The organism is Vibrio sp. Vb2960, assembly GCF_033337665.1.
GTDB classification, from domain to species: domain Bacteria; phylum Pseudomonadota; class Gammaproteobacteria; order Enterobacterales; family Vibrionaceae; genus Vibrio; species Vibrio alginolyticus.
Map to the genome: position 1 here is coordinate 57672 of NZ_JAWORD010000005.1, position 115343 is coordinate 173014.

Below are 115343 nucleotides of genomic sequence, written 5' to 3' on the forward strand. Positions count from 1 at the left end.
AGTAAAGTTAGCACAGAAAATACTTCTACATTAGAAACACGAAATACCGTAGTTGCACCAGTAGAGCCAAATATTCTTACTGGCGATGGTGACGCAAGTGTTGTGCAAAGCCATGCTTGGAGCACAGACGGCAATTTTACTGTTGGCAGTGTTTCTCGAACAGCAAGCAATACCAATGGATCTCACCACACATCAAAAGCAGCGATTTGGGATCAAAGCGGAACCGTCAGTGAATTGGCTTGGCCAAGTGGCACATCTAAAGATGGAGAAAGGTTAGCTCAAGGGAGCATGCGTGACCTTGTCACTGATGGAACTACGGTCTATGGCGTAGGTTACAACACTTACAGTGATGATAACTACCTGAATGCGACTGTTTTTGTCGGAACTCTAGAAGCCGAAGGTAGCGTTGAAAACGCAACTTGGAAAAATAAAGTTGTTGTAGGAGCTAGACAGCGCGAAGGTGATGATACGGTTCATACAAACTCACGATTAACCGACGTTAACTCTAATTTTGTTGCTATTGGTGAAGCGAAACGTTCGGGCGGATACTTAATGCCAACGGGCTCTGCTCCGAATCGTCTCTTTATCGTAGATGATGTTCGTAAGGATTCTATTAGCGCTTTTTACCCAACTACTGGCATTTTCTTTAGCGGTGCGGGCGGTAAGATGGGCGGTATCAACTCTTACAATGAAATCGTCGGGCAACTTGATGCGGAAACGACTCGTGAAGACGATGGCAAGCCACGTCGTAAGCGCGGTTTTATCTATCCATATAGCGTAGGTGGCGAGACTAGTGAACGTGCTACAACATTATTCAATGGAAAAGCTTGGTTCCTAGACAGTTTGACTAACGGCGGTGATTACTCTGAACAAAACAATCAGTTCCGTATTATCGACGCAACTGATATCAATGATGCAGGTGTGATCTCTGGTACTGCTATGAAATGTGCAGGTGGTTATAGCACAACAGCAAACAATGCGACATGTAGCTCTGAAGAGCAAATTGTAGCAGTAAAACTAGTACCCATTGCTGACGCAACTAAGGATGACATTGTATCTCGAAGCATTGACTCAACGACGACAGAGCGTCAAGGTGCAGGCCTTGGTTGGTTAGCTTTGACCATGCTTGGATTGTTTGGGTTCCGTAGAAAATAGTTAAAAATCGTCAGTAATTTTTAAATCAAGCAGAGGCTCACACATTTGAGTCTCTGCTTTTTTTATGCCTTGAGAAATTGCCTACTTTGATCGATTCTTATAAGTGGAGTCATAAAAACTCCATCAAAGTTTCACAATAACAGCTGTACGTTAGTAAATGGACCTGTATGAGGAATTAACTATGAAGAGACAAAAGCGTGATCGCCTAGAACGAGCTCAATCTCAAGGCTACAAAGCTGGGTTGAATGGAAGGTCTCAAGAGGCTTGCCCATATCAACAAGTTGATGCTCGGTCGTATTGGTTAGGTGGTTGGCGTGATGCCAGAGATGAAAGACAATCTGGTCTCTACAAATAAACTCTCCACATACAAAAAGAAGGATTCGAAAGGGCTCTACGGAGCCTTTTCTACATTATAGGTACACAGGGAAGTAGGTTAACACTCGATAACAAAAAGGCTCCTAAATAGGAGCCTTAATAAATCGATTAAAATCGTGATTAGAAGCTTGAAGTGTCTTGGAACAAGCCAACTTTCAAATCTTTTGCTACGTAGATTTCTTTGCCGTCCACACATACACGACCGTCAGCCAAACCCATCACAAGTTTACGGTTTACAACGCGTTTCATGTGGATTTCGTACGTCACTTTTTTCGCTGTTGGCAGGATCTGACCTGTAAACTTCACTTCGCCAACACCCAGAGCACGACCTTTTCCTTTGCCACCAACCCAGCCAAGGAAGAAACCAACAAGTTGCCACATCGCATCAAGGCCAAGACAACCCGGCATTACAGGGTCGCCAGGGAAGTGGCAGTCAAAGAACCACAAATCTGGAGTAATATCCAATTCCGCCAAGATCAAACCTTTACCAAAATCGCCTTCAGTCTCAGACATTTTAGTAACACGATCCATCATTAGCATGTTTGGCGCAGGAAGCTGAGGGTAACCAGGCCCAAACAGTTCGCCTTGGCTAGAAGCAAGTAGATCGTCACGGTTATAAGAATCACGTTTGTTTTGCATTATCAATTACTCCAATTTTTGATAGCTGCATCTTAGTGAACACGTGTACGCTAAACAACTCCGATCAGTACTAGACAAACCAGTTTTTGATGCGCTGCACAATTCCTTCTGGATGCTCATGTCTTTCAAAGTTTTCAATACGTTCCGCTATTTTGCCAATAATGCTATCGTCTTCACCTCTAAAAGGTTTATTCATTACAATCGGAATAGCTTCATCTACGGTAGAAACGGACCAAATATGGAACTCACCATTTTTAATGCTTTCTATTACATCTTTATGTAATGCAAGGTGTTTAAGGTTTGATTTTGGCATCACAACACCTTGATTTCCTGTAAAACCTTGATGTTTACAAACCTGATAAAAACCTTCAATTTTTTCGTTCAAGCCACCGACGGCTTGCACTCGACCAAACTGATCAACAGCTCCTGTAACCGCAACTTGTTGATTAATTGGAGATTCAGATAAAGCACTTACCAAGCAACAAAGTTCTGCAAGAGATGCGCTGTCACCATCAACTTCACTATAAGACTGTTCAAATACGATGGAGGCTGAGTAAGGCAGTGGTTCATCCAGTTTCAGAGCAGAGCTCAAGAAAGCTTGCATAATCATCATGCCTTTTGCATGTAGATTGCCTCCAAGTTCAGCTTTGCGCTCAACATCGGAAACATCGCCATCACCAAAATGAATTACACAAGATATTCGTGCAGGCTCACCATAGCTGACAGGGTGCCCAGCCATATCAATAACGGTTAGGCCATTGATTTGACCAACTTGTTCCCCAGTTGTCTCAATGATGACTTGGCCATCTAAAATATCGTACACGGCACGCTGAGGAAGGTAAGATTCTCGGTAATACTTGTCGTCAATCGCTTTATCTAACGACTTGTAATCTAATGCGTGACCATCACTGAACTGGCTGGCAAGCGTTAGAAGTTGAGAGTGCCACATTACTCCTAAAGGCAGATAATGTTGATCTTCAGTAAATCTCATACCGGCTAGCAACAATCTTCTAAAACCACATTCAGTTAAGTGAGGCAGCTGATATTGAGAACATATCCAGTTCACTAAACCAAAGTAATCTGTCAAATTCTGCTCTGACAGATGAATATCTTCTTCAACTTCCGTATACATGGCAAAGCCAGAACAGAAGTCTTCATCGATGTATTCTAGCTCTGCTAACTGACTTCTTTCTCCTGTTACAATCAGTTTTACATCATAAGCTTTAGCTTGCGGTACTGAAGTAGGTAAACGAGTAGGGCTTAGGTTCAGTGGCTCGATAAGGTTTTGTTGAATTGCAGACTTTATATTTGGCCAAAGCCCTGGGTTAGCCAAAATTAGATTAGCCGGTACAATTAAGTAACCGTTATCTGCCTGTGAAATTAAACCAGGTTGGAAGGCAATATCACCACTTACATCAACACTGTAACGGTCAAATAAACGTTTGGCATCAAGTGATTCCGAAAAAACTATCGCAGCGTTAGACTGGCTCTGAAGAGCTTTACTGATGAACTCTCTATATACAGAATTATCTACGCAGTTAATGAGTAGTACTCGCGTCAATCCGGAAATTTTTGAAAAACGAGATATCGTTGCCGACATTCTCGGTTGGAGATCAGTAAAAGACTTCTTTGGTAACGAAGGTGCAGACTTTAAAAGTGCTTCGTACTGCTCAAGTGAAGGTGTTACGTCTTGCCAATTAAGTTGGTTCATTAAAATTCATCGTAATTCAATCTTGCCGACATTATAACGAAACGGACTATAACACCCTAGCACCAATTTGGTTTGCTCTCGGCATTCATCTCTCAATGAACAATACTTAGACAAATGAGTGATCAACATCGATACTTCTAAGAGTTTTATTTGCCCAAGTAAACCATCTGGGTTACGCTGTCACTAGGTTATGTTTATGGGTCGGAACAAATGAAATATCAGCAGCTTGAGAATCTAGAATGTGGGTGGAAATGGAAGTATCTCATCAAAAAATGGAAAGATGGTGAAGCGATTACCCGACATATTGATACAAGCGAAGCAGATGCAGCGGTCGCAGAACTAAAACGCCTTGAACACGAGCCTACACTTGTCTTAGCTTGGATAGAAAACCACATGTCAGAAGAGTTAGATAATAAACTCAAGCAGGCTATCCGAGCGAAACGGAAACGTCACTTCAATGCAGAGCAAGTCCATACAAAGAAGAAATCCATTGATTTAGATTACCGAGTTTGGGAAAAGCTTTCTAGTAGAGCGAATGAACTTGGTTGTACGTTATCTGACGCAATTGAATATTTGCTTTCCGAAGCGTCGAGAAGTGAAAAAGCGAGTCAAAAAGTTACCTCAATTAAAGAGGATTTGAGTAAATTGCTATCTAGCTAGGATAGGGAGTGCCAAATGTTATATGTAATCTTAATTGCAGCCATCGTGATCTTTTGGTTGATCGCAGTCGATAGGCCGGTGTTAAAAGTAAAGTTCGATAATGGCCATATTAGTAACGTAAAAGGGCACCTACCTCCTTCTTTCAAACACAACTTACAGGATATTAGTGAGCATAACCCGTTTACTGGTGAAATGAAGGTGTATAGCCAACGAACAGGAATGCGCTTAAGCTTTTCCAAGGGCATTCCCAAAAAAGTTCAACAGAGGATTCGTAACGTTTTTCCGCACCAGGGCTTCAAAGCAAACAAAGGCAAGAAGCGCGCTTAATTACATATCAGTTACTTCATCATGTTAAATGGGACGCAATGTGGCGTCCCATTTTCGTATCTACAGAAAAATTACTTATCATCGAACAATCAACAACATAAACGGACCAAAACGATGAGATACGTTGTAACTTTAATGATATTGATCTTTGCAAGTAATTCAGTTTTTGCTGACGATTCAGAAACGAACCTGTTGGCTAAAAAGATTAAGACTAAGCTTCAAAAGAAAGTAGACAATAAGTTTGATAGCTATCAAGGTTATTGTGACGTCATGATAGAAATGGAGCACAAAAGTAAAAACGCAGTAATAAAAAGAGTAACCAGTAGTGGTGACCAAAAAGTGTGTAGGTACGTTAAGTCCAACTTGAAGAAAGGAAAACGCTATCGTTACAAATTCCCCGAAAAGTACATTCGCCTCCATATAACCACAGGCTTATAAATGTTTCAGAACGCCTTGATTAAGAGCGAGTGAACTGAGCTCGTGATTTTTGGCAGATTTCGTTGCGGAGCGATTAGAGCGTTTAGCTGATTTTTGCTGTTGTACGAGGCGAGTATGAAAGGCTTTTTTGTTTGGTAGCGCTTAAGTTAGTAATCGTGATGCCATTGAATGGCAAATTCAGTGAGTTGGCCATCATCACCATACATAGATTGATTCAGGTACTTACGGAAGAACACGCCAGTAAGTCGAGGACTACGCGCGCATCAATTTTCAATAAGAGATTTGATTTGCTTCGTAAGCATAACCACAAACCAAACTAGCGATTGCAAGTCCACAGGAACCTCGGTTAAAGCCTCAAAAGCCAACAATGTTGTTAATCTTAAGATGACATTTTAAAGTGTCTAAAACCGGACATTATTGCCTTGAGTTTACACTCTCCTCAGTGCGCATTATATCTGCTTATGTTGAATGCGATTGCATATGCCAGTCCTATAAAATGTCTCTCTTTTGAGGGACTATTCAATGAAGTATCACGAAATGACTAAAAACTATATTTTTCGTGAATTTGAATGTGGTTTATCCGTCGAACAAGCTGCTGAACTTTGTTTGAAAACTGTGAGAACGGTCAAAGAATGGGATAAGGGGAAAACCATTCCGCCTGAGTGTAAACGGCTCATGAGAATGACAAAGGGAAGGGAACTGAGCCCATCAGAGCAATGGGAGAACTTTAAAATGCATTACGATAGATTAGAACTTCCAACAGGTCAATTGGTGACAGCTCAACAAATTTTGACCGGAATCGCTTTGTTAGAGATTGGAGCATTGACGGATCTAGAAGCGGCTGGTCAAGTGCTGAAATATGCGAGGGCACTGAGAGATATGATGTAAAAAAGGCTCCTATCGGAGCCTTTTTTTAAATCGTTATAATGAAGAAGAATGCGACTGATTATGCAACTGATTTATCCTTCGCTTGTTCTATTGTTGAGTTTTGCGCTTCTGAAGCTGCAACTATCACTCTTCTATAAACTTTCTTCTTATCACCTGAAGAAGTTCGTTTAACAAAATGCGACAGCGGTGTAGAAGCTACCTTCTTATTACTGTTGAAGTTGAACATAAAGCCTCCTATCTACCTTAAATGCCTACAATGTTATTAACACTTTCTAAAGTATAATTCGGTTTCAGATACGGTTTCAAGCTATTAACATTATAATGATAAGCTCTAGTGCTACCGTCATTATCTTTCATTAACAAATCCACCTGTATTCTGTTACCAAATTTGAGTTTCAACGCTTCTATAACCTCTTGAGAGCCAAAGAATTGTTCTACAAAATGCTTAGGTAAAATTTTTCTACCTTCCATTTTTTCCCTCGCCTGAACAAACTCCCATGCAAGTTCGGGACGTTGATACACGAATATTATCAGTACATCTCTACGTTTGTCTAAGGATCTTAGTATATTTTTTTCTGCCACGTTGTAGCTAGCTAATGTGCCATCTAAGAGAAAGCTTTGACTATTATTAAAGATATAATCAATAGCGCGCTCTACTAGGATTACGACTGCTCGCTGAAATAAATAAGAATTCGAACCATCATACTCATCAAATTCGACTCGCAAATCGTCTGGATCTAAGCGAAGAACTTTTCCTTGCCCATCAGAGATAGAGGCGACAAGTTCCTTAGATGACTCAGTTTTGCCTGCACCAGGAGAGCCACTCATAAACACGGATACGGGATCTTTCTCGGGTAAGTAGATGGTTTTGTCAGTAATCCTTCTACATATTTTGGTTCTATTTCTCTTTGCAAAGCTAACAGCTCTTTTTATGACTTCAGTTTCGGCCTCATCAAAATTCAATTTTTAACTCTCAATTTTTAGTGTTTATATTACATGGCGACAAAATAACAAACCATTTATTCTCTATTAAATTAACAACTTATCTAAGTGTAATGGTTTTTACTCTGTGGTAAGTAACTGCATCAGTTGTAAAAGATTGCCTTCTTCCAGTTTAGAGCCAATTTTGCATAATAAAAACTTAAAGCCAACAGAAAGTTAAAAAATTAGATTTTGTATGTAGGCGGTAACACTTTGAGTTGTGGTGGAATTTACCCCCGTAATACAGATTCGGGGGTTTGCTCCGCTTTTAGGTCCCTCCCGCAAAGCGGGCCCCTCCCAAAATGCTCGCAATACCGCGCACGTAATAAAAAAGGGCTCGTACAGAGCCCCATGATTAAGTTCGGTGTGGAAGTGCCAAGGTTTGGTGTCCTACATGTTCCGCTTCCTCGGTCTACGCAGACTGCGCTAGCTTCGACGCTGTGGCGAGCGGTCTAGATATGGACAGGCATGTTTTGCTGCAATATGTCTGATGGCTTTTCTCTTTGGCCGCACGTGAAGATCCTCTCTGTTTCTTCCCAAGTCACTCGATATACGCAGTCGCTCAACACTTCGAACTGATACCCAATCTTTACCAAGTCCAGATGATCGAAACTGAATAGCTTGTCGCGGCCATCGTACACATCGATGTATATCTTGTAGAACGTCAGGTCACGGTCGAGTTCGGCAGCATACTTCAGCCGTTTGGCGTAGGCGATTTGCTTTGCGTATCCGGTGATGTAGAAGTCGTAATCTTCCAAAGGCCCGAATCCTGATGCTTTCTTTTTCTTCTTCGCTTTGGTTTCTGCCGTATCTACCGTTGGCGTTCCATCAGGCAGCTGCGTTTGTACTGGTTGCGGTGGTTTAACGGGGTCGGGCGGTTGCTCTGGCTCCGGCCACCAAGCCCAGATATTGAAAACCAATCCAAGCGATAGCAGCACCACCGTTCCGACGACAGGCCAACGCTTCCAGAACGGGCGAATGTCTTTTGCTTCGGCTTCCTGCACTTGCTTGTTGGATTGCGAATGACTCTTATAGAACGGGAAGTACTCTGACTTATAAAATCGGGTAGAGGTGTTCACCACTTCACCGGCACAACCATCTTGCACTTTCTTGGTGTAAGAACTGGTTGAACCCATGGCCGTGTTCTTTGTGCATCGGTAGGTCACTTCAATCATGTCCTTAATGTCTCGATGCACTTTGCGGATGTTCTGCGTGAGCAAGATGATATCGACACCGTAGTGACGGTGTATTGAGTACCATTCTAGAATGGGCGCGGCCAAGCCTCGACTTGGCAAGCTCATGTGCGCCTCATCGACCACATAAAGTGGTCCTTGTCCTTTTTCATTGCGCCATTCGTCCGAGTAGTCTTCAATCTGACTGAACGGGCGCGAGGTTGAACCAAAATCCGTTAAACGGCCATCGACGATTTTGATGAGTTCTCGAACGTCTTCACCAAATACCTTAACGAACCAATCAATGTTTAAGGTGATATTGGTAATGACTTTGCGGCCATCTTTAATGGCTGGAATGATGTGATAGGCAACCGCCTCATAGGTTTTACCGCCACCTGGTCTTCCTGCTATGGCGTATATCATGAGCCTAACCTCGTAAACGGAATCAATTGCAGCATCAAGCGCACCGTAATAGCGGCCAGAATGATAGACAGACATTGAGGCACACCGACCGCCGCCATGACCCAAGCCACCGTAGGTGGAATACTGGTCATGTACTCGCTCATATCGACCGGAGCGAATAGGGAGAACACACCAGAGAGCAACAGATTCACCATTGCCATGATTTGCTCAACCGCCCAAAAGAACAGGTCTTTGAGCATGTTGACCAGCGAGATTAAGAGCTGATAGAGGAACACCAACAACTTGTTAAATAAATCGACTAACCAATCCATATTAACCTCCAAAAATAATACGACGCGCCGCAAACACTGACGTCATGATGAGCACCGCGCGAATAAAACCGAACACCCAATCAAAGCTGATTTGTTCCTCAAAACTGAAATCACCGAAGAACGGCACAGGGAGCACGAAAGAAGGGCGCTTGGCACTGGATAAGTCGAGGTCACCAAACGAGTTCACAAAGTTGTCGATGGTGTTGTGTTTAAGATCATCTAACTGACCGGACACCAAACCACCTAAACCATCGGGATAGCCCGACTCATAAAAGCCAGTACAACTTTGGGACTCGATACACGTACCACCCGTACCTGCGCCAGACGTATCTGTGTTTGCGATACCGTCTAAGGTGTCAGAAATACCGGAAACTTCATCCGCGATACCATCCATTGCCCCTGCAATTTTCTCTACATCGTCACCCACACCATTAACGGCATTGGTGTTCTTGTTCATGGCCGTGGTGATGTCAGCGTTCGCTTGTTGGATAAGGGCCTTAGTGTTTTCGTAAATCTTGTTGTCGTTGATTTGCTGCTTTTGAATGGCTTGCGTGTTGGTGACCATCGACGCATTCAGCGCAATGATTTGGTTTTGAACGTCAGCACTGGCTTGATTGATGTCGATGTTCATGTCATTCAGGGCTTTGTTGACGTCCTTATTCATCCCAGTAATGGCTTTCAGAACTGCCGTGTCTGTCGATTCATCGGTGTCAGGCTCTTCCACGTCTGGCTCACTGTCGGTATCCGGTGGATTCACCGTATTGGTTGAGTCGTCAGGTAATACGCTAGGGTCTTCGATGTCACCTGTCGGGTCGTCAGGGTCATGAATGGGGTCATCAGGAATAATAGGGGTGTCAGGGCCATCTTTACCCCAGAAGAGTGTGCCGCCTTCACACTGATTGCCTTTGAACTGGAACGTTCCATAACAGATTGTGTTTTGTGTCCATTCGCCAGAATCAACGCCCGTACACAGCGTGGTATCACTAGGAATGCGTTCTAGTTCGCAACGGGTTGCGCCAAAATCGCCATAGCATGCCCCAGTAACTTGTTCACCGTAGACGTACGCCAGCCATTGAAGCAGCTTGGTTTCATCAATGGATTTTTTTAAACTGGCAAGCGTCCATACAGGTGCCGTCAGGGTTTTCACCATACTCACAGGCAGGAACGATAGGTTCGCAGGTGACACTGTCACCATCCTCTATCATTTCATAGTCAGCTGGACACTTAGCAGTATCATGACGGAACCATACAGTTTGAATTTTCGGGAAAGAAGAGCTGTCGGTATTACACATTATACGTAAGCCGAACTCATCGCTATCCATGTAACATGACTTAGTGGAGAAGTCTTTGTATCGAACAAACTTATTTTCATAACAAGAGACATAAGAATAAGGATTAACTCTCATCCCCCTAGACAGCTTACAGTCGGGATAAGCGATAACATCTCTCACAGCGTAAGTAGGTTGAGCTGCGCTTGCATGCCATGACAGGAACAAGCACGAAAACAGAAGCAAAAAGAGTGATTTATTCACGTTTTCACCATTAAAAAAGGGGACCGAAGCCCCCTTATCCTCTAAAGTTTTGGCTGGCCACGTATCCGGCAATGCCACCCAAAAGCACAAAGACGATGAGTTGGACATCGTGGAGAACGGCCAACATAAACTTAAGCCTTGTTCACAGCACGCTTAGCAAGAGTGATGGATTTGTAAGCCATAGTAATGCCGACAATCACCAGACCTGCCGCGCCGATTTTGGTTGCCACACCAGATAAGTCGATAGCGGAGAACGGGTCAGCAGCACCACCTTCCGCCGCCATAGCAGGGACAGAAAGCACCGCAACAGTGACGGTTGCCACCGCTTGTTTACCGAACTTTTTAAGCGCGTTTAGACGTTTCATAACAGATTCCTCAAAGTAGTTTTATTAAACGTATTGCCATTTTGATGGCGTAAGTTGAGAGATATCCGCCAACGAACACCAAGGTGAAACCCAAGCTGAACGCTTGAGATATCTCTCCTGGAGTCAGCTGTGTGTAGCTCATTAACGTGTCATATTCTTGAGCCGTGACCATGACATAACCGCTGCATGAAGCCGCTTCAATGTCAGGAACGACAGCGAGAAAACCGTCCGCGTTAGGTAAAGCACACACAGGCATAACGAAATTCCTTATTTAGCCTTTAACGAGGCTTCAAAATGTTTCTTGATGTCGTCATCCACAGGAATGAGTTCTGTCACAATGGCACCTGCCAATGGATCGTCTGGGTTAATCTCCAAACGCAATTGGTATTCACGGCGAGGAACGAGAGCACCTGTGCGCTCAAGTAATAGGGCGTATTGATGATCAATCATCAACGGTTGGTCCCACTGTGGATTCACATCACCGGATTCACCGATAGTGCGGCGTTTGAATTTCTCTGAGTTGATTTCACGTAGAGGACGCGACACGTTCAGTTGAGCACTGTCACCACGTGCTGAGTTCCAAGTGATATCCATGCCAAGTACAAAAACGGATTTAGCCATTTGTTAAGTCTCCAATATGTGAGTCACCAACTTGCCGTAGGTATCGGGGAAGGTGAATTTCGTTCCATCACGGACAAGGGAACCGACCACGGTTTCAATGTCGCCCTCATGGAACTCGATAAGTGCATTAAGGATTTTCCCGTACTGGCGACGCATCCAATGCGCAGAGGCCAACAGGTCTAACGCCGCGCGTTTCGTCGGGACAGGTTTGGTATTGAATTTCTTTGCAGTAGAAATCGAGGCTGCGAAATCATTGAGCGCGGCATACGCGCCAGCTGGATTCAGCAACACATCAACATTCCATTTTTTAAGCTCGACTTCGGAGCGATACCAGACAAGACCCGTGTTCGCGAGTTTCTGCTCAAGCGCCTTGTTGTAGATACGCCAGTAAATGCGCGAGGTACGCGAACCAATCGAGTATTGCTCTTTGGTGTAAATCGGTTTGCCATCTTTGCCGATACTGGCAATGGTCATATCTTCATGAAGCACCGGACCACGGCCACGTTCTGCGGTGCGGAAACAGTCGTCACGCCACGCCTTGTAAGCGTATTCGCAATCAAAAATCCCGTCGTAATCGTCATAGGCCAAGTCAACACGCGCCAGAGTTTGCACACCAAGGACATTAGTCAGCCAGTCATGCAGCGACCACGTAGGACGACGGGCAAATACATGCTTGCATCCCGTTCCGTTGATTTGGAAATGCACCGTGTCATTGTTACCGCCGATACCAACGAAGCCGCAGAAGTCTTCACCATCTGGCGAAGTCAGTTTCATGGATTCGGTGTAGAACTGGAAACCCAAACCGCGAGGCGCAGACAACGACAAACCAAGCACTTGATTGGTGAAGATGCGCAAGCAGTCTTCCAAATAGTTGCGATAGCAGATATCAAAGGCTTTGTTGTAGGCTTCAATTTCTTCTGACGTCTTAGCAACCGTCGGATTAAACACAGGTGGAGCAGGGAACTTAGGCGCACGACAGTGACGCTGTAACAGCCCTGATTTGGCAAAGCCTTTGTATTCTTCATGCTTGTGCAATCGACGAACCGCATCATGACAATGGCGTAAGTCTTTCACAGCAAACGTAAAACACAGGTAATCAATATGAACGCTTTGCTCATCGAACTTCTTGAGGATGTTAGTTGCGGTAGTCATCGAACACCCCCAAATTGATACGTTGTTCAACGGTCGTGTTGGTGATGGACACCAACTCATAAGAAGCGAACTGAGACGAAGCCCAAGACTCAAGATGAGACATGGATTTAAGCAAATCCCATTCGTCGCAACCTTTGACCAACACAGACACCGTGTAGTCAGGCAGCAAGTCGTACTAGATGATTTGAGCTTCGTTCATGAGTACTGAGCCTCCAATGTTGGAGTGCCAAGGCTGAGTGGCGAACGAAACCAAGTTAAAATCGGCAGGGCGCTGATATTCAGTTCAAACGGTATGGTGTCGTTCTTAACCTGTTTAGCTTGCAAACAAGTAAGGATTTCAGTGACAGCGTCACCAGTAAATAAAACACCGTTAGACAAAGACTTACCAACGCGACGTACGCCAAGTTTCTTGAGATAACGACGAATCCATTTGGTTGGAGTTGGCATTGAACGGGAAACTGAGCGAACCATCAGAACGCCTTGATTCAGTTCAAAGCGCAGAGAACCAATGAACTGAGCTCGTGATTGGTTAGCGGATTTCTTTACGGACTGATTAACGCGTTTAACGGATTCTTGCTGTTGTTCGTGTTGAAGACGACGCTGTTCAAGACGAGCATGAAAGGCTTTTTGCTCAGCAGCGCGTTTGAGTTCGTTAAAGTAGTGATGACATTGAATGGCGAACTCAGTGAGTTGGCCGTCATCATCATACATAGATTGATTCAGGTGCTTACGGAAGAACACGCCAGTAAGTCGAGGACTAAGCGCACATTCATTTTCGATAAGGGATTTGATTTGTTCCGTAAGCATAATGACACCTGACCAATTGCGATTTATGGCAATCGTAGTTGCGAAGAATGGCAACTGCAAGATGCGATTTATGGCAACTTTGTGGCTACAATGAGAAGAAATGGAGGTTCTTATGTACACAGCTGAACTAATTAACGCCTACAAAAAGGCGAAAAACTACGTACAAGATAAGCAGGTTGCGCACGATTTGAATCTAGACCCGCCGAAGATTAGTAAAATTCGCAAAGGTGTTAGACAACTTACTGATGAAGAAGCAGTTTTTCTAGCACACGGCGCAGGTATAGACCCGGAGATTGCGTTGCTAGGATGTCACGCTGATCGCAATGAAAACCCAGCTATAAAAAGCATGTGGGAAAGCATTGCAAAAAAGTATAACGGACTTGGATTATCAAGCATTTCAATGGTTTGTGCCGGGTTGGCTTTAGTGATTGCAAGTCCACAGGAATCACTATTACAGTGCGCATTATATGTGTTATGTTAAATTATGTATTGCTGTACGCTAAATGTTGTCTGAGTATGCTCCTATTCCCCTGCAGATTTTAAATTTAAGGGCCTTACAGTGAGCATTAAACATAATCGTTATTTACCATAAAATACTTAATATAGATCTTAATAATCTATCGATTGTTAAGATCTATATTAACGCCTTTTTACTTATTGAAATGACTGTATAGCTTCAAAGATATCTTGTCTTCTAACTGGCTTGGAAATGAATCCGTCCATCCCTGCATCCAGGCATTTATCTCTATCGCTTTCTAGCGCATGTGCAGTTAACGCTATAATTGGAGTCTTGAGGCCTTTATCTCGAATAAGCCTTGTTGCAGTAATTCCATCCATCACCGGCATCGAGACATCCATGAGAATCAAATCGATTAAATCCTCATGCTCCTCTAAAAATGTTAATGCCTCTGCTCCATGGCTTGCGATATGAACATTATGGCCAAGCTTATTTAAGATAAGCTTTATTACGAACTGATTCGACTCGGTATCTTCTACGACGAGAAGTTCCATTGCTTTTGTCGGTTGATTGGTTTCGATTCTAACTGGACGATTTTGATTACAACGAGTCAAAACTGGAATCGAAATCGTAAAGGTTGAACCAACATGCTCATCACTTTTAACGGCAATCTTTCCACGCATCATTTCAACTAAATGCTTGGTTATTGCGAGCCCCAGTCCTGTACCACCGAAGCGTCTCGTGATGGAACGGTCTCCTTGATGAAATGCCGTAAACAAGTGCTCTTGCTTTGCTTTAGATATACCAATTCCAGTGTCAGATATTGAGATCACAAGTTCAGCATCTTGCTCAGATACAGAAACTTTTACTTCACCTTCGTCTGTAAACTTTATTGCATTCCCTATTAGATTAAACAGGATTTGAGATAACCGCGTGGAGTCAATCCAAAATTGTTTGTCATTAGTGACAGTACAGTTGAGTTTAAATTGGAGATTTTTCTTCTTAGCTATTTGTTTTTGCTGAGAAATGACAAAAGTGACAGTGTCTCTTAAATTAATCCATTGTTCATTGAGCTGAAAGCGACCTGACTCGATTTTAGAGAGATCAAGAATGTCACTGATTATCGCGAGAAGTAACTCTGCAGAGCACTCCATTTGGCTCAAAGCATCAATTTGTTCTTCTGACAAGGTTGATTGCTTCAGTATATCTAGCATTCCAAGAACGGAATTTAAAGGGGTTCTTATTTCATGACTCATCATCGCTAAGAACTCCGACTTAGACCGGTTCGCAAGCTCTGCTTCTTCTCTTGCTTTAGCGAGCTGAGTTGTTCTTACTTCAACGATACGTTGTAACTTCTCTTTGGTCTCGATATCAATGACCGCCCTTTCAATTAAGGGACGAAACCGCCTCAAGGTTTCCTTATTCTCTATGCTAAAGTGCCCTTTCTGAGCTCCAATAAGTAGGATTACGGTTTGCGTTACTTCTGAACGTATACCAGTTAAAACGACCGAGTTTACATGGCTTTTTATAAAGCTGTTTAAGTTAACAAACTCAGCGAGTTTATCTGGCTCGAACAGTAGAATGCATTCACCATTGAGAGCTCTTTGATAGGTGTTACCGTGTAACCAGGATACATTATCAAATACGCTATTAGTTGATATCAATGTCTTGAAGGGATATCGTTCACCATCACGAGTCAGTACAATAAAATCATCGAAGTTGATGTACTTTTTGAGGACATTGTTTAATCCCGTAAATATCTCATGCCGATTCTTTGCCTCACTCATCGCAGATATCGCGGAAAGAATGGCCTTGTTTTCATCGGCGAGTAGTCGTTCTCTTTGTCTAGCCTGCTTTAGCTCAACTAACGCTTCTTGAAGCGCTTCCTGTTGATATATGTCTAAGTATTTATCTTTCATAAGGTTTATGGAATATAGCCGATGAAATCATCAGGTTTCCATGTCCATTCTCACCACCAATAAATCTACCTTGCTCGCCGAAAGTAAAAGGGCAAATAAAAGGCAAATGTTCTAGTTCTTGGTTAATTTGTTCACAAACGCTATTCATGTCTTGCATTAAGTGCAACATGGGACCTGCGCAAAAGATATTTATCACTCCAATTTTTCGAGACTCTTCTAATTTTTGGTTAAAAGCGGCATTGACGACTTTTGCAGCGCGCGCAACGAGATACTCACGACTTCCTTTCATTAATGTGAGCTCGTCACCCTCTTCTATTCGTGTAAACAACTCGATTCCACCATCTTGCGTCTCACGGATCGGATGGGATAACTTGTAATATGGGCGATCATAGAGATGACCTGCGATCCGCCCTAATGGATAAGCGCTCGAATTTGTAAACAGCATATTATCTTTACCTACTTGGTTATCCTGGTGATTTGTCCACCTTCTATAAACATTGAGCGCAGGTTCGTTATCAATTTCAAGTAAGCATCTATCGTTGGTCTTGGTTGCAACACCTTTGATATTAGTTGGTGTATGTCCAGCGCTAAAAGCGATATCAACAGGTTGAGAGGAGTAAAAGAGAGTTAAGCTTAAACCTGAAGTTTGAGAGCCTTGGGCGGTTATCACAGACCATTTCCCAGCGATGTTATTATCAGCGGCTGAACCACCAATAATTGGAATTAGAGTTCCAAATCTTTCATCTATAGACGCAATGATTGATTCCTCTTGCCCTGGTGTGGCATGAAGTAGAATTAAGTTTGGTACCTCTCCTACACGGTTAGCGCTCTCAAGGGCCATATCCAAAGCCTTAGTGACACTGTCACCTGAGTTATGATTAGAAATACCAGTACCATAAGCATGAGGGCCTGTATCATAAACAGCAAGTGCCGCAATTACTGGGCCTGTATGAAAGCCCTGATCTGTCATTACGGCTTGACATGAACTGGCGCCATGAAAAGGCACACAAGGAAAATGCGCAAGAAACGCTTCTCGAATCAACTCAAAATTGTATTCTTCCGTGTAGTAACACATCACGTAAGACAAGCTCTGTTGTGTCAATTCGGACCTGAGCGTTTTTATCGCTGAGTCTTCATCTTTAATATGAGTAAAAACTGATTGGCAATGCATACGATTTTATAATTGGATATCACTCTGCTGTTATACCATTCCAACCAATTTTCTCTAGGTAAGAAGGTGTTAATTTCATTAATAAGTTACGATTATCTCGTGATAGATCGTATTTATAATTGAACTACAACAATGTTTTCACCTTTTTTAAAGGTGATTTTTTTCGATTCAGGCATGATGTCCCATTCTACTGCCTTATGCTTCTCGTTGAGATTGATAAAATTACCAGATTGATTTAGATCAATTTTTAGAGTGCTACTTTCTGTCGTTTCGAGCGAAATTCCCATTGAGTCACGATTAATCGTGATTATTTCTCCTTCAATTGTTACATCGCATCGTTCTTTTTGTGAACAGTCAACGCTATTAACACTCTCGTGTGTAAAGGTACGCCAGAAAAATGCGCCTATTAAAACACTGAGCATGATTAAGATTTGTGCAAGTCGCGCCTTTGTTAACTTTTGTGCAGGCATAATTACTAATATCCTTGTTACAAACTTCAAACTTTTTAAATAAAAAATGATTTCCAGAGGTCCAGTAAGGTTACTACCCTGTCATTGAATTGTTAATTCAAGTATAGTGTCACGCTGAAAATGCCACTTTTTATTAAAGTCAGCAATGGAAATAAGGTGATGATAACACTTGAATTCTAGAGTTTACTTGGGTGGTGTTACGACGCAAGTCGTGTTGGAAGTAAAAGTGTAGTTAATTAGAAATTGGAAGCATGCAAATGAGCCAAGTAAAGCAGCTTGAACAAAACTACAACTATACAGTCGTTCGCCAATTTACCCTTGTGACCATTTTATGGGGCATAGTTGGTATGGCTGTTGGTGTTTTGATTGCCGCTCAATTAGTTTGGCCACAGCTAAACTTTGATACGCCGTGGTTGACGTACAGTCGCTTACGTCCACTGCATACTAATGCGGTAATTTTTGCGTTTGGTACCAGTGCTCTGTTCGCAACGTCTTATTATGTTGTACAGCGCACATGTCAAACACGTCTTTTTGGTGGCCCACTCGTTGCCTTCACCTTTTGGGGTTGGCAAGCAATCATCCTGGCAGCAGCCATTACTTTGCCTCTCGGTTTAACATCGGGTAAAGAGTATGCTGAGCTAGAATGGCCTATTGATATCGCAATTGCGCTAGTATGGGTATCATATGCGGTGGTGTTCTTCGGCACACTGGTGAAACGAAACACGTCACACATATATGTGGCAAACTGGTTCTTCGGTGCCTTTATTATCACAGTAGCAGTACTTCACATCGTGAACAGCATGGCTATTCCTGTGTCACTCGGTAAATCTTACTCGATTTACTCGGGCGCAGTGGATGCGATGGTTCAGTGGTGGTATGGACACAATGCGGTAGGTTTCCTACTGACCGCTGGTTTCCTAGGTATGATGTACTACTTCGTTCCTAAACAAGCTGAACGTCCTGTTTATTCTTACCGTCTATCTATCGTTCACTTCTGGGCACTTATTTCTCTATATATTTGGGCAGGCCCTCACCACCTTCATTATACAGCGCTACCAGACTGGACTCAGTCTCTAGGTATGGTTATGTCGCTGGTTCTATTTGCTCCTTCTTGGGGTGGTATGATCAACGGTATTATGACGTTATCTGGTGCATGGCATAAGCTTCGTTATGACCCTATCCTACGTTTCCTGATCGTTTCACTGTCGTTCTACGGTATGTCTACCTTTGAAGGCCCGATGATGTCGATTAAGACGGTTAACGCACTTTCTCACTACACAGACTGGACCATTGGTCACGTTCACTCTGGTGCGTTAGGTTGGGTTGCGATGGTTTCTATCGGCTCTGTATATCACTTGGTACCTCGCCTATTTGGCCAAGAGCGTATGTACTCTGTTGGTCTAGTTAATGTGCATTTCTGGCTAGCAACAATCGGTACCGTTCTTTACATCGTTGCGATGTGGATCTCTGGTGTAATGCAAGGTCTTATGTGGCGCGCGGTTAACTCTGACGGTACGCTAACTTACAGCTTTGTTGAGTCTGTAGAAGCGTCTTATCCGTTCTACTTTGTACGTTTCCTAGGCGGATTTATCTTCCTATCTGGTATGTTCCTAATGGCATATAACACGTACAAAACGGTAAGTGCACCAAAAGAAAGCCTAAAAGCTATCCCACATCCGGCATAAGGAGATTTAAGAATGAGTAATAATTCTAATAATCGCCATGAAATCTTAGAACGTAATGTCGGTTTGTTGGCTATTTTTATCGTGTTTGCTATCAGTTGGGGTGCTCTTGTAGAGATCACTCCTCTGATTTTCCAAAAGCAAACGACTGAACCTGTAGAAAATCTGCGTGCTTACACTCCTTTGGAGATGGAAGGCCGTGATATCTACATCCGTGAAGGTTGTAACGTTTGTCACAGCCAGATGGTTCGTCCTTTCCGCTCAGAGACTGAACGTTACGGTCACTACTCTGTTGCTGGTGAGAGTGTTTGGGAACACCCATTCCTTTGGGGCTCTAAGCGTACAGGCCCGGATTTAGCTCGTGTTGGTGGTCGTTATTCTGACGAATGGCACCGTGTTCACCTGTTAGATCCTCGTGAGCTTGTACCTGAGTCAAACATGCCAGGTTTCCCGTGGCTAGCTGAAAACGTTTTAGACGGTAAGCTAACTCAGAAGAAACTTGAGCTATTTCGTGATCAGTTCGGCGTTCCATACACTGATGAAGAGATCGCGAATTCGGCTAAAGAAGTAGAAGGTAAAACAGAGATGGATGCAATCATCGCTTACCTTCAGTCTCTTGGTCATGCAATGAAGTAAGGGGATCATATGGATTTCGGTACAATTCATAGTATTTATACCGTTGTACTCTTCGCTAGTTTTATTGGCATCGTATGGTGGGCATTTAGTAAAAAGCGTAAAGCACGCTTTGAAGAAGATGCCAACTTGGTGTTTGCTGACGAAGAACAAAAGACCCCTAATAACCAAGGAGTGAAGAAGTAATGACTACATTCTGGAGTCTCTGGATTATCGTGATTACTGTCGGTACGCTAGTAGGCTGTGCGATTCTCCTGACTTGGTGCGCTAAAGATAAAATGGGCGTCGAGGAAGGGGAAGACATGGGCCACGAGTACGATGGTATTCGCGAGCTAAACAACCCTCTACCAAAGTGGTGGACTTACCTGTTTGTAAGCACATTTGTGTTCGCAGCAGTTTACCTTGCCCTATTCCCAGGTCTAGGTAGCTTCAAGGGCTTTTTAAACTGGCAGAGTTCGGCTCAAACCGTTCGCTCACTAGAAGAGTCAAAAGAAGCCATCGCTGCAGCACAAGAGAACAAGCAACTAAACCAATATGCAAAAGAACTGGATGATGCCGACGCTTACTTCGGCGAAGCATTCCGTAAACTTGCGCACAATGGCAGTGGTCTACGCCCAATTCCTGAAATTGCGCAAGATCCTGAAGCATTAAAAGTTGGTCAGCGTTTGTTTTTGCAAAACTGTTCTCAATGCCATGGCTCTGATGCACGTGGTCAGAAAGGCTTCCCTAACCTGACTGATGATGCATGGCTATATGGTGGCGAGCCAGCAGCGATCGTTACAACCATCATGCACGGCCGTATTGGTCAAATGCCAGCATGGAAAGATGCCCTTGGTGAGCAAGGTGTTCAAGAAGTTGTAAGTTACACACTTAGTCTATCTGGTCGTAAAGTAAATGCTCGTGAAGCCGCGGCAGGTAAAGCACGCTTCGTAGTGTGTGCTGCTTGTCATGGTACCGATGGTAAGGGTAACCCTGCAGTCGGTGCGCCTGACCTTACAGACCAAGACTGGTTATTTGGTGACTCTCGTGCAGCTGTAACAGAAACCGTAATGAACGGACGCTCAGGCGTAATGCCTGCGTGGAAAGACATTTTGGGTGAAGATAAAGTTCAGCTCGTTGCCTCATATGTCTGGAGTTTAAGTAACTCAGAGAGTAAGTAACTGAGATATTACGTAACATAGCAATAACAGCCCCTTTCATAGGGGCTGTCTTTCCTTTAAATTTAACGCCTTACATTTTTTCATTTAGCTGTTGAGAACTTTTTTATGGTAAAGCCTTGGTATAAACAATTTTGGCCGTGGTTCCTAATCATCCTTCCTCTTACTGTCGTAGTTTGGACTGTGATTACTGTGGTCGTTTTCTCGAACAACTCTGTTTCTTTAGTCGCCGAGGATTACTATAAAAAAGGCAAAGGCATTAATATCGACATTAGTAAAATGAATGTCGCTCGTGACCTAGGTCTTAACGCTGAGATTTCCTCTGAAAATAACAATGTTGTGATTGTTTTCGCTAAAGGGAAGCTACCTCATTACCCTGCTCTAACGGCCACTTTCACTCATCGTACTCTTCCTGATCGTGACTTCACAAAGCTTGTAACAGCGGATGCATCTGGTAATTACCGACTAAAAGCTGAGGAATCTATTCAAGGACCATGGTTTGTTGAACTACAACCACACGACAAGCAATGGATGATCCAAGGTAAAGTTGAGTTTCCTGCCTCTTCAACACCGTTAATGAAGTAAGCATATGTGTAAATCCTGTTATCACTGCGGTGAAGATGTACCAGCCAACACGGATTTCAAAGTAGAAATATTGGGTGAAATTCGCGACATGTGTTGTCCGGGCTGCGAAACTGTGGCGCAGACTATTGTCGATAGTGGTCTTGTATCATATTACCAATACCGCACTGCGCCTGCAGAAAAGGCAGATCTAGTACCAGAGCAACTCCAAGCTTTAATTCATTATGACAATGCGGATGTACAATCTGAATTCGTACGAAATCGCGAAAATGTTTCTGAAGTAACCCTTTCTTTGGAAGGCGTTTCATGTGCCGCTTGTGCGTGGTTAATCGAAAAGCAAGTTTCTAATACGGCCGGGTTGGTATCTATCCGTGTTAATACAACCACCAATCGAGCGTTACTAGCCTGGGATAAAACTCAGGTACGGTTAAGCGAGCTCCTTTCCGTTATTCATAAACTTGGTTACAAAGCTGCACCTTTTGAAGCAGATAAGCAAGAAGCCTCTTACCATCGAATGATGAAGCAATATCTATATCGGCTAGGTATTGCAGGTTTAGCAACCATGCAGGTCATGATGCTCGCCGTTGCACTGTATCTCGAAGTCTTTGGTGATTTAGAGCCAGAGTTTAAAAGTTACTTTCGTTGGGTAAGTTTGATTTTTGCTACTCCTGTTTTGCTTTATTCCGCTCTTCCATTTTACTTAAACGCATGGCGCAGTATCAAAGGCCGAACCCTTGGTATGGATGTCCCGGTTTCTATCGCGTTGATCTTTGCCTATGTTGCAAGTTTAGTTGCAACAGTAACTGAACAAGGCGAAGTCTTCTTTGAATCTATCTCGATGTTTACCTTCTTTTTGTTAGTAGGTCGATTCTTAGAGATGCGCGCTCGTCGCAAAGCTGCTGCAGCGAGTGGTAACCTTCTTAAGTTGATTCCTGCAATTGCTACAACGCTGGACGGTGATCAGATACCCGTGAAGACGCTAAAAGTTGGCGATCGTATTCGCGTTCTACCTGGTGAACATATCCCCGCTGACGGTAAAGTTATTTCAGGCCGTATTCATATTGATGAATCCATGCTAACGGGCGAGTCAGTGCACGTTGTGAAACGAGAAGGCGATGTCGTTTATGCGGGAACGCTAAACGGAGATGAATCATTTGAACTCGAGGTAGTGAGCTCAAAGGCCGATTCAATGATTTCTAATATCGTGCGTTTACAAGATGAAGCTCAACACTCCAAACCTAAAATTGCGGAAATTGCCGACATTGTCGCCCGTTACTTTGTTGGTGTGATTCTTATTATCTCTGCTGGTACTTGGTTTTACTGGCATCAAACAAAACCAGATGATGCGTTTTGGATCATGCTGTCTGTGTTAGTTGCTACATGCCCATGTGCGCTATCTCTGGCCACTCCGACCGCTCTCACTTGTGCTACCTCTAGAATGGGTAATTTTGGCATTTTGCTTCGTAAAGGCCATGTGTTTGAGGCACTATGTAAGATCAACCACTTAGTTGTAGATAAAACAGGCACTCTAACGAAAGGTGATATTGAGATCTGTGAAACAAAGGTACTTAGTGATCTCCCACAGAAAGATTGTCTATCACTAGCTGCAGCTTTAGAGGCTCATGCAAACCACCCTATCGCTCGTTCTTTTGCAACTTTCACCAATGATGACTTTATCGTGTCTGATGTGCAAAACGTGATTGGGTCAGGGATTGAAGGGATATGGAATGGCAAAATCGTTAAGATAGGTAGTGCTGCTTTTGTTCAAGGCAAAGAAAGTGATGAAAGCCAGGCGGTCTATCTGTCGGTTGATGGCAAGCATGTCGCTAGCTTTTACTACCGCGACCCTATCCGAAAAGAAAGCAAAGCCTTTATTCAACGTTTTGCTGACGCTGGAATTAAGACAACCCTGCTAACTGGTGATTCTCTCTCAAACGCCCAACCAGTGGCGAATGAAATTGGTATCGATCACATCGTCGCGTCAGCAAAGCCAGAAGATAAGCTTGCATACCTTAAGAGCTTGGACGAAAACAGTATCACTATGATGGTTGGTGATGGAATCAATGACGCGCCGACTCTCGCCGGAGCTCACCTTTCTGTCGCAATGGGCGGTGGTACAGATGTCGCTAAAGCTTCTGCAGATATGACGTTACTTGGGGATAATCTCGAAAAGCTACTAGAAGCACGTTTGCTTGCACTGCGTACAAGAAAGATTATTCGAGAAAACTTGGCTTGGTCTTTGGGTTACAACCTGTTAATTTTGCCTTTGGCGGTCGCAGGTTTAGTGGCTCCCTACATTGCAGTAGTTGGCATGTCTGCAAGCTCAATTATCGTTGTATCTAACTCTTTGCGCCTGCTCAAAGAGAAATAAGTAGAGAAAGCAAACATGGAAAGTCTTTATATATTGATTCCCATCGCTATCGTTCTCGTTTGTGTTGCTGTCGCCGTTTTTCTTTGGGCAGTAAGAAGCGATCAGTTTGAAGATCTTGAACGGCAAGGGCACAACATTCTTCTCGACGAAGAAGACCAATCTAATAGTGATAAAAAGTAGCGACCTTTATGACTCCTGATTTTATCGGTGCGTTGATGATCGGCTTAGTAGGAGCCGGTCATTGTATGGGTATGTGTGGTGGTATCGCGTCTCTGCTTACCATGGGCTCTTCTGCTAAAAATAAAACCACCCCTCTTATCCCCCTCTTCTACAACCTCGGACGATTGATCAGTTATACCTTAATAGGAGCATTAGTGGGTGGTGCTATATCAGGTTTATCTGAGCTTAGTGGGTTAACGCATTCTCTTGCTTGGTTAAGGCTGATTGCTGCGTTATTCATGATTCTGGTCGCGCTGTATATTGCTAAATGGTGGCAAGGCTTGCTTTTAATAGAAAAGCTAGGGCAGTATCTCTGGCGCTTTATCTCGCCGGCAGGGAAGAGTTTGTTGCCATTAAAGCATCCTCTTTACGCGTTGCCATTTGGCTTTATTTGGGGTTGGTTACCATGTGGTTTAGTTTATTCAGCGCTTACTTGGTCGGCGGTTTCTGGTAGTGCGATGAACGGCGGCCTAATTATGCTTGCGTTTGGGCTTGGAACGCTACCTGCAATGCTTATTATTGGATATGGTGCCAATCATTTTCAGAAATTACAAAAATCATTAATATTTAGAAATATTTCAGCATTAATCCTTATTGGGTATGGTAAGTATACCGCTGTAGGAGCCTTAGCGTTACTCGGTTTCATATAACGTTAAACTCTATTGAGGTGACATTTTTGCTACCCTTTAGGATTAAGCGATGCTAAAATATTGATGTATATCAAATAGTGAAAGGTTGTTATGATTTCTGAAAAACCTGCAACAAAGCGTATCCAATCAGGCGGTTGCGCCATTCATTGCCAAGATTGTAGCATTAGTCAACTGTGTATCCCGTTCACTCTAAATGAGGCAGAACTTGACCAGCTTGACCAAATCATCGAACGTAAGAAGCCTATTCAAAAAGGACAAGAGCTTTTTAAGGCTGGTGATGAGCTAAAATCGCTATACGCTATCCGCTCTGGTACCATCAAGAGCTATACGATCACAGAGCAAGGTGATGAGCAAATCACAGCGTTTCACTTAGCTGGAGACTTAGTCGGTTTCGATGCTATTACTGGTGACTCCCACCCTAGCTTTGCTCAAGCACTCGAAACGTCGATGGTATGTGAAATCCCATACGAAATTTTAGACGATCTATCGGGTAAGATGCCTAAGCTTCGCCAGCAAATCATGCGTTTGATGAGTAACGAAATTAAAGGTGATCAGGAAATGATTTTGCTTCTTTCTAAAAAGAATGCAGAAGAGCGACTAGCTGCTTTCCTTTACAACCTATCAACGCGTTTTTCTCAGCGTGGCTTCAGCCCTAGAGAGTTTCGTTTAACTATGACTCGTGGTGATATTGGCAACTACCTTGGTCTTACAGTCGAAACGATCAGTCGTTTGTTAGGTCGTTTCCAGAAATCTGAGATCCTAAGCGTAAAAGGTAAATATATCACTATCTTAGACCACGATGCATTGATGGAACTTGCTGGTGTAACTAAAGAATAATACACGCTAATTATTGATGTAGCTCGAAAATGAGCTACATCATATTTCTCATAAATTCCTTTCGAAAGTCCTCAAAAAGTTCTCCAAACTAAGCTACAGTAAAAATGTACGGTGAGTACTCCAAAATACTGATTTAATTTACATTCAGTATCTGGTTTTGCAATAGAAGTGGGCTTAGTTATGAGTATATACAGTAAGATCCTTGTTGTAGCTGACATCAATAATGATGAGCAGCCCGCACTTGCAAGAGCTGTTCAATTAGCTCAGAAAAGTGTATCTAGAAGCCGAATCACTTTCTTTTTATCCATTTACGATTTCTCGTATGACATGACGTCAATGCTATCAGTGGATGAAAGAGATGCTATGCGTCGAGGTGTCATTCATCAGCGTGAGCAGTGGATGCGTAAAATTGCTCAACCATACCTAAACGATGGCTTCGACTTTGATGTTTGTGTTGTCTGGCACAACCGCCCTTATGAGGCGATTATTGCTGAAGTCTATGCAGGCGATCATGACCTAGTCATCAAAGGCACACGTAAGCATGATGTTTTAGAGTCTGTCATTTTCACACCGACAGATTGGCACTTGTTGCGAAAATGCCCTATTCCAGTGCTTCTTATCAAGAATGCTGCTTGGCCGGAACAAGCAAGTATCCTTGCCTCAGTACATGTGGGCTCAGAAAACCCGACTCATATTGATCTCAACGATACGATGGTCGAGCGATTAAAAGAAATCACCACTCGGCTTGAGGCCAAGCCATATCTTGTTAACGCCTACCCCGTTACACCGGCGAACATTACGATTGAACTTCCTGAATTTGACCCAACGACTTATACCGATGCAGTGCGAGGTCATCATTTAACGGCTATGAAAGCACTACGCCAAAAACATGGTCTTGATGAAGAACAAACGATAGTTGAGCAAGGTTTACCTGAAGATGTCATTCCGGCAGCTGCTGAGCGCTTGAATGCTGCAATGGTTATTTTAGGTACTACAGGGCGAACTGGGCTTTCTGCTGTCTTTATTGGTAATACAGCGGAGCACGTAATTGATAAAATAAATTGCGATGTGTTGGCTCTAAAACCAAAAGGCTACATTAGTCCTCTCGATCCAAATACAGCAACCTAATCTCTCCTTAGTATTGCTATGTATTGAGCGCTTTCAAATAAAGGCTAATAAATCCCCCGAATACAGGGGGATTTTGTTTGGGAACAGTTAAAGCGTTGGGTACAAAAAAGGAGGTCTAATTGACCTCCTTTTTTACGAGTTAGATGTTCGTAACATCGATGAACATTGATTCATCAATATTCGTCGAAGAAACGACAGCCTCATTAAATTCATACTCTTCGCGGTTACCTTCACGATCTAGCGGTAAGTTAACAAAGTCGAACAATTCGCGGTCTGCTAGTTGGCTTGGGCTTACGTTTTGAATTGATTTAAAAATTGCTTCCACACGCCCTGGCGTCTTCTTATCCCATTCAATCAACATTGCTTTTATAGATTGACGCTGAAGGTTCTCTTGAGAGCCACAAAGGTTACACGGAATTATTGGGAAATCCTTGTGCTCAGCGTATTTGATCAAATCTTTTTCACGACAGTAAGTCAATGGACGAATGACCACGTTACGACCATCATCAGAGCGTAGCTTTGGTGGCATCGCTTTAAGGCGAGAGCCGTGGAACATGTTCAAGAACATTGTTTCGACGATGTCATCCATGTGATGACCTAGCGCAAGCTTAGTTGCACCAATCTTCTCTGCAAATGAATACAGCGTACCACGTCGCAGGCGTGAACATAGACCACAAGTGGTTTTGCCTTCTGGTACCTTCTCTTTTACGACGGAATACGTGTCCTTATCGACAATATAGTAAGGGATATTCAGTGTTTCGAAATACTCTGGCAGAATGTGCTCAGGGAAGCCCGGTTGTTTTTGGTCTAGGTTTACTGCAACCACTTCAAATTTGATTGGCGCAGCTTTTTGAAGATTCAACAGGATATCAAGCATCGCGAATGAATCTTTACCACCGCTAATACATGCCATTACAACATCGCCTTCTTCGATCATGTTGTAATCAGTAATGGCATTTCCAACATGTCTTCTTAGGCGTTTCTGAAGCTTGTTGAATTCTAGGGTTTCTTTTCTTGTATCTATTTGGTTCATTGCGGGCTCTCACATCGCCGATAAATCGACTAGGACTTCCTAACATGGGTTTCTTTGGGGCGTGGATTATACGAGCTTTTTACGCAGGATTAAATGCTTGTCTTATTGAGTCTTTAAGAAAAGAGTGTGAAAGATACTTTAGTTACGGTCAAAATTAAAAAAGAGCTGCGATTGCAGCCCTTTCTAAACGTTCAGTGTTCATTTCTTTGCGTTAGGTAGATAAGGTAACACTCGCATCGTCGGTTCTGGTAGTGTCATTGTGCCACCTTGCCCTATTTCACTTAGTGCGACTTGTATCTTGCCATTGACAATTGGCTTTTCGGTTCCGTTTGAGAAAATCACTTTATCATTCAGTTGATTTGCAAACTCCATCGTCACACCTTGAACCTCCGGTGTAAACCAACCCGCAAACATACCGCCTAAATCTTCCAGCATCGTCTGCATTTGAGGTAGAAGAGGCTTAAGTTGGTCGTAAGAAACGTTACCCTGTAATGGTTCTTTGGTCATCACGACAAGTGAGTAATCGCAACGTGTATCTTTTGGGGTATCGACAAAAACCAACGGATTCGCTGACTTTAAGTTTTTATCAACAGGTAAAGGCAACTCTTGTGAAGCAGGGATAACAAACTCTTCATAGTGCTCTTCTTTTTCCATCCAAGATTTTTCTATCGTACAAATTTGTTTAGTTTTTGCGTCCACAAAAAAGACACCAACTTTCACATCGTCATGCCCTTCTTTATTGTTGTTTTTTAGTTGAGTGTATAACTTTGAGTACGTGAACATGTACTCTTGAGCTTGGGTTATCGGCGATGCAAGAATTAGCGCCGTACTTCCCAATAGACTTAGGCTTAACTTTTTCATTTTATCCGTTATTTTATTGCGTCCAGTAGGCGTTGTTATGACGAATCATAGCGCGAAGATCGTGTACATAGGCGATGCCACGTTCAGAATAGGCTAGTAACCCATGCGTTAACTCTGACGCGGTTGCGACCGTTAACAAGCCCTTGTTCTTTTCAGCCAGAGATGTTCTGATTTCACGCAGGTCTGCATACGCTGGGTTTCGATTAACATTCATAAAGTAGCCATGAACAGACTGTTGTACAGAATCGAATTTTTCAACTTCATGAACTTTGTCAGCGCCACGTTGCGCTGGAACAATTCCACAGCCCTTTTTATAACACCATTGGCCGAACAAGTTGTTTGCTTGAGTAGCAAAACGAGAAGTGCCCCACGCAGATTCATTTGCCGCTTGAGTTAGAACCAACGCTTCTGGTAAGACGTTCACTCGCACAAGCATCTGGTCTAGCCACGCTTGATCAACCTTATCGTTACTCAAGGGCAACGAATACAGAGATGATAACCGCTGAGCATACTCTTGTTGTTCTTGCGTCACTTGTCCCACCTTTAAAGAGGTAAGAAAGGCCCGCTCATGACGAATTCGTTGATTCTCAAGAGCAATTTTAGGCCTTAAAAAATCAAAAAAAGCAGCTTTTTTCTCTTTCGTATCTTTTATTGAATTGAAGTCTGGGATATCACCGATGTATGGCAAGTGTGATAAATCGACATGCTTAATCTTGCCAGAGAGTACGTCAGGATTTTCCACATATTTAAACTGTTTCTCGTAGTGTAAATATGGGCCTATAGAAATAAAAGTGGCGGCCATACAGGTTGCCGCCACTCGTAAACTTATTGATTTCAAAGAATTAGGCATCAAACACCTGTGAGTTACCATCGTGATCATTATCGTTTTTTTGTGTTGTAACGATCTTAAGCTTAATTCCAAACATTTCGCGGTAGAGTATGCCTTTCAAATGGAAGAAGAATGGCAGCACAAAAATCAAGCCAATACCGTAGAACATTGCTGCAATAATAAACATTAACATCACGCCTAAGTAAAGCCCCGCGACCACAAAAATCTTCTTGTTGATTGCGCGAAGTGATAACAGCAACGCTTGCATTGGTGGCACCCTTTTCTCACAAATCAACAAGATAGAGTGACTAAATGCCAAGGAAAGATACAGCGACAGTAAAGGAAAAATCATACCAACCACACCTTGTAGCATTAAGCTCATGAGCGTTGCTAGGATAACAGGAATGGTGAACTGCAACCCCTTTCCAACATGGCGCAACTTAGTCTTTAGGCCAGCGACATGACTCATAGCCATCAAACTTATCCCCGCATAAATTGGGGCGCTAATCACCTCATAACTGAAATTCGCGACATAAATAGAAGACACAATATCGTTTGTGAACGACTCTGGGTTCTCAAATGTATCAAGAATAACGCTCAAATCGCCCAACTGCAGTTTTAATGCAATATAGAAAATACCTAACTGGACAAAAAGCAATACAATAATGGCAGGAGAAAATGATAAAAAGTGCTGGATGGTTGCTCGCCAAGCTTCGTTAAAAACCGCGCCAGCTTTAAGCTCGTAGTTGCCGGACAAAGCTCGCTCTACACTCCCCCCAAGATTGAAATCTTTCTCAAAATCGTCGTTCATAGTTTATCCAAGACTAACTTGTAAAATTTTGACTGGAATTCCAGTCAATTAATGTAATCGTCATTATAAAGAAATCTTTCCACATCTAACATCACAACTCACCTACAATCCTTGCAATCTCAACTGTATGGTTGATAATTAACCACTTTCAAGGTCATGAAATTGAAACAATTGTTGAACAAAGTTTAGTGCTATCAAACTGTGTCTAGATGCCAATTAATCTCATAAAAACAGTATGGTAAGGAATGATGGCTTTTTCCTGCAAAATTATTTCTGTTTCAAGATAAGAAAATGCTTTAATTTCACACTTTTGGTGATTATGATGCGCGCCTCAAAAGTGAATGGTTAGTGTCACATCAGCTGGGATAATCCCGGCTTGAACGTGGGGGAAATACAGACGTTGAACGCAAAACCGCAAGCAGGAAAGCCAGTTATTCGTTTATCTGGTATTAGTAAAAGTTTCGATGGTAAGGAAATCATCGGTAATTTAAATCTGGATGTTAATCATGGTGAATTTCTGACGATTCTCGGGCCTTCTGGTTGTGGTAAGACAACAGTTTTACGCATGATTGCAGGTTTTGAAACGGCAGATAACGGTCAAATTATTTTGGATGACCAGGATGTAACACAGGTTCCTGCAGAGCAAAGGCACGTCAACACGGTATTTCAAAGTTACGCATTGTTTCCACACATGACCGTATATGAGAATGTCGCTTTTGGCCTTCGTATGCAGAAAACGCCTACTGCGGACATTGAACCACGAGTAATGGAAGCGCTACGCATGGTGCGCCTAGAAAAAATGGCACAGCGTAAGCCTCATCAGCTTTCTGGTGGTCAGCAACAACGTATCGCCATTGCGCGTGCGGTTGTTAACAAACCAAAAGTACTGCTGCTAGATGAATCTCTATCGGCACTTGATTACAAACTGCGTAAGCAAATGCAAATCGAGCTTAAACAGCTTCAGCGTCAACTTGGTATTACCTTTATCTTCGTTACGCACGATCAGGAAGAGGCCCTATCGATGTCTGACCGCATTATTGTTATGCGCGACGGTGTTATCGAGCAGGATGGTTCTCCACGTGAGATTTACGAAGAGCCGAAGAACCTATTTGTTGCTCGCTTTATCGGTGAGATCAACGTATTCAACGCAACCATGCTAGAGCGTATCGACGAGAAACGTATCCGTGCAGAAATCGAAGGTGTCGAGTCTGTTGTTTACTACGATCAGGAAGCGCAAGCAGGTGAAAAACTGCAAGTACTACTTCGCCCAGAAGACTTACGTATCGAAGAGATCAAAGAGTCTGAAGAAAAAGGCATCGTAGGTCACGTAACAGAGCGTACCTATAAAGGTATGACGCTTGATTCCGTTATCCAATTGGATTCAGGCATGCGTGTAATGGTTAGCGAATTCTTTAACGAAGATGATCCTGATGTGGACCACTCACTTGGCCAGAAAGTCGCTATCACTTGGGTTGAGAGTTGGGAGGTAGTCCTCAATGATAAGCAAGAAGATTAATCTTCAAAACGCGATCATTACCTTAATCGTCGGTTGGTTAACACTTTTCGTGTTGGTACCAAATGTGATGATTATCGGTACGAGTTTCTTAACGCGTGATGAAGCAAACTTAATCGAAATGACATTTACTTTCGACAACTACTTACGTCTACTCGACCCCTTGTATGCGAAAGTGCTGATGCACTCGTTCTACATGGCGATTGTGGCGACGTTGTTGTGTTTAGTAATTGGTTACCCATTTGCTTACATCATAGCGAAAATGCCAGAGAAATGGCGCCCATTCATGTTGTTCTTAGTTATCGTACCTTTTTGGACAAACTCTCTTATCCGTACTTACGGCCTGAAGATTGTTCTGGGTACACAAGGTATTTTGAACAAATCATTAATGGCGATGGAAATCATCGATAAGCCATTACGTATTATGTACACCGAAACAGCAGTAATGATTGGTCTTGTGTACATCCTGCTTCCATTTATGATTCTGCCGCTTTACTCGGCAATCGAGAAGTTGGACAACACTTATATCGAGGCGGCGAAAGATCTTGGTGCGAACAAGTTCCAAACCATTACGAAAGTGATTCTACCTCTTACAATGCCTGGCATTATCGGTGGTTGTTTGTTGGTTCTGCTACCAGCACTAGGTATGTTCTACATCTCTGACCTTCTTGGTGGTGCGAAGAACCTACTGATCGGTAACGTCATTAAGAGCCAAGTATTGAACGCTCGTGACTGGCCATTTGGTGCTGCGACCAGTATCGCCCTCACCTTCGCAATGGCTGTGATGCTTTACGCTTACTACAGAGCAGGCAAACTATTGAATAAGAAAGTGGAGCTAGACTAATGGGACGCACAGTTAGATTTAGCTTTATGGCGCTGGTATATGCATTTTTGTATCTGCCGATCATCGTCTTAATTGTTAACTCATTTAATGCCAACAAATTTGGTATGAAATGGGGTGGTTTCACCACGAAATGGTACGAAACCTTAGTAAACAACGATAGCCTAATGCAAGCTGCATGGCATTCATTGAACGTAGCGGTATTCTCAGCGACAGCAGCAACCATCATTGGTAGCTTAACGGCCGTTGCCCTATTCCGTTACTCGTTCAAAGGTAAGGGTGCGGTAAACGGCATGCTGTTTGTCGTGATGATGTCTCCAGATATTGTAATGGCGATTTCATTACTTGCTCTGTTCCTGGTATTGGGCGCACAGCTTGGCTTCTTTACACTATTGATTGCTCACATCACCTTTTGTCTACCATTCGTTGTGGTAACTGTATACAGCCGCTTAAATGGCTTTGATGTGAAAATGTTGGAAGCAGCAAAAGACCTTGGTGCAAGCGAGTGGGTTATCTTGAAACAGATCATCCTTCCTCTCGCTAAACCAGCGGTTGCCGCAGGTTGGTTATTGAGCTTTACCCTGTCTTTGGACGATGTGATCATCAGTTCGTTTGTAACGGGTCCAACATACGAAATCTTGCCATTGAAGATTTACTCCATGGTTAAGGTGGGCATTTCACCGGAAGTGAACGCCCTAGCAACGGTGATGTTGATTGTTTCTTTGGTCTTGGTAGTAATTTCTCAGTTGCTAGCAAGAGAAAAAGTGAAGTAGAATCCGCACCCGTTAACATCACGAAACAGAATGGTTACATGCCATTCTGTTTTTCTATCTATCGTCCAAAATTGGACAACGTTTGGTTTGGAGCTAACGTCAATGAAAAAATGGGCTACTCTATTAGCTGGTAGTGCATGTGCGCTTTCTCTGTTCTCTGGTACAGCGACAGCGGATGATAAAGAACTAGTATTTATGAACTGGGGTCCTTACATCAACAGTAATATCCTAGAGCAATTTACTAAAGAAACTGGCATCAAAGTGATCTACTCGACTTACGAGTCGAACGAAACTTTGTATGCAAAGCTAAAAACCCATAACCAAGGTTATGACCTAGTAGTACCTTCAACGTACTTCGTGGCGAAGATGCGTGACGAAGGCATGCTACAAAAGATCGATAAGACTAAGCTGAAAAACTTCGGCAACCTAGATAAAAACTACCTAGACAAGCCTTACGATCCAAGTAACGACTACTCTATCCCACACGTTGTTGCGATTACAGGCCTAGCGGTTAACGCAGACATGTACGATCCAAACGACTTCCAAAGCTGGGCTGACCTATGGAAGCCTGAGCTTGAAGGTCAAGTAATGTTGATGGACGACACTCGTGAAGTGTTCCATATCGCTCTGCGTAAACTTGGCTACTCAGGTAACTCAAAAGACCCTAAGCAAATCGATGAAGCGTACGCTGAGCTACAAAAGTTGATGCCAAACGTTTTAGTTTTCAACTCTGACAACCCTGGCGCACCTTACATGTCTGGTGAAGTGGGCGTTGGTATGCTTTGGAACGGTAGCGCCGCAGCGGCACAAAGTGAAGGCCTAAACCTTAAACTCGTTTTTCCTAAAGAAGGCGGTATCGGCTGGGTTGATAACTTCGCTATCTCTTCTGGTGCGAAGAACGTAGAAGCCGCTCACAAGATGATCGACTTCCTACTGCGCCCAGAAATCGCAGAGCAAATCTCTCGTGATACTGGCTACCTAACGGCGGTGGAAGAATCGAATGCTAAGTTTAAAGACGTTGCCCCACTGTTCCCTTCTCAAGAAGACCTTGACCGCGTTGAATGGCAAGATGCGGTTGGTGATCTAACCGTTAAATACGAAGATTACTTCCTAAAGCTGAAAGCGGGACAATAATCTAGCTTGTGTAACAAGTCATCAACCATAGGAAAATAGGCAGCAATACGCTGCCTATTTTTGTCTTAGGCTGATATAATCGCGCGTTGCTAGGTTTATTTGTCTTGGTATCATAGATTTATCGTCTCATAACAAGGAGACAACGATATTCAAGCTAAATGAACATATTTGTGCTTACTGCGATTTGGCTCAACTTGATAACTCCAGCTAGTATTGACTTGTCCAATCGCGAAACAAAACGGAAAACAAATGAAAAGTAAATTCTACGCAAGCGCTCTATGTGCAGCGACGCTCATCGCTACCCCTGCAATGGCTGCTGATCAAGAACTGTATTTCTACAACTGGTCGGAATACATTCCAAACGAAGTTCTTGAAGACTTTACAAAAGAAACTGGAATCAAAGTTATTTACTCTACATACGAATCTAACGAGAGTATGTACGCAAAACTAAAAACTCAAGGTTCTGGTTACGACTTGGTAGTACCGTCTACCTATTTCGTCTCTAAAATGCGTAAAGAAAGCATGCTGCAACAGATCGACAAAGAGAAATTGTCTCATTTTGCCGATCTTGATACTAACTTCCTTAACAAGCCGTTCGATCCGAACAACAACTACTCTATCCCTTACATTTGGGGTGCGACAGGTATTGGTATCAATGCTGACATGCTAGACAAATCATCTGTTACGAAGTGGGATGATTTTTGGGATAGCAAGTGGGAAGGTCAACTAATGTTGATGGATGATTCTCGCGAAGTATTCCACATTGCATTGACTAAGCTTGGTTACTCACCAAACACGACTAACCCAGAAGAAATCAAAGCCGCTTACGAAGAACTGAAAAAGCTAATGCCAAACGTATTAGTATTTAACTCAGACTTTCCTGCAAACCCTTACCTTGCGGGTGAAGTTTCACTAGGCATGCTTTGGAACGGTTCTGCATACATGGCTCGTCAAGAAGGCGCGAACATCGACATCATCTGGCCAGAAAAAGGCACTATCTTCTGGATGGACAGCCTAGCAATTCCAGCTGGTGCGAAGAACGTTGACGCAGCTCATAAGATGATCGATTTCCTACTACGTCCTGAGAACGCAGCTAAGATTGCACTAGAGATTGGTTATCCTACGCCAGTTAAAACGGCACACGATCTGCTACCGAAAGAATTTGCTAATGATCCAAGCATCTTCCCACCACAAGAAGTGATGGACAGCGGTACTTGGCAAGATGAGGTTGGCGAAGCGAGCGTAATGTACGATGAGTACTTCCAAAAGCTAAAAGTGAATAACTAATTCGTTAGTTTTAAAGATATGAAAAAGCGGCTCATGAGCCGCTTTTTTGTTCTTAATGACAAGACAAAAACTCTTCCTGTTGAAGTTATTACGCTCTTTCTTTTCCTCCTAGAGCCAGTATCTCGTCAACTAATTTTGGAACCTCAACGCTTGCTTTTCCGTAGCGTTTTTCCTCAAATTCACTTTCTACCGCACTAGGTTCTAGGTTAATTTCAATGGTATGTGCGCCGTGCATTTTTGCATCATGAACAAAACCTGCTGCGGGATACACAACGCCAGAAGTCCCAATAGAAATAAACAAATCTGCTTCTTCTAATGACGCGTAGATATCACCCATTCGCAGTGGCATTTCACCAAACCAAACAATATGTGGTCGCATTTGTGAAGGGATCTGACAACAGTGACAAAGCTCGCCGGTCTTAATGTCCTCATTGTGATCTACTACTTGGTTAGATTCACTGCAGCGGGCCTTGAGCAACTCACCATGCATGTGAATCACATTCTGACTGCCTCCTCTTTCGTGAAGGTTGTCTATATTTTGAGTGATGACCGTCACTTTACCTTCTAACTCAGCCTCTAAACGACCCAATGCTTCATGCGCTGCATTAGGCTTTATCGCATTATCTTGAAGTTTCTTGCGGCGTTGGTTGTAAAAATCTTGAACAAGGTTCGGATCGCGAGCAAACCCTTCAGGCGTTGCTACATCTTCGATACGGTGATTCTCCCATAGGCCATCTTGCGCACGAAATGTTTGAATACCAGATTCGGCCGAGATACCTGCACCAGTAAGTACTACAATATTTCTATAAGGGAAATTCATAACTCATCCTTGCTGTTTTTTCATTAGCTTAACACTGAAAGAATAGCAACAGTAGTAATATGGATTAGACCATAGTCGTAATGGTCACTATTAGAATTACAATTTAAGAGGAACAGCAATGAGACAAGTATCTCTAGCGTTTATATTGCTTATGACTTTGGCAGGCTGTCAACTTACCAATGTTGAAGGCGAAGTCGATGATGTAAAGGTAAGAGTCAGCACCAATGATGATGACCATCGAGGTAATGGTAATTTCTGTCCTCCTGGCCAAGCCAAGAAAGGCAATTGCTAAAAGAGCGGCTTTATGCCGCTCCCATATTGGTCTCAATCCTCGTTGGTCGAAGATATTTTATGAATGGCTAGGTCAGCGCCATTGAATTCGTCTTCTTCTGAAAGCCTTAGTCCCATACTGGTATTAATCGCGCCGTAGACTGCAAGTGCCCCAAGCACAGCGATGGAAATGCCCAAAAGCGTTCCTAGAAGCTGAACGATAATGCTCACGCCCCCTAGCCCACCCAACGAGATTTGGCCAAAGATCCCCGCAGCAATACCACCCCAAGCGCCACATACACCGTGTAAAGGCCAGACACCTAGCACATCATCAATCCTGGTTTTGTTTTGTAGGTGGGTAAAAAGATAAACAAATAGCACGCCAGCAATCGCACCTGTCACTAAAGCACCGATAGGATGCATTAAGTCTGAGCCCGCACATACAGCAACCAAGCCAGCTAGTGGCCCGTTATGAATAAAGCCAGGGTCATTTTTACCAGCCAACAGTGACGCGACAATGCCTCCGACCATTGCCATCAATGAGTTCATAGCCACCAAGCCACTTATGCCTGACACAGTTTGAGCTGACATGACGTTGAAGCCAAACCACCCCACACATAAGATCCAAGCTCCCAAAGCCAAAAACGGAATATTCGAAGGTGCAAAGTTGGTATGCTTTCCTGCTCGAACTCTGCCTTTTCTCATGCCCAAAAACACAACGGCAACCAGCGCTATCCAGCCGCCAACACCATGTACAACGACTGAACCTGCAAAATCGTGGAAGCCATAACCAAAGGTATTTTCAAACCAAGATTGAACGCCAAAGTTTCCGTTCCAGATCATTCCTTCAAATAGTGGGTATACAATACCGACAGTGAAAAATGTTGCGATTAGAATCGGATAAAAACGAGCTCGCTCTGCGATACCACCAGAAACAATAGCAGGAATCGCTGCAGCGAAGGTCAGCAAGAAAAAGAACTTCACCAACTCGTAACCATTGCCTTGAGATAATGTCTCTGCATCAGCAAAGAAGGTGCCGCCATAAGCGACCCAGTATCCAATGAAAAAATACGCAATGGCGGAAATACCGAAATCGGCCAAGATTTTAACTAAAGCATTAACTTGGTTCTTTTGGCGCACGGTTCCTACTTCAAGAAAAGCAAAACCAGCATGCATCAAAAAGACCATGATTGCGCCAAGTAGTAAGAAAAGTGTGTCGGAACTTTGCGTGAGAGTTTGTACAGCGCCGTGTACCTGATTGGCAGTTACACTCATTATGATTGTCTCCGTTGATCTGTAGCGCACTTATCCTGTGCATCAAAGTTAGGCTCATCACCAATTTGGTGAACTTAGTTTATAGAGCGTCTAACAGAGCAATTCTCATTCCATAATTTACATTTCTAACACTTACACTTTAATTTATTGTTTTGTATGAACTTTAATAAAATTATGCATTCTTGAATGGTGCTTAACACGCTAATAAATGCACCAATGTGGTTTTAGCGCACCAACATAATGCGCACCATATAGCTCAACAAGCAGCAAACTCCCCACCATAAACATAAAAGCCACCTCATGAGAGGTGGCTTTTATACTGAATGGCTAACTAAAGGAGTTTATCGAGTGATCTTCCCTGCTTTTACTTCTTCTAGCCAACGCCCCTCGACGAGATAAGGAGGAAGCCAACCAGTTTCAACTGATAAACGGTTACCTTTGTCGTACCACATACAGGCCATGCCAAGAAGAGGGAAAGATATGAAAGTTTCTATAGAAATCAAGTCCTCTGGCTTATCGAGCCTCATTTGGTATTGCTCTTGGAACTGTAGGTTCTTAACTAATACCTCTTCAAAATCATAACCGATGTCAGTGGTAAGTGCCGCGAAGGTTTCTAAGATCCCCATCGCAATTTCCAACGCCCAGTTATCACCTTGAGCTACCGCTGCGTCCATTGCTGCAACCAGCTTATCCGGATAATCTGATGTGCGATTGTGGAACGACTGAATGACGTCTACTAGCATATAAGACAGCTCACCCGCTTTGGTAGAGCTCTGTCTCATCAAAGAAATCGGAAAGTTCGCCAACACATCCATGCTAGCTTTGTCACGGACGATGACAGAGGTAAAATAGGCATCTAGCCACATTGAAGGACAAATGAAGCCTGTTTTTAAAATACCTTCGCCTTTCCAGGTCACTTCTGGGTATCTAGGTAATTGAATACTTTGAGGTTCGTCAGGCTTCATCGCTAACTGATGATAAAACGCGCGCATTAATGACGCTTCATACAGGCAAAGTGTTCCGATTTGTTCATTTTCTATGGAGTGTGGGAACCACGAGTACCATCTCACTAGATAAAACGATTCATCACTTAAAGCAACTAAGTTTTCTCTACGAATACTGATTACCTCTTTGCGCGTATCAAGGTCTTCATCAATATCAGAACTATAGCCTTTGATTAACTCCGAGGTCAGCTTTGGATCAGCATTTCTTTCTATTTTAATTTTGTCAGACATTTTAAAACTTCCCTAAATCTACATTAAATTCTTTTACTTTAACCTTTGAAACTTTCCCTGATTCAGAGATTGGGGTTTTAGTATGTATATATCTAATTGGGCGTCCACTCCTCGAAGCGTTTCTTATTGATTTAGCTGCTTCCCACTCTGTTGTATTTCGCCCATTCCTAGACATCTTACCAACTATTGCCGCTGCATATTTAGCCGTTCCTTGCTGACATGCTTCGTTTCCTATTTTTCTACTACCCAAAGGACTGCTCCCCCCTTTGGCCTCAACAATTATAATTTCACCTGGTGGTGGCTCTTCCACCTCATAAACCATATCAAAGTCGCCCGGCTTCGAAATTGAGGTTCCAATATCTTTGGGATGAAGCAGCTTAGCATTAGGACGTTTACTCCGGACAAAGTCATCCGCGGCCAACTCACCTATTTTTGCAGACTGTTGGTTAATATTACCAATTTGAGCGTTATATCCCTCTTCGCCAGATCGAGCGTCCATTGCCTCTTGACGCTCTTTCAAGCATTCATCAATTTTTGCTTTGTTTCTTTCTGTTAGCTCATAATCACTCGTATTGAGTTCAGAGTTTTCTTTATACTCTGCTTTATTTAGCACAAGATCTTCAGTAAAGATCGTGCAACCTTCTTCCCCGCCAACTTTCTCTGAGTCAAAAACATGCGCATTGACAAACTCCTCAATCCCAACAACATACTGCACTTCGTGTCGGCTGCCATCTGAATGATTGATATGACGATAAAAAGTAATCTCGTTTCTTTCGCAATCAATACGGTCTAAATCGTATTCATATCGAATATGATTTTTACCTTTGGGTTTTCGGATTTTGACTTGCGAGCGAACGCCATCTTCTCCGACGGATGATTCTTTTGCTGCCTCTAAAATCTGATCGCAAACCTCTTGGGGGACATCGCTTTGCGCCTGATACTCTGCCAACATTTGACCCAAGCGTTTTAGCCCTTCTTCACAAAGGAAACCTGTTGGATCAATCCACTGGATAGGGTTGACTGCATATTGGTAATGATTAATACCACCAGCAATAGATATCGGATCTTGTTGGATAAAACATCCTAGTTTAGGATCGTAATACCGAGCGAGGTTGTAATGTAAGTTGGTTTCTTGATCGAAGTACTGTCCTTGAAAACGCAGTGGATTTACTACTTTTTCAATATGTACATGAGCAAAGCCGTGAGCATCGTAGCTGGCACTCCATACAACATTCCCCTCGTAATCGATCAGTCGCTCTGGTTTACCAACTTGATCGCACTGGTACCAATAAATAACGTCATTTTCTAGCAGTGCCACTGGCGTGTAGGTTTCTGGTTGATATAGGTACCAACGGAAAGCACCTGAAGAGCGTTCACCAATTAAACGTTCACCTTCCCACAAGAACTCTGTAACGCCTTTTTGTGTAATTTTTTTCGTTCTGCGCCCTAATGCATCATATTCATATTGACTGATACCATCGTCGGTGTGAACTTCAATGAGCTGATTTAGCGCATCAAATACGCGAGTCTGAACGTGTCCTTGCCCCTCACGTTTTGTCTGGTTTCCTTGCGAGTCATATTTGAACCGTACATCATCGTGTACTTCAATACGATCAGCGAATACCTCTGAAGATGGCAAAGTAGGATTGCCAAAACTATCGTATTCAAACTTAGTCACTTCTCCGGAAGCATTGACTCGTTTAAGTTGCCCTAAGGCATCGTACTGATAGTGTGTTGCTCCTGCCGTATTATCAATGATTGATGAAATACGGTTTTGCGCATTGTAAACGTACTTTTTCTCTCTATCAGGCCAATGTTGTTCGACCAAACGACCAACACCATCATAAATGATGCGCTCATTAAAATGTGCCGTTTCAATTTGGGAAACTCGTCCCATTTCATCGTAATGAAATTTGATTTGAGGTAAATCTAGGTTTCCAAACCGAATCGCTGAAAAACGCCCATATCGATCGTAAGAGAAGTTCAGCTCCGTATTATCTGGCAGTACCTGAGATACGCGTTGGCCAACTCTGTTAAACTCCTGCGCTATCTCAAACTGACCTTGAATGCGCTTTGTTAAATGCCCGAATGAAGAGTATTGGTATTGCAATGTGTGATGGCGATTGGATGCGAAAGTAAGTCGACCACCAAGCGTATAATTGAAGTGGTTCTCTACAATACTGCTACCATTTCCTGCTTTGACGTGCTTGAGATAACCCGCAGCGTCATAGCGGTACAGCACGGTCCTATCGGCGACTTGCTTACGATGGATGCGCCCCATATCGTCATAATCAAATTGGCTGTGTAGATTATCAAACCCAACAGTTCCTGATAGCTGGCCTTCATCGTCATACAGGAATTCGAACTCTAAGCCGTCACTCCGAACTAATTTAGTCAGGTTACGTTGTTGATCGTATTCGTAAGAAATATGGCTGCCATCGGGAAAGATGACTGCTTCTTGTTGCGCGAGTGCTCCCCATTGATACGAGGTAATGCCTGCTGGCGTTCGAATCTGAGCAACACGACTGTGCTCATCGTAAGAATATTCTTCGCTATAACCGACTTTGTCTTCGTCGTTAAAATAACGAACTGATGTACGCCTGCCAAATTGATCATAAGCGAGTTGAGCAATACACCCATCGGGATAAGCAACGCCATTCACTAAATCTTCTTCATTGTAGCTATAACGAAGTAATGTACCGTCTATTTCATTCGCGATAAGTCTTTGTTGTTCATCCCACCACCACTGACTTTTCTTACCATCTTCAGACTCTTTTTTGACGACTTGACCGTGTTTATCGTAATCATATTCCGTGACACAGCCGAACTGATCGGTATCCCAAACTCTTTGACCGAGGCTATTGTAGTAAGCCTTCTCGATATCCCCGTCAGGTGAAACCGTTTTAACTAACTTACCTAAGCCGTCATAACCATATTGAATTTCTTTGCCAGAGGAATGAAACTTAGAAACTAATTGACCATGCTGATTATATTGATAATTGACCGTTGACTGATCAGGATAGATAGCTTGTGCTTTTCGTCCTAATTCATCATATTGCCATCGCCAAGTTCTACCTGTGGGGCTTATTTTCTCAAGTAGGTTACCCTGCTCGTCATGCAAGAAAGACCATTGATGATCTAACGAGTCAGAATAAGAAGAGTGATTTCCTTGATAATGGAAGCGATAGTCATAAATTCCTGCGTCCCCAACGTTCCTGATGCATTTCGCGTTAGCACCTTCGCCATCCCATTCAAAATAATGAGTAAAGCCAGTTGGTCGTACACGCTTAACAATTAAATGGCCGCGGTATTGATACTGTTCCTTCAAGCCCAAATGATTAGTTGCACTGACCAAATCATCGTGCTCATCATAGGTATAAGTTGTCAGAACTTTTTGGGACTTTGCATTAAGCAGTTCTACAAGGCGTCCTTGCTTATCATATTGACATTCAAGAACCGGACGCTTGTTATATGCGATCTCGATCAATCGATGGTTTCGAGAATACTGCAATTGAAACGTTGAAAACGTGCCATTTCTAACTTGTTTAACAAGCCAACGATCATCTTTTTGCTCAAACCTATATTGATGCCCACTAGCGAGCGTCACGATCCGAGTTGCTGAATTTAGGAAATAACAGCTCGCACCAGCGTATATCTGGTAACTTGTCGCTCCAATATCTACTGGCTCAAATTCTGTGATATCTGCCTTATCGTCAACAAACTCCCAAGCGATAACATTGTCTTTCTCGTTCGTCTTTTCGCGTAATTCAAACTGAAATGCATGTCGCCAACCAAAGCCCATTCCATGATTTACATCCGACTGCGAAGAGCGGTAAGTACGCTGCCAAGTAGTACCTTGTTGTAGCTCGATATCATAGAGTTCGAGAATTTCTTCACCCGTCACAAGTGATACAGGATCACCGGCTTTCTCATGTTTTTCGCTGCTTTGTTGCTGAGGCTTGGCGGATGCGGCACTTCTGCCACTCTTTTTATTCGACTTCCCCTTTCCCTTCGATGGTTTTGCATTGACGGTATTTTGAGTCGGTGGAGGCGTAACCGCCGACGAGAGTGCGTAGTTTTCGCCGGTAGGTACAATTCGAGCGACATGCAAGTCACCGTTCACCAAAGCATTGGCAAACGTTGAATTATAGTGTTGGGAAGTAAGCTCACCGTCAGGTATGTTTGGCTTGAATTGACCAATCGCATAGAACAAGTCCTCGACAGAGCGAAGGTCAAGCTCACCAAAGCTCTCAAGAAACTCTATTGCCTCTTGTTCGGTCACGAATGTTTTAGGTTCGCCGTTAGTAAGTAACTGACCAGAGAAGTGATAACTTTCACCAAAGCGATTCGTGATAGGAATGACGAATTGAGGGATCATAGCCGTAACGTGTTTGTCCTTTTCTTACCTTGCCGCATCATTTAATGCTCGTTTCGCTCTTTTTATTTGTGAGAGCAAGATGCCTTAATCAAACATCCTCCGATAGAGATTCCTCTGTATGCGTAGACTGAATGTATTGATGGCAATTTTCACGTATGCAACTCTTTGAATTTCTGAGCGCAGCGTACTTTAACGGGACGATGAATCCTGAGTAAATGAACAATAGCGTGAGTGAGACTAATGTCTCATCGTGACGCGATTTTTTTACATGTTTCTTACTTAACTATGATTTTCTGCCCAGTTACGTAAATTCACTCAATAAGTTGCATCAAGTATCACCACTGCGACTCAACGCTTCATATTTGAGACAAAACAGCAACAAAAAACCGCCTATTACGGCGGTTTTGCTTAAAGAATACTGATTAAAGGTTTGGACCTGTCGATGGTCTGTGTGGTTGGTTATTGAGTAGTTGCTGCATCCCTTGAAACATTCGCATAAACCACACCAAGATGGCTAATGCAGCAAACACCATCCCTACCCAAGGAATAAAGTAAGCGATGGTTTCAAGCAAAGTACTATGCAACCAATAATCACTCACGCCAACGAGTACACCATTAGAAGTCGCGACGGTGACGATCAACACAACAAAAAACGTCAGGTAGAGAAAGAAGGTGCGAATTAAACCGTAGTAATGAGAAATCACTACGTCGCTGTCTTCTCCCTTATCTAATCGGTAACCCGCATAGATAATTGCGATAACGCCTGAGATCAGAAACGTAAACGGGGTCAGACAGCTCAGGATGTACGCAACCCAAATCCCGTTATGAGGTTTGTTCATTCGCTTTCGCTCCTTTTACTTCCGTTTGTGCCGTATCTGTTTCGCCCATTGCTTCTTTGGATTTCACTTCTTCATACCAAAGATCGTGATGCTCTTTCGCCCATGTTTCATCAACTTCACCTGTCACCATGCCTTCTAGCGCACCTTCCATACCGAATAGACCAATATAGATGTGGAAGATAAAGCCACAGATTAGAATCAGCGCCGAAATCGCATGAACTAAGTTAGAAAGCTCCATGTCACGGCGAGTTTGGCCAAAGATAGGAAAGTCCAGAACTAAGCCACTCACTGCCGCGATAGCACCAAAGAAGATTAACAACCAATAGATTGCCTTCTCACCACCGTTTGAGAAACCAGCTGACGGATGTGTGCCTTTGTGTTTACCAACCATGCCGCCCATTTTCATAAACCAACGAACATCTGTCATGTTTGGAATCGACTTGCGCCACCATTTAAAGAGCACGAGCATCAGTAAAATGAAGAACAATGGTCCCATGTAATTGTGGTACTGCTTCGCCAACATGACGATAAAGCCCCAGAACTCAGTAGGAACGTACGGTTTTAAGAAGTGCTTACCGTAAACCAGCATCAAACCACTGAATGCCAACGTTAAGAATGTAAACGCCATACTCCAGTGAAGCGCGCGGTCTAAACGAGACCAACGCTTTATCTTTTTGCCTGTACGAGGCTTACTTAGCATCAAAGGGCCAACAAATACGTAAGCCATGATAACCATCGCTATACTGCCGAAAATCGCGACAGCACCAGCAGGAGACATCCATTTCTCTTTTAGAATGTACCAAGTCTCACCGGGTTTACTGATCAATACGCCATGTTCTGGCGATTGAGACGTGGTGTAGCCTTCTTGCCCCTCTCTGACTTCGCGCCAATAGTCTGCCCCGGCGAGTTGCGTGATCTCCTGTTGAATAACTTTAGAAGATTGTTCCTCTGCTGAAGCAGGCATTGCAAAAGTCAGCAGCAATGCCGTCATCATTGACAGCATTGCTAGAGATGCACGTTTAAGCGTGTTTAACATGTGCCTCTCCTTACTTAGCTTTTCGTCGCATCGTAAGAAAGATCGTTTCCGTCTGTCCAACCTGCGTTTTTCGCGCCGCGTTCTACCACACGTTGACGGAAAATGTCAGAGACTTTCTCTGCGTCACCCGCAAGCAGCGCTTTGGTTGAACAAAGCGATGCACACATCGGTAACTTGCCTTCTGCGATACGGTTCGCACCGTATTTTTGGCGCTCTTCCTCAGAGCCAGGCTCTGTTTCTGGGCCGCCTGCACAGAAAGTACATTTATCCATTTTGCCACGTTCGCCAAACGCTTCTTGTTTAGGGAACTGAGGTGCGCCAAACGGACAAGCAAACAAACAGTAACCACAACCGATACACAGATCTTTATTGTGAAGAACGATGCCGTCTTCGGTATGCTCGAAACAATCAGCTGGACAAACTGCCATACAAGGCGCATCGGTACAGTGCATACAAGCAACAGAGATAGAGTTTTCACCAGCTTCACCGTCGTTTAGTGTTACCACGCGGCGACGTTGAATGCCCCATTCAAGCGCATCGTCGTTTTCGTTCTTACATGCAGTAACACAGCCGTTACACTCGATACAGCGTTTGGTGTCACATAGAAATTTCATTCGTGCCATTGTCTGACTCCTTACGCTTTACGAATGTTACATAGGGTTACTTTGGTTTCCTGCATCAAGGTAACCGGGTCGTAACCGTAAGTGGTTGCCGTGTTAGCCGATTCGCCAACAACGTAAGGCTGTGTACCTTCTGGGTATTTAGGACGTAGGTCTTCACCTTCGAACTTACCGCCAAAGTGGAATGGAATGAACGCCAAGCCAGGTTTCACACGACGTGTAACCATCGCTTTCACCTTGATTCGTCCCTTCTCTGCACCTTCAACCCAAACATCATCACCATCTCTAAAGCCAAGATCGTTCGCGTCTTTCGGGTTTACTTCAACAAACATTTCTTGTTGAAGCTCGGCAAGCCAAGGGTTTGAACGCGTCTCTTCACCACCACCTTCGTATTCGACCAGACGGCCAGAAGTCAGAACGATTGGGTACTCGCCCGATTTGTCTTGCTCTTGAATTGATTTATACAACGTAGGAACACGGAAGATTGCATCTTTGTCATCCCAAGTTGGGTAATCCGTTACAAGGTCACGACGTGGTGTGTACAGTGGTTCACGATGCAGTGGTACGCGGTCTGGGAACGTCCAAACAATCGCACGCGCTTTCGCGTTACCAAATGGGATACAACCGTGCTTGATCGCGACACGCTGAATACCGCCAGAAAGGTCAGTCTTCCAGTTTTTACCCTCTGCTGCCACTTTCTCTTCAGCAGTTAGGTCGTCCCACCAACCAAGTTGTTTCAACAACTTGTCAGTGAACTCTGGGTAACCGTCTTTGATTTCACAGCCTTTCGAATAACTGTCTTCTGCAAGAAGGCTCTTGCCTTCGAATTCCACACCAAAGCGCGTACGGAAGTTACCGCCACCTTCTGCAACCGTCTTAGACGTATCGTACAGAATGTGTGTGCCTGGGTGTTTCATTTCCGGTGTACCCCAACATGGCCAAGGTAGACCGTAGGTTTCACCGTTGACAGGGCCACCTTCCGCTTCTAATGTGGTTTTGTGGAACGTATGCCAGTTTTGTTGGTGCGCTTTCAAACGCTCTGGGCTTTGGCCTGTGTAACCAATCGTCCACATGCCTTTGTTGAATTCACGCGTTAGGTCTTCAATCACCGGCTGGTTGTTTTCAACACGGATGTTTTTGAACAGAAGATCGGAATAGCCCAGTTTCTTCGAAAGCAGGTACATGATTTCATGGTCTGGTTTTGATTCGAACAAAGGTTCAATCACCTGATCACGCCATTGTAGAGAGCGGTTAGAAGCGGTAACACTGCCGTATGTTTCAAACTGCGTTGTTGCAGGAAGCAAGTAAACGCCGTCGGTACGGTCGTTCATTACCGCAGCAACAGTTGGGTATGGGTCCACAATCACCATCATGTCCAACTTCTGCATCGCTTTTTTCATCTCAACACCACGTGTTTGAGAGTTCACTGCATGACCCCAGTAGAACATTGCACGGATGTTTTCGCGTTGACGAATGTTGTCTTTGTTTTCCAGTACGCCATCCACCCAACGAGATACAGGAATACCTGCACTATTCATTGGTTTTTGACCACCGTAAGCGTTGTCATCGAAACGACCTTTAATCCATTCGTAATCGATTTCCCACACTTTTGACCAGTGACGCCAAGCACCTTCAGAAAGGCCGTAGTAACCCGGTAGCGTGTCAGAAAGTACGCCTAGGTCGGTCGCGCCTTGTACGTTATCGTGACCACGGAAGATGTTTGCGCCGCCGCCTGATTTACCAATGTTACCAAGCGCTAGCTCAAGCACACAGTAAGCACGTGTGTTGTTGTTACCAGTAGTATGCTGAGTACCACCCATACACCAAACAATACAGCCTGGGCGATTTTCAGAAAGCAGTTTTGCTGTTTGGTAAACGTCTTCTTCGCTTACGCCTGTTACACGCTCAACTTCTGCTGGCGTCCACTTCGCTACTTCAGCACGGATTTCATCCATACCGAATACACGTTGACGGATGAATTCTTTATCTTCCCATTGGTTTTCGAAGATGTGCCACAACACACCCCAAATGAATGCTACGTCAGAACCAGGACGAAGTGAGACATAGTGATCCGATTTTGCTGCCGTACGCGTACGACGAGGATCCGCTACGACGATCTTACAGTTGTTCTTCTCTTTCGCGATCAGAATGTGCTGCATCGCTACTGGGTGTGCTTCAGCTGGGTTTGAACCAATGAACAGCATCGACTTACAGTTGTGCATGTCATTGAAAGAGTTGGTCATCGCACCGTAACCCCAAGTGTTCGCTACACCCGCCACGGTTGTTGAGTGACAAATACGCGCTTGGTGGTCAACGTTGTTAGTGCCCCAAAGTGATGCCATTTTGCGGAACAAGTACGCTTGTTCGTTGCTGTGCTTTGCGCTTCCCAAGAAGTAAACCGAATCAGGGCCAGACTCTTTGCGGATGTCCATCACCTTGTTACCGATTTCTTCGATCGCTTGATCCCAAGAAAGCTTTTTCCACTTACCGTTTTCAAGCTTCATTGGGTATTTAAGACGGCGCTCACCGTGACCATGTTCACGCAATGCTGCGCCTTTTGCACAGTGACCACCGGCGTTAAATGGGTGGTCGAATGCAGGCTCTTGCCCCGTCCAAACACCATTTTGAACTTCTGCGTAAATACCACAACCCACTGAACAGTGAGAACAGATAGTACGTTTTACTTCTGTTTTCGCTTCTGGATCGACTGATTTTGCTTGCGCTTTTTTCATCATTCCCGGTGCGAATAGACTAGCACCAACCACTGCGCCACCAGCGGCAAGCGAAGTGTTTTTCATGAATGCACGACGAGATACGCCAAGCTGGTTCGTTTCTTTGCTCACACTGTCGGAGCGTTTGACAAGTTTCATCCGTTATCTCCTAAAGTGTGTCGTAGTAATCGCGAATGTGTTGAGTTTCACGATACCCTTTCTTCTTCACGTCTTTTTCAGAAGGCTCAACCGTTTCTGAAGCAACGGCCACTTTTGTGGTTCCCGCAACAACAGCACCAGCAACGGCAGCGGTTGTGAAGCCTTTTAGGAGATCCCTACGGCTTGTGTTTATTTCTTTATTATCTTTCATCATTGCTTCCTTACCTTACGGTAGATCTTTGGAGACTCATGCCCCTCTATCGATATGACCAAGTACTGCTCGATTACTCGTAATCAGTGACGTTTTTCACATCAATTTTTAATTTGCTCTTACTGCTTTTGGTGTTCACGCTAAAGCGCACTTGCTCTAACGTTAAAAACGCATCGCAAAGCTGCGCAGCTGGCTTGTAGAAGTTCACGCTTTCTGCATTCTCTAGTTGGCGCGTAAAAGATTGGAACCAAGGGGCGATGTGTTTGTTAAACACCGCTTGTTGAAGTTCTTCCTCTTCACCTGTCAGCATTGCCATCACTTCGCACAGTGCAGAAATATGGTCTTCAGGCTCTTTCACGTTCTCTTCTCGTTCGATGCCTAAAAGATCCAAATCGCGACGAATTTCCGCTAACGGTTTTTCCATCATCGAGCCAGTGCGATGCCAAGATCCGAATGGCACAACTTCACCACGTCCAATGCCAATAAACAGATCTTGATATTCTTCTTCTAACGCTTCTCGCTGCGCTTCGTTCGCGGCTTGTTGCAGTGCGAGCCAAGCTTTTTGCATCGCGCTCTCAGACGGTTCAATTTCTAGCGATTTCAGGAACGCCAGCATTTCATCACTAGGCGCACTACGAAAAAGTGCAGATAGAACGAGATAAATGTCTGTTCTCAGTGTTTGTTCTTGTTGTGTGTCCACTGCGAGCTCCTAGTATTTCAGTTGTTTCATTGGGTCTTCTGCCATCGACTCAAACATGTCGATCACACGGCAGTCTTCACACATCGCGATACGATTGATCGCCGCTTCATCAGAGAAATAAGAGTGACCGCGTAACTTGTTTTGTAGCATGTCTATCATCGATTGCGGAGCAAAAGGCTTGTGACAACGAATGCACTCGGCTGCCTTTTCTTCATGAATCACAACCGCTTTCTGGCGTTCTTCTTTCACCCAGTTCATACGAGGAGTAAGCGTCAGCACTTTCTCTGGACACGCTTTCTCGCACAGCCCACATTGAATGCAGTCTTGCTCGACGAATTTAAGCGACGGAGATCGACCGTCCGTATGCAATGCACGTGTTGGACACACCGCCACACAGCTCATACACAACGTACAACCTTTACTTTCACAAGAGACTGTGCCGTAAGGTGCGTTCGCTGGAAGTTCAACAATGTTCTCAACTGGAATACGTGATGCGGACAACGCATCCAACGCCGTAAATAGACGCTGACGTTTGTTACCTTGCAAATCACCTAATGCCAAATCAAAAGACTCAGTACAAAGTGTCGGAGCACCTTCACGTAGTGACTCTAGATACAGAATGTCGATGGTTTCTTTGGCGATACCAAGCTGACCGAGCAGCTCTTGAGCAATACCTACTTCGCTATTAAGCACACGAATAATGGTTTGAGGCATAAAACGTGAAGCCGCAAACAGCACCTGAGTAGCACCATTCACAAGCGCGGCGAACCAAGTATCAATACCAACCGAAGGCAGTTCTTCCACCACAATTGGAATCACATTATCTGGCAGTGCTTTTAGTGCCATCACGTTGTAGCTCTCGTGGCGAAAACTGCAAATCAATACGATAGGATCTAAACCACCCGCTTGCTCATAGTTGGCGAGCGTACGTTCAATAAACTTTTGCGTATCTTCAGGGTTTGGCAGTGCGTAATGAATCGCTTCTGTCGGACACGCTGTAGCACAAGTACCCACGCCTTGACATAGGTATGGGTTGATCTCGATGCGATGGCCCGTTTTGTCGCTGCCTTCACTCGATAGTGCCCCTGCCGGACAAGCATCCACACACCGTTCGCAACCTTTTACGCCACGAGAGCTGTGTGCACATAAATCGGTATCTAAACGGAAGAATTTCGGTTTATCGAACGTCCCCATTAAGGTTGGAATCTCTTCCAACGCTTCAGCCAGTTTCGGATAGCCACGACCTACTGGGTAGTAGCCCGGTACTGGGACTTCTTCCGACATGCAGCTGTTAAGGCAAAGATCGAGTACGATATCGAAACAATCGCTATTGATCGCGACCTTGGCAAGATTGTTGGTCGAACCATGATTTTCAATCAGAACTTCAAACGTACCTAAGAACCCTGAAACCTGAACCGAATTGGCGTAATAAAGCTCGGGATTTGTGCCCTTTTCGCCATCGGTAGAAAGCAGCGTTAGGCTGTTCATTTGCGACAATTGCGCTGCCGCACTTTCGATGATTGCTGTTGGGCCCACAATCAAAGTATTACCGCCGCTTTCATAGCTTACGGTTGGTGGAATAAGATTGGTCAACTCTACGGTATTTTCGAAAGCGTACAGCCTCGCTTTACCGTTATTGGAAGTTGCTTGTTCTAATAATTGTTTCAGCATTGCTCAATTCCATTTATGAACATGGATAGTCTTTTCCATCTCTTAGTGTAGTTAGCGCCGGAGATTCTGCTGATTAACTTATCAATGAGCATTCTTATTCCGCCATCTATAGGCGATGAATACTACGCAGTGCGTCCGTGCTAACTTCAACCAGATTGGTATTGAGCAACAAATAGCAAATGTCATGCCAATAAAATATCAATTAAAATTCAACCAGTTAGATATTTTACTGACAAATAGTAGGGATAAAAAAACCGGTTGAGACATTTTGTCCCAGCCGGTTCATTGAGTGTTTAGTCAAAATGTACCTATTCTTTGTGTGGTATATTTTGTCTCACCTCGTTAGGCGGTGATTCCTCAGCAAAAGTATCACTTTCACCAGATACTGTATTTATATACAGTTCATTTTCATCTTGGGTAATTCCGGCACTTTTTTCGGCATTTGGTTCTGCTTCTTCAACCACTTCAGATGCGATATCGTCAGCGTTAAGTTCAGATCCTTGCGTCGTTGCAGCGTCTGGTTCTTCTTCCACTTTTTCTTTAACCCAATCACGCAGCGTCTCTGCGACGTCTTTAGAAAGTGACTTTAAGTTACTGTAATCATCATCGTAATCGTCTAGGCCATCACGCACGTTAAATTCTTCGGACAAGAACATTTTGCGCAGCGCGGCTTTCTTAACGCTTTCTGAAGCTTCAGAAACCAGCAGTTGCGCCACAGACATGTCTTCGGGCTTTTCAGTCTCTACACTCGCGGTAATGTCTGGTGACTGACTAACCTCGTTGACGTTCAAAGCGCCTGAGCTTTCGTCAGCGTTTGAAAGCGCTGTGACACTATCTTCGGATTGCTCCGTCTCTGCTATCGGCGTGATCTCTTCATCATGTTGGGAAGATTCTTCTAATTTACGTTTCGACCAACGGCTTAAAAAACTAGTTGCCATTTGCTCTGCCCGCTCCTTTGCGTTTCTTACGTCTTACTTCTAACAACTCACCGTGGCGACCAATAAAGGCTTCCATCCAAGCCTGAACGGCTAACGGCATATCGTTGGATAGTACAAGGTTGTCGCCATCCATATATTGCGCCGCGACAGATTGTGAAGCCGTTAGTAGCTGTATCGCTGGTTTTTCACCAGACTCGACGTTATCCATCACTAAAAAAAGTTTAGGTTGCTGAGAGCTTAAGTTAAAGCGGTAGTCTGTACGCTCGTCTTTGTGCAATTGCAACAGACAAACATCTGGAGTCTCTTCCGTCGGATTTAGCGCAAATCCCGTCAACTGCCATTGGGTTGTCACCCAAATCCCTGTACTGATCTCATGCTCAACAAGCTCTACGCCAATTGGCCATGCGTCTTCAGTCTTCTCGTAATTGTTCTCGAAATCTTTCTTATCCGACATAACTCACCCAGTTTTTCTATTTTGGTCTGAAAACTCACAGGACATTTTGACCTTGGCTTTCAACCATTTCATCGCTACAAAGCAATAACCGCGCCAAATCAATCCTATACACAGCGCTATACTCAAGTACCAAAGTAGTTGAAACTCAAATTTATTGATGTGTCATTACTGCGATATCGCAGTTTTAATGCATTGTTGACATAAAACCTCGCAATTTTTATGGGAACCGCTATTTTGGAACGAGATTTGCTTTGCTAACCACTTAGCAAGCTAAATGCGTAGCAACCTAACGCTCTTAATCACTAGGACACGACTGTGCTGAAACCAAATATTATTAAAACCAGTGAAAATCCCCTGCAAACCATTGAAGTCGATGTGTACGACGAGTACGGCGAAAAGCTCACGAAGCAAATCGCTTGCGAGCGTCCTCTTACGGTCATGCTGAACTGGAAAGAAGTGGTCACGCTCATGACGCTAGGTTCGCGTCCAGAAGCGCTAGTACTCGGTTATTTAAAAAACCAAAGCTTCCTGTCCGATCCAGCCGCGATCGAATCCGTTATTATTGACTGGGAAACGCATTCCGCAGCGGTGATTACTAAAGAAAACACTGAACACTTAGAAGGCGCCCTGAAAAAGAAAACCGTCACCTCAGGTTGTGGCCAAGGCACTATGTATGGCAACGTGATGAAGCAGCTTGAAAATTATCAAGTGCCTCAAGTTTCTCTTAAGCAGTCAGAAATTTATTCTGCGCTGGAAGCGTTAACTCATTACAACGACACCTACAAAAAAGCGGGCGCAGTACACGGCTGTGCGGTTTGCAAAGGTAATGAAGTGTTGTCATTTGTGGAAGATGTCGGCCGTCACAACGCAGTGGATACACTTGCAGGTGAGATGTGGCTCAAAGAAGAAACAGGTGAAGATAAAATTTTCTACACAACTGGTCGCCTTACATCAGAGATGGTGATTAAAGTGGCTCAAATGGGCATTCCTGTTCTGCTTTCTCGCTCTGGCGTTACTCAAATGGGGTTAGATCTAGCGAAGCAATTTGGTATTACGACCATTGCGCGTGCGAAAGGTTTGCGCTTCCAAGTGTTTACAGGAGCCGACAAGGTTGAATTTGATGTAAAAGGCAACCAATAACACCTTTTCAGTGTAAACTAAAACCAATAATGCGGATTCACAGAGGATGTGGACTATGAATAATGACCAATTGTGGAATTTTCTGCTTACGCCCAGCGGTATCATGCTTTCTATGATTATTACCTTTGGCGTGGTCGGGCTCTATGCGTATATAACCGGTCAGTTTAAGGATTAAGGCCAAATATCAAAAAAGCCTCGCTAAATAGCGAGGCTTTTGCTTTTTAAACGCTTTGCGAGTAATTACGCGTCAACGCCGCGAGATTTTAGGAACTCAGAGTAAGTGCCTTTAAAGTCTGTGATTTTACCATCGCGGATTTCGATAATACGCGTTGCTAACGAGTCTACGAATACACGGTCGTGAGAGACGAAGAACAACGTGCCTTTGTATTGCTCAAGCGCCGTATTCAAAGATTCAATTGATTCCATGTCCATGTGGTTGGTTGGTTCGTCCATTAGCAGCATGTTTGGCTTGTGCATCATTAACTTACCAAGCAGCATACGACCTTGCTCACCACCAGACAGTACTTTTACTGACTTCTTAATGTCATCTTGACCAAATAGCATACGACCAAGGAAACCACGAACGACTTGCTCGTCATCACCTTCTTGACGCCATTGACCCATCCAATCCGTTAGATTCATGTCTTCTGCAAAGTCATGCGCGTGGTCTTGCGCGTAGTAACCGATGTTTGCATTTTCAGACCATTTGAACTCACCAGCACGCGGTTCAAGTACACCAGCAAGCGTGTTTAGAAGTGTTGTTTTACCCACACCATTTTCACCGATGATCGCAACGCGCTCTCCCACTTCAAAAATTGCATTGAAGTCTGAGAACAAGTCCTCTTCAAAACCTTGGCTCAGGTTTTCTACAATCAGAGCGTTACGGAACAACTCTTTAGACTGTTCAAAACGAATGAATGGGTTTTGACGGCTAGACGCTTTCACTTCGTCCAGTTTGATCTTGTCGATTTGCTTCGCACGAGATGTCGCTTGTTTTGCTTTCGATGCGTTTGCAGAGAAACGCGCAACGAAAGTTTGTAGCTCAGCGATTTGTGCTTTCTTCTTAGCGTTGTCGTTTAGTAGACGTTCGCGGGCTTGAGAAGCCGCCGTCATGTACTCGTCGTAGTTACCAGGGTAAACGCGTAGCTCACCGTAGTCCAAGTCAGCCATGTGTGTACATACTGAGTTTAGGAAGTGACGGTCGTGCGAAATGATGATCATTGTGCAGTTACGCGCGTTTAGCGTATCTTCCAACCAACGAATTGTGTCCATGTCCAAGTTGTTGGTTGGTTCGTCAAGAAGCATCACATCTGGGTCTGCGAATAGAACCTGCGCTAGAAGCACACGAAGTTTCCAGCCTGGTGCTACTTCACTCATTAGACCGAAGTGTTGCTCCATTGGGATACCTACAGCAAGAAGAAGCTCGCCCGCTTTGGCTTCTGCCATGTAGCCGTCCATTTCAGCAAACTGAACTTCTAAGTCAGCCACTTTCATGCCGTCTTCTTCGCTCATTTCAGCAAGTGAGTAGATGCGGTCACGCTCTTTCTTCACTTCCCATAGTTCTTTATGACCCATGATGACGGTATCGATTACCGTAAATTCTTCGTAAGCGAACTGATCCTGGTTCAGTTTTGCAACGCGCTCGTTTGGATCGTAGCTTACGTTACCGCTGGTTTGCTCAAGCTCGCCGCTGAGGATCTTCATAAAGGTTGATTTACCACAACCGTTAGCTCCAATTAAGCCATAGCGATTGCCTTCGCCGAACTTAACTGAAATGTTTTCGAATAGCGGCTTAGCGCCGAATTGTTGAGTAATATTCGCTGTGGAGATCAAAACCTTTACCTTAGCAATTGGGGTGTATTTAGAAAAACCGGGCAACGGTACTTGTTCATGCTACATACTGCAAGTGTTGTTTTTATTAATTCACTCCAAGTGAAATCATTGTAAGGTTTCTAAGAAGCAAAAGCGTAAACATAAATGCGTCATCAAATACAAAAAAGAGCCACTATCGTCAGTGGCTCTTTTTCCATTAATACTTCAAAAAAGTGACTAAGCGATGTTCGTCACCTCTAGGATCAGTTCGGCTTTTTTAGGTAAATAAATACTGAATTTACTGCCTTTTCCCCATTCAGACTCTGCTTTTAACTCACCACCCGTTTGGCTGAGAATACTTTGGGAGACCGATAGCCCTAACCCTGTGCCTTCTCGTTTCGTTGTGTAAAATGGCGAGAAGATTCGACTCAAGTTTTCTGGTTTAATACCGCAGCCCTCATCGATAACATGAATCGCGGCTCCTTTCACTTCGCCCTCTTCAATCCAGTCTTCACTGACTACTGTTAATGTTCCTTTACCGCTCATTGCGTGAATGGCGTTCATTTGCAGGTTAACTAAGATTTGTAGCAAATGATGGCGGTTTATCTCAACTGACGTATGTGCTTGTAGATCAGTCACAAACTCGACGTCGCGTTTCTTGGTGCCCGTTTTAACCAAGGTGATACTTTCATCAATGATAGGATTGACATGTTGCCAAGTGATTTCATCTTGAACACCACCTTGGCGACTGTATTGCAATAAACTGCGCGTGATATTGCGGATACGATCAATTTGCGCGTGAATCGCATCAATCTCCTCTTGTACTCGACTTGCATCGTCACCCAATTCAAAATGGATCAATTCTACGTTGCCAAGAATCACGGCGGTTGGGTTATTAATTTCGTGAGCAATCCCCGCGGTGAGTTCTCCCAATGCTGCCAGTTTTTCATGAACAACGAGTTTGTCGCGAGTTTGGTTAAGCAATTGAATATGCAGCTCAAGATCTTGGGTTTTTTCTCTCAGGCTTGCCGTACGCTCTTGAACTTTGCATTCAAGTTGAGCTGCGGAGTTTTTCAATTCAATTTTGCGCTCTTCTAGCGCGTCTAACATATCATCAAACTGTCTGGCTAACTGCGCAAGTTCATGATCGGCATCTAATCCTAACGGGCCAATCCGTTTTTCTTTACCTTGTTGGACCTGCTTCACCACTTTATGAATGCGTTCGATCGGTCGAAACAGATCATAAGAACCGCGATATACCATCACGCCGGAAACCAGCAATAACATAACCGTAATCAAGCTGATTTCGGCAATGTTCGTCATGTAGGCTTTTACGAATGGCCACATGAGGTAACCCGTATAAAGCATACCAATAACATTGTCGTATTGGTCTTTGATTGGTTGATACGCCGTAATATACCAAGCGTCATACACATAAGCGCGATCAACCCACTGTTCACCCTTCGAAAGTACTTGGTTATACACTTCTGCACTCACGCGAGTGCCTATGGCGCGCCCTAGCCTATGATCGCTGTCTAGAGGAACGTTGGTGCTCACACGCAAATCATCGAGAAATACCGTCAACGTACCCACAGGGCGAAGGCGGTCATTATCACTTAAGTATATGAGATCGCGGATTTGATCCACCAGCACTGTACTATTGTTAAGGAGCAAACCACCATCCAGAAAGCCGATCAAATCGTTCGCTTGGCTGTATACCGGAATCACGGTTCGACTGACTAACCCACGCGCCTCCCTGTCACCATCAGCAAGAATAGGCACTTCTGCTCGTTTGGCGAGTTCAGGATCGAGGCGTTCGAGTTCTTCTTTATTGAGTACATCAAAAAACGATTCGCGCTTGGTGAGATCCATAAAGCGGAATTTGTTTTCCATGGAATTAACGCGTTGGAAAGAGAGAAAATCTAAAGCATATCTTTTCTTCTGCTCTGTGACCCACTTTTGCAGGTCACCTTGTGGCGTTCCTTTATTAATGCGAATACGGAAATCGTACGAATCGGCAAACGCCCGCACGTAATTGGCTTGCTTTTGCTGTAACAACGTTACACTGTTATTTGCAACACCAAGACGTTCCGAGACATCAAGCAGCGCATTTTGCCACGTGTAATGAATAGACCAATAAATGGTAATGCCGATCAGAGCTAACAACGTGAGGAAAATCGGCGCAGAGGTTAAGAATAACAAACGATAACGCACCATGGTTTTAAAACGGTGCGTCCATTTTGACAATCCTTTGTGCTGTGGGCCGTTAGTCGGCATATTCCTCATCCTCAGAATCCCATTCTTTGTATTTACGTTCTAAGGTCTTGCGAGCTACGCCCAAGTCGCGAGCAGCGGCTGATTTGTTGCCTTCGTGCAAGTTAACGACTTGTTTAATATGTGCTTTCTCGACTTCTTTTAACGTCCAGCTGTTTGGATAGCCTTCGCCAGTAAATTCTTTGCCTTCTTTAAAGGTTGGTAACTCAGCTGAGTGAGAAATAGTAATCGATACATTAGGCAGTGAATGCCCGCCATTCAGCTCTCGCCAATAGTGTGCAGGTGGTTTGCCAAGCAAGATACAACGCTCAATCAAGTTTTTCAGCTCACGAATGTTTCCCGGCCAATCGTACTCACTCATGGCTTCCATGTCCTCGTGCGCCCATTTGGGCGCGGGCATACCTAGCTCGCGCGTCAGCATGTTGCTGAAAAATGGCACCAACTCAAATAAGTCGGTTTTGCGCTCTCGCAGCGGACACACTTCAATTTTCAGAACGTTTAAACGGTAATAGAGGTCACTGCGGAAATTACCTTGATTGACCTCTTCTTGCAGGTTTCGGTTGGTTGCCGCTACGATACGGACATCAATACTGATCTCTCTTTCTGAACCGACAGGGCGAATCGTACGCTGCTCTAACACACGTAATAATGATGCCTGCATTGCAAGTGGCATCTCCCCGATTTCGTCAAGAAATAAGGTGCCACCGTTCGCAACACGGAACAAACCTTCACGCGATTTTTTTGCACCGGTAAACGCGCCCGATGTATGACCAAACAACTCACTTTCTAAAAGCTCTGGTGCAATCGCGCCGCAGTTGATTGGCACAAACGGGCCCGTTCGCCCACTCGCCTGGTGGATACCTCGTGCAACTAGTTCTTTACCCGTACCCGACTCACCTTCCACCAAAACAGAAGCGCGTGATGGTGCAAATTGGTTAATAAGTTGCTTAAGCAGACGCGTTTTTTCTGAGCCGCCGATGATCTCTGAGGTATTGTGACGTTGGTAATCGCGTGTCATGGCGTACTGCATGCGTTCGTTCAAACGGCGATCCATACAGCGACTGACCGCTTTTAACATCTGCTCAAGGTTGAATGGTTTGAGGATAAAGTCGGAAGCACCGAGCTGTAGCGCTCGAATGGCAATTTCTAAATCCGCATAACCCGTCATAAAAATCACATCGGCACGTTTGTCATCATCTTCAAACGCTTCTTCCCACTCAATTCCAGAACGCCCTGGCAGATTAATATCCAGTAAGATCAGATCATAATGTCGAGAATTACGCAGTTGTTCTGCTTCTTCGATGCTACCAGCTGTATCGACATGTGAAAAAAGCTTACCCAATGCCTTTTTCAAGATGGCTTGCATGCCTAATTCATCATCGACGACCAGTACGGAAAAGGCGCTATATTGTTGGTTTGTACTAAGATGGGATTGAGTAGACATATTTACCCCAGATGGATTTCGATGGGACAGAGTGTACCAAGTTTAAACAGAGATACCCTACAAAAAGTGCGACATTTTGTACCAACGCAAACTTTTATGCAAATAACCCCATGATTTAGTGCATAAACCAAGCACTTTAAGCTTGTAAAAGGTTGGCATCTTGTTTGCTATAAGGTGGATACGGAGCGCATTTAAGTGATCTCAGGATGTTGATGTTTGCTTATTCCAACACCCTAAGACAACTTGCGTATTACGCTAATCGCTCTCGTCCAAAAAGGCTTCTCCCTAAAACCTGGAGAGATTCCAAAGAATCATTGGAAAGGAACACATAAAAATGAAAAAAATTGCGCTAACTCTGGCTGCAACGTCTATCACGCTTGTAAGTTACTCTGCGTTTTCTGCTCAAGACGGAGAACATGTTCGCCTTGCAACCACAACCAGTACTTACCATTCAGGTTTACTTGATTACCTGCTTCCACAATTTGAAAAAGACACGGGCTACAAAGTCGATGTTATTGCTGCAGGTACGGGTAAAGCCTTAAAAATGGGCGAAAACGGTGACGTAGATTTGGTGATGACACATGCACCAAAAGCTGAAGGCGCATTTGTTGAGAAAGGCTACGGCGTTTTACCTCGCAAGCTAATGTACAACGACTTTGTGATTGTAGGCCCGAAAGCTGACCCAGCAACAATCAAAAATGACGAAGGCGTGTTAGATGTATTCAAAGAGATCGCAAACAAAAACGCAACGTTCATCTCTCGCGGCGATGATTCTGGTACGCACAAAAAAGAAATGGGCTTCTGGGCTCAAACTAAAATCGAACCGAACTTTGGTGGCTACCGTAGCGTAGGTCAAGGTATGGGCCCAACTCTAAACATGGCGTCTGAAATGCAAGGCTACACCATGACGGACCGCGGCACATGGCTGGCTTACCAAAACAAATTGGATCTAGAAATTCTGTTCCAAGGCGATGAAAAACTGTTTAACCCGTACCAAGTTATTCTTGTTAACCCTGAGCGTTACCCAACGATCAACTATCAAGGTGCGAAGGCATTCAGTGATTGGTTGGTAAACCCTCGCGGACAGGAACTTATCAATGGTTTCCGCCTAAACGGTAAACAACTGTTTGTTGCGAATGCTGAGAGCAAATAACGCAATATGAATCTTGCTGATACAACACTGGAAGCGCTTCGCTTACTGGTGAACTTTGATGCAGACCTATGGGAGATCGTTGCGGTCTCCTTTAGTGTTTCTATCACGGCAATATCCCTAGTGGTATTGCCGGCTATTTTGATGTCCTTTGTACTGGCGTATACCGACTTTCGCGGTAAATGGTTTTTGTTGTCGATCGTAAATACGCTGCAAGCGGTCCCTACTGTGGTGATTGGCCTGTTGCTGTACATGTTGCTGTCGCGTGCTGGCCCTTGGGGAGACTGGCAAATGCTGTTCACTCAGAAGGCAATGATCTTCGGCCAAATGGTGATCTGTTTCCCTGTTTTGGTATCGATGATGCATGGTGCATTGCAATCTAGCGACCGTCGTGCAGTGGAAACTGCCATCACGCTGGGCGTCTCCATTCCGCGCTTGGCAGCTACGATGATTTGGGAAACCCGCTTTCCTCTACTTGCGGCTATCATTGCAGGGTTTTCACGTATCGTGACCGAGGTGGGCTGCTCAATGATGGTTGGTGGGAACATTATGGGCGTGACGCGAAATATTCCCACGGCTATCGCAATGGAAAGCAGTAAAGGTGCTTTTGCGCAAGGAGTTGCATTAGGAATTGTATTACTATCTTTAGCGTTGGCTCTAAACTTCTTCTTATCAAGCATGAGAGGCAAAGGCTACCTCAGAACATAGAACATGAAGCAAACAAACGACTCACCATTAACCCCATGTCGAGGCGAATTATGACTATAAAAATCACCGCCGAACAGTTATCCATGCGCTTTAAAGAGCGTGTGCTTTTCCACATCCCTGAGTTAGCCATCGGCCCAAATGATGCCATTTATCTCAAGGGTGACAATGGTGTGGGCAAAACTACCCTACTCAAAATCCTTGCTGGCTTGCTCAAACCCTCTACTGGCGATGTTGTTGCGCCAAAAGATACGTGGCTGAAAAGACTGACGCGTCGCAATGGTCGTGTCGATGTGATTTATCTCCATCAATCCCCTTACCTTTTTGACGGCACTGTATATGAAAACGTAGTCTATGGAGTGAAATATCAACAAGACACGCAAAAAGATAAGCGAGCTCAAGTTATTCACGCGCTGCGCATGGTAGGTTTAGAAACCTTAGCGGACGAACATATTTCCGTGTTGTCCGGCGGTGAAAAACAGCGCGTTGCCATGGCAAGGGCTTGGATTTTAAAACCGTCGATTTTATTGATGGATGAGCCAAGTGCGTCTTTAGACCAAGAATCCATTGAACGATTGGTGGTGATGGCGAAAGATCTTTTGGATCGTGGTTCCAGTATCGTGGTGACAAGCCATCAGGCCAACGCACTGACCGACTTATGTAAAAAACAGTGGTGGATTAAAGACAAGACTTTGATAGAGTCTCCTCTGTTGTATGTCATACCAAAAGAAACATCCCAAGAGAATGCATATGCTTCAACCAACACAAACTAGTTGGGTCATTTTGGCTGGTGGCCAAGCCAGCCGTATGGGTGGAAAAGATAAAGGTCTGATTGAGTTAAATCAGAAGCCACTCATCGAACACGTTATTGAACGTTTATCTCCACAAACTCCACGCATTTTAATTAATGCCAACCGAAACCAAGATGCGTACAGCAAATTTGGTTTCGTATTTAGTGATCAATTCAAAGGTTTCCCTGGGCCTATGGGCGGTATTCACGCGGGTTTGATGCATGCTGAAACTGACTGGGTCGGATTTGTACCTTGCGATAGTCCACAAATTAACACCGACCTTGTCGAGCGTTTCTGCCAGTTCGTCAAAGAAGACAGCGATATTTTGGTCGCGCATGATGGTGACCATCAGCAACCTGTTTTTACGCTCTACCACAAGCGCGTACTGCCAAAACTCACCGCGTTTTTAGAACGTGGCGACCGCAAAATCATTCTGCTCTACAAAGAGTGCAACACCAGTTACGTTGACTTTAGCGACTCACCAAACTGTTTCGTCAACTTGAACACTCCGGAAGAACTGGCGCAATTTGGACAATTAGAATCATGAAACACACGCTAAACATTCCTATTCTTGGTTTTGCAGCTTATTCAGGCACAGGCAAAACCACGCTACTTGAAGCCCTATTGCCAAAGCTGACCGAAGCAGGTTTACGCATTGGCATGCTAAAACATGCGCACCACAACTTCGATGTCGATAAGCCGGGTAAAGACAGCTACCGTTTACGCAAAGCTGGCGCATCTCAAATGCTGATTGCTTCTCGCAACCGTTTTGCGTTAATGACAGAAACGCCAGAAGCCGAAGCGGAGTTTGAATACCTATTAACACGTTTTGATGAAGACATGCTTGATGTGGTTTTGGTCGAAGGCTGCAAAAACATCGCGTTTCCTAAAATCGAATTGCACCGTGAAGAAGTCGGCAAGCCTTGGCTTTATCCAAACGATGAAAACATCATCGCTATCGCTTCAGACGGCGGCGAGTTGGACTCTGAACTGCCACAAATGAACATCAATGATCTTGAAGCGATTGCTCAGTTCGTTATTCAGTATGTTCAAGAAGCGAAAGCACCAAAAAATAAAGAGAAAGAAGCCGCATGTTGCGATACCCTTTCTCCTGCTTTCCTTTCTGTGGTTCAAGGCCAAGAGAAAATCCTTTCTTTGGTGAACACGGTTTCGGAAATAGAAGCATGCAAGATTGAAAACGCCTATGGCCGCGTTCTTGCGGAACATATCGTTTCACTAGTAAATGTGCCGCAATACACCAACTCCGCGATGGACGGTTATGCCATCCGCAGTGATGATGTTGACCGTGATAGCTACCAAGTGGTTGCTGAAGTGATGGCGGGCCATGCTTACGATCAGCCTCTGGAAGTTGGTCAAGCAGTTAAGGTCATGACTGGCGCACCAACACCACGTAACGGCGATACAGTGGTCATGCGTGAGCAAGCCATTCAAGAAGGTGACAAGGTCACTTTTAACGGTGCGAATATCAAAGCAGGCCAAAACGTTCGTCAAGCAGGTGAAGATCTCGCTATCGGCAGTGACGTCTTTACCGCAGGCACTCGCCTCGCCTCTCCAGAAATGGGCATGATCGCTTCGCTTGGCTTTGGTGAAGCGAATGTATTCCGAAAATTGAAAGTTGCCGTGTTCTCCACCGGTGACGAAGTACAAGCGCCGGGAACAGAGCAAAAAGCGAATTCTATCTACGATTCCAACCGCTTTACCATCATGGGCATGCTTAAAAAACTCGACTGCGAGATCTTGGACTTCGGTATTCTGGAAGACAACGAACAGTTAATGATTGAAGCGTTGGAAAACGCATCGGTGCAAGCAGACGTGGTTATGACTTCTGGTGGCGTATCCGTTGGAGATGCGGATTACATCAAACTTGCCTTGGATAAACTTGGTCAAATCGATTTTTGGCGAATCAACATGCGTCCGGGACGTCCATTAGCGTTTGGTCAAATCAACAACAAGCCGTTCTTTGGTCTGCCGGGCAACCCTGTGGCAGTGATGGTTTCATTCATCAACTTTGTTGAGCCTGCACTGCGTAAGATGCAAGGCGAACAAGGCTGGAAGCCTCTGAAAGTGAATGCCATCGCGACTGAAAACCTTCGCTCTCGACAAGGTCGTACCGAGTTTAGCCGTGGCGTCTATGAACTGGATGCAACTGGCCGTTTAACCGTTCGTACAACAGGCAAGCAAGGCTCTGGTATTTTGCGCTCAATGAGTGAGGCAAACTGTTTGATCGAAATCTCCCCAGCTATTGATACAGTAAAAGCGGGAGAAAGCGTGACAATTATCCCACTTCAAGGCAGAATCTAGCTCAAACTAGAAATTTAAAGGTCAGCGAGTCTGGCCTTTTTGTTTAATACAGAAACCTTTTCAGAGAGACAGCTATGGCTCGCACCATTCTTTACACTTACAAAGACCAAGACAAAGAACTGACGTTCTCATACCAGCAGCACCGCAACATTCAAGAAGCAGTTGCAGAAGCCGAAGGTATCGATATCACTGAGTTCCTAAAGATGGAGCAACAAATCGAAGCAGTGTCTGACACTAAAGCGGTGCGAAACTACCGCGACAACTACTTCAGAAAATTAGGCTTTAGCAAAATCACCCTAGCTCAAAAAGAAAACCTGGGCGTAGGCAAAAAGAACAAATAAGCTTAGCTGCAAACAGAAAACTCACGATTCGTCGTGAGTTTTTTATGCATGCTACTTTTGTTCATGATCTATACCCGAGCATACCGAAATTACTTAGGTATATAAGTAAAAGCCCCGTTTAACCTTGAAAGTCTAAACGGGGCTTTAAATTTCTTCTTACTTTATATCGAGTAAGGTTTAAGTCATTACTTGATGTTTAAGAACGCAGCGCCGCGTACACCACCTGAATCACCGTGTTTTGCTTTGATGATCTTAGGACACTTAGCCACAGACAATAAGTGTTTAGGGATGCGTTTTGGCATCTCTTCGTAAATCAATTCGAAGTTAGATAAGCCGCCACCAAGTACAACGGTGTGTGGGTCTGTTGCAGTAAACAGGTTTGCAAAGCAGATCGCTAGCAGCTCCATAAAGCGCTCGACGTGCTCTACTGCTTTCTCCTCACCCTCTGCGTGCGCTTTAATAATGTCGATCGCTTTCTTCTCTTCGCCGTAGTAATGCGCGTAAAGAAGCTCGAAACCACGACCAGATAGGTAACTATCTAAACAGCCTTTGTTGCCACAGCCACAACCCAGTAATGGCGCGTTTTCGCCTAGGTGGAACCATGCGTCGATAGGAAGACGTGTGTGACCCACCTCACCCGCTACGTGGTTGCGGCCAGAGAATACTTTGCCTTCGTAGATAAAGCCGCCACCAAAACCAGTACCAAGGATCAAACCTAGTACAGATGGTTCATCTTGAAGATCTTCGTCCCAGGCTTCAGAAAGCGCGAAACAGTTTGCATCGTTTTCAATTTTTACGCTGCGACCGATTTTAGCTTCTAGATCAGCACGAAGTGGTTTGCCTTTTGCCGCAGGAACGTTAACTGTTAGTACCGTTGCATCATCGGCGTCTTCCATACCTGGTAGGCCAAGACCAATCGTACCTTCGCAGCCAAACTCTGTATCGTATTTATTCACCAATTCCGCAATGGTATCAACCAGCAGCTCGTAGTTGTCTGTTGGTGTAGGTACACGTTCCGTCGCTACACGCTCAAGCTTCTCGTTAAATGCACCAAATTCAATTTTAGTGCCACCGACATCAAAGCCGTAATACATGTATTTCTCTCCTAAAAAATGCTTCAAACGACTCTCAAAAATGGCTAGAGTCAAAAGTATAAACTGATGGCATTATCCATATCTGTACGCCTGCAAACCGTGACCGAATGCAGATTTATCCCCTCACCGAAGCCAGTTGAACAACATAACATCAACAAAAGCTCATTCCTTAGAGTCAGCTCTCGGTTTTCATCCACTCTTTGAAACGTTTCAAGTGTGGCTGGTTAGGGTCGCTTTTGACTCGAGTCTTGCTCAGCATGTAAGTTTCTCTGAAGGCTTCAAACCACAATTGAAGGCATTCCGCAGCTTTAGGCTCACCAGCTTGTTTTAAAACTAATGTCGCGACTTCGGCGGTTGAAAGATGCTGATCATTCTCGGAGCGGCGCATGATGTATTCAGACAGAGATTCCGGCTCAATGGAAAGCACAGGCAAAGATTTAAGAAAATCAGAACGACGGAATATCTTTCGTGCCTCACGCCAGCTACCATCAATAAAGATCAGCAACCATTTTTTGTTCTCGACATCTTCTTTTACCAATCGCGCTGGCTCTAGATCTTCAATTAAACGAGAGGGATCATCCACATAGTCTGCAGGAAATACAATCACCGGTTGGTAGCTGTCATCCTGTAGTAGCGCGAGCATCTCTTCAGACGGTTCTGTTCGGTTCCATTGATACACGTAAGTCTCTTGAATCGTATCAGCGATTAGACGACCGGTATTACTTGGCTTAAACACTTCGTTTTCAGAAACAATCAACATACATGCAATATTGGCCTTGATGTTTGGCTGAAGGTCGCACAAACAGTGTTGCTCAGAAACCTGGCAATATTGGCAACGAACCACTTTACATCCACGCGCGTTGAAAGGCTTGGTTGAGATAGATTGTCGGTACTGATATAAACGGTGGAAAGCGTGAATTCTCATGGTAAGTAATGCCAAGTAAAAAGTAGAGCGCGATTCTACTGATATTATGGTTTCGCCTCAAGATAAGCCCATCAGCAGTGTGTTGAAATAATTTCACTCTTATCTCGGTCATAGATAAAGAAATAAATAAGGGAATGACAGTGACAGAAACGACATTTCAAGAACCCTCATGGCTCAGATTAGGCTTTTTCCTTGGCGTATTATTGCTTTGTGCCATTTGGGAAAACAAATTTCCTAGAAAAACACTGACCGCTTCGCGCAGGTTTCGCTGGGTCAATAACTTGTCATTGGTCGCTTTTAACAGCCTAGTTATTGCTTTAATCATGCCTATCGCTGCCTTTCAAGCTGCGGTCATAGCTCAGGAACAACAATGGGGGCTGCTCAATATTCTGTCCCTCCCCGCTTGGTTAAATATTTTTCTAACCGTCATTTTGCTTGATTTCGTCATTTACGCTCAGCATGTTGTCTTTCATCATGTAAAGCCGCTGTGGAAGATTCACCGAATGCATCACGCCGATCTCGACATAGACGTCACTACAGGCGCACGCTTTCATCCCTTCGAAATAATCATTTCAATGGGAGTAAAAATTGCAGCCGTGTTTATCTTAGGTGTTTCACCTATCGGAATTGTGGTATTTGAAATTGTGCTTAATGCGAGCGCGATGTTTAATCACAGTAATGCAAAACTGGCTTTATCCATAGACCAAAAACTGCGAAACGTCATCGTTACACCAGACATGCATCGCGTGCACCATTCAGTGATAGTAAAAGAGACCCACTCAAACTTTGGTTTTTTCCTTTCAGTTTGGGACCGCTTTTTTGGGACATACCGAGCTCAGCCTAAGTTGGGTCATGATGATGTTGTTATTGGTGTGCCGGAAATTAGAGACGAAGAAGAGCAAAGATTAGATAAGCTTTTAACGCAGCCCTTTCGCTACAATAAAGAGAAGAAGTAATGGTTGAAAAAATATTGTTGGATGAAGTATGTCAACAAAACGAATAGACCAAGCCTAAACCCCTGTTAAACACTACTTCATCCTCATGATGTGTAAGAACAGATTAGTTTTCTGCTAGCTGACGCTTTTTGTTTAACTGAGTAATACCAACAAATAAACCAACAACACCAAGCACTGCACATGCCAAAGCATTGGTGTTCATTACTTGCTGTGCCTCTATTGAGCTATATAGAAAAGCAAGGCTGAAGAAAGTGGTGGCAAAGCTCAAACCTGTCAGTACGCTGAAACCAGCAAAACTGGCCAAGTCTTTAAAATCATTCATAACGAGTCCCTGTTTACAATCCTTAATCGAGTGTTGTGAAAATAATAATTAACGAAATATTTGGCGCGATTGACTATGTTTTCGCGCATTCCATAACCAGATAGATACCCCAAATGAGAACCCTAAAAACAGTGTCTTCATTTGTAGGGCGACGTTGTTATCTAATATTTCTAATGTATAGTGAGCGTGGGAACTAAAGATAACATTGGTTATAAGAATCAATAACATAACGACTAGGCCAGAGCGGCGATGCTTGACCAATAGATACGCTGCTAATAAGTCCAATAGTCCCAAAGCGCTCCAATACATATTCAACCAGCGTGGCGCAAAATCGTAAGGTAAAAAGCCACCAACAATGTTGTCATAAAGATGAACCACTCCGCCAACTGTCATAAAAAGGCATAAGAGAAACACGACGAATTTATCCATTACCGTTTCCTTATCTGAATGAATGAGCAAAGCATATAGAAGTCACTTAAACATTTGTAATCTCATCGCCATTTTTGAGATCGACAGTGCCATTATCAACACGATGAGAACAGTAACGGCTGCTCTACCTTCTTTATTTGCTTCTAGTAGAAGCATAGTGTTTGCTGTGGCGTTTCGCCCAAATCCGCCAATGCAATGACAGAATCCTCCTTTAAATCACGCCTTGGTTTATCAACTCTCGTACCTTTTCCAGCCCGCGCTGAAACACAGTATGTGCATTCGCGGGAAGGCCGCTCTCGACATCGTGCAAGAAGAACGCAAAATCATGTCCGCCATCGTCTTGCGTATGAAACAGCCATGAATTAGCGAGGCCAGCACACTCACACAAAACAAAATGCCATACTTGATTTTGAAAGCCACTGTCCCATGAGCATAAATATCGTGCGGAACGAACATGTGTGATACCAGACTCCTCAGCGAGCTCCCGCTTGGCTGCTATGATGTAACTTTCATCAAACACTTCAACAGTGCCCTTGACGAGCTGAACACCCGCCAACGGATGTTTAAAAAGTAGGATCTCTTGATTTTGATTACGTAGAACAACGGGGCAAACTTTATCGATCACAAAACCACTCCTTATGCTTCAAGTAAAAGGCTTTAGCTTTCTCTGGATATAAAGAAATCGAGTGAAGTTGCTCTACACGCACCCACTTCAAATGGTACTGATTAACATCTGATTTTCTGATTTGCTCTGGCCCACTCCCTAGTTTCACTTTTAAGTTCCCTACATAAGAAAGAAAATAGGTTTCTAAGCGACCTTGATTTTCGAGTTCCAAAACTTTCTTAACCGAGCCAAGTTCTATTGAGGTTTCTTCCAGCGCTTCTCTTTTAGCAGCTTCAACAGGTTTCTCACCTGCTTCAACACTGTCGCCAGGGAAAACCCAATACTGTCTGTCGTTTCGAACGCGGTGGATAAGCAAAAGCTCTTGGTGATGATTAACTAGTATGAGGCTGGCTCTTTGTGATAACTGCATGATTCGTTCCTTTGAATTCTGGCGACATTCTAGTCAACGAGTCCCTCGAACAAAGCATTAACATCACGTTGTGATAACTAAACCCTTTAGAAATGAACGAGATGAGATGTAACTCACTCTTGCAATGCAAATTGGAGCCATTGAATGGGTAGCCGTAACAAAAAAGCAGAACCGAGGTTCTGCTTTTAGTCGGTGGAAACATCTCATTTACTTGGTCTGATGAAGCTCATACTTGTGCAGCATTGCTTGCTGGTGCCCGGCAATTTCCGCCACTTGCTCAGAACTCTCAACCATAGACTCAAGCTGCAGCTTTGTGCGTTCGCCAAGATCAGAAATATGCGTGATGGATTGAGATACATCTGCCGTCGCTCGTTCTTGTTCTTCTGTAGCAACTGAGATTTGTTCAACACGTTCTTGAATGTGCTTAACCGCGAGGTTGATATCAGAGAATGTCGATTTCACTTCATTGCTGGACTGTAGCGCGTGGGTCATTTCTTCTCTTGAATCATTAACTGCTTGGCGCGAACGCTCTGCGGCAGTAATAAGCTCGCTCATCATTTCTCGGATGTTCGTAGTTTGTTGAGAGGTATCACTTGCAAGTTTGCGAACTTCATCAGCGACAACCGCAAATCCACGCCCTTGCTCACCAGCACGGGCAGCCTCTATTGCCGCGTTGAGAGCAAGTAAGTTGGTGTTGTCCGCGATCCCACTGATCATATCCACCATTTCACGAATCTGTTTAACACGCTGGTCTAGCTCTAACATTGACTGTTCATTTACATCCAAAGAGCTTTCTAATGACTCCAAACGTTCGCGGTTTTTTTCCACGACTTGAACCCCTTTTTCAGTGTGTTGGGTTGCAAGGAGCGAGTCCTGTGAAGATGCATTTGTCACCATTGCTATTTCACGAATAGAGGCTTCAAGTTGCGTTATGGTCGTGATCATACTCGACAACGCTTCATTTTGTGTTGCCAACCCATCACTTGTTTGTTCGGCTGCACTGTGACTTACTTCTGCCGTCTGATAAAGCGTTTCACAATTGCGCGTCACCGTTTGAATGGAGTCATGTGTGGAATCGATTACTTGATTCAACTTTCGTGCTACTTCTTTCAGCTCATAGGGGCCGACTTCTTCTGCCTTGTCACGAAAATCATGTTCGGTAAGTGCTGAAAGACGCGTTAGTACATTCCTTAACCCTCGGTTTGTCCATGACTTGAGACTAAACCAAGTAACTAGAATAATAAAAGAAATCACACACGCCGCAAACACGAGCACAACGCTCACCGATTCAATGGTCTCGTTGACCACCCGCTCTTTTTCATCGATCAACTGACCAGCGGTTTGGGAGATTTGATCAAGTAACCGCATGGTTTCATCCGCAAGCATCGAAGCCTGTTTAAACTCTGAACGTTGCAATTCCCCTTGTTCTAGTTTGGCGAGGATCAAACGCAGCACGCCCTTTTCACTAAAGCCTTGTTTCACCATCTCATATGGTGCGGTTAAGCTTGCATATTCACTTACTTCAGGATGGAAAGATTGGAAGTCTTCATAGGCGAGTTTAATACCTGCTATGCGATTTCGCATTTCTCGGTATTCTTTTTCGGCTTTGTTTAATTCTGAGTGCATCATCATGACTAAGAACGTACTTTCCATTGAGCTTGCAGAAGCAATGAAACGGTTAGCGGCATCGCTCGACTCAGGATTATCAGCACTAAGAAACGAACTGATTCGATTCATTTCCGGACCGATAGAGCTAAGCCCATAGCGAAACCCACCAACAGCGGCATCAATATCCATTTGAATTTGTATCACCGAAGATTGCTTCAACAAAATGGACTGCGTGATGTTATGTAAACGCGCTAGTTTGGTGTCTAACTCCTCCGAGAGTTGCTGAGCTACACCAGACGCTTCCACAACCAAAGTTGTGCTTTGAGTTGCAAGAGAGTCGATTTGCTCTTTTATGAGAGGCAACTCTTTCGGCTCAGTAATCTGCATACCATGGTTGAGTAGCTTAACCATCTCCAATACATTCCTGGTTAACTTTGCGTTTGCCATCGCGATTGGTAATGCTTTTTGCGACAAGTCTTCAAATTGTTCCCCTACCTGTTCCATTCCTTTGAAACTTGAGACAGAAAGGGCTATAACAAGAACAATGATAGTTAAAAATGTTGCACTGACAGCCTGAATCAGTGAAAGTGATGTGCGTGAGCGTTTTCGCTTTGCCATAATCAATTTTTATTCTTTCTTAAGGTTGAATCGGTTCTGCAGTGATTCCGTCACATTTGTGAGACAAAACCGTGATTTGCAGCCCATACTATGGATTGGTTATGACACTAATATTTCAGTTGTGAGTCATAGAGATGACAGGTGGTGATTTGCGTCGAGTATATTTTCCTTTGATAATCAGTGTGCTACTAAGCGCCTGCTCTTCTGGGCCTGAGCCTAGTGAGCAAGCACAGGTGACAACACCTACAAATCAGCTATTGTCGGACAACCCTGACTTGTTCGACTTTTACTCAGAGTGGCACGGCACGCCTTATCGCTTAGGCGGGACACAGAAATCTGGAATTGATTGCTCAGCATTTGTACAAAAAGCGTTTGTTGAGGCTTATCAGCTCTCGTTACCAAGGACAACGAAGCAGCAATCAAAGCAAGGTGTGGAGTTAAGTTGGACGGATGCCAAGCAAGGGGATCTAGTGTTTTTTAAAACAAGACGTACAACCTATCATGTCGGAATTTACTTGGGTAACAAGCAGTTCATGCATGCATCGACGTCTAGAGGTGTGATTATTTCAAGAATCGACAACCCATACTGGGCATCTAAGTTTTGGCAAATAAGAAGAGTTACAATGTAACTCCTCTCACTCTTTAACCGGACATTGCTGTAAGTTAAAACAATATCAGTCGTAAGTCGCAACAGCATTATCGAACAGATTTTTGACCAGAGCGATGTATTCATCAAGGAACGTGATCTGTTCATTGGTCGCTTTTTTATGCCATACCCCAGCCAATATCTCACCAAGATCTTCAACAACTGCATCAGCCTCTTTCAACAATTTGAAGCGTACGCTCGAGTGAAGTTCTGGATTTTGCTCAAAAATCGCCATGATGTTTGAAGCCACCATATCGGTGACAACATCTTCGATGCTTTCGGATCCAGTGTCGCCAATTTCGGTCGTAAAAATATCTAGATTTAGAGACAAGTGCTCGATAAGAGCGAGATATCCATCGGTTTCTAAAACCACTGTTTTTCTCCGTTTATTGCAAGCCTTCGAAGCTGAAAGCAGAATAGTTTCAATAGTAAGACATGCCGAGAAAATTTCATTAACTTATTTCATATTAACAAACATTCACGAACCAACTGGATGATTTTCAAACAATTGAGCTTTGCTTCACTGAATTCGGATACAGGGTTTCTTCAAACCTTTTTATATTTCAGTCATTTTCATGCAAACAGGTTTGGTTACGACCATTTTCTTTTGCACGATACAGCGCAGCATCGGCACTCTTTAACCATTGAGTGTGAGTTTCAAAATAAGGCTTATACTCGCAAACACCAATACTTATCGTGTAATTAATCAAAAAATCTTCCACTTTCACGATCTCTTGCTCAATTCTTTTGCGCAAACGCTCTGCGAAATAGCAAGCTTGCTCCTGGTTTGTGTGAGGAAGTAGTACGGTAAACTCTTCACCACCAAAACGACCGCAGATGTCACTGCTTCTTGCTGTTTTTCTCAACAAGGCAGAGGTTCGACGAATGACTTCGTCCCCTGTCGGGTGACCATAAGTATCATTCACCTTCTTAAAGTGGTCGATATCGAATATTACTAATGAGCATGGTCCGTCGATAACTTTTAAGTGAGCAAACTCATCTTTCAATGATTGCTCCCAATAAGCGCGATTAAATAAACCTGTTAAACCATCTTTGCGACTGATTTCCGACAAATGTTGATTTGTTTCTTTCAAATGAATGCGATTTCTCGCAGTTTCAGAAACATCATTGACTTGAATCGCTATGTGGCTGACCTCTCCTGAAAGCCCAATTAACGGCGTGATCACGATATCTTGATACATAAAATCACTGCTGTTTGAAACCGGAGAAAAATTGTTGAACTTAAAAAGGTACGGTCGGTTTTCCCAGCTAGAAAAAGAACGAGTTTCCAGATCGGCGGCAGCTTTTATCTTGGTTTCTAGCCAAGTTCTTGGCAGCTCTTCAAAATGCTCAAATAAACATTCACCAAGAATTTCTTGTGATAGAACGCCACTGTATGACTGCATAAAACTGTTCCACACACACACTTTATACTCTTGATTCAAAACAATAAGCCCTGAATCCATCGTATCGAGAATTTGTGTGACCCAATGAAAGTCTGCTATGTCCAGCGTGATATCGGACATTAGATTAGCTCCATGATTTCATAGATTATTTCTACGGATGGCTTATCAATTAAAAACAGTACCTCGCACTCGAAATCGAGCGCTTCTGCCATGTAGGTGTATTCGATAGTAAAGAGCTCACCCAACTCGCCTTGCTCTTCACAATAAGGTGTTAAGGTATCCACAATGCCTGGCTGACGAAGTGAGAACTGCTTGTCGAGTTGATCGCCCAATGATGTGAGAAATGACGAGACCAGTAGGTTAGAGATATTCAAGATGATTTCATTATGAGGCGTAAACTCAAGGAGGTAACCTAATTTTTCCCCAATCTGATTGATATCCCTACCACGTAAGCACACCAGTGCCTCCCCGTGAATACCGCCACCGACAAACCTCTGCGCTACCGCAACGGAACTGTCACGCCCAACCACATCAACCAGTGTCATATGAAGCTCGCCGTAGGACAAAGGTCCAACATGAGGAACAGGAAGTTGTATGAACTCATGTAAATGGTCGGCCATAATCGCAGCCCCTTTACCAAGGGCAATGTTCGCAATTTCACGGAATTTGGCTAGTAAGGAAAGCTCTTCGCAACCCTGGTTTTTAGAATCAACCGAATGACTAGGTTTGAACGCATAATGCAGCCCTAATTGTTCGTATAGTGGGAGCACCTGCTCTTCTGTCAGAGGCTTAGCGATAAAAGCTTGAGCACCAAGATCGAGACAGCGCTGTTTTGCCTCTTGTTGAACATCTCCAGAAATAATGACGATTTTGGTCGCGTACTGACTAACAGGTAATGATTCGAGGACCTCAAAACCATCCATTATGGGCATCGTTAAATCGAGAAACAAAATATCGATATTTTGCTCAGCAAGAATATTAAGCGCCTCATAACCATCTTGCGCTTCAATAAGATGCAATGATGTATCTTGTACGATAGAACGCGCAATAAGCTTTCTTGCAACAGCTGAGTCATCACATATCAGTATTTTCATGCCACCAATGGAACTAACGTCAAAAAAATCATAATACCTGTTGTAAACGTTCATCTCCATATGCTAAGCCAACAAATCAGAGGCTTATAAGCGATTTGATTCACATTTATACAAATTGACTACACTAAGAGGAAGGTTTCTTTACTAAGTATGCTCAACATAACGCCAACTCCCTGCTATTTATCCTAAACTATTGGTGGTCAAATAGATTCGCGAGGTTTTGTATGTGGCAAGCAATATCGCAACAGCTTTCTGATACTTTATTGTTCGATTACCAGATCACGGAAAAAGTAAGGCTGTCTGGTGGGGATATCAGTGAAAGCTACATGATCAATGATGGTGAGCAACGTTATTTTGTGAAAATTAACGATCGCGAGTTTTTGTCTAAGTTTGAGGTAGAAGCTGAAAGCCTGCATCTTTTGCGTGAAACATCCACCCTATTTGTACCTGAGGTGGTATTGGTTGGTAAAACCAAAAATGCCTCATTCCTAATTCTTAACTACCTTCCAACGAAACCATTAGAAGATGGTCCCAACAGCTTTAAATTTGGGCAACAATTAGCTCACCTACACCAGTGGGGCGAGCAAAAAGAGTTTGGTTTTGATACCGACAACTATCTCGGTTCGACTCTACAGCCCAACAAATGGCACAAGAAATGGTGTGTATTCTTTGCTGAGCAACGCATAGGTTGGCAATTACAGCTCCTTAAAGAAAAAGGCGTCACCTTGGTTGATATCGATGACTTTATCGATGTCGTAAAACAGCGGCTAGCAAACCATGCTCCGGAACCTTCTTTGTTGCATGGCGATTTATGGAATGGAAATGCGGCACTCACTGCATTCGGTCCTATCTGTTACGATCCTGCGTGCTATTGGGGGGACAGGGAGTGTGATATTGCGATGACAGAGCTTTTTGGTGGATTTCAACCAGAATTTTATCAAGGCTACGAATCGGTTATGCCACTTTCTTCAAGCTATGAGGAACGTAAAGATATCTATAACCTTTACCATGTTCTCAACCATTGTAATTTGTTTGGCGGCCATTACTTGGAACAGGCTCAACTGGTTATTAATAAAATCATTTCTTATTAATTTGGAAGCCACTGCATATTTCAAGATGTAAAATCTCGAGGCACATCACTACAGAAAATCACCCTAAGCTCAAGGTTGAGTTTGGGGTCAAGTTTTGTACTTATTTCGACTCAATTAGCAACAACTCGACCTAATATCAAAGGAGACTTAACTTTGGATTGTGCCTATTTTCCTTGTAGGCAAAGTAAGTAAAGGGCTGTGCTTCCTTGATGAATAGTGTGTTTAAAAGCCCTGCGAGATTAGGAGTTGTTGTATGAAAAATTATACCGAAAGGTATGTAAAGTGCCCGCATTGCGGACACTCTATCGGCATTACATTGGATGCAAGTAATGGTGACCAAGAGTTTTATGATGATTGCCCAGCTTGTTGCCACGCTATCCACCTAAATATGCGAGTGGATGAGTTACAAGATAAGGTCGAACTATTTATCGATGACAATTACGAATAGCAGCTCGAGCATGTGAACATCAGAAATATAAAAACGCTTAAATGAAAAAGGAGCACTAGGCTCCTTTTTCTCATTCTAAAGCTGTTTTGCTGCAAGAACGCGCTCAACAGTATCAACAATTGCTTGAGTCTGAGGATCAAACTCAATATTAACGCGCTCCCCTACTTGTCTCACTCCGAAAAGCGTTCGCTGCAAGGTTTCTGGAATTAGATGTACTGAAAAACGACACGTTTCAACTTCACCAATAGTTAGCGAGCAACCATCTAAACCGATGTAACCTTTCGCTAATACATATTTCATTGATTCTTGCGGCAGTTGGAACCAAATCGTGCGGTTATTGGGCGTATCGATGATATCGACAATATCTGCCGTTAAACTAATATGACCAGACATGCTATGCCCGCCTATTTCGTCACCAAACTTAGCCGCGCGCTCAATGTTTACGCTATCCCCTTCCACCAGCCGACCTAAATTAGTAAGAGCCAATGTCGCTTGCATTAAATCAAAACTGATAAGGTTGCCTTCGATCTTAGTCACAGTTAGACAACATCCGTTGTGTGCAACGGATGCACCAATTTCTAACCCTTTACAAAGTTCATCGCTTAACTCGACAACGTGCGTTTGAAAGCGTTCTTTTTTATCAATTTTAACGACCTTCGCCGTACCCTGAACTATTCCTGTAAACATTTCTTTTTACCTATTGATTTAATACCAACTGTAGTCGAAGACTAAGCCCTAAACACTGCGCTACGGGCCGGAAATAAAGACCGCAGACGATAAAGCCATGGCTCAATGAACACTGGTTTGTTCTCATGCATGTTTCAACATTACCATGATTCGCTGCTGTTCTCAGTAAAAGCGTATCCTTAGCGTAGAGAGCGTCCAGTCAGTGTTATCGACTATTAGCTACCTAGCTATGGAATATAAACATACAATTGTTTATCATTTGCGCGGAGTTTCTCCGAGGCATTTTTTCACCTTATCGTGACTAAAATCAACCATCAGATCCGTTCACCACATCTTTTGCCCTCGAGTACTCTCATTCTTTCAACTTATTGTTCCGCTCTGGAGTATTTTTCGTGCATCGCTATAAAGAAGAAGCATCAAGTCTTATCAAATTGGCGACCCCGGTATTGATCGCATCTGTCGCTCAAACTGGTATGGGGTTTGTTGATACCGTAATGGCTGGCGGCGTTAGCGCCACCGACATGGCTGCGGTTTCTGTCGCTTCAAGTATTTGGCTACCATCCATTTTGTTTGGGGTGGGTTTATTAATGGCATTGGTCCCTGTTGTCGCACAGTTAAATGGCTCTGGTCGTCGAGTCAAAATCCCGTTTGAAATTCAGCAAGGCGTCGTTTTGGCATTGCTGATCAGTGTGCCGATAATTGCAGTCCTGCTTCAAACCCAGTTTATTCTCGGGCTGATGGATGTTGAAGCACTGATGGCTGAAAAAACGGTGGGATACATTCATGCCGTTATATTAGCAGTACCCGCTTTTTTACTTTTCCAAACGCTTAGAAGCTTTACGGATGGTATGTCATTGACGAAACCGGCAATGGTTATTGGCTTTATCGGTTTGCTGCTCAACATTCCTCTAAACTGGATTTTCGTGTACGGCAAGTTTGGTGCACCTGAATTAGGCGGTGTTGGCTGTGGTGTAGCAACCACGATTGTTTACTGGGTCATGTTTGCCATGCTATTGCTGTATGTGATGACATCAGAGCGATTGAAAAGCATCAACCTATTTGGAGAATGGCATCGCCCACAATGGAAAGCGCAAGTTCGTCTATTCAAGCTCGGCTTTCCTGTTGCAGCAGCGCTGTTTTTTGAAGTGACACTGTTTGCTGTTGTTGCACTGCTCGTTTCACCACTGGGTCCTATCATTGTGGCAGCGCATCAAGTCGCGATTAACTTCTCCTCGTTGGTATTTATGCTACCAATGAGTATTGGTGCAGCAGTAAGCATTCGTGTCGGCCATCGACTTGGTGAAGAAAACGTAGATGGCGCGCGCGTAGCGTCACGAGTCGGCATTATGGTTGGTCTAGCATTGTCCGTTCTCACAGCGATTTTAACCGTCTTGTCTCGTGAGTGGATCGCCGAGCTTTATACTAGCAACCCAGAGGTAATCACTCTAGCGATGCACCTGCTCGTGTTTGCCGCTGTTTATCAATGTACGGATGCGGTTCAAGTGATCGCAGCTGGTGCATTACGCGGCTATAAAGACATGCGAGCCATCTTCAACCGTACTTTTATTGCTTATTGGATTCTTGGGCTGCCAATTGGTTACGTCCTTGGCCGTACAGACTGGATTGTCGAGCCAATGGGAGCACAAGGCTTCTGGCTTGGTTTTATCATCGGCCTATCTTCTGCGGCCTTTATGTTAGGCGTCAGAATGCGTTGGATGCATCGCCAAGAGCCAGAAGTGCAATTGAACTTTTCAGTTCAATAAAAAGTAAAAAAAGCCAGCATCCGCTGGCTTTTTTGATCGAATAATCACACGGTTGAGTATACTTATAACAAGATTACGAAGCGGTTGATTTTGCTCTCTAAACAACGGATACGAAGTTATAAAAAAGGATATTTGTGCGGTCTATTTTATTGTTCTTAATCTTGATTCTTAATGGTTGTGATAACTGGTTCAACCCAGAGAACGCCATGTTTGATAAGTATCATCAACGTGTAGCCAATGTATTGGACGTTCCTGCTATTCCAATAGAATTACAGTCTACGGTAACGATTCCTGCGAAACGCGTTTTGTTCGAGCCATTGCCAAGGCTATCTATTGGCCTGCTAGAGAGCTATCAATTACGACAGTGCGGACTCTTTAATTTACTTGCTGAGAAAAACTCACAACTAGGAAAGGTGCAGGATGCCTTTCATGATTTTGATTATCAAACTGCCCTTTTAAGAGTCATGAATCGATGTTTATCCGAATTTCCACTTAGCGATGAAGAACGTGCTACATTGACAGAGCTTTACTCAACCAAGTGGCAACATCTAGACATTCATCTCGACAACTTACTACTCGTAAGTGATGCCATGCAAAAGCAACTAACTGCCTCTGATTGGCTATCTCAAGACACGACGAATGATATTGCACGCATTAACGATGTCTATCGTATTTTCAGCGAAATGTATGATTTACCCCACCGCGCGGTCTCACGTCTACCCGATGTGGAAGTTACGCAATATCAAGAAGAGTTAGAGAAATCTCGTTTACTCGGACGACTTTACTATTCAATGGTAAATACATCCCTTTGGTTAAAAGCGACAACTCAGCTACTTGAGCAGAACCAGAGCAATGTATTGTGCGGGCCGAACAGAGACACCACTCAGTTCCGCTACTTAAGAAATGTCTTTCAATCCATTTACGTTGAAGAAGTGCAACCTTATTTGGCTTATTTAGACAGTACCTATCAACAACTTAATGATGGTGCCACTTTGGTGGAGAACCGTATGCAACTCCATGGTCACCAGTATGGCATCATTGAGGCACATAGGACATTTAGGCAAGAAACCCTAAACCACGTTCAGTTTTGGCAGGGTCTCTTCAAACGATGTGGCGTAACCGTTGGCAACTAGTAAGTGCAGAGCGTTCTATTCCTTCAACCTTTCACGCAAGAATCGAGCAAAACGTGGTTTACCAGTATGTGTAAAACCGTTATATCTAAATGTAATGGTTGAACCAATTTTCGGAGGCTGGCGACGCACTTCATCGGTAAATCCGCTACCGATGTAAAACTCAATGCCATTTGGTAAGCGAACTAACATTGCTCCCATCATACCTAATAAGCGCCCTGTTCCTGGCTTATAACCCACAACTAACGCTTCATCATCTGCGTATCGTTTTAGTTTAAGCAAATCACTACCGCGTCCAGCCTGATAGCGGCTTGATACCTTCCGCAACATCACCCCTTCACCGTCGGATATTGAAATTTTATCCAACTGTGTAAACAGATGAGCTTCATTTTGAATCGCTCGGTGCTCGACATATTTGATATGAGGCTGGTCGACTTCAAGCACTAAATCTTTGATGTTGTAATAACGCTTCCGATAATCACCAGCGGAATATGGCATATCAAAGATCATAAAGTCGATGTGTCGCCAAGCAGACTCTACAGGAGTTTTATCTAATACCGTTTGCTGAACAAGATGGAAGTTACCTCTCCCAGCCCAAAGTTCACCGTCCAACGGATAATCAGGCAAAGGTCCTGTAAACCAATCTGGGGCGTAGATTCGATTACCATTTCTCGTCACGAGATGTTGCCCAGTCCAATAAGCGCGAACACCATCAAGTTTTTCGCTATACCAATATTCAGACACATCAATGCCATCCTGATAGCTTTGTGCAAGAGAAACTGGTGGTGCGAAAGACGTATCCGCTTGAGGCTGTGAAGACGCTGCCATAACAGCCAGCGCAATTAATGTCATTTTTAATGGCATAAGAAGACCTTGTACAAAAAATCGCCTTTATTGAAACGTAAGTCCTCTCGATGACCTATTTATTACTAGTCATTCTTCGACTCATAACAATCAACATTAGTAATAATTTGCAAAGATAATCATAAACTTTAGACAGGTTTTGCATTTAGTCGTTACACGTTATTCACGTAAGGCGGATGGTTCGTCAATCGAGTTGGAATCTAATCATGACGAGCCCCCAGCTCTAACGACTTCTTTCGGCTCAAAACCTCTTATAAGCAAACCATTTCTCTGTGCGTTTTTGATTCTCAATTTGAGAATCAGTCCTTTCTCAAATTGAACAATATCATTAACAATATTTAACTATTTGATTTTTAATTAATTTCAAATTGGCACGTTACCTGCTCTATATCCAATTAGAAAAACAAACGGAGACAGAGTCATGGAACTACGCAAACTAGAAATCAATCAAGACAAGTTAGCCATTGAGTTTTTTGGTGACTTAGATGCAAGCGGCTGTCGACAAGCACAACATCACATTGATGAGGTAATTCACAACAATCATCACAAAGAAGTCGAAATTAACTTACAGCACGTCCAATTTCTTGATTCTTCAGGGATTGGTGCCATTGTTTACTTATATAAGCGTCTAGTTGAACGTGAAAGAAGCATGAGTATTGAAAACGTATCAGGCCAACCTTTAGAAATCATGAGCTTGCTTCGTATCAACCATGCCATTCCCGTTAACTCAAAAGGACACTAAAAATACCGGTTTAAACGGAGGTTGGCATGGTAAATCTTATACGACGATATGCATTAAGCGGTCTTGTTGTCGGCATGTTTGGTTGTTCGTCGTTTGACTACCCAGAACACGGAAAAGGTGGCTTGGCGGAAAGCTATCAAGATATCTCGATCGAGAATTATCAGTTTTCCCCTGTGATGCCTGACGAGCCTTTAGGTCCAGAACATGGGTTAAGGTTTGATTGGCAACTGACCAAGTTACATCTAGACGCACTAATCCAAGAGGGCGCGCGCTGGTGTTTTCCTGCGGCAGTTGTTCAGGCCCTTGAAAAACAAAATAGAATTGCGCGCGAGTTAGAAGGTGGGCTTTTACTCGACGCTGCCAACGACCTTGTGATTCAGCGTCGACGCTTAAACCAGCTCGAACAACAACTCGACTACGTACTGAGCCAAACCACTTGCACACCGCCCGATGATATTGAAGCACTACGTAGCGACCTAAACATAGTCTCGGATATCTATGCACTACTTAATATCGACAACCAGTTTGCTGTCGATTCAGCAGAAATCAACCCGAAGTACATGGGACATTTGGCAGAAGCAGCCTACATTTTACGTGACCACCCTAACCTATCTCTTGTAGTAACGGGGCATGCGGATGCAACTGGAACACCCGATTACAACCAGAAACTTGCTCAAGCGCGTGCAGAACAAGTAAAGCGTTACCTAACCGTATTTGGTATCACTTCAGAGAGAGTCACTACCAAATCTGTCGGAGATAACCTGCCACTCTATGAAGGTGAAACATCCGCCGTGCGTTTAACTAATCGTCGAGTAAGCATCGAGGTTATTAGCCCTAATTCAGATAGCGATACCTCAATAAACCGAAACCCAACGGCAGGAGGCGCGCTATGAACACGATGAAACCATTTATCCTCTTAATGTTGTTGTGTCTGGTCGCGTGGGTACCTTCTTCCATAGCGGATGAAAGCAATACTGTTAAGGTCGGTGATTTAATACAGATTAACTTACCCGGAGAGGCGTCGTTAAACCAAGGGTTTCAGGTTGATCGTCGTGGACGAATTAATTTACCAGAAGTCGGCCCTGTATTAGTGGCCGGCTACAATGAACAACAACTCCAAGACGTGATTATCGACAGGCTAAAGACCGTGTATCGTGACGTTAACAACGCTCGAGTTTTTATTAAACAGCAACAGTTGTTAGTGTCCGTTCAAGGCTACGTGGTCAAACCCGGTGAGTATACCTTACCTTCTGGGTCCAACATTCAAATGTTTGTTTACGAAGCTGGCGGCCTGCGCGCAGGGGCTCAGCTTGATAAAATGATCGTGAAACGTGGAAATAGAAGCATTGAATTTGACTACAAACGCTTCCTTGATACGGGTGACAATAGCCAGCTGCCAAAACTAGAATCACTGGATGTCTTATTTGTTCCCGCTTCCCCACTCGTAGGGAATATTGAGCAAGAGTTTGATGCAGCAAAACTCGCGAATTCAGGTGACAGCGCAGATTCCGCTCGTGCAATCAAAGTCTTTGGTGAAGTCAACGCACCTGGCTCGTTCTCACACAAGCCAAACACCACGCTAGTTGATGTCGTAATGCGAGCTGGCGGCGTGACACGATATGCCAGTGTCGAGCAAATTCGCGTGATAACAAACAATAACCCAACCATGTTTAACCTGAAAAAGTACCTTGATACTGGAGACCAAAGCCTACTGCCGGAGATCCTGCCAGGTGCCACCATCTTTGTCCCAAAACAGGAAGAAGAAATCAAAACAGGTGCAAATGTGGTTTACGTGATGGGTGAAGTCGCCCATCCTGGGGCATACGAAGGCAAGCAAGGCGCTAGCTTCATGGATATCCTCGCCAACGCTGGCGGGCCCACTCGCTACGCAGAATCTCGCCAAATTCGCGTTATAAAAGCCGATGGCAAAGTCATCAAATTCGATCTTACCGCGCATACAGAAGGACTATCTTCAGCCAGACCACCAAATGTTGGACCAGGAGACGCGATTTTCGTACCGGAGAAAACCGATTTCAATGAGAAGTCTTGGTTAAAAGTAGCACCTAGTCGAGCGGTCGCAGTGATGGGAGAAGTTGTTCGCCCTGGACGCATCGAGTGGTCAGACGAAATGGATTTGATTGATCTGCTTGCACACGTTGGTGGCCCAACTCGACGAGCTGATACCACCAAAATTGAAGTCGCCAATAACGGTCAAATGACACAATTTGACTTAGACCAATACATTCTGGATGGCTCACCAACATCAAGCCTACCTCGAGTTTCCGCTGGTACAGTCGTAAGGGTACATGCATTGCCTGACGACCCATCCGATAATAAGTCGCAATGGGTAAGCCAAAGCTCTGACGCATCGATATACGTTTTCGGGCAAATCAATGCACCTGGGCGCTATCGTTTCACCGAAGATATGCATTTTCTGGATATTTTATCTGCCGCCGATGGACCGACAATGGATGCAGATATTCACAACATCCGTGTCACACACCGAGGCCTAGGTTATGCCAAAGTGAGTAAATTGAATTTATCGATGTACTTTGAAACAGGCGATGAGTCAATTCTGCCCCACGTTCGTCCTGGTGATACCATTTACATTCCAGAAAAAAACAAAAACTGGTTAGATCGTTCAAAAGAGTCCACGGTACGCGTATTAGGTGAAGTAAGAGACCCAGGGCGATACGTATTTAATGACAACATGACTGTGCTTGATCTGTTAGCGGAAGCAGGAGGACCAACTGACAATGCCTACCTTGAAAAGATCAGTGTGGTCAATATGTCTTGCTGCCAGGGCCAAGCCCGAACATTTGATTTGGTGAACTTTAGTAAAACAGCCAACATTTATGAGCTGCCAGTCATTCGCGCAGGCGACACGATTTACATTCCCCATAAAGACGAAAGCTTTGTTGAAAAAGCGAGGGCCGGATTAAGAGATATTTTACAAATAACCACAACCATCGTGTTAATAGGAGCGTTGTAATGACTATTCCTGCAACTCACGCTGAGATTGAGCAAATTTATCTTCAGAGTGAACAGAAAGGCCACAAAACGATTTGTGTTGTGGGTTGTAAATCTGAAGATGGTGTCACTTCCGTGGCTTCATCTCTTGCAGAGCGCTTGGTTTTAGCAGGCCACAATACTTTGTATGTAGACCTTAACTTATTCAAACCCGCTTATCACACTGTTCACGAATTTGATGATGACGAGAAGGTTGGCCATTTGATCACACGAGAGAATACACATCAAACTTTAGTCGGCCTCCCTGCTCCGTCTCTCGCCAGCACTCAGTTAGCGTACCGAGACCCAACAACGCTGAAACAAAACATTGCACAATGGTTAACGCAGTACGAGCGCGTCGTGATAGATACATCACCACTTCTTAGTGTCAACCGAAGCAATATTGCGCCTCAAGTGATTGCTGGCGTATGTGATGCTACTTTGTTAGTAGCGCATTATGGCTCTACGACTGCAACCCAGCTCGAGCAAGCCAAAAAGCTACTCGATGCTAGCGATGCGAACTTGATTGGTTCTGTACTGAACATGAAGCACACTCCAAGCCTGAAAGATGAGTTAATCCGCCAAGTTTCCAAGCTGCGTTTCTTACCAAAAAAGTGGAAAGAAAAACTGTCTCAGCAAATTAAAAAAAGCGAACTGTTTATGTTATAGGGAGCGCTATTATGACGATAAATAATACATTGACTATCGAGCAAGAATTAGTGGATGAGCATATTCTTCAGCAAATGATCAAAGATACGTGCGCCGAAATCATCCCTACCTTGATTGAGCACTATGTCGAAGAGTCACGCGATCGCATGGAGAAAATAGAGCAAGCATTAAGCACAAAAGACCTTCAAACATTAGAGTTCGAGGTTCACACACTGGGCAGTTCTGCTCTCGCTCTAGGCAATCGAACGCTTTCAAGACAAGCAAGAATGATTGAGAAGTACTGTGTCGAAGGAAAAATACCAAAAGCATTGGAGCTTTGTGAAACACTTCCTCAACTCGCCAATGAATCGTTTGATGCGTTAGAAAAGCGAAAAGCTCAAGGGTTTGAGTAGTATCAGTGTCTTACTCCCTAGCGAAGCATCGCGTTTGATAAAGCGCGATGCCGACATCATCTCAGAAATTTAGGCTCCAAATTCAGTCACCCTCGCCAAGCCACACACCTTGAAATTATTTGGGTATAACTTAATCAATTAAAAAGTATGGATTTTTCGCAAATTTCCTACCTTGTGCTAATACTTAAATAACGCTTTTCTCAAATTGAGAATTTTCAGCACTAGAGAGCTATAAACCACTCATAATGCCAAATAGTAGTGCTGACAAAAATCATAAAAAATGAAACAAACTACGTTGGGATGGGACTATGAGACCAAGGGTGTTACTGGTAGAGGACTCTACTTCACTAGCCATACTTTATAAGCAGTATGTGAAAGACGAACCTTATGACATTTTTCATGTCGAGACAGGTCGCGAAGCGATTCAATTTATTGAAAGAAGCAAACCTCAGCTCATCATTCTCGATTTGAAACTGCCCGACATGTCTGGCGAAGACGTGTTGGATTGGATCAACCAGAATGACATTCCTACGTCCGTTATTATTGCTACGGCACACGGCAGCGTCGACTTAGCCGTTAATCTAATTCAAAAAGGTGCGGAAGATTTCTTAGAAAAGCCCATAAACGCTGATCGCCTAAAAACGTCAGTTGCATTGCACCTTAAACGCGCCAAATTGGAAGATTTGGTGGAAAATATTCAGTCCAAGTTTGATCGCCACAACTATCACGGATTCATCGGTTCAAGTCTCCCGATGCAGGCGGTATACAAGACCATTGATGCTGTTGCGCCAACTTCTGCCAGTGTGTTTATTGTGGGAGAAAGTGGCACAGGTAAAGAAGTTTGTGCTGAAGCCGTCCACCGCCAGAGCGACCGTAAAGACAAGCCTTTTATTGCAATTAACTGTGGGGCTATTCCACGAGATTTGATGGAAAGTGAGATTTTTGGTCACGTTAAAGGGGCCTTTACTGGAGCAACAACAGATCGAAAAGGTGCGGCGACGCTGGCACATGGTGGCACGCTTTTTCTTGATGAGCTGTGTGAAATGGAACTTGAGATGCAAAAGAAGTTGCTCCGCTTTCTACAAACGGGCACTTACACCCCTCTTGGTGGCATTCGAGAAATGAAAGTGGATGTGAGAATCATTTGTGCCACTAACCGAGATCCATTAACAGAGGTAGAAGAAGGTCGTTTTCGTGAAGACTTATACTACCGTGTGCACGTTATACCTATCGATATGCCCCCATTACGTGAACGAGGAAGTGACATTGTCACGCTTGCCAAGCACTTCTTGACCACTTACGCCAAACAAGACAAAAAGAAATTCTCAACAATCGACAGCGAAGCTCAACATATCATCAAGCATTACGAATGGCCGGGTAATGTAAGGCAACTACAAAACATCATACGTAACATTGTGGTGCTTAATAACGACGAAAAAGTCACGGTGAGCCACCTACCCGCTCAACTTACTAAAAAGTCTAAAGTGACGAAAACAACGACGCCTGCGCATGTTGCTCAAGAGTCAGCAAACATTGCACCAATCACACCACCACCTGGTTATACTGAGGAACCTTCACCTTCTGCGGTCGAACCGTCGATTACCGCAGCGGAGCAGCCTGGTACACCGTCCTCTGCTGCTACCTCACCGTACTTTAACTCTGATGGAACCATTCGTCCTATGTGGCAAGTAGAGCGTGAAGCAATTCAAAACGCAATCGCGTACTGTGATGGCAACGTCCTCAACGCCGCTGTCATGCTGGAGTTAAGCCCATCTACGGTTTACCGAAAAAAACAAGCGTGGGAAGCGGATGAAATTAATCTCGAACAATCTTGATAAACCTGCCATTGGTGAAATTTGGATCTTGCTTGATAGCCGTCTATTCGGCGGCATTGAAAGTCACGTTATCGAGCTAGCTCGGGGATTAATCGCCTTTGGAAACAAAGCTCGAGTTGTGCTAACCACTGAGTATTCGCCAGCCGCTCAGATTGTACAGAAGGCAAAAGAAGCCGCGATCCCTGTGAGTTACTTAAACTATTTGTCTGGCGAGCCCAATAAAGCTTTAAAAATTAAACACCTAACAAGCGCCGTCGCCAATCACCAACCCTCAGTGGTTCACTCCCATGGTTATAAAGCGTCGATTTTGTCGCGCTGCGCCAAACTGCTCACCCGTACGTTTCCTCGTTTGATTTCAACTTATCATGCTGGTGAATCTTCCTCAGGAAAGCTATGGCTATACGATTGGCTTGATAGAGGCTCAGGCAGCCTATCTGACCATTGCTTTGCTGTCAGTCCAAGTATTCAGCGCAAAGTTTTTTGTTCTTCAGAACTGCTGAATAACTTTGTTTCGATTCCCAAAAGTCAACTCAACTATCAGGAGATCGCTTTTGTCGGCCGATTGAGTCAGGAAAAAGGCGCCGATCAATTTATTGAGGTAGCGAGGCTCTGTCCAACATTACAGTTTAGTGTGTACGGTGATGGCCCGGAAAAAGAGTCGCTTAATCAAACTGCCCCTTCAAATGTGACTTTCTTCGGCCATCAAACCGATATGGAAGGTGTTTGGGAAAATATCAGCGTACTTATCATCTCTTCTCGTTATGAGGGTCTTCCAATGGCGGCGCTTGAAGCCATGTCGAGAGGCATTGCCGTGATGAGCTTACGTGTAGGTCGTCTTCCAGATATTATCCAAACGGGTAAAAATGGTTTTATCGTCGAAGACATTCCCTCTCTTGCTAAATGTCTTCATGACTGGATGTCGATTGGTGAAGCGCAACAATCACTCATTCGCCAGAATGCTCGACAAACCATCATTGATGATTTCTCAGCGCAAAGTGTGATTCCCGTATTGCTACAAAAATATCAAATTGAAACGGATCACTAATCCATATTGGTTCTCAATATGAGAATGATGAGTTCCAAACATAAATATCATAGAAGATTCAATCACATAAACTAATGGCATATTTTGGCATCTCTATTGCAGCTCAGCAGTTAACGCAGATTAATGATGAGACAGAGGTGACTTATGACTACGCCAAAACGCATTCTATATGTTCATTATGGTGATAATTGGATTCGCGGCAGTGAAGTGGTGCTTCTGGATCTCATTTCAGGAATCGACCGCGATAAGTTTGAGCCATTCGTATGGTCCAACTGCCAACCATTAATCGATAAGTGCCAATCGCTCGGAATTGAAGCGGAACATTCAACCTTCAATTTGGTGGGTGGTTGGAGCGCTCCGCGCTGGGATATTAGCGGGTGGAATAGCCTTATCAAACAAGGCTCAGCATTGATCGAAAAGCACAACATCGACTTGGTACACGTCAATAGCGGCGGCCCTTGTCAATGGATGTGTTTGGCTGCTCGCATGAATCATATACCACTTGTCACGCAACTTCATTGCCATTATACATTGCGCGATCGCTTCTCTCTCGGACTTCACCTCTCTCCAAAATTGATTTGCGTTAGCAAAGATGTTGGACGCGAAATTCTTCAGGACGGCTACCCACATAACCAACTTCATGTCGTACACAACGGCGTGTCACTTCAAGGCGTGGATACACCCATCGACATTAAAGATCGCCTCGGAATCCCATCACAGGCCTTTACCTTTCTGTCGGTGGGTTCGCTGATTAAGCGCAAAGGGTTCGACCGCCTTATTCGCGCAATGCGCATGCACAACTACCACCACCACAACCCTCACCTTGTTATTGTTGGTGACGGCGAAGAAAGAGAAGCATTGCAACAGCTTGCCGCGGATCTTGGTATCCAAGAGCGAGTGCACTTTGTCGGGGAGCAACACAATGCCGGAGAGTGGATGTGTGGTAATGCAGACGCTTTTATTAGCGGCGCCTATGAAGAGGCCTTTGGTCTCGTGCTCGGGGAAGCGGCTTTAGCTCAACTGCCTATCGTGGCTCCTAAAACGGGAGGCATTCCTGAGTTGTTCGAGCATAATCACTCTGCATTGCTGTACCAGAACAGTGGAATGGCGAGCCTGTTAAACGCGATTCAACAAGTCATGCAAGACGCGGCATTAAGAAACAAGCTGGCGGAAAACGCTTACCTACATGCTAGCCAGCACTTAACGACGACTGCATCTATCAACGCTATTGAACGTATTTACGAAGGTGAACTTAATAATAACGCCATTACACCAATGCCAATGACTCACTGCATGAAGCCTCTTTCACGCTGGTTGAGCATCAATTGAGGAGCCCGGTCATGAAACGTGTATTGATGTTCGACGCCATCCCAATGCAAGGTGGATCCAAAATCGCGAATGCAGAGCTCCTTAAGCAGTGCGATAAGCTGAACGTGATTGGTTATCTACTCACTACAAATCCAGAGCATTGGGCGTCACTGCTTAGTGATACACCGCGTGTGCAAGTTATAAAAATAAAACCATCACCATTTAACTCGACTCATGGCCTGACCTACTGGTTGATGAACGCTTACTACTTTCTCCAACTTCTCTACGCGTGCATGAAGCTGCCAAAAATAGATAGCTTTTTGGGCCTATCTTGCCCAAGTAATGATATGCCTTTGTACTTACTACGATTAATTAGCAAAAAGCCTGTGGTACAGATGGTTCATGGTCCTATTGGACGATCGAGATCTGCTGGCTACTGCTTAGTAAAAGCATCGGCAATTTACTACTTGGCAAACACCCGCGAATCAATGGTAGAAGCATTACAGGCCTACCTCAAAACAGAGAAGCCAGCCACCGAACGCTATTGGTGTGGTTTGAATACATCTACGTTTGTTAATGGATTATCGAAAGATCGCTGGCCAAAACAAGCGAATCCGATTTCAAGCCGCGTTTTCTGGGCAGCTAGCTTACTAAAATGGAAGAACATCGATCTTTTGCTTGATGCTTTAACACTTGATGAGTCGAAAAAGATCAAATCCACCGTGTGTTACATCAAACCTAATGTGGCAGGTGTGGAATATTCAACACCGGACTTCAACACACAAGGTGTTGAATGGCATGAGTGCCCAAACAACTTAGATGAATTGCGTTCACAGTGTGGTGTGTTTGTTTCCACCAGTCTCAACGAACCTTTTGGGTTATCTATTTTGGAAGCTCTCGCTGCAGGTATGTGTGTCGTCATTCCACATGATGATAGTTATTGGGACCGCGTGTTAACTCACGGCCGAAATTGTATTAAATACACGCCTAACAATGTGGCTTCGTTGCACAACGCAATTCGCCTTTTGAATGAATCGCCGTGGATGAAAGTAACGATGGGTATCGAAGCACTCAATGTTTCTCAACTATACACAGCCGAACGTTGTTATTTACCAATCGCCCAGCACCTCGCTAGCGAAATTGCTACCAACAATGATTGCACACTCAAGACACCGCAAGACATCAAAGGATATGATCATGTCTAAAGCAATGACCAACATGACGCTATTTGCTATCGCCTTAGTGATCAATAAAAGCATCAGCCTAATCATGCTGCCTGTATTGCCCCACTTTCTCTCACCAGAACAAATGGGCAAGCTTGAGCTTCTAACAACCTTTGGTGTTGTTACGACCTTGTTTGTCAGTTTCGCTTTGCATGAAGCGCTTTATCGATTCGTCGGCGTTGAAAAGGATCAAAATACGCGCACAAGCCTACTAAACCAGCTGTACTCACTTGCTTTACTCATCGCTGGCGTCGTCGCTCTTAGCTTGCTCACTATCATTTTAATCGCCCCCATTCCCGCGCCTTTTACGCGAGTCGAATTTGCTATTGTTATGTTTGCCATCGTTCTAGAAGGCAGTATTGCAATCGGTACTGCCTGGTTAAGAACACAAGACGACAAAGCAAGAACTCTGCTTAACGTCATGGTCACTACCACCATTTTTCAGGTCATTTTTATCGTCGCGGCGCTGTCTGTTCATCCCCATGTTATTTCTGTTTTGTGGGGTGGCTTGTTGGCTGCTATTACTCAATTTGTTTGGCTGCACATCGTTAACAGTTACAATGTCACCCTTCCTAAACTGACATTGGCAAAACAATACCTAAACTACTGCCTACCAATGATGATGGCCGGTTTAGTAGCATTTTGTCTCAATGGCGCTGAGCGCTGGTTCATTGGTGCCAACACTTCTCTTGCGACGTTAGGGATTTACGCGATAGCGGTAAAATTTGCAGTGGGCATGTGTATTTTAGTGCAGCCGTTTGGCATGTGGTGGATGCCACGTCGATTTAACTACTTAGAAGGGCGCAAGAACACTGAAGCAGTACGCATCACACACTTAGGTATGATTTACATTACAGGTTTGAGTGTAGTGGTCGGCACATTAGCAATGGTGATGATCACCCACTTACTGCCAGAAACCTATCATGAGGCGGTACTATTCAGCTTATTCTTGCTACCTATCGCCATGTTAAAAGAATGGAGCGAGCTGATTAACATCTCCATTTTGTACAAGCGTCGTACTCGCTGGCTACTGGGTATAAATGTCGTCTCTGCGTGCGTTGCGATTGCTTTGCTGTTTGGCTTATCTTCTCTGGGTATTTATGGTGTGTTCATTGCGCTTTATTACGCACAACTGTGTAAGCTGGGCCTGACTTATGTAGTAGGCCAACAATGTATGACGTTGCCTTTTCACCTAAGTCTGATGGTTTTATTACAGATTATATCCGGTGTGGCACTGTTCCTGCTTCACTCTTCACAATCAATAGGAATCGCCATCGCAATTTGCATTTTGACATGCAGTTTGCTGGCAGGGATAGCCACTCGCTACATGAGTAAAGAGACGCTCAATGCTCTCACTCGATACATAGTGAAACGGCGTGGACAGGTGAAGAGATACTCGTTATGAATGAAACCAAGGTGAGAACAAAACAGTCCATCGCAGCACTGACGATCACTGTCGGTATCGGCCTGCTTTGGGTTGTTATGCCTCATCCCATTTTGATTGTTGCGTTGTGTTTCGCACCACTCGCGTTACTGTTTGTTCTCAATCAAACGTTTTGGCTTGTCACACTGTTCGTTATTTTTTCATTCTTTCGTATTCACGAAGCCTTTCCTGTTATCTATAACTTCAAGATCCCATTACTGTTATCATTGGGGGCACTCGCCGCACTCGCTTTTCACCTTCTTATAAGCCGCCAGATTACAGCTTTTTGGCACCCTTCATTAAAGTGGCTGTGTATATTTTGGGGTCTGGTGATCATCGGAATCATATTCGCTTCCAGTCGTGATATCGCAATAACGGTGTTCAAAAACACCTATTGGAAAATCATCATTATGACGTTGGCCATCACCTGGCTTATTACTAAACCTTCGCAGCTCGCACAGATGTCAAAAGCAATTATTTTCGCCGGATTATTGATTGGCTTAGTGGCATTACAAAACGCTGCGAATGGCATTGATTTGGTTGAAGGGACGCGCGTGTCGATAGGACGATCCATAGGTTCAGTACTTGGCGATCCTAACGATTTGGCACTAGTGCTGATGTTTCCCCTTGCCTTTACCGTTAGTCAATTGATGGAGAAGCATTCCCCCAAGCATCTCAGGCTCTTTGCCCTTATCACCTGTTTGGTTTTGTTCTTTGCGATCATTGAGACGCAGAGCCGCGGGGGGTTACTAGGTTCACTGTCTGTATTTGCCTACTTTGCTTTTAAACACATCAAAAGCAAAACATTAGTCTTGGTATTAGGCGCTATCGCAGCGATCGTACTCTACGCATTCGCTGGTATTTCAGGACGAGAATCGGGGGGAGCAGCTGAGGATGGTATAGATGCCTCTGCGATGGGGCGACTTTATGCGTGGGAAGCGGCATTTAAAATGGCGCTGCATCACCCGTTGACTGGCGTAGGTCTAGATAACTTCTATTTTAATTACTATTTCTACAGCCCACACTGGGATGGTATCAACCACGCCGTCCATAGTACTTGGTTTGGCGTGTTAGCAGAAACGGGTTTTGTCGGGCTCGCGGTGTTCATTACTTTAATTGTGTCATTGATCCGCACCTCTTTGCATTCCATCTCATTGCTGACACCAAAATCAGATTACACCCTCTCTGTAGGAGCAAACGCCGTGTTAAGTGGGCTTATCGGTACCATCGTATCAGGCACGTTTCTGACTCAAGGTTTCACTTGGCCAATTTACATTCTAGCGGCGTTAACAGTTGTCGTTAGCCGAATTGTTCAAAGTGACTGTCAAAATGAGAAATCCTAGTTTCAAATATAAACAAAACCCATAACTCACTGTTTTAAAATGGCTAATTCCTTGGCACGCATTGTGATTACTCACTTAATTAGTAATCAAATAACCAAGACTCAAGGAGAGCCACATGACAGACATCGTAGTATTTGGAGAAGATTTTGGTGGGTTACCCTCTTCCACTCAGCATATTGTCAAGCGACTAGCAGCGAACCATCGCATCCTTTGGGTTAACTCCATTGGCCTTCGTCAACCTAAGCTGGATTCTAAAGACATACAGCGTGCGTTAAACAAACTCACTCGTGTATTTCATAACGTAGGCTCACACAAGCCAACATTGGACTCTGAAACAAGCCCAAACATTCACATCATCAACTTGCTCACCATTCCTGCCCCTAGCTCTGCATTAGCAAGAAAAGTGGCCGCTAAGATGATGAAACACCAACTCAATAAACAATTACAAGCTCTTGGTTTTGATAAGCCTGTATTTTGGACGTCGCTCCCGACTGCTGCCGATCTTTGTGCAGAAATGAACCCACGTGGACTGATTTACTATTGTGGCGATGACTTTAGCGCTTTAGCTGGTGTTGACCACGACACGGTGGCCAAGCACGAACGTACTCTTGTTAATGCGGCCAGCGTTATCTTTACGGCAAGCGAAACACTCTCCACCAAATTTCCATCTGGTAAAACCGTCACTTTGCCTCACGGTGTCGACGTTAGTCTGTTTTCTGAGCCAGCACCTAAGGCTGAAGATTTTCCTAATAATGGTCGCAAAGTGCTGGGCTTTTATGGCAGTTTGTCTGAATGGTTAGACTACGACTTAATTGCCCAAGTCGCAGACCAAGCGCCTGACTGGGATCTCGTGTTCATCGGCCCTAACGAGTTCAGTGATAATCCACTTCCACAAAGATGCAACGTATACTACCTGGGCCCGAGAGCGCATCACACTCTGCCACGTTACTCCCAACACTGGGATGCCAGTTGGTTGCCCTTTGTTGATAACGCTCAAATCAAGGCATGTAATCCGCTCAAACTTCTTGAGTACTTGGCAACAGGAACCCCTGTTATCAGCACACCGTTTCCTGCATTAATGCCCTACAAACATATGCTTCATGTGGTTCAAGATGTCGAAGACGTGCGTGCCAGTCTCGATCACCTCCTACCGCCACCGACAGATTCAAAGTCATTTGTTCAACAGCAAAGCTGGGAAGCAAGAGCCAACCAAGTTGATAAATTAGTGAGGGCGCTATGAACGATTTAAGAGAAAACCTCAGCGTACTGTTACATGGAGCTTGGAGACGTCGCTACATGATCGTTATTCCTATGCTTGTATTGCCTGTGCTGGGTTTCATCGTAAGTAAACTGGTTCCGACGACTTATGTTGCTCATACCAGCATGCTTATTCAAGAGACAGCGAAAATGAACCCGTTCCTTCAAGACCTTGCCGTCTCAACAATGCTTAAAGACCGATTGAGCGCACTCAGTACTCTGCTAAAAAGCCGACACGTTTTGTATTCTGTCGCAAAAGAACAATCGCTGATCAATGACGAGATGAGTGCAAAAGAGCAAGAGTTCATCATAAAAGATCTTGCGTCGCGCCTGTCTGTTCAGCCACTCGGTAAAGACTTCATTCAAATTCAATTGCAAAGTGGTAAATCAGAAGGAATGGAGTCGATGCTCCTCTCTGTCAGAGAGCATTTCGTCGAACAGCTTTTGGCTCCTGAGCGTTCTTCGATTAAAGATTCGAGTCATTTTTTGACTATCCATATCAACAAACGCAGGGAAGAACTAGACAAGGCTGAACAAGCTTTTGCAGAGTATAAAAATACTTACTCAGACGCGACACCCGAAATGCAAGCTCAAAGCCTTACTCGCCTTGCTAGCCTCAAACAAACGCTAGCCGAAAAGGAGGCGGAGCTTGCTGGTGTTTCACGAAGTCTAGGCAGTTTGGATCAACAACTATCCAAAACGAACCCGGTTATCGGTAAACTGGAAGAGCAAATCATCGACATTCGTAGTGAACTTACCCTGCTTCGCGCTAAATACACAGAGGCGCATAGTTTAGTGCAAGGTAAGTTGCGAGAATTAAACCGGTTGGAGCAGGAACGCTCGGTACTCTTGAACTCTAAACAACCAGAACTAAACAGTGCTCAACTATGGGATATCGCGAGCAATACCACAGTAAACAGTCTTGGCGAAGCACAGCCTCTACTTGTCTCCCAACTACATCAATTACAAATGATGCGCGGACGTTTTGAAGCACTTACGGAAGAAACCAACAGCTTGCGAGACATGATCCAAGAATTAGAGCGAAATGCGCACCAATTTGGGAGCACAGCGACAGAAATCAACCGCTTAGCTCGTGACGTCGCAGTGAAGAGAGAAATGTATGATGAACTCGTCGAACGCTATGAGATGGCCCAACTAACGGGTTCTTTGGGAGAGTTTGAAGAGAATAAGCGCGTAAAAATCATTGATGAACCGTTCACGCCAACGATTCCAACTAACTTACCTAGTTTTGTATTTGTCATTTTAGGATTTATTGGTGGCGCTGGTTTAGGCATTGGATTAGCGACGATACTAGAGTTAGCCGATAACTCTATCCGCTCTAAAAGAGCATTAGAAAAACACCTTGGTGTTCCTGTCATCACCACTTTACCTAACGTAGTGTACGGAAACTAACCGCCATAAGAACTCATTTACAAGCACTCGGTCGGCGAGTGCTTTTCTTTTACTACTGCCTTATACAGCCTCATAGCATGTCCACTAATATGAATCTCAAATTGAGAATAAACATAAAGTCTCACAAACATCAATATTAACCCATTGTTTTTAAATGATTAATTTTTTGGCACGCAGTCTGCAATTCCTAAATAAACAACGAACTCAACGAGGGTTTGAAAATGGAATTCAGACAAAAACACAATAACACTAAGCACAGCAAAAAAGTGATATTACACGTCGTGCAACACTTAGCTCCTGGTGGTTTAGAAACGCTCGTACTAGAAATGCTTCGTTTTGCGCAGCCAAACCATTCCGTTTTTGTCGTGAGCTTAGAAGGAAGCAAAGAACATGCACTACAAGGCTGGCAAAAACTATTGCCCTACCAAGGCCAACTGCACTTTCTTAATAAGAAACCTAGATTCAGCGGAAAAACCATCAGTACGCTGACTTCCATGCTCAAAGGACTTAAGCCTGACGTGGTCCACACCCATCATATCGGCCCACTTCTGTATGGTGGTATTGCTGCACGTTTAGCGCACGTACCTGTAGTGATTCATACCGAGCACGACGCATGGCACCTTAATAACAAAAAATCAGCTCGACTACAGTCCCTTTTGCTAACGATGATTCGCCCGCAAGTAGTTGCCGATGCTAACTTTGTCGCCCATCAAATACAGACTAAGTTAAAGTATCGCAAAGTTTGTACTATCCATAACGGGATTGACTGTCAGAAGTTTAAAAGCGGTGACCAAACGGCAACAAGACACTTGTTTGAACTTCCAACCGACAAAATCGTGATTGGCGTTGCCGGGCGTCTAGAAGCAGTTAAAGGCCATAAAGTGCTTATCGAAGCATTCTCTCATCTTACGCCAAACACACACCTAGCCATTGCTGGAGATGGTTCTCAGCGAGCTCAATTGGAAGCACAAGTTAGAACGTTAAAACTTGAAGATCGAGTAACCTTTTTAGGCTTGGTCGACGATATGCCCAGCTTTTACCAAAGCCTAGACTTGTTTTGCTTACCATCACTTCAGGAGGGCTTTCCTCTCTCAACCCTCGAGGCTCAAGCATGTGACATTCCTTGCGTCGCAACGGATGTTGGCGGCGTGAAAGAGACGCTCTGTCCGAACAACAGCACACTGGTTGAAGCAAATCGCGTGTTTTCGTTGGCAGAAGCGTTATCACAACAACTGGAATCATCACACCGTTCTCCTCGAACTTTTATTCTCAAACACTTTGATATCAGAGACATGGTGAGTCGCTACTCACGTTTGGCCAAGGAGGCTAGCTATGAATGATTTACTTTGGATTATAGGGTTTGGTTTATCCGCATTTTTGATTGTCTATCATCACGTTGGGTACCCACTGCTCCTTAAATGGCTTCCTTTAAAACGGCAAGCCGAAACCAAAGCACCATTTGTAGAGCGAGCTTACAAAGCCTCCAAAACAGATAACCAGCTACCCTCTATTACTGTCATCGTGCCCGCCTACAATGAAGAACAATGGATAGCAGAGAAGATCCGTAACCTTGCGAGCCTAGATTACCCGAGGGATAAATTAAGGGTAGTGATCGCATGTGATGGCTGCACAGATAACACAGCCGAGATTGCTCAAGCGACAATTCAAGAAGCAATCTGCTCTGATACTCTGTTCATTATTAATGATCACCAAGTCAATCGCGGTAAAGTTGCCCTACTCAACGAAGAAATGCGTCATGTTAGCTCGGACATTACCGCACTGAGTGACACGTCGGCATTGATTTCTTGCGATTCTCTGTTGCTAGCTAGTCAGCATTATCAAAATGAGAACGTTGGAGTGGTTAACGCAACATATCAAATAATGAGTACTGATAACCAAGGTGAAGCGGCGTATTGGCGATACCAGTCTCGAGTAAAGCATCAAGAATCCTTGTTAGGTTCAACGATTGGTTCCCACGGTGCATTTTACACTTTCAGAACTCACTTATTTGAACCACTGGAAGTCAGCACCATTAATGACGACTTTATTCTCCCTATGAGAATCGTTTTGCGAGGCTATAGCGCTATTTACGAGCCAAACATGCTGGCTCTTGAACTAGAACAGAGCTCAGACAACGCAGATTTCAAGCGGCGCCTAAGAATTTCAGCGGGTAACATGCAGCAGCTCATGCAATTAAAGCAATTACTGCTACCTCGTTATCGTGGCACTGCCTTTGCATTTCTATCGGGAAAGGTTCTGCGCTTAGCAACACCCTATTTGATGATTGTTTGCTTTATTTGCTCACTACTACTGGCACACAATCCGCTGTTTCAAGTAATGCTGTTCGCTCAAGTTGGCATTTATAGCATCGCGCTTATCACTTACTTGATGCCAGCACTTAACACAATTAAACCTTTTAAGCTGATTAGCTACATCGTCATTGGTCATCTCGCCAACTTTATCGGCGGTATGAAGTATTTACTCGGAATGGAAAATGGACGTTGGAAACGCGTCAACCAATAAGGAAAGCATCATGAAAAACTCACGCTACGATTCAAATGTATGCCACGCGAAAAGAACGTTTGATGTACTGGTTGCAATGCTTATTTTGGTCGTCACTGCACCGCTATTCCCATTTATCGCGCTAGCTATAAAAATCACATCGAAAGGCCCAGTGATCTATCGTCAACTGCGTGTTGGGCGCTGTACACCAGAAAAAATGGATCTTTTTCAAATCATGAAGTTTCGCACCATGTATATTGATGCAGAGCAACGCTCTGGCGCAGTATGGGCAACTGAAAATGATCCCCGCATCACGCCAGTAGGACGCTTTTTACGCAAAACGCGTTTAGATGAACTACCTCAACTGTTTAATGTGTTGAGAGGTGAAATGTCGATGATTGGGCCGCGCCCAGAACGCCCAGCTTTCTACCAGAAATTGGAAGATGAAATCCCCTATTTTGTAGAGCGCACATATGGCGTGTTACCAGGTATCACAGGCTTAGCTCAGGTTAACCAAGGCTATGATGCATGCATTGAAGATGTAAGACGCAAAGTTGGGTTTGACCACAGTTACGCACTAAGCTTAGGTTCGTTTTACTCTTGGATTTCAATGGACCTTTCAATCATGAGCAAAACATTCGTTGTGATGATTGACGGACGAGGTCAATAACTTCCGGTTCTGGTAACGGTCACTCTTGCCACTGGCGGCGCATCTTTTCTATCGTCGCTGGTGGCACGTCATGAATGCTTTGATACGCTCCGTGACACACTTTAATTTCCACCTCGATGCGCTTCTTCATGCAGTAGTCCATGTAACGCTTCATCTCCCAATGTCGAACAAACGTATTGCTCACAATCACGACTCTCCCTTTGTTCAACCACTTTCTAGTTTGCTGAAAACACCACTCATGCGCTTGAGGTAATTGAACCGGTTCAAAGTGATAATCACCTTCATCATTTTCAAAATACATGTCAGCTTCAAAATGCTTAGCACCAAGCTCTATTGCCAGTTGTTTTGCTAAGGTTGTTTTACCTGAACCCGGAAGTCCACGAATAAGAATGAGTTTAGCCAGTGACATAATGCAGTTTAATGAGGTGGAAATAAGCCTAAACTGTAACGAAATTATTGGAAAAGAAAAGTAGAAATAAAAAATGCCGAGCACATTAGGCTCGGCATTTAAACTCAATCATGGATCGTGTTGTATTTATTTGTAAGCTGGCAGTTCTGTTCTTAACCCTTTCACCAAACTTACGCACATCAACAGCAGAACAAAAGTAAACGGTAATCCTGTTGCAACAACACCCGATTGCAATGCTTGCAGGGCTTCTTTACCACCAACCCAAAGCATTACGGCTGCAATTGCGCCTTCAATACACGCCCAGAAAATGCGTTGCGGTACTGGTGCATCAATCTTACCACCGGCGGTAATACTATCGATAACCAGCGAGCCAGAGTCTGACGATGTAATAAAGAATACCAGAATCAGCACGATAGAAAGCATTGAAATCACTGAGCTATACGGAAGCGCATCGTAAACATGGAACAGAGTCAATGAAATATCAGTTAGGCCATTTGCACCTAGCTCACCAACTTTATTCACCACTTGGTCAAGCGCGATACCACCAAACACAGACATCCAAATCAAAGTAACAACTGTAGGAATAACGATGACTGCGAATAAGAATTCTCGAACCGTACGACCTTTAGACACACGCGCGATAAACATACCAACAAACGGTGACCAAGATACCCACCAAGCCCAGTAGAATACCGTCCAGCCGTGCATCCAAGTTTCATCTTCACGACCGTGAGGGTTACTCAATGGAATAATATTTTCAATGTAAGCCATTGTTGTGTCGCGTAGCGAGCTCCACGCCGTATCAAACGTGATGAAGGTAATGAAAATAAGCAGCGCAAACGCAACCACCATATTGACGTTACTCAGTAGCTTAACACCACCATCAATACCACGAATCACTGATAGCACCGCGATAAAGGTAACGAAGGTGATCACAATCATTTGTGTACCAATGCCGCCTTCTAGACCAAAGACATGGTTAATACCACTGGTCGCCTGCTGAGCACCTAGACCTAGCGACGTTGCAAGACCAAATAGCGTCGACAAAACGGCAAGGATATCAATAACGTGACCTAACCAACCCCATGCACGGTCACCAAAAATTGGATAGAACGCCGCGCGCAATGAAAGTGGTAAACCTTTGTTAAAGGCAAAAAACGCTAATGCTAGTGCAACGAGTGCGTAAATACTCCAACCATGCACACCCCAGTGGAACATAGTGGCACCCATCGCGAGGGATTTTGCTTCTTCGGTGTATGGTACTGCGTTAAGTGGCATTCCCCACCAATCAGTGAAATACGCGGTCGGCTCAGCCACACTCCAGAACAGAAGACCAATACCCATACCCGCGGCGAAAAGCATCGACAACCAAGAAACGGTTGAGTGATCCGGCGTTGCTTCTTTGCCTCCTAAGCGGATTTTACCTAGCGGAGAAAAAAGAAGAGCAACGGCGAACAATAAGAAGAAGTTTGTCGACCACATAAAGAACGCATCAAACTGTTCGATAATTCCGTTTTTTAGACCGTTTAATACGTCTCGAGCAGTGGTTGGCTCAACAAGAAGAAGTGAAATCAGACAGAAAACAACGAGCCCCGCACTAATGCCAAAAACCGGGTTATGTATATCGAATCCCCACTTTTGAACGTTATCCTGTCCAACCTGATAATCGGTTGTATCAATACTATATTTTTTAAATGCATTATCCATAAATACAAATTTAACGTGAATTTGAAACGCCCCTCAGGTGAGAAGAACTCCAATACCGCCCTCCATTAATTTGAACTCTAAAGTTTTAAAGCGGGACGAATTTTAGCAGCAATCACATATTTTTGCAAAAAGTCGTGATTTATTGCATTTTAAGCTCAATTCGAGACAGATGAAGGGGAAATAATATCAACACAAAAATTATGAGGTCTAACGATTGATTTTGTCGTAGGTTGTAGACTAGAAAAGACACAAGAAAGACTTAAGTTCATAGCCAGTCACTGCGCAAATAGAGAAGACCTCCGCTGATTTGGTTTCACAATTAACGACGAAACCAAATCAGCAAACCTTTCATCCAGCGAGCGTTATAAGAAATGGAAGGTGATGTTCCCTGTTACGCTGCTAACGGTATCGCTATCGCCTTCAATATCCACGCCAAACGCTTGATAACTCGCGCCCACAGACACATTGTCAAGCAAGAAGTATTCGGCACCAACACCATACATGTAAGAGACGCCATCATCTTTGTCTAAGTTTCTAAGTCCACCGTCATAATCAACGTTGAATGCATTGATGCCGCCTTTTGCGTAAACGTGTAACGGGCCGAAGTCGATACTAGGTTTCGCCGCTAAATAGAATGAATCAAAATCAGCACTACCCCTGCTGCCACTCAAAGATAAATCCACTTTGCCGTGATTAAAGTAGCCTGCTTCAATGCCAATGAACGGCAAAATACCAGTACCGACATGAATACCGTAGGTTGTATCATTTTCGCTGTCGATATCGGACTGACCAATTTGGCCACCAGCGTAAATCCAAGAGTCAGCCATTGCTGACGTTGAGCACAACGTTAGAGCGAATAACGAGAGTGTTTTTTTCATACTATCCCTTCCTGATCGATTCCTAAGCGAAACATTACGCAAACATGCGCATTTAATCGCCACTATATATTGGAAAGCATAGGCATTTTAAGACTCTAAAAGTGAATAATTTATGTTCAACTTTTGTTTTGTGACTTCCAGACAAAAAAACACCGACATAAAGCCGGTGTGTTTCATATGGTGTTAGAAAGCTTGACGCTTATAGGAAATGTAGTGTTGCGTTAACAGAGAACGTGCTGATATCGTCTTTACCAGCAGTGTAGTTCATGTAGCTAGCACCAACAGACATCGGGCCAAAAATGAAGTACTCAGCACCCACACCGTACATTAGGTCCAAATCGTCATCGTCTTTGCCGCCTTTCACTTTTTTGTCCCACTGATGGAAACCACCTTTTGCGTACACGTGTAGCGGACCGAAATCGATGCTTGGCTTAAGTGCCGCGTAGTAAGAAGTTAGCTTAGTGTCTTGACCATTTACGTTGAACTCACCGTGTTGTGTTACACCAGCTTCAACACCAATGATAGGTAGAATGCCTGTACCAACGTGAACAGAGTATGATGTGTCCGTCTCACCTTTGTAGTCAGACTGACCTACTGTTGCACCACCGTAAATCCAAGAATCCGCCATTGCCGCAGAAGATGCGCCAAGTAGCGCCACTGCTAATAGAGTTTTTTTCATCATCTACCTTTACTCTTTATTATTCCCACGTCTGCATAACTCAGTCGTTGGTACTACAAATAAAGGGAGGCGAACTATTGCCTCCCAGAACTAAAAAATAATGCTTATTGAGTTACTAGCAATTAGTGTACCAGCAACTTCTTAAGCGATAATTACAAATCTGACACTATTTTACTGGTTGATTAGCAAGCATCAATCGCGTTTTTGACTCGTTTATCAGAAACAGGATAAGGAGTGCCTAATTGTTGAGCAAAGTAACTCACGCGAAGTTCTTCAATCATCCAACGCACTTCTTTTACATTTTCAGGAATAGCCACACCTTTCGGGATCTTGTTCAGCAACTCTTTATAGTCTTGAGTCACAGATTCAATCTTCAGCATATGTAAACGATCTTTGTTTGGATCGATAGGCAACTTCTCCATACGGCGCTCTATCGCGCGCATGTAGCGAAGAATATCCGGCAAGCGCTTCCAGCCACATTCCGTTGCAAAGCCTTTGAAGATCAAGCCTTCAATTTGTGCTTTGATATCGGACAGAGCAAACGCCATTGTGAAGTCGATCTTGCCTTTTAGCTTCTTATTGATGCTAAACGCCGTGGTCAGAATAGTCTCAACCTGTTGAGCGATCTCTACAACGGTGTCACCCAATTCAGCACGAACGTGTTCTTTCAACGCTTCGAACTTCTCTGGCTCCCAAACTAAACCACCCTGCTCTTCAATAAGCTTATCGACACCGCAGGCAATGCAGTCATCTATCAGATCAAGCACTTTGCCGTAAGGGTTAAAATACAACCCCAACTTCGATTTGTTCGGTAAGTTAGCGTGCAAATATTTAATTGGAGACGGCACATTCAACAAAATCAAACGACGCTGACCAGCACGCATTGCCGTTATCTGCTCGTACTCCGTTTCGTAGAGTTTGATTTCAACGCTGTCTTTGGTATCAACAAGCGCCGGATACGCTTTTACATCGTAGCCGCCACGTTTTTGTTGATACACTTTCGGCAATTCGCCAAAACTCCACGTATGCAGACCTTGCTGTTCGATATCGTCATCCGCAACTTTGGAAAGCGTTTCTTGAACTTTGTCTTTCAAACTTTCTTTCAGTTCATGAAGGTCTTTATGTTCCTTCAGTTTACGATTTCGATGATCAACCGCACGGAACGTGACTTTCAAGTGCTCAGGTACTTGTTCCAAGTTCCAGTCTTCACGCAGTACCTCTACGCCCGTCATGCGTCGCAACTCTTTCTCTAATGAATCTAGCAGCGGCGCTTCCATTGGCGTGACGCGTGCTAAGAATGCATCGGCATAGTTCGGCGCAGGTACAAAGTTCTTACGAATTGTCTTTGGCAACGATTTAATCAAGCTAACCACAAGCTCATGGCGCAAACCAGGGATTTGCCAATCAAAGCCCGCTGGTTCAACTTGGTTTAAAATCGGCAACGGCAAATGCACTGTGACACCGTCACTATCATCGCCTGGTTCAAATTGGTAACTCAATTTGAGCTTCAAACCATTTTGATGCCAGAAGTTCGGGTAATCCAAATCGGTCACATGGCTAGCATCACCCTTGAACAGCATCTCTTTTTCAAAGTTCAGCAGTTCCGGATTTTCTTTAGATGCCTTTTTCCACCACGTATCGAAATGCTTACCAGACACCACTTCGGTGCCAACGCGTTGGTCATAGAAATCAAACAGCTCATCATCATCCACTAAGATGTCTCGACGACGAGATTTATGCTCAAGCTCTTCCACTTCTTGCAGAAGCTTACGGTTTTGCTTAAAGAACGCGTGTTTGGTTTCCCATTCACCCTCAACCAATGCACTACGAATGAAGATTTCGCGACTTACGGTCGAATCGATACTGCCGTAGTTGACCAAGCGTTTCGGTACGATTGGTACGCCGTAAAGCATCACTTTTTCGTGCGCCATCACCGCAGCGCGTTTCTTCGACCAATGTGGTTCGCTGTAACTGCGTTTAATAAGGTGTTTAGCTAACGGCTCAATCCATTCTGGCTGAATCTTGGCGATGATGCGACCCCAAAGTTTTGAGGTTTCCACCAGCTCAGCCGACATGATCCACTTAGGTTGCTTCTTGAACAGCCCTGATGCCGGGAAGATATGAAAGCGAGCATTACGAGCGCCTTGATATTCATTCTTTTCTTGGTCTTTCATGCCGATGTGCGACAGCAAACCAACCAAAATGGCACTGTGTACGCCATGGTAAGAAGCGGGCTCATCGTTAAGCTTGAATTCCATCTCACGCATCGACTGATGAATTTGGAAGTACACATCTTGCCACTCGCGAACGCGCAAGTAGTTCAAATAGTCTTGCTTACACTGTTTGCGGAACTGATTGCTAGACAAGGCTTTTTGCTGCTTTTGGATGTATTCCCACAAATTCACAAATGTCAGGAAGTCCGACTCTTCATGGAAGAAGCGACGATGTTTATCGTCTGAAGATTGTTGTTTGTCGGAAGGACGCTCGCGTGGATCTTGAATCGACAAGGCAGCTGCGATGATCATCACTTCTTTAAGCGCACCATATTTTGGCGCTTCCAATACCATACGCGCCAAGCGCGGATCGATTGGCAAACGCGCTAATTGGCGACCAATGGAAGTCAGGCGTTTTTTCGGATCTTTTACCTCAGAGTTAATCGCACCAAGCTCTTCCAGCAAACGCACGCCGTCTTGGATGTTACGTTTATCCGGTGCTTCCACAAACGGAAACGCTTGAATATCACCCAAACCAAGTGCCGTCATTTGCAAGATAACCGACGCTAGATTGGTACGTAGGATTTCAGGATCAGTAAACTCTGGGCGTGACTCAAAATCTTCCTCTGAGTACAGACGAATACAAATACCCTCTTCCACACGACCACAACGACCTTTTCGCTGGTTCGCACTCGCCTGAGAAACTGGCTCAATTGGAAGACGCTGAACCTTAGTACGGTAACTGTATCGACTGATACGCGCCGTACCCGGGTCGATAACGTACTTAATACCCGGAACAGTTAGCGAGGTTTCTGCCACGTTGGTTGCCAGTACAATTCGGCGACCAGTATGAGGTTGGAAAATCTTATTCTGCTCACCTGCCGACAAACGCGCGTAAAGCGGCACAATTTCCGTGCTCTTCAGATTACGTTTGGACAATGCATCTGCGGTATCACGGATTTCACGTTCACCATTCATGAAAATCAGGATGTCACCTAAACCTTCATCGCACAGTTCATCTACCGCTTCGAAGATGCCTTCAAGCTGGTCACGATCATTGTCGTCATCACCGCTTAGTGGGCGGTAACGTGTTTCTACTGGGTAAGTACGACCCGATACTTCTATGATTGGTGCATTGTTGAAGTGTTTTGAGAAGCGTTCTGGGTCGATGGTTGCCGACGTGATGATCACTTTCAAATCAGGACGACGTGGCAGCAACTCTTTCAAGTAACCCAAGATGAAATCGATGTTGAGGCTGCGCTCGTGCGCTTCATCGATAATGATGGTGTCGTATTGATTCAAGAAACGGTCGTGCTGAATTTCAGCCAACAAGATACCGTCCGTCATCAATTTGATTTGGGTATTTTCAGAGATCTGATCGTTGAATCGAACCTTGTAACCAACAAACTCACCAAGCTTGGTTTCCATCTCTTCGGCAATACGGTTAGCAACCGAACGCGCAGCAAGACGACGAGGCTGAGTATGACCAATCAGGCCAAATTTACCGCGACCAAGCTCAGCACAGATTTTTGGTAGCTGAGTGGTTTTACCAGAACCGGTTTCACCCGCGACGATAACCACTTGGTTTTCTTCGATCGCTTTCGCAATATCGTCGCGTTTTTGGCTTACAGGCAGGATTTCTGGGTATTCAATCGTTGGTTTGTAGTTGCTGCGCTGCTCTGCAACCATCATGGATTTTGCGATGTCTAATGCGATTTCGTCGAACACAGCATTACGCGCTGCGTCCTTCTTAATTTTGCTTGCACCAGAAATACGTTTACTCAAGCGGAAACGGTCGCGCATCATGCACTGATTCAGCGCTTTACGCAGAGATGCCGCGCTATTCACTTGAGCCTGAGGTGTTTGAGCTTGTTTCGCTGTCGCTTTTTGCGCACCATTTGACGGTGTCGCTTGCTCTTCAGCTAGATTCTTTTTTGGGGGCTGTGACGAAGTCAAAGCGTTTCCTATTCTTTTCATTACAAAAACTGCGCGGATTGTATCACACAAGATCTGTAACAAGATAACCGAAAGCTCATTCAATTTTTTCGAACATGTTCAGCGAATCGCTAGGCTTTTGAACTCACTTACGTTGCTTATAATGGCTCCCATAGTCGAAAGCACTTATTTAAGGAATAACCATTATGTCTCGTGTACTAGCTCTAAAATCAAGCATCCTTGGCGATTACTCTCAATCAAACAAATTGGTTGAAGACTTCATCAAAAATGTAGACCAAGACAAGCTTACTGTTCGTGATTTGGCTGCAAACCCGCTACCTGTTTTGGACTTCGCCGTTGCGACTGCACTGCGCGCTACAGAAGATCTTTCACAAGAACAGCAAGCGGTGGTCGACTTGTCTGACACCCTTATTGAAGAAGTAAAGGCCGCAGACACTTTGGTTATTGCCGCTCCAATGTACAACTTTACCATCCCGACTCAGCTTAAAAACTGGATTGATTTGATTGCTCGTGCAGGCGTGACATTCAAATACACAGAAAACGGCGTTCAAGGTTTGATTGAAGGTAAAAAGGCGATTGTAATAACGACTCGTGGTGGTATTCATAAAGATTCACCAACTGACAACGTTACGCCATACCTACGCACTGTGCTGGGTTTTGTAGGAATCACTGATGTGGAATTTGTTTACGCAGAAGCGCTAAACATGGGTGAAGATGCGGCTGCAAAAGGCATTTCAGAAGCGCAAAGCCAACTTGCAACAATGGCGTAAGTTAGAAGAAACCAGAATACAAAAGGGATTGGTTCGCGCCAATCCCTTTTTGGATCCTTATGCCTTGATCGTATTTATAGGGTCTCTTACATCGTCAAAAACGATTCACTTTCTCCAAGTTGCGTATTGCATCGAGGTAGACTTTTTCTAAAGACCGCTCAGCTTCGCTTATCATATTCTCGATCATCGCATTAAACGCGACATCGCTACGGATTTCTATATTGTCTCCCGCCTTAACGTCAAGAGAGTTGACGTACAGCACCAACCATTCATCGCCCTCCAAGTGCCCTTCTCCGTGAATGGCAAAAAAGCGTTTGGCAAATTCAGCGTTGGTACAATTTATCGCTTCAATTTGAAGATTGAATGAGGAGTCGATACTCATGGTGCTTATGCCATCCGATTCATCAGATGCATCACAAACAGCCTTAACTCTGGCACGATATACGAAATTTCTCGTTGAAAGCAGCATAGTATTATTCATCATTACTCATAATGGGCGATAAATAAGTCAGTTGCAAATCCGACCTATATGCATCTCGTGATGCGCTAAAACTCGAACTGGAAATAAATAGTATTGTAGTTGCTCCCACCTTTAATTCGCCCAAACTGCGAAGCGCTTTCAAAAATCGCCGAGCGGTGATGCAATGAATAGCCCACCCACATATTGTTCCAGCTCTTTTGGTTGAAGAGATCGCCTACATTGACATCAAACGAGAAATCTAGGTAGTTGAGCAACTTGCTTGGTGTATAACCCTTGTCTTCCATTTCTGTGCCTTCAATATAGGTAATGCTATCAATGTATGACACACCTTCCGCTACACCAAATCGCCAAGTCGTAGGCCAATTAACCGTATAATAAGCCTTAATCGCCATGACGTATTCTGTGCTCGCAGACTGAACACTGGACGACCAGTGATGAACCAACCCTGGCGTTAAATAAATATCAAGAGGAAAACCAAACAGCTCATCCGTTAATGGATGCCCATAAAACAATGAAGTAAGTTGATTGTCGTATGGGTCTTTTTCTCTCTCAAAGCTAAATATTTCACCGATGTTCGAAGGCGTCGCCCAACCATGCGCAATACGTAGATATGCTTTATTGCTCAGTGTCGGTTTCGGAACTTTGCTTTTATCGTTGAAAAAGCCAAAACCGACAAACACTTCTCCCTGATATCGATCTTCTACAAGCTGACTGTTGTAGGCGTTATCATCTAAGCGAGTAACACTCGTCTCACCCAATAAATACAAATTTGAAGTTACATGGTAACGCGCTTTAATACCAAGATTGGTGTCAAGCCCAGCTCCAATTCTCTCGCCAGTACTATCCTTAAAGGAATAATATTCACTATTGAAATCAGCGTCTTTGTATCGAATCGTAATCGATGGCTCTAATTCCCAATCACCAAATACATAATTGGCAGCAAGGCGGTAATTAGAGTGAAACTGGAGTTCGTCGTCCGTCATCAACTCTACTTCTGCGCGCCAATTGTCGTTAATGCTATAACGCACTTGCCCACCGAAATCGACTCTGTCTCCTTCATTAGCATTTTGTAGTGACATGGGAATATCGACAAATCTCAATCGCATGAGTGTGCTCGCACGCCAGTCGGAATCACTCTCGTTATACAAAAAAGCGCCACCTTCAATGCCATTGATATACACATGTTCGTTTTCAAAGAACATCATTGGTACAAATGTACTCACCGTAGAGTCATTATCGGCGGTATAAAACGGAATCGATGCTGTGCGATACATCGCAGCAATCCCCCACGTTTGTTCTTCTGCACCATGCGCAGAAGAAACTGCCGCAGCTAAAGGTAAAGCGAGTGTTGTTAGAATTAATCTCTTCATGAGTTCGAAAAATGTTGGTTGAGAAGCAGGCAAACATCAATGATTTGCCATTAAAAGCTTATGTTCTGCTGATGATAGCCGTTACAATGGCAAATGTTGTCATCCTCGTGACAGTTTGAGTCCCAAGATCATATTAATATTGCACGACTAGGTGAGCTTGTTTGCGAATATTTTACCATTACAACAAGCGCTTAAACTCTAGCTTAGTTCTAAATCAAACATAATGAAGTAAAAAGTGAAAGCATCAGAACTCATCTCTACCTTGAATCATTTACCCGCAGACACAGACCCAGACATTGTGATGGGAGAAGCATGGCTGCCAGAGAGGTTGATAGGGACTCAACTCGATGGTGACATGTTGTTTTTGCACTTTGATAATGCACCAGAAGATGGTCAAGGTGACGAAGAAGGGCGTGGCTTCGTCGAACACGAAATCGACCTAATTAGAACTCGGCTTCAGCAAATTTTGGATGAAGACAGTGATAACGCGTCAAAAGCCGATGCGATGCTTGGTTTGTTCCTTATGGGACATGAACTTAGTAGCTCGCAAGTTATCGAAATATTAGAAGAAGCTGACACATAAGGAGCCGTTTTGCCAGCATTGATGAACACGACTGAAATTTCTTCACTTCCTCTTGTCATTGCAGGTCCGATCCTACGTAAAGTGACCGCAACTGAAATCAATATTTGGCTAGTCACCACCCAACGCTTGGAGGGTATGGTGCAAATTACGGATGAAAATGCCTCCATCCTTTATCAAGCCCCTTTAAGTGAACAAAAAGAACAGCTTCAAATCGGCCTCAATGCGTGGTGTTGCTTACTTAAATTAGAAGGCGAGTTTCCAACCCATCAAGCGTTACGCTATCAAATAAAAACGCAATATGGATTAGTGACGGAACTGCTCCCTCACCTGACTTATGAGCGAGATAATACGCCAAACTTGGGTATTGAGTTCCTCGTTAGTGAAAAAGCGGATTATCTCCTACATGGCTCTTGCCGTAATCCCCATCACTTCAGTGATGATACATTGGTCGCTGCGGATCATAAAATCGCGTCTCAATCCATTGAAGAAAGACCGGATATGCTCATCATGAGTGGTGATCAAATCTATGCAGACCATGTTGCAGGCCCCACTCTCGATGCCATTGAGCAAGTCATAGCTTTATTGGGTTTGCCAGGCGAAGAATTCGATCAAGCTCCGATAAAAAATACCAATGAGCTCTACCAACACCCTGCTTGCTATTATGGTCGAGATAAATTGTTGCCTCATTATGTGAGTGATGACAGTTTACTAAGTAAGTTTTTTCCACACCGAGGGACACCAATATTCAGCGCCAAAGAGTGTGAGAATCACTTAATAAGCTTTGCTGAGTGCTTTGCAATGTACTTATTGGTTTGGTCTCCGACCTTGTGGAAGCTTGTTCGAACGGATCGTTTGTTAGAAAACGAATTTACTGTCGGCGGAGAAGTTCTTGAACCCAAATGGCAGCAGCAATGGCGCGAAGAAAAAAAACAAATTGATAAATTCGTCGCAGGTCTGGACAAGGTTCAACGCTTACTCGCTCACATTCCAACCTATATGATTTTTGATGATCACGATGTCACCGACGATTGGAATCTCACCATAGGCTGGGAACAAGCCGCATACAGCAACACGTTTGCAAAACGCATTATCGGTAATAGCTTGATTGCTTACTGGCTTTGCCAAGGTTGGGGAAATGCGCCAGAAAAATTCAATGATGAATTTATGAGCCTCGCTCAACGCTTTATCGATGAGCGAACCTCGCAAACCCAAGATGCATTTATTCAATATTTGTATCGCTTTGAGAATTGGCACTACACCATTCCTACGACACCAAAAGTTGTCGTGCTAGATACACGAACCAGACGCTGGCGTTCTGAGTCTAAAATGAACAAACCTTCTGGCTTAATGGACTGGGAAGCGATGATTGAGTTCCATCAGGAGCTCGTGCATCAAGACAAGGTTGTTATTGTTTCTGCCGCGCCAATGTTTGGTGTGAAATTTATCGAAGCACTACAACGTGTGGTGACCATGCTTGGTAAACCATTGATGGTTGATGCTGAAAACTGGATGGCTCACCCCGGAAGTGCGAATACTCTTATTAGTATTTTCACACACACAAAGACACCAACTAACTTTGTTATTCTCTCTGGCGACGTACACTACTCTTTTGCATACGATATTAAGCTCCGCTATCGAAAAAACAGTCCGAATATCTATCAAATCACCTGTAGTGGAATTAAAAATCAGTTCCCTACACAACTGCTCAATATTTGTGATGGCCTAGATAGACTGCTATACAGCCCTCGCTCACCTTTAAACTGGTTCACAAAACGTAAACGACTCAAGATTTACAAACGCGCACCAAGTACGCACAACTTTTATCGCTTGGTTAACCATAGTGCCATTGGTGAGCTACGCCTTGATGATGAAGGCAAACCAAGTCAAATTAGTATTCTGACGAGTGATGGTGACGAAGTTCATTTTCCACCGACGCGTGCTGAAAGCTGAGTATCAATCCCAAAATGACTTGCCCTTTGTAAGAGGCAAGTCACCTTGAACTAACTCAGGAGTTTAGGTTTTTTGGGGAGAAAGTGGCCGTTCTTAAATGTCAACGGCGTGCTAAATTTGGTATCGCACCTTGAGATCTTCCGTATTTATTACCATGTTAACCAAATAAACAATAGCTCGGTGTTCATTATGTTTAATTCTCTCACATCATTATTTAAACAACTCATTGATGGCTCTGATTTAAGCCAAACCAACACACTTTCCCCTAACATGGCTATCGCGTGTTTGCTTTGTGAAGTTTCTGGCGCAGACCATAGTGTCGATGATAGAGAACAAGAAACAAAGCGCTCTTTATTGATGAAACTGCTTTCGTTAAATGAAGAAGAATCAAATACTTTGTTAGAGCAAGCGCAACAGAAAATAAAAGATTCCGCTTCGCTGTACGACTTTACCTCTCAACTAAGAGAACTGACTCAAGAAACTCGTTACAACTTAATCAAAAGCATGTGGGAAGTCGCTTACGCAGACGGCGAAATTGACCCGCTAGAAGACGCGGTGATCCGTAAAACAGCAGAGCTACTCTATGTTGATCACAGCGAGTTCATTCGAGCGAAGTTACAGTCTCAGTAAAGTAACGAGATGAGTATATAAGTCGCTGGCTAACTCTAAGCTACCCCTAGAATGACAACAGATATCGCTTCTGTAGCCATAAAAAAACGCGCTCTCTGCGCGTTTTTCAATAAGCCAACGACATTGTTATTTAAAGTACTGGTCAAGGTATGTGTTTAGCTCTTTCCACACTAAACAGATTGCATGACAAAACAACAATGGTTGGATGATAATTTAATTACAAGCTAGCTAGGTTCGAATAACTAAAACATGGTCAAAGCAAGCTTAGCTAAGTTGTATGCATCTACATAGCCAGAGTGTTGACGCCCTTCCCAGTCTATTCCTTTTGCTTCTTGAGCGGCTCGATGGCCTATACGTTTATCTTTAAGACGATTTTGAATACGGTAGAGTGTCGCTAAGTTGATGAACTCTGTGAACGGTGCTTCAATACCTTTTTGCTTACACTCTTCTAGAAGAATGAGGTCATCTCGCCCCCAAGATGCAAAGATTTTGTTGCGACCACCGAAGTTCTTAACCATGGATTTAAGCACTTCTTCTAGTGGGCGTCCTTGTTTTTCAATCTTACGTGGTGTGATGCCCGTTAACTCAGCGCAAAACAGAGACACTTCATCGTGTTCTGGTTTCACGTAGTATTGAGCACGCTTGACTATCTCACCTTTAGACAAATCTATTTCAGCTAACCCCACTTCGATAATTTCACCCGTGCTGCCGACGCCATTTTCGTTCCAGCAACACATTTCTAAATCGAAGCATACAATACGGTTATGGTTCATAGTTTGCCTTGGTTCCTAACATAAAAATTTAAAGCGTGCGATTCTATCGTAACACGGCGTAAAACTCGAATTTGTGCGCCCATTTAATCGCCGATCGACACATTATTACGGCCGTTTTTTTTACTCAAATAGAGTTGACTGTCCATTTTGTGATACAAGCTCTCAGGATCTTCTTCTTTATGGATAACCGCACCGATACTCAACGTACAGATGATTGACGCATCACCATAATCAAAAGCCGTACTTGCCACAACACTCCGTAACTTTTCTAGGTAAGCTTCTAGCACCGCTCTATCAATGACTTTAGAAATAATACAAAACTCGTCACCACCAGCGCGGTAAAACTTATCTCCCGGTTTTAAATTAGCACTGACCAGCTTAGTGACATGTTGCAACGCTTCATCTCCACCTAAATGGCCGTGTTTGTCATTAATCACTTTGAAGTGGTCGATATCAAAACCAACCAAGGCGAAGTTAACACCTTTGTTTATCTGATTGAGCAAATGATCGTTGAATGCTCGGCGATTAAGTAGTTGAGTTAGAGGGTCTCGCTCTGCCATTCTTTTTAATTCTACGGTTTTGAGCTCCAACATGACCGCTAAGCGCTCTTTTTCTCGAGACTGTAAATTCACAATCCAACTGATCAAAAAGGCGATTACCAATCCGGCTAGCGTCGTGCCCGCTAAAATAGAACGCTCCCAAGCAGAGACTGCGTCAGAAAGCTTAAAGTCAATACGCCATTCACGGTTAGGCAGTTGAATGGTTCGGCTTATAACGGTTCCTCGAA

The 115343-nt window shown here is 44.0% G+C and carries 113 protein-coding genes (2 of these 113 cut by a window edge); 56 read left to right on the forward strand and 57 right to left on the reverse strand.

Translation table 11 applies throughout. The annotated features are described in order from the left end of the window. Together R7O03_RS05760 and rmf are read left to right on the forward strand one after the other, a co-directional pair. Positions 1 to 1155, forward strand: the 3' portion of a protein-coding gene (locus tag R7O03_RS05760) for a DUF3466 family protein (RefSeq protein WP_318131573.1). The gene continues 579 nt to the left of window position 1, outside the view; 1155 of the gene's 1734 nt are visible here — the last part of the coding sequence; the start codon falls outside the window, past its left edge; the stop codon is at positions 1153 to 1155. A gap of 181 nt (positions 1156 to 1336) precedes the next feature. Further along, positions 1337 to 1510: a ribosome modulation factor gene (rmf, locus tag R7O03_RS05765; protein ID WP_005377453.1), complete on the forward strand. Its 174-nt coding sequence runs from the start codon at positions 1337 to 1339 to the stop codon at positions 1508 to 1510. 140 nt (positions 1511 to 1650) lie between these two features. On the opposite strand, the gene fabA is transcribed toward rmf, so the two are convergent. Together fabA and R7O03_RS05775 are read right to left on the reverse strand one after the other, a co-directional pair. Continuing rightward, positions 1651 to 2169: a bifunctional 3-hydroxydecanoyl-ACP dehydratase/trans-2-decenoyl-ACP isomerase gene (gene fabA / locus R7O03_RS05770; RefSeq protein ID WP_005390081.1), complete on the reverse strand. Its 519-nt coding sequence runs from the start codon at positions 2167 to 2169 to the stop codon at positions 1651 to 1653. Positions 2170 to 2239: 70 nt separating this feature from the next. Next, positions 2240 to 3880: an AAA family ATPase gene (locus tag R7O03_RS05775; protein WP_005377458.1), complete on the reverse strand. Its 1641-nt coding sequence runs from the start codon at positions 3878 to 3880 to the stop codon at positions 2240 to 2242. Positions 3881 to 4090: 210 nt separating this feature from the next. Between R7O03_RS05775 and matP the strand changes: the two genes are divergently transcribed. The 4 genes from matP (at position 4091) to R7O03_RS05795 (ending at position 6193) form a co-directional block, all read left to right on the forward strand. After that, positions 4091 to 4540, forward strand: coding sequence for a macrodomain Ter protein MatP (matP, locus tag R7O03_RS05780; RefSeq protein WP_005396497.1), 450 nt, complete (start codon positions 4091 to 4093; stop codon positions 4538 to 4540). A 15-nt stretch (positions 4541 to 4555) separates the two neighbouring features. Further along, positions 4556 to 4867, forward strand: a complete 312-nt coding sequence (locus R7O03_RS05785) for a DUF3634 family protein (protein WP_005377468.1) — start codon at positions 4556 to 4558, stop codon at positions 4865 to 4867. Between the two features lie 114 nt (positions 4868 to 4981). After that, complete coding sequence (locus R7O03_RS05790; protein WP_031778962.1) at positions 4982 to 5305, forward strand: hypothetical protein; 324 nt, start codon at positions 4982 to 4984, stop codon at positions 5303 to 5305. 522 nt (positions 5306 to 5827) lie between these two features. Next, positions 5828 to 6193, forward strand: a complete 366-nt coding sequence (locus tag R7O03_RS05795; protein ID WP_318131574.1) for a regulator — start codon at positions 5828 to 5830, stop codon at positions 6191 to 6193. Positions 6194 to 6251: 58 nt separating this feature from the next. Here R7O03_RS05795 and R7O03_RS05800 read toward each other — a convergent pair whose 3' ends face one another. From R7O03_RS05800 to R7O03_RS05850, 11 genes are all read right to left on the reverse strand, one after another. After that, a complete protein-coding gene (locus R7O03_RS05800) occupies positions 6252 to 6419 on the reverse strand; it encodes a hypothetical protein (RefSeq protein ID WP_318131575.1) in 168 nt (55 codons plus the stop codon). A gap of 17 nt (positions 6420 to 6436) precedes the next feature. Then, positions 6437 to 7156 carry a zeta toxin family protein gene (locus tag R7O03_RS05805; RefSeq protein ID WP_318131576.1) on the reverse strand — a complete coding sequence of 240 codons (720 nt, stop codon included), beginning with the start codon at positions 7154 to 7156 and terminating at the stop codon, positions 6437 to 6439. A 470-nt stretch (positions 7157 to 7626) separates the two neighbouring features. Next, a complete protein-coding gene (locus R7O03_RS05810; protein WP_021033879.1) occupies positions 7627 to 8769 on the reverse strand; it encodes a zonular occludens toxin domain-containing protein in 1143 nt (380 codons plus the stop codon). After that, on the reverse strand, positions 8766 to 9080 hold the full coding sequence (locus R7O03_RS05815; RefSeq protein ID WP_318131577.1) for a DUF2523 family protein: 315 nt from the start codon (positions 9078 to 9080) through the stop codon (positions 8766 to 8768). Before R7O03_RS05815 ends, R7O03_RS05810 begins: the two co-directional genes overlap by 4 nt. A 1-nt stretch (position 9081) precedes the next feature. Beyond that, positions 9082 to 10266: a methyl-accepting chemotaxis protein gene (locus R7O03_RS05820; protein WP_318131578.1), complete on the reverse strand. Its 1185-nt coding sequence runs from the start codon at positions 10264 to 10266 to the stop codon at positions 9082 to 9084. A gap of 477 nt (positions 10267 to 10743) precedes the next feature. After that, complete coding sequence (locus R7O03_RS05825; protein ID WP_017447548.1) at positions 10744 to 10977, reverse strand: membrane protein; 234 nt, start codon at positions 10975 to 10977, stop codon at positions 10744 to 10746. Between the two features lie 10 nt (positions 10978 to 10987). Then, the gene (locus R7O03_RS05830) at positions 10988 to 11233 is read right to left on the reverse strand and encodes a hypothetical protein (RefSeq protein ID WP_017447549.1); all 246 of its coding nucleotides are present in this window, start codon (positions 11231 to 11233) and stop codon (positions 10988 to 10990) included. Between the two features lie 11 nt (positions 11234 to 11244). Continuing rightward, positions 11245 to 11598, reverse strand: a complete 354-nt coding sequence (locus R7O03_RS05835; protein WP_017822035.1) for a DUF1293 family protein — start codon at positions 11596 to 11598, stop codon at positions 11245 to 11247. 3 nt (positions 11599 to 11601) lie between these two features. Next, positions 11602 to 12750 carry a replication initiation factor domain-containing protein gene (locus tag R7O03_RS05840; RefSeq protein WP_318131579.1) on the reverse strand — a complete coding sequence of 383 codons (1149 nt, stop codon included), beginning with the start codon at positions 12748 to 12750 and terminating at the stop codon, positions 11602 to 11604. Then, on the reverse strand, positions 12734 to 12919 hold the full coding sequence (locus R7O03_RS05845) for a hypothetical protein (protein ID WP_268981512.1): 186 nt from the start codon (positions 12917 to 12919) through the stop codon (positions 12734 to 12736). The genes R7O03_RS05840 and R7O03_RS05845 overlap by 17 nt, the downstream gene beginning before the upstream one ends. A 26-nt stretch (positions 12920 to 12945) precedes the next feature. Then, positions 12946 to 13557, reverse strand: a complete 612-nt coding sequence (locus tag R7O03_RS05850) for a hypothetical protein (RefSeq protein ID WP_213893850.1) — start codon at positions 13555 to 13557, stop codon at positions 12946 to 12948. Positions 13558 to 13669: 112 nt separating this feature from the next. Here R7O03_RS05850 and R7O03_RS05855 point away from each other — a divergent pair, with 112 nt between their 5' ends. Then, entirely contained in the window at positions 13670 to 14038 is a 369-nt protein-coding gene (locus R7O03_RS05855) for a DUF3693 domain-containing protein (RefSeq protein ID WP_031817143.1), read from the forward strand. A 173-nt stretch (positions 14039 to 14211) separates the two neighbouring features. On the opposite strand, the gene R7O03_RS05860 is transcribed toward R7O03_RS05855, so the two are convergent. The 3 genes from R7O03_RS05860 to R7O03_RS05870 form a co-directional block, all read right to left on the reverse strand. After that, a complete protein-coding gene (locus R7O03_RS05860) occupies positions 14212 to 15933 on the reverse strand; it encodes an ATP-binding protein (RefSeq protein WP_213971245.1) in 1722 nt (573 codons plus the stop codon). Further along, positions 15923 to 17104, reverse strand: coding sequence for an FIST signal transduction protein (locus tag R7O03_RS05865; protein WP_318131580.1), 1182 nt, complete (start codon positions 17102 to 17104; stop codon positions 15923 to 15925). Before R7O03_RS05865 ends, R7O03_RS05860 begins: the two co-directional genes overlap by 11 nt. 113 nt (positions 17105 to 17217) lie before the next feature. Then, complete coding sequence (locus R7O03_RS05870; RefSeq protein WP_318131581.1) at positions 17218 to 17574, reverse strand: hypothetical protein; 357 nt, start codon at positions 17572 to 17574, stop codon at positions 17218 to 17220. 257 nt (positions 17575 to 17831) lie between these two features. Between R7O03_RS05870 and ccoN the strand changes: the two genes are divergently transcribed. The 10 genes from ccoN to uspE all read left to right on the forward strand — a co-directional run bounded on the left by ccoN (position 17832) and on the right by uspE (position 26833). Continuing rightward, a complete protein-coding gene (ccoN, locus tag R7O03_RS05875) occupies positions 17832 to 19259 on the forward strand; it encodes a cytochrome-c oxidase, cbb3-type subunit I (RefSeq protein ID WP_005396488.1) in 1428 nt (475 codons plus the stop codon). A 12-nt stretch (positions 19260 to 19271) separates the two neighbouring features. Then, positions 19272 to 19892, forward strand: coding sequence for a cytochrome-c oxidase, cbb3-type subunit II (ccoO, locus tag R7O03_RS05880; RefSeq protein ID WP_005377475.1), 621 nt, complete (start codon positions 19272 to 19274; stop codon positions 19890 to 19892). 9 nt (positions 19893 to 19901) lie between these two features. Then, a complete protein-coding gene (locus tag R7O03_RS05885; RefSeq protein WP_005377485.1) occupies positions 19902 to 20075 on the forward strand; it encodes a cbb3-type cytochrome oxidase subunit 3 in 174 nt (57 codons plus the stop codon). Beyond that, positions 20075 to 21049, forward strand: coding sequence for a cytochrome-c oxidase, cbb3-type subunit III (gene ccoP / locus R7O03_RS05890; RefSeq protein ID WP_318131582.1), 975 nt, complete (start codon positions 20075 to 20077; stop codon positions 21047 to 21049). Before R7O03_RS05885 ends, ccoP begins: the two co-directional genes overlap by 1 nt. A 105-nt stretch (positions 21050 to 21154) precedes the next feature. Next, on the forward strand, positions 21155 to 21631 hold the full coding sequence (locus R7O03_RS05895) for a FixH family protein (RefSeq protein WP_005377489.1): 477 nt from the start codon (positions 21155 to 21157) through the stop codon (positions 21629 to 21631). Positions 21632 to 21635: 4 nt separating this feature from the next. After that, positions 21636 to 23999 carry a heavy metal translocating P-type ATPase gene (locus R7O03_RS05900; protein WP_318131583.1) on the forward strand — a complete coding sequence of 788 codons (2364 nt, stop codon included), beginning with the start codon at positions 21636 to 21638 and terminating at the stop codon, positions 23997 to 23999. Between the two features lie 15 nt (positions 24000 to 24014). Next, complete coding sequence (gene ccoS, locus R7O03_RS05905) at positions 24015 to 24179, forward strand: cbb3-type cytochrome oxidase assembly protein CcoS (protein WP_005377493.1); 165 nt, start codon at positions 24015 to 24017, stop codon at positions 24177 to 24179. Between the two features lie 8 nt (positions 24180 to 24187). After that, positions 24188 to 24868 (forward strand): sulfite exporter TauE/SafE family protein, encoded by a 681-nt coding sequence (locus R7O03_RS05910; protein WP_318131584.1) that lies wholly within the window; start codon positions 24188 to 24190, stop codon positions 24866 to 24868. A gap of 90 nt (positions 24869 to 24958) precedes the next feature. Then, positions 24959 to 25705, forward strand: a complete 747-nt coding sequence (locus R7O03_RS05915; protein ID WP_005377497.1) for an FNR family transcription factor — start codon at positions 24959 to 24961, stop codon at positions 25703 to 25705. A gap of 180 nt (positions 25706 to 25885) precedes the next feature. Next, positions 25886 to 26833, forward strand: a complete 948-nt coding sequence (gene uspE, locus R7O03_RS05920; RefSeq protein ID WP_064353932.1) for a universal stress protein UspE — start codon at positions 25886 to 25888, stop codon at positions 26831 to 26833. Positions 26834 to 26972: 139 nt separating this feature from the next. Here uspE and ttcA read toward each other — a convergent pair whose 3' ends face one another. The 4 genes from ttcA to R7O03_RS05940 all read right to left on the reverse strand — a co-directional run bounded on the left by ttcA (position 26973) and on the right by R7O03_RS05940 (position 30367). Then, positions 26973 to 27866 carry a tRNA 2-thiocytidine(32) synthetase TtcA gene (gene ttcA / locus R7O03_RS05925; protein WP_005377502.1) on the reverse strand — a complete coding sequence of 298 codons (894 nt, stop codon included), beginning with the start codon at positions 27864 to 27866 and terminating at the stop codon, positions 26973 to 26975. Between the two features lie 198 nt (positions 27867 to 28064). Next, complete coding sequence (locus tag R7O03_RS05930; protein WP_318131585.1) at positions 28065 to 28727, reverse strand: DUF2987 domain-containing protein; 663 nt, start codon at positions 28725 to 28727, stop codon at positions 28065 to 28067. A 13-nt stretch (positions 28728 to 28740) separates the two neighbouring features. Next, positions 28741 to 29577, reverse strand: a complete 837-nt coding sequence (locus R7O03_RS05935) for a glucosaminidase domain-containing protein (protein WP_318131602.1) — start codon at positions 29575 to 29577, stop codon at positions 28741 to 28743. Beyond that, entirely contained in the window at positions 29570 to 30367 is a 798-nt protein-coding gene (locus R7O03_RS05940) for a hypothetical protein (protein ID WP_318098103.1), read from the reverse strand. The genes R7O03_RS05935 and R7O03_RS05940 overlap by 8 nt, the downstream gene beginning before the upstream one ends. Before the next feature lie 400 nt (positions 30368 to 30767). Here R7O03_RS05940 and potA point away from each other — a divergent pair, with 400 nt between their 5' ends. From potA to R7O03_RS05965, 5 genes are all read left to right on the forward strand, one after another. Further along, positions 30768 to 31883 (forward strand): spermidine/putrescine ABC transporter ATP-binding protein PotA, encoded by a 1116-nt coding sequence (gene potA / locus R7O03_RS05945; RefSeq protein WP_017634901.1) that lies wholly within the window; start codon positions 30768 to 30770, stop codon positions 31881 to 31883. Further along, positions 31864 to 32724: a spermidine/putrescine ABC transporter permease PotB gene (gene potB, locus R7O03_RS05950; protein WP_005377512.1), complete on the forward strand. Its 861-nt coding sequence runs from the start codon at positions 31864 to 31866 to the stop codon at positions 32722 to 32724. The genes potA and potB overlap by 20 nt, the downstream gene beginning before the upstream one ends. Further along, entirely contained in the window at positions 32724 to 33494 is a 771-nt protein-coding gene (gene potC, locus R7O03_RS05955; protein ID WP_005389180.1) for a spermidine/putrescine ABC transporter permease PotC, read from the forward strand. The genes potB and potC overlap by 1 nt, the downstream gene beginning before the upstream one ends. 102 nt (positions 33495 to 33596) lie before the next feature. Continuing rightward, positions 33597 to 34628: an extracellular solute-binding protein gene (locus R7O03_RS05960; protein WP_017634902.1), complete on the forward strand. Its 1032-nt coding sequence runs from the start codon at positions 33597 to 33599 to the stop codon at positions 34626 to 34628. A gap of 249 nt (positions 34629 to 34877) precedes the next feature. Beyond that, complete coding sequence (locus R7O03_RS05965; protein WP_172563262.1) at positions 34878 to 35915, forward strand: extracellular solute-binding protein; 1038 nt, start codon at positions 34878 to 34880, stop codon at positions 35913 to 35915. Positions 35916 to 36003: 88 nt separating this feature from the next. Here R7O03_RS05965 and cobB read toward each other — a convergent pair whose 3' ends face one another. Beyond that, positions 36004 to 36735, reverse strand: coding sequence for a Sir2 family NAD+-dependent deacetylase (gene cobB, locus R7O03_RS05970; RefSeq protein WP_318131586.1), 732 nt, complete (start codon positions 36733 to 36735; stop codon positions 36004 to 36006). 118 nt (positions 36736 to 36853) lie between these two features. Between cobB and R7O03_RS05975 the strand changes: the two genes are divergently transcribed. Continuing rightward, entirely contained in the window at positions 36854 to 37027 is a 174-nt protein-coding gene (locus R7O03_RS05975) for a hypothetical protein (RefSeq protein WP_165401620.1), read from the forward strand. Between the two features lie 32 nt (positions 37028 to 37059). Here the strand turns inward: R7O03_RS05975 and R7O03_RS05980 are convergent, their stop codons facing one another. The 12 genes from R7O03_RS05980 to R7O03_RS06035 form a co-directional block, all read right to left on the reverse strand. Further along, positions 37060 to 38280, reverse strand: coding sequence for an ammonium transporter (locus R7O03_RS05980; protein ID WP_031781341.1), 1221 nt, complete (start codon positions 38278 to 38280; stop codon positions 37060 to 37062). A gap of 341 nt (positions 38281 to 38621) precedes the next feature. Then, positions 38622 to 39515, reverse strand: a complete 894-nt coding sequence (locus R7O03_RS05985) for an immunity 49 family protein (protein WP_054579292.1) — start codon at positions 39513 to 39515, stop codon at positions 38622 to 38624. 1 nt (position 39516) lies between these two features. Beyond that, entirely contained in the window at positions 39517 to 43893 is a 4377-nt protein-coding gene (locus R7O03_RS05990; RefSeq protein ID WP_318131587.1) for an RHS repeat-associated core domain-containing protein, read from the reverse strand. A gap of 422 nt (positions 43894 to 44315) precedes the next feature. After that, a complete protein-coding gene (locus R7O03_RS05995) occupies positions 44316 to 44732 on the reverse strand; it encodes a membrane protein (RefSeq protein WP_005377532.1) in 417 nt (138 codons plus the stop codon). Then, positions 44716 to 45768 (reverse strand): formate dehydrogenase subunit gamma, encoded by a 1053-nt coding sequence (locus tag R7O03_RS06000; protein ID WP_213912423.1) that lies wholly within the window; start codon positions 45766 to 45768, stop codon positions 44716 to 44718. The genes R7O03_RS05995 and R7O03_RS06000 overlap by 17 nt, the downstream gene beginning before the upstream one ends. Positions 45769 to 45782: 14 nt before the next feature. Continuing rightward, on the reverse strand, positions 45783 to 46391 hold the full coding sequence (gene fdh3B, locus R7O03_RS06005; protein WP_005377536.1) for a formate dehydrogenase FDH3 subunit beta: 609 nt from the start codon (positions 46389 to 46391) through the stop codon (positions 45783 to 45785). 11 nt (positions 46392 to 46402) lie between these two features. Continuing rightward, positions 46403 to 49258 carry a formate dehydrogenase subunit alpha gene (locus R7O03_RS06010; RefSeq protein ID WP_171342963.1) on the reverse strand — a complete coding sequence of 952 codons (2856 nt, stop codon included), beginning with the start codon at positions 49256 to 49258 and terminating at the stop codon, positions 46403 to 46405. A gap of 10 nt (positions 49259 to 49268) precedes the next feature. Continuing rightward, entirely contained in the window at positions 49269 to 49469 is a 201-nt protein-coding gene (locus R7O03_RS06015) for a twin-arginine translocation signal domain-containing protein (RefSeq protein ID WP_005396171.1), read from the reverse strand. Between the two features lie 73 nt (positions 49470 to 49542). Then, a complete protein-coding gene (locus tag R7O03_RS06020; RefSeq protein ID WP_005495048.1) occupies positions 49543 to 50169 on the reverse strand; it encodes a molecular chaperone in 627 nt (208 codons plus the stop codon). 9 nt (positions 50170 to 50178) lie between these two features. After that, positions 50179 to 51840 (reverse strand): 4Fe-4S dicluster domain-containing protein, encoded by a 1662-nt coding sequence (locus tag R7O03_RS06025; RefSeq protein WP_318131588.1) that lies wholly within the window; start codon positions 51838 to 51840, stop codon positions 50179 to 50181. Positions 51841 to 52148: 308 nt separating this feature from the next. Next, entirely contained in the window at positions 52149 to 52778 is a 630-nt protein-coding gene (locus R7O03_RS06030; protein WP_258481099.1) for a DUF3306 domain-containing protein, read from the reverse strand. Next, positions 52768 to 53232 (reverse strand): DUF3305 domain-containing protein, encoded by a 465-nt coding sequence (locus tag R7O03_RS06035; RefSeq protein ID WP_005396177.1) that lies wholly within the window; start codon positions 53230 to 53232, stop codon positions 52768 to 52770. The genes R7O03_RS06030 and R7O03_RS06035 overlap by 11 nt, the downstream gene beginning before the upstream one ends. A 315-nt stretch (positions 53233 to 53547) precedes the next feature. Between R7O03_RS06035 and R7O03_RS06040 the strand changes: the two genes are divergently transcribed. Continuing rightward, positions 53548 to 54372, forward strand: coding sequence for a formate dehydrogenase accessory sulfurtransferase FdhD (locus tag R7O03_RS06040; protein WP_005377552.1), 825 nt, complete (start codon positions 53548 to 53550; stop codon positions 54370 to 54372). Positions 54373 to 54612: 240 nt separating this feature from the next. Here the strand turns inward: R7O03_RS06040 and R7O03_RS06045 are convergent, their stop codons facing one another. The 3 genes from R7O03_RS06045 to R7O03_RS06055 form a co-directional block, all read right to left on the reverse strand. Continuing rightward, a complete protein-coding gene (locus tag R7O03_RS06045) occupies positions 54613 to 56205 on the reverse strand; it encodes an ABC-F family ATPase (protein ID WP_025766654.1) in 1593 nt (530 codons plus the stop codon). 216 nt (positions 56206 to 56421) lie between these two features. Continuing rightward, a complete protein-coding gene (locus tag R7O03_RS06050) occupies positions 56422 to 58461 on the reverse strand; it encodes a cache domain-containing protein (protein ID WP_182038956.1) in 2040 nt (679 codons plus the stop codon). Further along, the gene (locus tag R7O03_RS06055) at positions 58451 to 59902 is read right to left on the reverse strand and encodes a sigma-54-dependent transcriptional regulator (protein WP_239945473.1); all 1452 of its coding nucleotides are present in this window, start codon (positions 59900 to 59902) and stop codon (positions 58451 to 58453) included. Before R7O03_RS06055 ends, R7O03_RS06050 begins: the two co-directional genes overlap by 11 nt. A 334-nt stretch (positions 59903 to 60236) precedes the next feature. Here R7O03_RS06055 and R7O03_RS06060 point away from each other — a divergent pair, with 334 nt between their 5' ends. The 6 genes from R7O03_RS06060 to R7O03_RS06085 all read left to right on the forward strand — a co-directional run bounded on the left by R7O03_RS06060 (position 60237) and on the right by R7O03_RS06085 (position 65211). After that, complete coding sequence (locus tag R7O03_RS06060; protein ID WP_005389522.1) at positions 60237 to 61055, forward strand: substrate-binding domain-containing protein; 819 nt, start codon at positions 60237 to 60239, stop codon at positions 61053 to 61055. Positions 61056 to 61061: 6 nt separating this feature from the next. Further along, positions 61062 to 61760 (forward strand): ABC transporter permease, encoded by a 699-nt coding sequence (locus R7O03_RS06065; protein ID WP_005389524.1) that lies wholly within the window; start codon positions 61062 to 61064, stop codon positions 61758 to 61760. A 50-nt stretch (positions 61761 to 61810) separates the two neighbouring features. Continuing rightward, positions 61811 to 62530 (forward strand): energy-coupling factor ABC transporter ATP-binding protein, encoded by a 720-nt coding sequence (locus tag R7O03_RS06070; RefSeq protein ID WP_025766658.1) that lies wholly within the window; start codon positions 61811 to 61813, stop codon positions 62528 to 62530. Beyond that, positions 62508 to 63095 (forward strand): molybdenum cofactor guanylyltransferase MobA, encoded by a 588-nt coding sequence (gene mobA / locus R7O03_RS06075; RefSeq protein ID WP_165935346.1) that lies wholly within the window; start codon positions 62508 to 62510, stop codon positions 63093 to 63095. Before R7O03_RS06070 ends, mobA begins: the two co-directional genes overlap by 23 nt. Next, positions 63092 to 64870 (forward strand): bifunctional molybdopterin-guanine dinucleotide biosynthesis adaptor protein MobB/molybdopterin molybdotransferase MoeA, encoded by a 1779-nt coding sequence (locus tag R7O03_RS06080; protein WP_318131589.1) that lies wholly within the window; start codon positions 63092 to 63094, stop codon positions 64868 to 64870. The genes mobA and R7O03_RS06080 overlap by 4 nt, the downstream gene beginning before the upstream one ends. A 74-nt stretch (positions 64871 to 64944) precedes the next feature. After that, complete coding sequence (locus R7O03_RS06085; RefSeq protein WP_005377584.1) at positions 64945 to 65211, forward strand: DUF2960 domain-containing protein; 267 nt, start codon at positions 64945 to 64947, stop codon at positions 65209 to 65211. Between the two features lie 185 nt (positions 65212 to 65396). On the opposite strand, the gene nagK is transcribed toward R7O03_RS06085, so the two are convergent. Beyond that, entirely contained in the window at positions 65397 to 66305 is a 909-nt protein-coding gene (nagK, locus tag R7O03_RS06090) for an N-acetylglucosamine kinase (RefSeq protein WP_005377586.1), read from the reverse strand. Between the two features lie 175 nt (positions 66306 to 66480). Further along, a complete protein-coding gene (locus R7O03_RS06095; protein ID WP_054574144.1) occupies positions 66481 to 67230 on the reverse strand; it encodes a tRNA-uridine aminocarboxypropyltransferase in 750 nt (249 codons plus the stop codon). Positions 67231 to 67370: 140 nt separating this feature from the next. Between R7O03_RS06095 and R7O03_RS06100 the strand changes: the two genes are divergently transcribed. Beyond that, positions 67371 to 68186, forward strand: coding sequence for a sterol desaturase family protein (locus tag R7O03_RS06100; RefSeq protein ID WP_225491399.1), 816 nt, complete (start codon positions 67371 to 67373; stop codon positions 68184 to 68186). 103 nt (positions 68187 to 68289) lie between these two features. On the opposite strand, the gene R7O03_RS06105 is transcribed toward R7O03_RS06100, so the two are convergent. The 5 genes from R7O03_RS06105 to R7O03_RS06125 all read right to left on the reverse strand — a co-directional run bounded on the left by R7O03_RS06105 (position 68290) and on the right by R7O03_RS06125 (position 72197). After that, a complete protein-coding gene (locus tag R7O03_RS06105) occupies positions 68290 to 68508 on the reverse strand; it encodes a hypothetical protein (RefSeq protein ID WP_005389537.1) in 219 nt (72 codons plus the stop codon). 48 nt (positions 68509 to 68556) lie between these two features. After that, positions 68557 to 68937: a hypothetical protein gene (locus tag R7O03_RS06110; RefSeq protein WP_005377611.1), complete on the reverse strand. Its 381-nt coding sequence runs from the start codon at positions 68935 to 68937 to the stop codon at positions 68557 to 68559. 211 nt (positions 68938 to 69148) lie between these two features. Beyond that, entirely contained in the window at positions 69149 to 69562 is a 414-nt protein-coding gene (locus tag R7O03_RS06115; RefSeq protein WP_213868733.1) for an NUDIX hydrolase, read from the reverse strand. Continuing rightward, on the reverse strand, positions 69552 to 69971 hold the full coding sequence (locus R7O03_RS06120; RefSeq protein ID WP_213868735.1) for an NUDIX domain-containing protein: 420 nt from the start codon (positions 69969 to 69971) through the stop codon (positions 69552 to 69554). The genes R7O03_RS06115 and R7O03_RS06120 overlap by 11 nt, the downstream gene beginning before the upstream one ends. A gap of 207 nt (positions 69972 to 70178) precedes the next feature. After that, the gene (locus R7O03_RS06125) at positions 70179 to 72197 is read right to left on the reverse strand and encodes a methyl-accepting chemotaxis protein (protein ID WP_171342970.1); all 2019 of its coding nucleotides are present in this window, start codon (positions 72195 to 72197) and stop codon (positions 70179 to 70181) included. A gap of 134 nt (positions 72198 to 72331) precedes the next feature. Here R7O03_RS06125 and R7O03_RS06130 point away from each other — a divergent pair, with 134 nt between their 5' ends. Then, a complete protein-coding gene (locus tag R7O03_RS06130) occupies positions 72332 to 72826 on the forward strand; it encodes an NlpC/P60 family protein (protein ID WP_171342971.1) in 495 nt (164 codons plus the stop codon). 45 nt (positions 72827 to 72871) lie between these two features. Here the strand turns inward: R7O03_RS06130 and R7O03_RS06135 are convergent, their stop codons facing one another. The 3 genes from R7O03_RS06135 to R7O03_RS06145 all read right to left on the reverse strand — a co-directional run bounded on the left by R7O03_RS06135 (position 72872) and on the right by R7O03_RS06145 (position 75343). After that, the gene (locus R7O03_RS06135; RefSeq protein WP_005377620.1) at positions 72872 to 73216 is read right to left on the reverse strand and encodes a DUF3802 family protein; all 345 of its coding nucleotides are present in this window, start codon (positions 73214 to 73216) and stop codon (positions 72872 to 72874) included. Positions 73217 to 73406: 190 nt separating this feature from the next. Further along, on the reverse strand, positions 73407 to 74369 hold the full coding sequence (locus R7O03_RS06140) for a GGDEF domain-containing protein (RefSeq protein ID WP_262582507.1): 963 nt from the start codon (positions 74367 to 74369) through the stop codon (positions 73407 to 73409). Beyond that, positions 74369 to 75343, reverse strand: coding sequence for a response regulator (locus R7O03_RS06145; protein WP_033905358.1), 975 nt, complete (start codon positions 75341 to 75343; stop codon positions 74369 to 74371). The genes R7O03_RS06140 and R7O03_RS06145 overlap by 1 nt, the downstream gene beginning before the upstream one ends. Positions 75344 to 75567: 224 nt before the next feature. Here R7O03_RS06145 and R7O03_RS06150 point away from each other — a divergent pair, with 224 nt between their 5' ends. Together R7O03_RS06150 and R7O03_RS06155 are read left to right on the forward strand one after the other, a co-directional pair. Then, complete coding sequence (locus tag R7O03_RS06150) at positions 75568 to 76434, forward strand: fructosamine kinase family protein (RefSeq protein ID WP_005377623.1); 867 nt, start codon at positions 75568 to 75570, stop codon at positions 76432 to 76434. 253 nt (positions 76435 to 76687) lie between these two features. Further along, entirely contained in the window at positions 76688 to 76882 is a 195-nt protein-coding gene (locus tag R7O03_RS06155; protein WP_017634925.1) for a CPXCG motif-containing cysteine-rich protein, read from the forward strand. 75 nt (positions 76883 to 76957) lie between these two features. On the opposite strand, the gene R7O03_RS06160 is transcribed toward R7O03_RS06155, so the two are convergent. Further along, on the reverse strand, positions 76958 to 77569 hold the full coding sequence (locus tag R7O03_RS06160) for a riboflavin synthase subunit alpha (protein WP_205460947.1): 612 nt from the start codon (positions 77567 to 77569) through the stop codon (positions 76958 to 76960). A 392-nt stretch (positions 77570 to 77961) separates the two neighbouring features. On the opposite strand from R7O03_RS06160, the gene R7O03_RS06165 reads away from it, so the two are divergent. Together R7O03_RS06165 and R7O03_RS06170 are read left to right on the forward strand one after the other, a co-directional pair. Continuing rightward, complete coding sequence (locus tag R7O03_RS06165; RefSeq protein ID WP_005377626.1) at positions 77962 to 79332, forward strand: MATE family efflux transporter; 1371 nt, start codon at positions 77962 to 77964, stop codon at positions 79330 to 79332. Between the two features lie 134 nt (positions 79333 to 79466). After that, positions 79467 to 80465, forward strand: coding sequence for a DUF3080 domain-containing protein (locus tag R7O03_RS06170; RefSeq protein ID WP_206954080.1), 999 nt, complete (start codon positions 79467 to 79469; stop codon positions 80463 to 80465). A gap of 15 nt (positions 80466 to 80480) precedes the next feature. Here the strand turns inward: R7O03_RS06170 and R7O03_RS06175 are convergent, their stop codons facing one another. Next, positions 80481 to 81326, reverse strand: coding sequence for a DNA ligase (locus R7O03_RS06175; RefSeq protein ID WP_053307085.1), 846 nt, complete (start codon positions 81324 to 81326; stop codon positions 80481 to 80483). Positions 81327 to 81747: 421 nt separating this feature from the next. Between R7O03_RS06175 and R7O03_RS06180 the strand changes: the two genes are divergently transcribed. The 16 genes from R7O03_RS06180 to R7O03_RS06255 all read left to right on the forward strand — a co-directional run bounded on the left by R7O03_RS06180 (position 81748) and on the right by R7O03_RS06255 (position 100157). Continuing rightward, on the forward strand, positions 81748 to 82068 hold the full coding sequence (locus R7O03_RS06180; RefSeq protein ID WP_017634929.1) for an STAS domain-containing protein: 321 nt from the start codon (positions 81748 to 81750) through the stop codon (positions 82066 to 82068). A gap of 26 nt (positions 82069 to 82094) precedes the next feature. Beyond that, complete coding sequence (locus R7O03_RS06185; RefSeq protein WP_053350556.1) at positions 82095 to 82961, forward strand: OmpA family protein; 867 nt, start codon at positions 82095 to 82097, stop codon at positions 82959 to 82961. Next, a complete protein-coding gene (locus R7O03_RS06190; RefSeq protein WP_318131590.1) occupies positions 82958 to 85060 on the forward strand; it encodes an SLBB domain-containing protein in 2103 nt (700 codons plus the stop codon). Before R7O03_RS06185 ends, R7O03_RS06190 begins: the two co-directional genes overlap by 4 nt. Further along, positions 85060 to 85746: an AAA family ATPase gene (locus R7O03_RS06195; protein WP_005377635.1), complete on the forward strand. Its 687-nt coding sequence runs from the start codon at positions 85060 to 85062 to the stop codon at positions 85744 to 85746. Before R7O03_RS06190 ends, R7O03_RS06195 begins: the two co-directional genes overlap by 1 nt. Positions 85747 to 85757: 11 nt before the next feature. Then, positions 85758 to 86138: an Hpt domain-containing protein gene (locus R7O03_RS06200; protein WP_149191800.1), complete on the forward strand. Its 381-nt coding sequence runs from the start codon at positions 85758 to 85760 to the stop codon at positions 86136 to 86138. Between the two features lie 308 nt (positions 86139 to 86446). Continuing rightward, positions 86447 to 87973 (forward strand): sigma-54 dependent transcriptional regulator, encoded by a 1527-nt coding sequence (locus R7O03_RS06205; protein WP_318131591.1) that lies wholly within the window; start codon positions 86447 to 86449, stop codon positions 87971 to 87973. Further along, on the forward strand, positions 87948 to 89018 hold the full coding sequence (locus R7O03_RS06210; protein ID WP_213962556.1) for a glycosyltransferase family 4 protein: 1071 nt from the start codon (positions 87948 to 87950) through the stop codon (positions 89016 to 89018). Before R7O03_RS06205 ends, R7O03_RS06210 begins: the two co-directional genes overlap by 26 nt. Before the next feature lie 144 nt (positions 89019 to 89162). Beyond that, complete coding sequence (locus R7O03_RS06215; protein WP_262638508.1) at positions 89163 to 90347, forward strand: glycosyltransferase; 1185 nt, start codon at positions 89163 to 89165, stop codon at positions 90345 to 90347. Between the two features lie 11 nt (positions 90348 to 90358). Then, positions 90359 to 91531: a glycosyltransferase gene (locus tag R7O03_RS06220; protein ID WP_206954077.1), complete on the forward strand. Its 1173-nt coding sequence runs from the start codon at positions 90359 to 90361 to the stop codon at positions 91529 to 91531. Beyond that, on the forward strand, positions 91524 to 92954 hold the full coding sequence (locus R7O03_RS06225; protein ID WP_258495300.1) for a lipopolysaccharide biosynthesis protein: 1431 nt from the start codon (positions 91524 to 91526) through the stop codon (positions 92952 to 92954). The genes R7O03_RS06220 and R7O03_RS06225 overlap by 8 nt, the downstream gene beginning before the upstream one ends. Then, a complete protein-coding gene (locus R7O03_RS06230; protein WP_162497020.1) occupies positions 92951 to 94315 on the forward strand; it encodes an O-antigen ligase family protein in 1365 nt (454 codons plus the stop codon). Before R7O03_RS06225 ends, R7O03_RS06230 begins: the two co-directional genes overlap by 4 nt. Positions 94316 to 94430: 115 nt before the next feature. After that, on the forward strand, positions 94431 to 95555 hold the full coding sequence (locus R7O03_RS06235) for a glycosyltransferase (protein WP_318071527.1): 1125 nt from the start codon (positions 94431 to 94433) through the stop codon (positions 95553 to 95555). Further along, positions 95552 to 96985, forward strand: a complete 1434-nt coding sequence (locus R7O03_RS06240; RefSeq protein WP_005377649.1) for a GumC family protein — start codon at positions 95552 to 95554, stop codon at positions 96983 to 96985. The genes R7O03_RS06235 and R7O03_RS06240 overlap by 4 nt, the downstream gene beginning before the upstream one ends. A 221-nt stretch (positions 96986 to 97206) precedes the next feature. Further along, complete coding sequence (locus R7O03_RS06245; RefSeq protein WP_213877494.1) at positions 97207 to 98325, forward strand: glycosyltransferase; 1119 nt, start codon at positions 97207 to 97209, stop codon at positions 98323 to 98325. Then, positions 98318 to 99508 carry a glycosyltransferase family 2 protein gene (locus R7O03_RS06250; RefSeq protein ID WP_176310954.1) on the forward strand — a complete coding sequence of 397 codons (1191 nt, stop codon included), beginning with the start codon at positions 98318 to 98320 and terminating at the stop codon, positions 99506 to 99508. The genes R7O03_RS06245 and R7O03_RS06250 overlap by 8 nt, the downstream gene beginning before the upstream one ends. Positions 99509 to 99518: 10 nt before the next feature. Next, entirely contained in the window at positions 99519 to 100157 is a 639-nt protein-coding gene (locus R7O03_RS06255) for a sugar transferase (RefSeq protein WP_054576904.1), read from the forward strand. 19 nt (positions 100158 to 100176) lie between these two features. On the opposite strand, the gene R7O03_RS06260 is transcribed toward R7O03_RS06255, so the two are convergent. The 5 genes from R7O03_RS06260 to hrpA form a co-directional block, all read right to left on the reverse strand. Continuing rightward, positions 100177 to 100566: an ATP-binding protein gene (locus tag R7O03_RS06260; protein WP_005377656.1), complete on the reverse strand. Its 390-nt coding sequence runs from the start codon at positions 100564 to 100566 to the stop codon at positions 100177 to 100179. A gap of 126 nt (positions 100567 to 100692) precedes the next feature. Next, positions 100693 to 102273: a BCCT family transporter gene (locus tag R7O03_RS06265; RefSeq protein WP_005377659.1), complete on the reverse strand. Its 1581-nt coding sequence runs from the start codon at positions 102271 to 102273 to the stop codon at positions 100693 to 100695. Positions 102274 to 102635: 362 nt separating this feature from the next. Further along, entirely contained in the window at positions 102636 to 103151 is a 516-nt protein-coding gene (locus tag R7O03_RS06270; RefSeq protein WP_005377661.1) for an outer membrane beta-barrel protein, read from the reverse strand. Positions 103152 to 103350: 199 nt separating this feature from the next. Next, positions 103351 to 103830, reverse strand: a complete 480-nt coding sequence (locus R7O03_RS06275; RefSeq protein WP_021033871.1) for an outer membrane beta-barrel protein — start codon at positions 103828 to 103830, stop codon at positions 103351 to 103353. Between the two features lie 182 nt (positions 103831 to 104012). Further along, positions 104013 to 107999, reverse strand: coding sequence for an ATP-dependent RNA helicase HrpA (gene hrpA / locus R7O03_RS06280; RefSeq protein ID WP_170893799.1), 3987 nt, complete (start codon positions 107997 to 107999; stop codon positions 104013 to 104015). A gap of 185 nt (positions 108000 to 108184) precedes the next feature. Here hrpA and R7O03_RS06285 point away from each other — a divergent pair, with 185 nt between their 5' ends. After that, positions 108185 to 108769, forward strand: a complete 585-nt coding sequence (locus R7O03_RS06285; protein WP_025766683.1) for an FMN-dependent NADH-azoreductase — start codon at positions 108185 to 108187, stop codon at positions 108767 to 108769. 94 nt (positions 108770 to 108863) lie between these two features. On the opposite strand, the gene R7O03_RS06290 is transcribed toward R7O03_RS06285, so the two are convergent. After that, entirely contained in the window at positions 108864 to 109253 is a 390-nt protein-coding gene (locus tag R7O03_RS06290; protein WP_228009997.1) for a hypothetical protein, read from the reverse strand. Between the two features lie 62 nt (positions 109254 to 109315). Continuing rightward, complete coding sequence (locus tag R7O03_RS06295) at positions 109316 to 110620, reverse strand: MipA/OmpV family protein (RefSeq protein ID WP_213886726.1); 1305 nt, start codon at positions 110618 to 110620, stop codon at positions 109316 to 109318. Positions 110621 to 110855: 235 nt separating this feature from the next. Between R7O03_RS06295 and R7O03_RS06300 the strand changes: the two genes are divergently transcribed. From R7O03_RS06300 to R7O03_RS06310, 3 genes are all read left to right on the forward strand, one after another. Then, positions 110856 to 111203, forward strand: a complete 348-nt coding sequence (locus tag R7O03_RS06300) for a hypothetical protein (RefSeq protein ID WP_213886725.1) — start codon at positions 110856 to 110858, stop codon at positions 111201 to 111203. 9 nt (positions 111204 to 111212) lie between these two features. Beyond that, entirely contained in the window at positions 111213 to 113153 is a 1941-nt protein-coding gene (locus tag R7O03_RS06305) for an alkaline phosphatase D family protein (RefSeq protein ID WP_213901129.1), read from the forward strand. Positions 113154 to 113342: 189 nt separating this feature from the next. Beyond that, a complete protein-coding gene (locus R7O03_RS06310; RefSeq protein ID WP_017820644.1) occupies positions 113343 to 113783 on the forward strand; it encodes a TerB family tellurite resistance protein in 441 nt (146 codons plus the stop codon). Between the two features lie 242 nt (positions 113784 to 114025). Here R7O03_RS06310 and R7O03_RS06315 read toward each other — a convergent pair whose 3' ends face one another. Next, positions 114026 to 114556, reverse strand: coding sequence for a 3'-5' exonuclease (locus R7O03_RS06315; RefSeq protein ID WP_005377684.1), 531 nt, complete (start codon positions 114554 to 114556; stop codon positions 114026 to 114028). 83 nt (positions 114557 to 114639) lie between these two features. Next, positions 114640 to 115343: the final stretch of a sensor domain-containing diguanylate cyclase gene (locus R7O03_RS06320; protein WP_318131592.1), read on the reverse strand. 838 nt of this gene lie beyond the right edge of the window; the window shows 704 of its 1542 coding nt (coding positions 839–1542); its start codon lies off the right edge, out of view; the stop codon is at positions 114640 to 114642.

What these genes read in the sequence shown, in the direction of transcription:
- rmf (WP_005377453.1), top strand. Translation starts at nt 1,337, where the DNA reads ATGAAGAGACAAAAGCGTGATCGCCTAGAACGAGCTCAATCTCAAGGC.
- fabA (WP_005390081.1), bottom strand. Translation starts at nt 2,169, where the DNA reads ATGCAAAACAAACGTGATTCTTATAACCGTGACGATCTACTTGCTTCT.
- R7O03_RS05775 (WP_005377458.1), bottom strand. Translation starts at nt 3,880, where the DNA reads ATGAACCAACTTAATTGGCAAGACGTAACACCTTCACTTGAGCAGTAC.
- matP (WP_005396497.1), top strand. Translation starts at nt 4,091, where the DNA reads ATGAAATATCAGCAGCTTGAGAATCTAGAATGTGGGTGGAAATGGAAG.
- R7O03_RS05785 (WP_005377468.1), top strand. Translation starts at nt 4,556, where the DNA reads ATGTTATATGTAATCTTAATTGCAGCCATCGTGATCTTTTGGTTGATC.
- R7O03_RS05790 (WP_031778962.1), top strand. Translation starts at nt 4,982, where the DNA reads ATGAGATACGTTGTAACTTTAATGATATTGATCTTTGCAAGTAATTCA.
- R7O03_RS05795 (WP_318131574.1), top strand. Translation starts at nt 5,828, where the DNA reads ATGAAGTATCACGAAATGACTAAAAACTATATTTTTCGTGAATTTGAA.
- R7O03_RS05800 (WP_318131575.1), bottom strand. Translation starts at nt 6,419, where the DNA reads ATGTTCAACTTCAACAGTAATAAGAAGGTAGCTTCTACACCGCTGTCG.
- R7O03_RS05810 (WP_021033879.1), bottom strand. Translation starts at nt 8,769, where the DNA reads ATGATATACGCCATAGCAGGAAGACCAGGTGGCGGTAAAACCTATGAG.
- R7O03_RS05815 (WP_318131577.1), bottom strand. Translation starts at nt 9,080, where the DNA reads ATGGATTGGTTAGTCGATTTATTTAACAAGTTGTTGGTGTTCCTCTAT.
- R7O03_RS05825 (WP_017447548.1), bottom strand. Translation starts at nt 10,977, where the DNA reads ATGAAACGTCTAAACGCGCTTAAAAAGTTCGGTAAACAAGCGGTGGCA.
- R7O03_RS05830 (WP_017447549.1), bottom strand. Translation starts at nt 11,233, where the DNA reads ATGCCTGTGTGTGCTTTACCTAACGCGGACGGTTTTCTCGCTGTCGTT.
- R7O03_RS05835 (WP_017822035.1), bottom strand. Translation starts at nt 11,598, where the DNA reads ATGGCTAAATCCGTTTTTGTACTTGGCATGGATATCACTTGGAACTCA.
- R7O03_RS05840 (WP_318131579.1), bottom strand. Translation starts at nt 12,750, where the DNA reads ATGACTACCGCAACTAACATCCTCAAGAAGTTCGATGAGCAAAGCGTT.
- R7O03_RS05850 (WP_213893850.1), bottom strand. Translation starts at nt 13,557, where the DNA reads ATGCTTACGGAACAAATCAAATCCCTTATCGAAAATGAATGTGCGCTT.
- R7O03_RS05855 (WP_031817143.1), top strand. Translation starts at nt 13,670, where the DNA reads ATGTACACAGCTGAACTAATTAACGCCTACAAAAAGGCGAAAAACTAC.
- R7O03_RS05860 (WP_213971245.1), bottom strand. Translation starts at nt 15,933, where the DNA reads ATGAAAGATAAATACTTAGACATATATCAACAGGAAGCGCTTCAAGAA.
- R7O03_RS05865 (WP_318131580.1), bottom strand. Translation starts at nt 17,104, where the DNA reads ATGCATTGCCAATCAGTTTTTACTCATATTAAAGATGAAGACTCAGCG.
- R7O03_RS05870 (WP_318131581.1), bottom strand. Translation starts at nt 17,574, where the DNA reads ATGCCTGCACAAAAGTTAACAAAGGCGCGACTTGCACAAATCTTAATC.
- ccoN (WP_005396488.1), top strand. Translation starts at nt 17,832, where the DNA reads ATGAGCCAAGTAAAGCAGCTTGAACAAAACTACAACTATACAGTCGTT.
- ccoO (WP_005377475.1), top strand. Translation starts at nt 19,272, where the DNA reads ATGAGTAATAATTCTAATAATCGCCATGAAATCTTAGAACGTAATGTC.
- R7O03_RS05885 (WP_005377485.1), top strand. Translation starts at nt 19,902, where the DNA reads ATGGATTTCGGTACAATTCATAGTATTTATACCGTTGTACTCTTCGCT.
- ccoP (WP_318131582.1), top strand. Translation starts at nt 20,075, where the DNA reads ATGACTACATTCTGGAGTCTCTGGATTATCGTGATTACTGTCGGTACG.
- R7O03_RS05895 (WP_005377489.1), top strand. Translation starts at nt 21,155, where the DNA reads ATGGTAAAGCCTTGGTATAAACAATTTTGGCCGTGGTTCCTAATCATC.
- R7O03_RS05900 (WP_318131583.1), top strand. Translation starts at nt 21,636, where the DNA reads ATGTGTAAATCCTGTTATCACTGCGGTGAAGATGTACCAGCCAACACG.
- ccoS (WP_005377493.1), top strand. Translation starts at nt 24,015, where the DNA reads ATGGAAAGTCTTTATATATTGATTCCCATCGCTATCGTTCTCGTTTGT.
- R7O03_RS05910 (WP_318131584.1), top strand. Translation starts at nt 24,188, where the DNA reads ATGACTCCTGATTTTATCGGTGCGTTGATGATCGGCTTAGTAGGAGCC.
- R7O03_RS05915 (WP_005377497.1), top strand. Translation starts at nt 24,959, where the DNA reads ATGATTTCTGAAAAACCTGCAACAAAGCGTATCCAATCAGGCGGTTGC.
- uspE (WP_064353932.1), top strand. Translation starts at nt 25,886, where the DNA reads ATGAGTATATACAGTAAGATCCTTGTTGTAGCTGACATCAATAATGAT.
- ttcA (WP_005377502.1), bottom strand. Translation starts at nt 27,866, where the DNA reads ATGAACCAAATAGATACAAGAAAAGAAACCCTAGAATTCAACAAGCTT.
- R7O03_RS05930 (WP_318131585.1), bottom strand. Translation starts at nt 28,727, where the DNA reads ATGAAAAAGTTAAGCCTAAGTCTATTGGGAAGTACGGCGCTAATTCTT.
- R7O03_RS05935 (WP_318131602.1), bottom strand. Translation starts at nt 29,577, where the DNA reads ATGCCTAATTCTTTGAAATCAATAAGTTTACGAGTGGCGGCAACCTGT.
- R7O03_RS05940 (WP_318098103.1), bottom strand. Translation starts at nt 30,367, where the DNA reads ATGAACGACGATTTTGAGAAAGATTTCAATCTTGGGGGGAGTGTAGAG.
- potB (WP_005377512.1), top strand. Translation starts at nt 31,864, where the DNA reads ATGATAAGCAAGAAGATTAATCTTCAAAACGCGATCATTACCTTAATC.
- potC (WP_005389180.1), top strand. Translation starts at nt 32,724, where the DNA reads ATGGGACGCACAGTTAGATTTAGCTTTATGGCGCTGGTATATGCATTT.
- R7O03_RS05960 (WP_017634902.1), top strand. Translation starts at nt 33,597, where the DNA reads ATGAAAAAATGGGCTACTCTATTAGCTGGTAGTGCATGTGCGCTTTCT.
- R7O03_RS05965 (WP_172563262.1), top strand. Translation starts at nt 34,878, where the DNA reads ATGAAAAGTAAATTCTACGCAAGCGCTCTATGTGCAGCGACGCTCATC.
- cobB (WP_318131586.1), bottom strand. Translation starts at nt 36,735, where the DNA reads ATGAATTTCCCTTATAGAAATATTGTAGTACTTACTGGTGCAGGTATC.
- R7O03_RS05975 (WP_165401620.1), top strand. Translation starts at nt 36,854, where the DNA reads ATGAGACAAGTATCTCTAGCGTTTATATTGCTTATGACTTTGGCAGGC.
- R7O03_RS05980 (WP_031781341.1), bottom strand. Translation starts at nt 38,280, where the DNA reads ATGAGTGTAACTGCCAATCAGGTACACGGCGCTGTACAAACTCTCACG.
- R7O03_RS05985 (WP_054579292.1), bottom strand. Translation starts at nt 39,515, where the DNA reads ATGTCTGACAAAATTAAAATAGAAAGAAATGCTGATCCAAAGCTGACC.
- R7O03_RS05990 (WP_318131587.1), bottom strand. Translation starts at nt 43,893, where the DNA reads ATGATCCCTCAATTCGTCATTCCTATCACGAATCGCTTTGGTGAAAGT.
- R7O03_RS05995 (WP_005377532.1), bottom strand. Translation starts at nt 44,732, where the DNA reads ATGAACAAACCTCATAACGGGATTTGGGTTGCGTACATCCTGAGCTGT.
- R7O03_RS06000 (WP_213912423.1), bottom strand. Translation starts at nt 45,768, where the DNA reads ATGTTAAACACGCTTAAACGTGCATCTCTAGCAATGCTGTCAATGATG.
- fdh3B (WP_005377536.1), bottom strand. Translation starts at nt 46,391, where the DNA reads ATGGCACGAATGAAATTTCTATGTGACACCAAACGCTGTATCGAGTGT.
- R7O03_RS06010 (WP_171342963.1), bottom strand. Translation starts at nt 49,258, where the DNA reads ATGAAACTTGTCAAACGCTCCGACAGTGTGAGCAAAGAAACGAACCAG.
- R7O03_RS06015 (WP_005396171.1), bottom strand. Translation starts at nt 49,469, where the DNA reads ATGAAAGATAATAAAGAAATAAACACAAGCCGTAGGGATCTCCTAAAA.
- R7O03_RS06025 (WP_318131588.1), bottom strand. Translation starts at nt 51,840, where the DNA reads ATGCTGAAACAATTATTAGAACAAGCAACTTCCAATAACGGTAAAGCG.
- R7O03_RS06030 (WP_258481099.1), bottom strand. Translation starts at nt 52,778, where the DNA reads ATGGCAACTAGTTTTTTAAGCCGTTGGTCGAAACGTAAATTAGAAGAA.
- R7O03_RS06035 (WP_005396177.1), bottom strand. Translation starts at nt 53,232, where the DNA reads ATGTCGGATAAGAAAGATTTCGAGAACAATTACGAGAAGACTGAAGAC.
- R7O03_RS06050 (WP_182038956.1), bottom strand. Translation starts at nt 58,461, where the DNA reads ATGCCGACTAACGGCCCACAGCACAAAGGATTGTCAAAATGGACGCAC.
- R7O03_RS06055 (WP_239945473.1), bottom strand. Translation starts at nt 59,902, where the DNA reads ATGTCTACTCAATCCCATCTTAGTACAAACCAACAATATAGCGCCTTT.
- R7O03_RS06060 (WP_005389522.1), top strand. Translation starts at nt 60,237, where the DNA reads ATGAAAAAAATTGCGCTAACTCTGGCTGCAACGTCTATCACGCTTGTA.
- R7O03_RS06065 (WP_005389524.1), top strand. Translation starts at nt 61,062, where the DNA reads ATGAATCTTGCTGATACAACACTGGAAGCGCTTCGCTTACTGGTGAAC.
- R7O03_RS06070 (WP_025766658.1), top strand. Translation starts at nt 61,811, where the DNA reads ATGACTATAAAAATCACCGCCGAACAGTTATCCATGCGCTTTAAAGAG.
- mobA (WP_165935346.1), top strand. Translation starts at nt 62,508, where the DNA reads ATGCTTCAACCAACACAAACTAGTTGGGTCATTTTGGCTGGTGGCCAA.
- R7O03_RS06080 (WP_318131589.1), top strand. Translation starts at nt 63,092, where the DNA reads ATGAAACACACGCTAAACATTCCTATTCTTGGTTTTGCAGCTTATTCA.
- R7O03_RS06085 (WP_005377584.1), top strand. Translation starts at nt 64,945, where the DNA reads ATGGCTCGCACCATTCTTTACACTTACAAAGACCAAGACAAAGAACTG.
- nagK (WP_005377586.1), bottom strand. Translation starts at nt 66,305, where the DNA reads ATGTATTACGGCTTTGATGTCGGTGGCACTAAAATTGAATTTGGTGCA.
- R7O03_RS06095 (WP_054574144.1), bottom strand. Translation starts at nt 67,230, where the DNA reads ATGAGAATTCACGCTTTCCACCGTTTATATCAGTACCGACAATCTATC.
- R7O03_RS06105 (WP_005389537.1), bottom strand. Translation starts at nt 68,508, where the DNA reads ATGAATGATTTTAAAGACTTGGCCAGTTTTGCTGGTTTCAGCGTACTG.
- R7O03_RS06110 (WP_005377611.1), bottom strand. Translation starts at nt 68,937, where the DNA reads ATGGATAAATTCGTCGTGTTTCTCTTATGCCTTTTTATGACAGTTGGC.
- R7O03_RS06120 (WP_213868735.1), bottom strand. Translation starts at nt 69,971, where the DNA reads ATGCAGTTATCACAAAGAGCCAGCCTCATACTAGTTAATCATCACCAA.
- R7O03_RS06125 (WP_171342970.1), bottom strand. Translation starts at nt 72,197, where the DNA reads ATGGCAAAGCGAAAACGCTCACGCACATCACTTTCACTGATTCAGGCT.
- R7O03_RS06130 (WP_171342971.1), top strand. Translation starts at nt 72,332, where the DNA reads ATGACAGGTGGTGATTTGCGTCGAGTATATTTTCCTTTGATAATCAGT.
- R7O03_RS06140 (WP_262582507.1), bottom strand. Translation starts at nt 74,369, where the DNA reads ATGTCCGATATCACGCTGGACATAGCAGACTTTCATTGGGTCACACAA.
- R7O03_RS06145 (WP_033905358.1), bottom strand. Translation starts at nt 75,343, where the DNA reads ATGAAAATACTGATATGTGATGACTCAGCTGTTGCAAGAAAGCTTATT.
- R7O03_RS06150 (WP_005377623.1), top strand. Translation starts at nt 75,568, where the DNA reads ATGTGGCAAGCAATATCGCAACAGCTTTCTGATACTTTATTGTTCGAT.
- R7O03_RS06155 (WP_017634925.1), top strand. Translation starts at nt 76,688, where the DNA reads ATGAAAAATTATACCGAAAGGTATGTAAAGTGCCCGCATTGCGGACAC.
- R7O03_RS06160 (WP_205460947.1), bottom strand. Translation starts at nt 77,569, where the DNA reads ATGTTTACAGGAATAGTTCAGGGTACGGCGAAGGTCGTTAAAATTGAT.
- R7O03_RS06175 (WP_053307085.1), bottom strand. Translation starts at nt 81,326, where the DNA reads ATGCCATTAAAAATGACATTAATTGCGCTGGCTGTTATGGCAGCGTCT.
- R7O03_RS06180 (WP_017634929.1), top strand. Translation starts at nt 81,748, where the DNA reads ATGGAACTACGCAAACTAGAAATCAATCAAGACAAGTTAGCCATTGAG.
- R7O03_RS06185 (WP_053350556.1), top strand. Translation starts at nt 82,095, where the DNA reads ATGGTAAATCTTATACGACGATATGCATTAAGCGGTCTTGTTGTCGGC.
- R7O03_RS06190 (WP_318131590.1), top strand. Translation starts at nt 82,958, where the DNA reads ATGAACACGATGAAACCATTTATCCTCTTAATGTTGTTGTGTCTGGTC.
- R7O03_RS06195 (WP_005377635.1), top strand. Translation starts at nt 85,060, where the DNA reads ATGACTATTCCTGCAACTCACGCTGAGATTGAGCAAATTTATCTTCAG.
- R7O03_RS06200 (WP_149191800.1), top strand. Translation starts at nt 85,758, where the DNA reads ATGACGATAAATAATACATTGACTATCGAGCAAGAATTAGTGGATGAG.
- R7O03_RS06205 (WP_318131591.1), top strand. Translation starts at nt 86,447, where the DNA reads ATGAGACCAAGGGTGTTACTGGTAGAGGACTCTACTTCACTAGCCATA.
- R7O03_RS06210 (WP_213962556.1), top strand. Translation starts at nt 87,948, where the DNA reads ATGAAATTAATCTCGAACAATCTTGATAAACCTGCCATTGGTGAAATT.
- R7O03_RS06215 (WP_262638508.1), top strand. Translation starts at nt 89,163, where the DNA reads ATGACTACGCCAAAACGCATTCTATATGTTCATTATGGTGATAATTGG.
- R7O03_RS06220 (WP_206954077.1), top strand. Translation starts at nt 90,359, where the DNA reads ATGAAACGTGTATTGATGTTCGACGCCATCCCAATGCAAGGTGGATCC.
- R7O03_RS06225 (WP_258495300.1), top strand. Translation starts at nt 91,524, where the DNA reads ATGTCTAAAGCAATGACCAACATGACGCTATTTGCTATCGCCTTAGTG.
- R7O03_RS06230 (WP_162497020.1), top strand. Translation starts at nt 92,951, where the DNA reads ATGAATGAAACCAAGGTGAGAACAAAACAGTCCATCGCAGCACTGACG.
- R7O03_RS06235 (WP_318071527.1), top strand. Translation starts at nt 94,431, where the DNA reads ATGACAGACATCGTAGTATTTGGAGAAGATTTTGGTGGGTTACCCTCT.
- R7O03_RS06240 (WP_005377649.1), top strand. Translation starts at nt 95,552, where the DNA reads ATGAACGATTTAAGAGAAAACCTCAGCGTACTGTTACATGGAGCTTGG.
- R7O03_RS06245 (WP_213877494.1), top strand. Translation starts at nt 97,207, where the DNA reads ATGGAATTCAGACAAAAACACAATAACACTAAGCACAGCAAAAAAGTG.
- R7O03_RS06250 (WP_176310954.1), top strand. Translation starts at nt 98,318, where the DNA reads ATGAATGATTTACTTTGGATTATAGGGTTTGGTTTATCCGCATTTTTG.
- R7O03_RS06255 (WP_054576904.1), top strand. Translation starts at nt 99,519, where the DNA reads ATGAAAAACTCACGCTACGATTCAAATGTATGCCACGCGAAAAGAACG.
- R7O03_RS06260 (WP_005377656.1), bottom strand. Translation starts at nt 100,566, where the DNA reads ATGTCACTGGCTAAACTCATTCTTATTCGTGGACTTCCGGGTTCAGGT.
- R7O03_RS06265 (WP_005377659.1), bottom strand. Translation starts at nt 102,273, where the DNA reads ATGGATAATGCATTTAAAAAATATAGTATTGATACAACCGATTATCAG.
- R7O03_RS06270 (WP_005377661.1), bottom strand. Translation starts at nt 103,151, where the DNA reads ATGAAAAAAACACTCTCGTTATTCGCTCTAACGTTGTGCTCAACGTCA.
- R7O03_RS06275 (WP_021033871.1), bottom strand. Translation starts at nt 103,830, where the DNA reads ATGAAAAAAACTCTATTAGCAGTGGCGCTACTTGGCGCATCTTCTGCG.
- R7O03_RS06285 (WP_025766683.1), top strand. Translation starts at nt 108,185, where the DNA reads ATGTCTCGTGTACTAGCTCTAAAATCAAGCATCCTTGGCGATTACTCT.
- R7O03_RS06290 (WP_228009997.1), bottom strand. Translation starts at nt 109,253, where the DNA reads ATGATGAATAATACTATGCTGCTTTCAACGAGAAATTTCGTATATCGT.
- R7O03_RS06295 (WP_213886726.1), bottom strand. Translation starts at nt 110,620, where the DNA reads ATGAAGAGATTAATTCTAACAACACTCGCTTTACCTTTAGCTGCGGCA.
- R7O03_RS06310 (WP_017820644.1), top strand. Translation starts at nt 113,343, where the DNA reads ATGTTTAATTCTCTCACATCATTATTTAAACAACTCATTGATGGCTCT.
- R7O03_RS06315 (WP_005377684.1), bottom strand. Translation starts at nt 114,556, where the DNA reads ATGAACCATAACCGTATTGTATGCTTCGATTTAGAAATGTGTTGCTGG.